General features: G+C 59.3%; 106 protein-coding genes and 3 tRNA genes (2 of these 109 only partly in view). 42 read left to right on the plus strand and 67 right to left on the minus strand.

What is annotated here, in order from left to right; all coding sequences use genetic code 11:
* Positions 1-312, plus strand: the end of a protein-coding gene (locus M0412_RS06020; protein WP_142839670.1) for a DUF922 domain-containing Zn-dependent protease. It extends 315 nt beyond the left edge of the window; only the last 312 of its 627 coding nucleotides appear in the window; its start codon lies beyond the left edge, outside the window; the stop codon is at positions 310-312.
* Positions 313-621: 309 nt separating this feature from the next.
* Here the strand turns inward: M0412_RS06020 and M0412_RS06025 are convergent, their stop codons facing one another.
* Together M0412_RS06025 and M0412_RS06030 are read right to left on the minus strand one after the other, a co-directional pair.
* The gene (locus tag M0412_RS06025) at positions 622-942 is read right to left on the minus strand and encodes a 2Fe-2S iron-sulfur cluster-binding protein (protein WP_269697946.1); all 321 of its coding nucleotides are present in this window, start codon (positions 940-942) and stop codon (positions 622-624) included.
* 130 nt (positions 943-1,072) lie between these two features.
* Positions 1,073-1,441 carry an Hpt domain-containing protein gene (locus M0412_RS06030; RefSeq protein ID WP_142839668.1) on the minus strand — a complete coding sequence of 123 codons (369 nt, stop codon included), beginning with the start codon at positions 1,439-1,441 and terminating at the stop codon, positions 1,073-1,075.
* Positions 1,442-1,921: 480 nt separating this feature from the next.
* On the opposite strand from M0412_RS06030, the gene M0412_RS06035 reads away from it, so the two are divergent.
* The gene (locus M0412_RS06035; RefSeq protein ID WP_269697948.1) at positions 1,922-8,302 is read left to right on the plus strand and encodes a hypothetical protein; all 6,381 of its coding nucleotides are present in this window, start codon (positions 1,922-1,924) and stop codon (positions 8,300-8,302) included.
* 110 nt (positions 8,303-8,412) lie between these two features.
* Here the strand turns inward: M0412_RS06035 and M0412_RS06040 are convergent, their stop codons facing one another.
* Positions 8,413-9,330, minus strand: coding sequence for a PhzF family phenazine biosynthesis protein (locus M0412_RS06040; RefSeq protein WP_269697950.1), 918 nt, complete (start codon positions 9,328-9,330; stop codon positions 8,413-8,415).
* Positions 9,331-9,638: 308 nt separating this feature from the next.
* On the opposite strand from M0412_RS06040, the gene M0412_RS06045 reads away from it, so the two are divergent.
* The gene (locus M0412_RS06045; protein ID WP_142839663.1) at positions 9,639-10,412 is read left to right on the plus strand and encodes an NAD kinase; all 774 of its coding nucleotides are present in this window, start codon (positions 9,639-9,641) and stop codon (positions 10,410-10,412) included.
* 21 nt (positions 10,413-10,433) lie between these two features.
* Positions 10,434-10,934: a hypothetical protein gene (locus M0412_RS06050; RefSeq protein WP_142839661.1), complete on the plus strand. Its 501-nt coding sequence runs from the start codon at positions 10,434-10,436 to the stop codon at positions 10,932-10,934.
* On the opposite strand, the gene M0412_RS06055 is transcribed toward M0412_RS06050, so the two are convergent.
* From M0412_RS06055 to M0412_RS06070, 4 genes are all read right to left on the minus strand, one after another.
* Complete coding sequence (locus M0412_RS06055) at positions 10,926-11,408, minus strand: cysteine hydrolase family protein (RefSeq protein WP_269697951.1); 483 nt, start codon at positions 11,406-11,408, stop codon at positions 10,926-10,928. The genes M0412_RS06050 and M0412_RS06055 overlap by 9 nt on opposite strands.
* Before the next feature lie 73 nt (positions 11,409-11,481).
* Positions 11,482-12,613 (minus strand): peptide chain release factor 2 gene (gene prfB / locus M0412_RS06060; RefSeq protein ID WP_142839658.1). Its coding sequence is split into 2 segments (ribosomal slippage): positions 11,482-12,543 and positions 12,545-12,613, totalling 1,131 coding nucleotides; the frame shifts between segments, so codons are not numbered across the junction.
* A gap of 98 nt (positions 12,614-12,711) precedes the next feature.
* Positions 12,712-15,159: a penicillin-binding protein 1A gene (locus M0412_RS06065; protein WP_269697953.1), complete on the minus strand. Its 2,448-nt coding sequence runs from the start codon at positions 15,157-15,159 to the stop codon at positions 12,712-12,714.
* A gap of 327 nt (positions 15,160-15,486) precedes the next feature.
* The gene (locus M0412_RS06070; RefSeq protein WP_269697955.1) at positions 15,487-16,758 is read right to left on the minus strand and encodes an N-acetylmuramoyl-L-alanine amidase; all 1,272 of its coding nucleotides are present in this window, start codon (positions 16,756-16,758) and stop codon (positions 15,487-15,489) included.
* A 645-nt stretch (positions 16,759-17,403) separates the two neighbouring features.
* Here M0412_RS06070 and M0412_RS06075 point away from each other — a divergent pair.
* Positions 17,404-20,334, plus strand: coding sequence for a ribonuclease E/G (locus tag M0412_RS06075; protein ID WP_269697957.1), 2,931 nt, complete (start codon positions 17,404-17,406; stop codon positions 20,332-20,334).
* Positions 20,335-20,529: 195 nt separating this feature from the next.
* Here the strand turns inward: M0412_RS06075 and M0412_RS06080 are convergent, their stop codons facing one another.
* The 3 genes from M0412_RS06080 to M0412_RS06090 all read right to left on the minus strand — a co-directional run bounded on the left by M0412_RS06080 (position 20,530) and on the right by M0412_RS06090 (position 22,068).
* Complete coding sequence (locus M0412_RS06080) at positions 20,530-21,234, minus strand: SDR family oxidoreductase (RefSeq protein WP_269697958.1); 705 nt, start codon at positions 21,232-21,234, stop codon at positions 20,530-20,532.
* Between the two features lie 145 nt (positions 21,235-21,379).
* Complete coding sequence (locus M0412_RS06085; RefSeq protein WP_269697959.1) at positions 21,380-21,745, minus strand: antibiotic biosynthesis monooxygenase; 366 nt, start codon at positions 21,743-21,745, stop codon at positions 21,380-21,382.
* Complete coding sequence (locus M0412_RS06090) at positions 21,742-22,068, minus strand: NIPSNAP family protein (RefSeq protein ID WP_269697961.1); 327 nt, start codon at positions 22,066-22,068, stop codon at positions 21,742-21,744. The genes M0412_RS06085 and M0412_RS06090 overlap by 4 nt, the downstream gene beginning before the upstream one ends.
* A 74-nt stretch (positions 22,069-22,142) precedes the next feature.
* Here M0412_RS06090 and M0412_RS06095 point away from each other — a divergent pair, with 74 nt between their 5' ends.
* The gene (locus tag M0412_RS06095) at positions 22,143-22,826 is read left to right on the plus strand and encodes a helix-turn-helix transcriptional regulator (protein ID WP_269697963.1); all 684 of its coding nucleotides are present in this window, start codon (positions 22,143-22,145) and stop codon (positions 22,824-22,826) included.
* A gap of 25 nt (positions 22,827-22,851) precedes the next feature.
* On the opposite strand, the gene M0412_RS06100 is transcribed toward M0412_RS06095, so the two are convergent.
* Positions 22,852-24,009, minus strand: coding sequence for a pyridoxal phosphate-dependent aminotransferase (locus M0412_RS06100; protein ID WP_269698825.1), 1,158 nt, complete (start codon positions 24,007-24,009; stop codon positions 22,852-22,854).
* A gap of 173 nt (positions 24,010-24,182) precedes the next feature.
* Between M0412_RS06100 and M0412_RS06105 the strand changes: the two genes are divergently transcribed.
* The 6 genes from M0412_RS06105 (at position 24,183) to M0412_RS06130 (ending at position 28,657) form a co-directional block, all read left to right on the plus strand.
* Complete coding sequence (locus tag M0412_RS06105) at positions 24,183-24,950, plus strand: DsbA family protein (protein ID WP_269697965.1); 768 nt, start codon at positions 24,183-24,185, stop codon at positions 24,948-24,950.
* A 225-nt stretch (positions 24,951-25,175) separates the two neighbouring features.
* Positions 25,176-25,613 (plus strand): type II 3-dehydroquinate dehydratase, encoded by a 438-nt coding sequence (gene aroQ / locus M0412_RS06110; protein WP_020012378.1) that lies wholly within the window; start codon positions 25,176-25,178, stop codon positions 25,611-25,613.
* A 25-nt stretch (positions 25,614-25,638) separates the two neighbouring features.
* Positions 25,639-26,124 (plus strand): acetyl-CoA carboxylase biotin carboxyl carrier protein, encoded by a 486-nt coding sequence (accB, locus tag M0412_RS06115; RefSeq protein WP_142839647.1) that lies wholly within the window; start codon positions 25,639-25,641, stop codon positions 26,122-26,124.
* A gap of 12 nt (positions 26,125-26,136) precedes the next feature.
* The gene (accC, locus tag M0412_RS06120; protein ID WP_080834223.1) at positions 26,137-27,483 is read left to right on the plus strand and encodes an acetyl-CoA carboxylase biotin carboxylase subunit; all 1,347 of its coding nucleotides are present in this window, start codon (positions 26,137-26,139) and stop codon (positions 27,481-27,483) included.
* A gap of 6 nt (positions 27,484-27,489) precedes the next feature.
* Positions 27,490-28,134: a leucyl/phenylalanyl-tRNA--protein transferase gene (gene aat / locus M0412_RS06125; protein ID WP_269697970.1), complete on the plus strand. Its 645-nt coding sequence runs from the start codon at positions 27,490-27,492 to the stop codon at positions 28,132-28,134.
* 79 nt (positions 28,135-28,213) lie between these two features.
* Positions 28,214-28,657, plus strand: coding sequence for a hypothetical protein (locus tag M0412_RS06130; protein ID WP_269697971.1), 444 nt, complete (start codon positions 28,214-28,216; stop codon positions 28,655-28,657).
* A gap of 18 nt (positions 28,658-28,675) precedes the next feature.
* Here M0412_RS06130 and M0412_RS06135 read toward each other — a convergent pair whose 3' ends face one another.
* From M0412_RS06135 to gatB, 5 genes are all read right to left on the minus strand, one after another.
* Positions 28,676-29,113 (minus strand): DUF2155 domain-containing protein, encoded by a 438-nt coding sequence (locus M0412_RS06135; protein ID WP_046800274.1) that lies wholly within the window; start codon positions 29,111-29,113, stop codon positions 28,676-28,678.
* A gap of 131 nt (positions 29,114-29,244) precedes the next feature.
* Positions 29,245-29,643, minus strand: coding sequence for an NADH:ubiquinone oxidoreductase subunit NDUFA12 (locus M0412_RS06140; protein ID WP_046800275.1), 399 nt, complete (start codon positions 29,641-29,643; stop codon positions 29,245-29,247).
* 110 nt (positions 29,644-29,753) lie between these two features.
* Entirely contained in the window at positions 29,754-30,227 is a 474-nt protein-coding gene (locus tag M0412_RS06145) for a GNAT family N-acetyltransferase (RefSeq protein WP_269697973.1), read from the minus strand.
* Positions 30,224-30,721: a GNAT family N-acetyltransferase gene (locus M0412_RS06150; RefSeq protein WP_142839643.1), complete on the minus strand. Its 498-nt coding sequence runs from the start codon at positions 30,719-30,721 to the stop codon at positions 30,224-30,226. Before M0412_RS06150 ends, M0412_RS06145 begins: the two co-directional genes overlap by 4 nt.
* A 281-nt stretch (positions 30,722-31,002) precedes the next feature.
* Entirely contained in the window at positions 31,003-32,508 is a 1,506-nt protein-coding gene (gene gatB, locus M0412_RS06155) for an Asp-tRNA(Asn)/Glu-tRNA(Gln) amidotransferase subunit GatB (RefSeq protein WP_269697975.1), read from the minus strand.
* Between the two features lie 150 nt (positions 32,509-32,658).
* Here gatB and M0412_RS06160 point away from each other — a divergent pair, with 150 nt between their 5' ends.
* Entirely contained in the window at positions 32,659-32,991 is a 333-nt protein-coding gene (locus M0412_RS06160; RefSeq protein ID WP_142839641.1) for a DUF1294 domain-containing protein, read from the plus strand.
* Here the strand turns inward: M0412_RS06160 and M0412_RS06165 are convergent.
* Entirely contained in the window at positions 32,973-33,482 is a 510-nt protein-coding gene (locus M0412_RS06165; RefSeq protein ID WP_269697976.1) for a GNAT family N-acetyltransferase, read from the minus strand. The two genes, M0412_RS06160 and M0412_RS06165, sit on opposite strands and share 19 nt — an antisense overlap.
* Before the next feature lie 274 nt (positions 33,483-33,756).
* On the opposite strand from M0412_RS06165, the gene M0412_RS06170 reads away from it, so the two are divergent.
* The gene (locus M0412_RS06170; protein ID WP_269697977.1) at positions 33,757-34,014 is read left to right on the plus strand and encodes a YjhX family toxin; all 258 of its coding nucleotides are present in this window, start codon (positions 33,757-33,759) and stop codon (positions 34,012-34,014) included.
* 72 nt (positions 34,015-34,086) lie between these two features.
* Here the strand turns inward: M0412_RS06170 and M0412_RS06175 are convergent, their stop codons facing one another.
* The 4 genes from M0412_RS06175 to M0412_RS06190 form a co-directional block, all read right to left on the minus strand.
* Positions 34,087-34,584 (minus strand): GNAT family N-acetyltransferase, encoded by a 498-nt coding sequence (locus tag M0412_RS06175; RefSeq protein WP_371338118.1) that lies wholly within the window; start codon positions 34,582-34,584, stop codon positions 34,087-34,089.
* Complete coding sequence (gatA, locus tag M0412_RS06180; protein WP_269697981.1) at positions 34,575-36,056, minus strand: Asp-tRNA(Asn)/Glu-tRNA(Gln) amidotransferase subunit GatA; 1,482 nt, start codon at positions 36,054-36,056, stop codon at positions 34,575-34,577. Before gatA ends, M0412_RS06175 begins: the two co-directional genes overlap by 10 nt.
* Before the next feature lie 55 nt (positions 36,057-36,111).
* Entirely contained in the window at positions 36,112-36,399 is a 288-nt protein-coding gene (gene gatC, locus M0412_RS06185; RefSeq protein WP_003521472.1) for an Asp-tRNA(Asn)/Glu-tRNA(Gln) amidotransferase subunit GatC, read from the minus strand.
* Positions 36,400-36,524: 125 nt separating this feature from the next.
* On the minus strand, positions 36,525-37,229 hold the full coding sequence (locus tag M0412_RS06190; RefSeq protein ID WP_142839635.1) for a metal-dependent hydrolase: 705 nt from the start codon (positions 37,227-37,229) through the stop codon (positions 36,525-36,527).
* A 188-nt stretch (positions 37,230-37,417) separates the two neighbouring features.
* Here M0412_RS06190 and M0412_RS06195 point away from each other — a divergent pair, with 188 nt between their 5' ends.
* Together M0412_RS06195 and ruvX are read left to right on the plus strand one after the other, a co-directional pair.
* Positions 37,418-37,720: an alkylphosphonate utilization protein gene (locus tag M0412_RS06195; RefSeq protein ID WP_142839634.1), complete on the plus strand. Its 303-nt coding sequence runs from the start codon at positions 37,418-37,420 to the stop codon at positions 37,718-37,720.
* Between the two features lie 14 nt (positions 37,721-37,734).
* The gene (ruvX, locus tag M0412_RS06200) at positions 37,735-38,214 is read left to right on the plus strand and encodes a Holliday junction resolvase RuvX (RefSeq protein WP_142839633.1); all 480 of its coding nucleotides are present in this window, start codon (positions 37,735-37,737) and stop codon (positions 38,212-38,214) included.
* Here the strand turns inward: ruvX and M0412_RS06205 are convergent.
* The 6 genes from M0412_RS06205 to M0412_RS06230 form a co-directional block, all read right to left on the minus strand.
* On the minus strand, positions 38,166-38,483 hold the full coding sequence (locus M0412_RS06205) for a DUF6105 family protein (RefSeq protein ID WP_046800283.1): 318 nt from the start codon (positions 38,481-38,483) through the stop codon (positions 38,166-38,168). The genes ruvX and M0412_RS06205 overlap by 49 nt on opposite strands.
* Positions 38,480-38,641, minus strand: a complete 162-nt coding sequence (locus tag M0412_RS06210; protein ID WP_156316037.1) for a hypothetical protein — start codon at positions 38,639-38,641, stop codon at positions 38,480-38,482. Before M0412_RS06210 ends, M0412_RS06205 begins: the two co-directional genes overlap by 4 nt.
* Positions 38,642-38,875: 234 nt before the next feature.
* Positions 38,876-39,520, minus strand: coding sequence for a TetR/AcrR family transcriptional regulator (locus M0412_RS06215; protein ID WP_142839631.1), 645 nt, complete (start codon positions 39,518-39,520; stop codon positions 38,876-38,878).
* 155 nt (positions 39,521-39,675) lie between these two features.
* Entirely contained in the window at positions 39,676-40,287 is a 612-nt protein-coding gene (locus M0412_RS06220) for a GNAT family N-acetyltransferase (protein ID WP_142839630.1), read from the minus strand.
* 136 nt (positions 40,288-40,423) lie between these two features.
* A complete protein-coding gene (locus tag M0412_RS06225; RefSeq protein ID WP_046800287.1) occupies positions 40,424-42,076 on the minus strand; it encodes an acyl-CoA dehydrogenase family protein in 1,653 nt (550 codons plus the stop codon).
* 136 nt (positions 42,077-42,212) lie between these two features.
* Positions 42,213-42,791 (minus strand): LysE family translocator, encoded by a 579-nt coding sequence (locus M0412_RS06230; RefSeq protein ID WP_269697993.1) that lies wholly within the window; start codon positions 42,789-42,791, stop codon positions 42,213-42,215.
* Between the two features lie 259 nt (positions 42,792-43,050).
* Between M0412_RS06230 and M0412_RS06235 the strand changes: the two genes are divergently transcribed.
* The 5 genes from M0412_RS06235 (at position 43,051) to dprA (ending at position 47,790) form a co-directional block, all read left to right on the plus strand.
* A complete protein-coding gene (locus tag M0412_RS06235) occupies positions 43,051-43,482 on the plus strand; it encodes a nuclear transport factor 2 family protein (RefSeq protein ID WP_269697994.1) in 432 nt (143 codons plus the stop codon).
* 250 nt (positions 43,483-43,732) lie between these two features.
* Positions 43,733-44,674 (plus strand): aspartate carbamoyltransferase catalytic subunit, encoded by a 942-nt coding sequence (locus tag M0412_RS06240; protein WP_269697996.1) that lies wholly within the window; start codon positions 43,733-43,735, stop codon positions 44,672-44,674.
* Positions 44,671-45,963 (plus strand): dihydroorotase, encoded by a 1,293-nt coding sequence (locus M0412_RS06245; protein ID WP_269697998.1) that lies wholly within the window; start codon positions 44,671-44,673, stop codon positions 45,961-45,963. Before M0412_RS06240 ends, M0412_RS06245 begins: the two co-directional genes overlap by 4 nt.
* Positions 45,964-46,011: 48 nt before the next feature.
* Positions 46,012-46,629 (plus strand): glycerol-3-phosphate 1-O-acyltransferase PlsY, encoded by a 618-nt coding sequence (plsY, locus tag M0412_RS06250; RefSeq protein WP_269697999.1) that lies wholly within the window; start codon positions 46,012-46,014, stop codon positions 46,627-46,629.
* Positions 46,630-46,650: 21 nt separating this feature from the next.
* On the plus strand, positions 46,651-47,790 hold the full coding sequence (gene dprA / locus M0412_RS06255; RefSeq protein WP_269698001.1) for a DNA-processing protein DprA: 1,140 nt from the start codon (positions 46,651-46,653) through the stop codon (positions 47,788-47,790).
* Here dprA and M0412_RS06260 read toward each other — a convergent pair.
* Entirely contained in the window at positions 47,746-47,976 is a 231-nt protein-coding gene (locus M0412_RS06260; RefSeq protein WP_046800292.1) for a hypothetical protein, read from the minus strand. The genes dprA and M0412_RS06260 overlap by 45 nt on opposite strands.
* 258 nt (positions 47,977-48,234) lie before the next feature.
* Between M0412_RS06260 and topA the strand changes: the two genes are divergently transcribed.
* From topA to rpmG, 6 genes are all read left to right on the plus strand, one after another.
* Positions 48,235-50,916, plus strand: a complete 2,682-nt coding sequence (gene topA / locus M0412_RS06265) for a type I DNA topoisomerase (RefSeq protein ID WP_269698003.1) — start codon at positions 48,235-48,237, stop codon at positions 50,914-50,916.
* Positions 50,913-53,267: a ribonuclease R gene (gene rnr, locus M0412_RS06270; protein WP_269698004.1), complete on the plus strand. Its 2,355-nt coding sequence runs from the start codon at positions 50,913-50,915 to the stop codon at positions 53,265-53,267. The genes topA and rnr overlap by 4 nt, the downstream gene beginning before the upstream one ends.
* Before the next feature lie 45 nt (positions 53,268-53,312).
* Complete coding sequence (locus tag M0412_RS06275; RefSeq protein ID WP_046800295.1) at positions 53,313-53,756, plus strand: DUF983 domain-containing protein; 444 nt, start codon at positions 53,313-53,315, stop codon at positions 53,754-53,756.
* A 62-nt stretch (positions 53,757-53,818) separates the two neighbouring features.
* The gene (locus M0412_RS06280) at positions 53,819-54,445 is read left to right on the plus strand and encodes an NUDIX hydrolase (RefSeq protein WP_305765162.1); all 627 of its coding nucleotides are present in this window, start codon (positions 53,819-53,821) and stop codon (positions 54,443-54,445) included.
* A 17-nt stretch (positions 54,446-54,462) separates the two neighbouring features.
* Positions 54,463-55,629 (plus strand): MFS transporter, encoded by a 1,167-nt coding sequence (locus M0412_RS06285; protein ID WP_269698826.1) that lies wholly within the window; start codon positions 54,463-54,465, stop codon positions 55,627-55,629.
* Between the two features lie 89 nt (positions 55,630-55,718).
* On the plus strand, positions 55,719-55,886 hold the full coding sequence (rpmG, locus tag M0412_RS06290; protein WP_003496403.1) for a 50S ribosomal protein L33: 168 nt from the start codon (positions 55,719-55,721) through the stop codon (positions 55,884-55,886).
* 831 nt (positions 55,887-56,717) lie between these two features.
* On the opposite strand, the gene M0412_RS06295 is transcribed toward rpmG, so the two are convergent.
* A complete protein-coding gene (locus M0412_RS06295; protein ID WP_269698039.1) occupies positions 56,718-58,088 on the minus strand; it encodes a PleD family two-component system response regulator in 1,371 nt (456 codons plus the stop codon).
* A gap of 18 nt (positions 58,089-58,106) precedes the next feature.
* On the minus strand, positions 58,107-58,478 hold the full coding sequence (locus M0412_RS06300) for a response regulator (RefSeq protein WP_003496409.1): 372 nt from the start codon (positions 58,476-58,478) through the stop codon (positions 58,107-58,109).
* 131 nt (positions 58,479-58,609) lie between these two features.
* Between M0412_RS06300 and M0412_RS06305 the strand changes: the two genes are divergently transcribed.
* The 3 genes from M0412_RS06305 (at position 58,610) to M0412_RS06315 (ending at position 61,681) form a co-directional block, all read left to right on the plus strand.
* On the plus strand, positions 58,610-58,918 hold the full coding sequence (locus M0412_RS06305; protein ID WP_142839620.1) for a DUF3572 domain-containing protein: 309 nt from the start codon (positions 58,610-58,612) through the stop codon (positions 58,916-58,918).
* Between the two features lie 69 nt (positions 58,919-58,987).
* A complete protein-coding gene (locus M0412_RS06310; RefSeq protein ID WP_269698044.1) occupies positions 58,988-60,271 on the plus strand; it encodes a DNA polymerase IV in 1,284 nt (427 codons plus the stop codon).
* A gap of 171 nt (positions 60,272-60,442) precedes the next feature.
* On the plus strand, positions 60,443-61,681 hold the full coding sequence (locus M0412_RS06315) for a L,D-transpeptidase family protein (RefSeq protein ID WP_269698045.1): 1,239 nt from the start codon (positions 60,443-60,445) through the stop codon (positions 61,679-61,681).
* A 24-nt stretch (positions 61,682-61,705) separates the two neighbouring features.
* On the opposite strand, the gene dnaE is transcribed toward M0412_RS06315, so the two are convergent.
* The 26 genes from dnaE to M0412_RS06445 form a co-directional block, all read right to left on the minus strand.
* Positions 61,706-65,209: a DNA polymerase III subunit alpha gene (gene dnaE, locus M0412_RS06320; RefSeq protein WP_269698046.1), complete on the minus strand. Its 3,504-nt coding sequence runs from the start codon at positions 65,207-65,209 to the stop codon at positions 61,706-61,708.
* Positions 65,210-65,677: 468 nt separating this feature from the next.
* The gene (locus M0412_RS06325) at positions 65,678-66,361 is read right to left on the minus strand and encodes an ABC transporter ATP-binding protein (RefSeq protein WP_046800302.1); all 684 of its coding nucleotides are present in this window, start codon (positions 66,359-66,361) and stop codon (positions 65,678-65,680) included.
* 15 nt (positions 66,362-66,376) lie between these two features.
* The gene (locus tag M0412_RS06330) at positions 66,377-67,684 is read right to left on the minus strand and encodes a lipoprotein-releasing ABC transporter permease subunit (protein ID WP_142839616.1); all 1,308 of its coding nucleotides are present in this window, start codon (positions 67,682-67,684) and stop codon (positions 66,377-66,379) included.
* 127 nt (positions 67,685-67,811) lie between these two features.
* A complete protein-coding gene (gene proS / locus M0412_RS06335) occupies positions 67,812-69,134 on the minus strand; it encodes a proline--tRNA ligase (protein WP_269698049.1) in 1,323 nt (440 codons plus the stop codon).
* A gap of 702 nt (positions 69,135-69,836) precedes the next feature.
* Complete coding sequence (locus M0412_RS06340; RefSeq protein ID WP_269698051.1) at positions 69,837-70,142, minus strand: DUF1467 family protein; 306 nt, start codon at positions 70,140-70,142, stop codon at positions 69,837-69,839.
* A 349-nt stretch (positions 70,143-70,491) separates the two neighbouring features.
* Positions 70,492-72,159: a ribonuclease J gene (locus M0412_RS06345; RefSeq protein ID WP_142839614.1), complete on the minus strand. Its 1,668-nt coding sequence runs from the start codon at positions 72,157-72,159 to the stop codon at positions 70,492-70,494.
* A gap of 207 nt (positions 72,160-72,366) precedes the next feature.
* Positions 72,367-73,107 carry a biotin--[acetyl-CoA-carboxylase] ligase gene (locus M0412_RS06350; protein WP_161991178.1) on the minus strand — a complete coding sequence of 247 codons (741 nt, stop codon included), beginning with the start codon at positions 73,105-73,107 and terminating at the stop codon, positions 72,367-72,369.
* 26 nt (positions 73,108-73,133) lie between these two features.
* On the minus strand, positions 73,134-74,576 hold the full coding sequence (gene nuoN / locus M0412_RS06355; protein WP_142839612.1) for an NADH-quinone oxidoreductase subunit NuoN: 1,443 nt from the start codon (positions 74,574-74,576) through the stop codon (positions 73,134-73,136).
* Between the two features lie 18 nt (positions 74,577-74,594).
* A complete protein-coding gene (locus M0412_RS06360; protein WP_142839611.1) occupies positions 74,595-76,106 on the minus strand; it encodes an NADH-quinone oxidoreductase subunit M in 1,512 nt (503 codons plus the stop codon).
* Positions 76,106-78,103: an NADH-quinone oxidoreductase subunit L gene (gene nuoL / locus M0412_RS06365; protein ID WP_142839610.1), complete on the minus strand. Its 1,998-nt coding sequence runs from the start codon at positions 78,101-78,103 to the stop codon at positions 76,106-76,108. The genes M0412_RS06360 and nuoL overlap by 1 nt, the downstream gene beginning before the upstream one ends.
* A gap of 7 nt (positions 78,104-78,110) precedes the next feature.
* Positions 78,111-78,419, minus strand: a complete 309-nt coding sequence (gene nuoK / locus M0412_RS06370; RefSeq protein ID WP_003521516.1) for an NADH-quinone oxidoreductase subunit NuoK — start codon at positions 78,417-78,419, stop codon at positions 78,111-78,113.
* Positions 78,420-78,446: 27 nt separating this feature from the next.
* Positions 78,447-79,061 (minus strand): NADH-quinone oxidoreductase subunit J, encoded by a 615-nt coding sequence (locus M0412_RS06375; RefSeq protein ID WP_052818538.1) that lies wholly within the window; start codon positions 79,059-79,061, stop codon positions 78,447-78,449.
* A gap of 137 nt (positions 79,062-79,198) precedes the next feature.
* Positions 79,199-79,690 carry an NADH-quinone oxidoreductase subunit NuoI gene (gene nuoI, locus M0412_RS06380; protein ID WP_142839609.1) on the minus strand — a complete coding sequence of 164 codons (492 nt, stop codon included), beginning with the start codon at positions 79,688-79,690 and terminating at the stop codon, positions 79,199-79,201.
* A 36-nt stretch (positions 79,691-79,726) separates the two neighbouring features.
* Positions 79,727-80,773, minus strand: coding sequence for an NADH-quinone oxidoreductase subunit NuoH (gene nuoH / locus M0412_RS06385; RefSeq protein WP_006312706.1), 1,047 nt, complete (start codon positions 80,771-80,773; stop codon positions 79,727-79,729).
* Positions 80,774-80,786: 13 nt separating this feature from the next.
* Positions 80,787-82,868, minus strand: coding sequence for an NADH-quinone oxidoreductase subunit NuoG (nuoG, locus tag M0412_RS06390; protein ID WP_269698060.1), 2,082 nt, complete (start codon positions 82,866-82,868; stop codon positions 80,787-80,789).
* Between the two features lie 149 nt (positions 82,869-83,017).
* Positions 83,018-84,322 (minus strand): NADH-quinone oxidoreductase subunit NuoF, encoded by a 1,305-nt coding sequence (gene nuoF / locus M0412_RS06395; protein ID WP_080817174.1) that lies wholly within the window; start codon positions 84,320-84,322, stop codon positions 83,018-83,020.
* A gap of 10 nt (positions 84,323-84,332) precedes the next feature.
* Positions 84,333-85,439 (minus strand): NADH-quinone oxidoreductase subunit E, encoded by a 1,107-nt coding sequence (locus M0412_RS06400; protein WP_269698062.1) that lies wholly within the window; start codon positions 85,437-85,439, stop codon positions 84,333-84,335.
* A 16-nt stretch (positions 85,440-85,455) separates the two neighbouring features.
* Positions 85,456-85,716, minus strand: a complete 261-nt coding sequence (locus M0412_RS06405; protein WP_020012327.1) for a hypothetical protein — start codon at positions 85,714-85,716, stop codon at positions 85,456-85,458.
* On the minus strand, positions 85,716-86,906 hold the full coding sequence (locus M0412_RS06410) for an NADH-quinone oxidoreductase subunit D (protein ID WP_020012326.1): 1,191 nt from the start codon (positions 86,904-86,906) through the stop codon (positions 85,716-85,718). The genes M0412_RS06405 and M0412_RS06410 overlap by 1 nt, the downstream gene beginning before the upstream one ends.
* A 1-nt stretch (position 86,907) precedes the next feature.
* Positions 86,908-87,336 carry a GFA family protein gene (locus tag M0412_RS06415; RefSeq protein ID WP_269698065.1) on the minus strand — a complete coding sequence of 143 codons (429 nt, stop codon included), beginning with the start codon at positions 87,334-87,336 and terminating at the stop codon, positions 86,908-86,910.
* Positions 87,333-87,935, minus strand: coding sequence for an NADH-quinone oxidoreductase subunit C (locus M0412_RS06420; protein WP_046800314.1), 603 nt, complete (start codon positions 87,933-87,935; stop codon positions 87,333-87,335). The genes M0412_RS06415 and M0412_RS06420 overlap by 4 nt, the downstream gene beginning before the upstream one ends.
* A 20-nt stretch (positions 87,936-87,955) precedes the next feature.
* Positions 87,956-88,540, minus strand: coding sequence for an NADH-quinone oxidoreductase subunit B family protein (locus M0412_RS06425; RefSeq protein ID WP_003496467.1), 585 nt, complete (start codon positions 88,538-88,540; stop codon positions 87,956-87,958).
* Complete coding sequence (locus tag M0412_RS06430) at positions 88,531-88,896, minus strand: NADH-quinone oxidoreductase subunit A (RefSeq protein WP_046800315.1); 366 nt, start codon at positions 88,894-88,896, stop codon at positions 88,531-88,533. The genes M0412_RS06425 and M0412_RS06430 overlap by 10 nt, the downstream gene beginning before the upstream one ends.
* Before the next feature lie 436 nt (positions 88,897-89,332).
* Positions 89,333-89,409: transfer RNA gene (locus M0412_RS06435), tRNA-Asp, on the minus strand.
* Positions 89,410-89,451: 42 nt separating this feature from the next.
* A tRNA-Asp gene (locus M0412_RS06440) sits at positions 89,452-89,528 on the minus strand.
* 88 nt (positions 89,529-89,616) lie between these two features.
* Entirely contained in the window at positions 89,617-89,754 is a 138-nt protein-coding gene (locus tag M0412_RS06445; protein WP_269698069.1) for a hypothetical protein, read from the minus strand.
* 219 nt (positions 89,755-89,973) lie between these two features.
* Between M0412_RS06445 and M0412_RS06450 the strand changes: the two genes are divergently transcribed.
* Together M0412_RS06450 and M0412_RS06455 are read left to right on the plus strand one after the other, a co-directional pair.
* Positions 89,974-90,049, plus strand: a tRNA-Val gene (locus M0412_RS06450).
* A gap of 322 nt (positions 90,050-90,371) precedes the next feature.
* Positions 90,372-90,494 carry a hypothetical protein gene (locus M0412_RS06455; RefSeq protein ID WP_269698071.1) on the plus strand — a complete coding sequence of 41 codons (123 nt, stop codon included), beginning with the start codon at positions 90,372-90,374 and terminating at the stop codon, positions 90,492-90,494.
* Between the two features lie 203 nt (positions 90,495-90,697).
* On the opposite strand, the gene M0412_RS06460 is transcribed toward M0412_RS06455, so the two are convergent.
* The 6 genes from M0412_RS06460 to clpP form a co-directional block, all read right to left on the minus strand.
* Positions 90,698-92,896 carry an esterase-like activity of phytase family protein gene (locus M0412_RS06460; protein WP_269698073.1) on the minus strand — a complete coding sequence of 733 codons (2,199 nt, stop codon included), beginning with the start codon at positions 92,894-92,896 and terminating at the stop codon, positions 90,698-90,700.
* Positions 92,897-93,245: 349 nt separating this feature from the next.
* Positions 93,246-93,521, minus strand: coding sequence for a DNA-binding protein HupB (gene hupB, locus M0412_RS06465; protein ID WP_003496481.1), 276 nt, complete (start codon positions 93,519-93,521; stop codon positions 93,246-93,248).
* A 288-nt stretch (positions 93,522-93,809) separates the two neighbouring features.
* Positions 93,810-96,227 (minus strand): endopeptidase La, encoded by a 2,418-nt coding sequence (gene lon, locus M0412_RS06470; protein WP_142839604.1) that lies wholly within the window; start codon positions 96,225-96,227, stop codon positions 93,810-93,812.
* Between the two features lie 382 nt (positions 96,228-96,609).
* Entirely contained in the window at positions 96,610-96,978 is a 369-nt protein-coding gene (locus tag M0412_RS06475; protein ID WP_142839603.1) for a VOC family protein, read from the minus strand.
* A gap of 197 nt (positions 96,979-97,175) precedes the next feature.
* On the minus strand, positions 97,176-98,453 hold the full coding sequence (clpX, locus tag M0412_RS06480) for an ATP-dependent Clp protease ATP-binding subunit ClpX (protein WP_003521528.1): 1,278 nt from the start codon (positions 98,451-98,453) through the stop codon (positions 97,176-97,178).
* A 292-nt stretch (positions 98,454-98,745) separates the two neighbouring features.
* Positions 98,746-99,378: an ATP-dependent Clp endopeptidase proteolytic subunit ClpP gene (clpP, locus tag M0412_RS06485; RefSeq protein ID WP_046800320.1), complete on the minus strand. Its 633-nt coding sequence runs from the start codon at positions 99,376-99,378 to the stop codon at positions 98,746-98,748.
* 454 nt (positions 99,379-99,832) lie between these two features.
* Here clpP and M0412_RS06490 point away from each other — a divergent pair, with 454 nt between their 5' ends.
* Together M0412_RS06490 and M0412_RS06495 are read left to right on the plus strand one after the other, a co-directional pair.
* Positions 99,833-101,080 (plus strand): diguanylate cyclase, encoded by a 1,248-nt coding sequence (locus M0412_RS06490; RefSeq protein WP_142839602.1) that lies wholly within the window; start codon positions 99,833-99,835, stop codon positions 101,078-101,080.
* A gap of 89 nt (positions 101,081-101,169) precedes the next feature.
* Entirely contained in the window at positions 101,170-102,417 is a 1,248-nt protein-coding gene (locus tag M0412_RS06495; RefSeq protein ID WP_269698084.1) for a cytochrome P450, read from the plus strand.
* A gap of 35 nt (positions 102,418-102,452) precedes the next feature.
* Here M0412_RS06495 and M0412_RS06500 read toward each other — a convergent pair whose 3' ends face one another.
* From M0412_RS06500 to M0412_RS06510, 3 genes are all read right to left on the minus strand, one after another.
* The gene (locus tag M0412_RS06500; protein WP_269698086.1) at positions 102,453-102,794 is read right to left on the minus strand and encodes a cupin domain-containing protein; all 342 of its coding nucleotides are present in this window, start codon (positions 102,792-102,794) and stop codon (positions 102,453-102,455) included.
* Between the two features lie 14 nt (positions 102,795-102,808).
* A complete protein-coding gene (locus M0412_RS06505; RefSeq protein WP_269698088.1) occupies positions 102,809-104,092 on the minus strand; it encodes an O-acetylhomoserine aminocarboxypropyltransferase in 1,284 nt (427 codons plus the stop codon).
* Between the two features lie 74 nt (positions 104,093-104,166).
* Complete coding sequence (locus M0412_RS06510) at positions 104,167-104,601, minus strand: CoA-binding protein (RefSeq protein ID WP_269698090.1); 435 nt, start codon at positions 104,599-104,601, stop codon at positions 104,167-104,169.
* 927 nt (positions 104,602-105,528) lie between these two features.
* Between M0412_RS06510 and M0412_RS06515 the strand changes: the two genes are divergently transcribed.
* The 6 genes from M0412_RS06515 (at position 105,529) to M0412_RS06540 (ending at position 110,497) form a co-directional block, all read left to right on the plus strand.
* A complete protein-coding gene (locus M0412_RS06515; RefSeq protein ID WP_269698091.1) occupies positions 105,529-106,365 on the plus strand; it encodes an EamA family transporter in 837 nt (278 codons plus the stop codon).
* A gap of 254 nt (positions 106,366-106,619) precedes the next feature.
* Positions 106,620-107,084: a 50S ribosomal protein L13 gene (gene rplM / locus M0412_RS06520; protein WP_035242586.1), complete on the plus strand. Its 465-nt coding sequence runs from the start codon at positions 106,620-106,622 to the stop codon at positions 107,082-107,084.
* 2 nt (positions 107,085-107,086) lie between these two features.
* The gene (rpsI, locus tag M0412_RS06525) at positions 107,087-107,554 is read left to right on the plus strand and encodes a 30S ribosomal protein S9 (RefSeq protein ID WP_080852221.1); all 468 of its coding nucleotides are present in this window, start codon (positions 107,087-107,089) and stop codon (positions 107,552-107,554) included.
* Positions 107,555-107,685: 131 nt separating this feature from the next.
* Complete coding sequence (gene speB / locus M0412_RS06530) at positions 107,686-108,639, plus strand: agmatinase (protein ID WP_269698093.1); 954 nt, start codon at positions 107,686-107,688, stop codon at positions 108,637-108,639.
* A 69-nt stretch (positions 108,640-108,708) separates the two neighbouring features.
* Positions 108,709-109,641, plus strand: a complete 933-nt coding sequence (gene argC, locus M0412_RS06535) for an N-acetyl-gamma-glutamyl-phosphate reductase (RefSeq protein ID WP_269698094.1) — start codon at positions 108,709-108,711, stop codon at positions 109,639-109,641.
* A gap of 10 nt (positions 109,642-109,651) precedes the next feature.
* Entirely contained in the window at positions 109,652-110,497 is an 846-nt protein-coding gene (locus M0412_RS06540; protein ID WP_269698096.1) for an aminoglycoside phosphotransferase family protein, read from the plus strand.
* Between the two features lie 6 nt (positions 110,498-110,503).
* On the opposite strand, the gene M0412_RS06545 is transcribed toward M0412_RS06540, so the two are convergent.
* A complete protein-coding gene (locus M0412_RS06545; RefSeq protein WP_269698097.1) occupies positions 110,504-111,622 on the minus strand; it encodes a COX15/CtaA family protein in 1,119 nt (372 codons plus the stop codon).
* Positions 111,623-111,849: 227 nt separating this feature from the next.
* On the opposite strand from M0412_RS06545, the gene M0412_RS06550 reads away from it, so the two are divergent.
* Together M0412_RS06550 and uppA are read left to right on the plus strand one after the other, a co-directional pair.
* On the plus strand, positions 111,850-112,062 hold the full coding sequence (locus M0412_RS06550) for a DUF2842 domain-containing protein (RefSeq protein WP_142839953.1): 213 nt from the start codon (positions 111,850-111,852) through the stop codon (positions 112,060-112,062).
* Positions 112,063-112,159: 97 nt separating this feature from the next.
* Positions 112,160-113,392 (plus strand): polysaccharide biosynthesis GNAT family N-acetyltransferase UppA, encoded by a 1,233-nt coding sequence (gene uppA / locus M0412_RS06555; RefSeq protein WP_269698099.1) that lies wholly within the window; start codon positions 112,160-112,162, stop codon positions 113,390-113,392.
* Between the two features lie 16 nt (positions 113,393-113,408).
* Here uppA and uppB read toward each other — a convergent pair whose 3' ends face one another.
* Positions 113,409-115,343, minus strand: the 3' portion of a protein-coding gene (uppB, locus tag M0412_RS06560) for a polysaccharide biosynthesis protein UppB (RefSeq protein WP_269698101.1). The gene runs 345 nt beyond the window's last position; only the last 1,935 of its 2,280 coding nucleotides appear in the window; its start codon lies beyond the right edge, outside the window; its stop codon occupies positions 113,409-113,411.

The raw sequence follows: 115,343 nt of genomic DNA on the forward strand, positions 1-115,343 counted from the left end.
AACCGCCGCCGCACCACGGCGGAGCTGGCCTTCATCTGGGATACGCTGCTGGCCGATATCAAGCGCCATGAGGAACGGCACGCGGAAATCGCCCGCACCCATGCCCGTTCGCTCGAAAGGCAGCTGGCAGCCCTTCATCCGCAGAAAAATTGCGAGACGCTTCAGGAAATGGTCGGCAAGATCACCCAGACGGTGATGGATGAACACGACAGGGACCAGCTGCGTTTCGATGTGGTGGAATCGAAAAATTTCGACGCCCGCATGACCCGGCTTTTGAAAAACCGGCTCGAACAGGGGCAGAACAGGCGGTAAACCGCCTTCGCCGCACCTCCCATTAAAGGCGCAACGCAACGGAAACATGACGTTACGTCATGTCCGATCTCACCCGTGACTTCTCGTCATGGTGCCGCCGCCGAGACTCATTGTAGCTTGTTCATGTGGTTTTTAACGGTTGTGGCCCGCAGCGGGTCCGGCGCTTGAAACCCTCTCCGGTTCTCCCGGTGCGCACTTGAGGGCTCGCAGGTGTTTCCTCCCTCGCCTGCATGCTGCGTACCCGCCTCGCCCCGCTCTCCTCTATCTGGTGAGCGGGGCTTTTTCTGCGGCCGACAAAGTGGAGAGCCTTCAGCCCTGGCGTTCGGGAATGTGAACGACAAGACCGTCAAGCTCGTCATTCATCTTGATCTGACAGGAGAGACGCGAGGTGGGGCGCACTTCGAAGGCGAAATCCAGCATGTCCTCTTCCATCGGCTCCGGCCCGCCGACACGCTCCGCCCAGGCGTCATCAACATAGACATGACAGGTCGCGCAGGCACAGGCGCCGCCACATTCCGCATCGATGCCCGGAATGGAGTTGCGCACGGCGTTCTCCATGACGGTGGAACCGTTGCTCACATCGAGTTCATGGGGCGTGCCGTCAAAGGCAACGATGGTCAGTTTTGTCATGCCGGAATCCAAAATGGTGATCTAAGAACTGTTCTAAACACATAGAAAGGCCGGTTCGCCTTGGCAACCCGCTTCAAGGGTGCACAGGCGGAACCGGCCTTGTAAAATGACAAATTTGATGAACTCCGCCTCAGCGGCAGAGCTTGAGGATGAAGTTTTCCGCCTCGACGATGGTTGCCGCGAGTTTTGCAATCGCGGCGCTGTCCTTGCCCTGGTCCTCCACCGCAGCTGCGGCGGCGGAAACCGCCGGGGCGCCGACGGCCTGCGCAGCGCCCTTCAGGCGGTGGGCGGTTGCCCGCACGGCCTTGTCGTCAGCATCGGCAATTTCATGCAATGCGGCGCGGGCGTTGCGGCTGAACAGTTGCAGGACTTCGATTTCCAGATCCTTGTCACCCATCGTCTGACGGGCAAGATGATCGAAATCGATCGGCTTTTTCGTAACGGCCGGCGCACCGCCGCAATTATCCGGAGCTTCGAAAGCAATACTGACCGCTGCCATGGCTGGAATTCCTTGTCTCGCCGTTTCCTGTTTCGTGTCACATCTGTGTCGTATTTACGCATCCAAACCGGTGCTATCGGCTTAAATTACGGCGTGACGCGGGCGAAAATCTTCTGCTATGGTTAATTTATGTTAAACTTATGCGAAACAAGGCGTTCAGAGCGAAACTCAGGTTTAAAAACTGTTAAAAAGCCGACACTTCGCTGCTGCCGTAAATCCGCATTAATTGTTTCGAACACCTAAATGTGTCACTACGGTACTGCCGTTAAGACGAGGCTTAAGTGCAAGCTTTGTTATTACGGCACAGTGATGTAATTTCGCCCGAAAGCTGGACCACCAGCAATTCGGGATTTGGTAAATGGCGGAATTGTTCCCTTTAACGGGATAATGTTCCGCCGGCATGATGGCGGCAGTCCGCTTGCAGGTTGCAAGTGGTCCAACGGCATGAAGCCGGGCGTATGTGTAACGAGGCGTAACCGCATGGCGAATAACAAGATCAGCGACTCTGTCGACGAGACTGCATTTCAGGCGTTGGAAGACGCCCTGCAGCTCGGTGCTTTCGAAGAAAAGCCGGAATCGCGGAAGACCGCAGCGCCAAAGCAGCCGGAGGCCAGATTGAAGGAAGCAAGCAGACAGACCCCTGCTCCCGAGGCTGCGCGCGCGCCTGCCGAACAGGCACCCAAATCCCCCAATCTGGAAGCGGCCAATGACGGCTCCAAGCGCAGCCCGGCGATGATCCTGAAATCGCTCGAAGGCGGCTCGATCGGCGGCGCACTCAGAAATGCGACGATCATGTCGGTAATCTGGGCGCTGGGTGGCCTTGGTGTGGCACACCTGCTTTACGGCAATGCGCTCTGGAACATTGCCTCGCTGGCCGACCTCACCGCAATTCCCGGCCTGATGGCGATCGTCGTCGGCATCCTCGTTCCCGTCATGCTGTTCTTCGCCTTCGCGATCATGATGGCGCGTGCCCGCGATCTGCGTAACGCCGCCCGCTCGATGGCCGAAGTCGCTCTTCGCCTTGCCGAGCCTGAAACCGTTGCCTCCGATCGCATCATGTCCGTGGGCCAGGCGGTTCGCCGTGAAGTTTCGGCCATGAATGACGGTATCGAGCGCACCATTGCACGTGCGACGGAACTGGAAACGCTGGTCCATTCTGAAGTCAACGCGCTTGAGCGCAGCTATGCCGACAATGAACTGCGCGTCCGCAGCCTTGTGCAGGAACTGACCGCCGAGCGCGACGCCATCGTCAACCATGCCGAGCGCATCCGCTCGTCCATCGTTGGCGCACAGGAACAGATCAAGGAAGAGCTTTCCATCGTTGGCGAAGAGCTTTCGATGCGGCTTGCCACGACAGGCGAAGCCTTCGCCTCGATGATCGATACGCGCTCCGCCGCCCTGCTTGAAAAATCGCGCGCTTCCACCGAAGCCATGGGCAGCCTGATCGCCGCCAAGACTGAAAACCTGCTTCAGGCATTGAATTCCTCAGGTTCGACCCTGTCGAACGAATTCGACATGCGCCTGCACAATCTTGCCTCGACGCTGGATGAGCGCGGCGAAGTGCTGCTTGAGCGGTTCGCAATCCATGCTTCGACGCTGGATAGCGGTGCCGAAAGCCTCAACAGCGCGCTTGAGGAGCGCACCCGCCAACTCAACGAAACGCTGTCCACGCGCACGCTGGAACTCAACCGCAATATTGATCGCGGCCAGCAGATCATCGGCGGTTCGCTGGATACCGTGCTCGACAAGCTTTCGACGACGCTTGAGGAAAAGGGTCTCTCCTTCCGCCAGAGCCTGCAGAGCACGGCTGATGATGCGATCATGGATCTCGATCTGCGTTCCGGCCTCTATGAAGAGCGGCTGCAGGCGACGGTTGGCCAGGTCAACTCGGCCTTTGACGAGCATGTGGCGGAATTTGCCAGCGCCTTCGACCAGCGCGCCGGCAGCCTCGACAGCAAGTTGATGGAAAGCCTCGCCCGCATCAACGAAACCGTTGCCGGCGGCTCCGAAGCCCTCGATACCATGCTGAACAGCGGTCTTGAGCGCATCGGCAATACCATGACCGATCAGTCTCTGGCGCTTGCAACCGCGCTGGGCACCGGCCAGGAAATGCTTGAAAGCGCGCTGGAAACCCGCACCCGCGAGTTCAGCGACGCGATTGGCCAGCGCACTGCCGAAATCACCAATGCCTTCGCCAATTCGCACGAGAAGATCGACAACGTGCTGGCGGAACGCAGCAATGCCCTGTTCGGCGCACTTTCGGCCAGCCAGGATCGTTTTGACGAAGCGCTTGCCAGCCGTTCGCTGGCCATTACCGGCTCTGTCTCCGGCACGGCCGAACGCCTCGCAGCGATGCTTGACGAACGTGCAGCCGCAATCAACAGCGTTGTTGCCGATGTCGAACGCCGTCTGTCGGAGACACTCGAAACCCGGGCCGCCGCCATCACCGGTGCCGTCTCCGGTATCGAGGACCGTATTTCCGACACGCTGGAAAGCCGCACGGCTGCCCTGCACGACGTCGTCTCCGGCGCGGAGAGCCGTATCGCCGAGACGCTTGACGGTCGCACGGCTGCTCTTTCCAGCACGATTTCCGGCGTCGAGGAACGCATCGCCGACACGATGGACAGCCGTACTCTGTCGCTCGACATGACCTTCGCCAATGTCGAGGAAAGGCTTTCCGAAACACTCGACAGCCGCACATCCGCCCTTGCCGGCATCGTCGCCAGCGCCGAAGAGAAGATCGCCGGTGCGCTCGACAGCCGCACGACCACCTTCGGCGACGTTGTTGCCGGTGCCGAGACCCGTATCGCCGAAACGCTTGACGGTCGTACCGCCGCGCTCAATGCCGTGGTTTCGGGTGCCGAAGAACGCATCGCCGATACGCTTGACAGCCGTACCATGGCGCTCGACATGGCATTTTCCGGGGCAGAAGAGAAAATCGCCGATGCGCTCGATACGCGCACCGCAGCTCTTGGCGAGCTGGTGGCAAGCGCCGAGACCCGTATTGCCGGCGCGCTCGACAGCCGCACGGATTCGTTGAAAAACGTCGTTTCCGGCGCGGAAGAGCGGATCACAGACGTACTCGACAGCCGAACCATGGCGCTCGACATGAGCTTCTCCGGCGTCGAGGAAAAGATTGCCGATATTCTCGACAGCCGCACCGCCGCCCTGCACGGCGCCGTTTCCGGCGTGGAGGACCGTATTGCCGGCGCGCTGGACAGCCGGACGGCTGCCCTTTCCGGCATCGTTTCCGGCGCGGAAGAACGCATCGCCGATGCACTCGACAGCCGGACCATGGCGCTCGACATGACGATTTCGGGTGTCGAGGAGCGGATTGCCGAGGCAATGGATGCGAGAACATCGTCGCTTTCGCTTGCGGCGGCCGGTGTCGGACAGCGCCTCGAAGCCACGGCGTTTACACTTGAAAACGCCCTTGCCAGCGGCCACGAGCGGCTGGAAACCATGCTCGGCTCACAGGCGGAACGCATTGCCGGTTCGCTGGAGCGCAATAGCGGCCTGATCGAGCAGAGCGTTTCTGGCGCGGCCAACCGCATCGAAACCGTTGTGGAAGATGGCAGCAGCCGTTTTGCACAGACGGTGGAAGAAGGGGTCTCCCGCCTCGAAAGCAATCTGTCGCAATCGCATGAGGATATCCGCACCGCGCTCGACCAGCGCCACGCGGATATGGCAGCGACACTGAGCTCGGCCACTACCCAGATGGGTGACATGCTCTCCGAGCAGGCAATGATGATCGGCACCACTGTCGCTTCCAGCGCCAGCATGCTCGAACTGTCGCTCGAAACCCAGCAGGACACGCTGCAGAAGGCAATCGACGGAAGCGCTGCGACGCTCGAAGAACGTCTTCGCAACAGCGCCGGCGACATCGCCGTCAAGATCGGCGAAGCCGCCCGCGAAATCGGCGGCGCGACAGACGCCCTCTCTTCCCGCATCGAAACCTCGATCGGCAACGTCACCACCCGTCTCGACGAGACAGGTGCACGTATCGAAACGTCGCTCGACACGTTGCAGGCCCGCGTTGGCGGTGATCTGGCCAATGTGAACACATCGATCGAAGATGCCGGCCGCCGCTTCGCAGAGGCGCTGGAAGACAAGACTGCGGTCTTTGCCCGCACCAGCGACGAAGCAGCCGAGCGCATCACCGGCATTCTGGACGAGCAGACGACACGTGTTACCGACACGTTCGAAAGCCGCACCACCCGTCTGGCCGAAACCTTCGATACCGGCACAGCCCGTATCGACGAACGCCTCGGCACCATGGACCGGGCGCTGACGATCGGCCTCGAAAACGTCAACCGTACCATTGAAGGCAAGGCGAGCGATCTAGCAGTCAGCCTGCGCGGCGCGGTCGTTTCCGCCACCCAGAGCATCGGCGATGAAGCCGTTCGCTCATCTGCCCTGCTCGCCAAGTCCGGTTCGGAATTTGCCGACCAGGTCCAGGCGCAGAACGAGGCCTTCACCAAGGCCATCGAGGAACGCTCCGGCGAGATCGTCAACCGCATTTCGGATGCACAGACACGTCTTTCCGGCCAGGCCGCAGCCGTTGCCCAGACCTTCTCGGAAGCCGGCAACATCATCGTCAACAAGGTGGCCGAGGCTGAAGCCGTCGTCCGCTCTCAGGTCGGTGTCATTTCCGAGACGCTGACGGGTGTCGAATCGGCCCTCGACGCGCGCGGCGAATCCATCCGCTCGACGCTGGATAACCGCACCCGCGAACTCAACTCGATGCTGGCCAGCCGTTCTGCCGAACTGTCGCGCCTGATCGAGGAAAAAGCCAAGCCGGTGGTCGACGAATACGCCACCATTGGCCGTGAAGCCGCCGAAAAGATCGTTTCCGCTGCCCAGCAGAGCGCAGAACTTCTGTCGCAGAGCAACAGCGGCATGGTCGGCATGGTGGAACAGGCGATCAGCGATTACGCCAATGCCGGCACGGATGCGGCAAGCAAGCTTGTCGCCGCCACCCGCCAGAGCACCGACATGCTGTCGCAGACCCACACCGCCATGGCGGATGCCGTCGAAGAGGGTATCGACAAATATGCCCGCTCGGGCAGCGATGCCGCCAACAAGCTGGTCGCCGCCACCCGCCAGAGCACGGATATGCTGTCGCAGACCCATAACAGCATGGCCGAAATCGTCGAAAAGTCGGCTTCCAACTTCAACTCCGCCGTCGAGCGCGCCGCACAGGAATTCGGCACGGCCGATGAGGCGCTGAACGCCTCTGCGACCCGCTTCTCCGATAGCGCTTCGCAGGCCGCCGACATGGTCTCCAGCTCCAGCCGTCTGCTCGAAGGAAAGATCGACCGCCTGTCGAATATTTCCGGCCAGACGCTGGCCCAGGTTGCCGGCATCGTCGGCCGCTTCGAGGAACATTCGAAGGTGCTGAGCCAGGCCTCCGAACTGCTCAATGCGGCGCAATCGAGCCTCGTCGGCACGCTGGAGGAGCGTCAGGACGCACTCCGCAGCCTGTCGGTCGGCCTCGTCAAACGCTCCGAGGAAATCGAAAGCGCCATGCGCAACGTCGTCGGCGTGGTGGAAACCACGCTCAACGAAGCCGAAGAGCGTTCGCAGAACGTTGCCGGCAATCTGCGCGACAACCTGCAGGCGTCGTTTACCGATATCGGCCGCTCGCTGGATGAGACCGAACAACGCGCCCGCTCGGCGGCACAGACCATGCGGGGCGCCCTGCTCTCCGCCGGCCAGGATGCCAGCCGCTCGATTGAAAGCACGCTGTCCGACGCGCAGAAATATTCCGACGAGCTGGTCAACCGCCTGCGCGGCGGTGTCGAATCCTCGCTCTCGGAAGTCGACAATCTCCTGGGCAGCGCCTCGGAAAAATCCAATGCCGCCGCCGCCAACCTCAAGGAGACGCTGCGTCAGGCCGTCGAAGAGGCCGTCAGCCGCTTTGCCGGTGCGACCGACGAGATCCGCCGCTCCAGCCACGATATCCGCCGCGAGCTGGATGCGACCCGTGCCGAACTGAAGCGTGGCGCATTCGACCTGCCGGAAGAAGCCAAGGAAAGTGCGGCCGCCATGCGTCGCGCCGTTTCCGAGCAGATCAAGGCGTTGCAGGATATTTCCCAGCTTGTTGGCCGTTCGACCCACCAGATGGAAGTCTCCGAACCCGTCGCCCGCGCCATTGCCGCTACCCAGCCTGCCGCCGAGCGCCGTGTCGAAACACGTCCGCAGCCGGCAGCAGCCGCTCCGGTACCGCAGCGCCCGGCGCAGCCGCAGCCTGCCCCCGCGCCGGCCGCACTGCGCGGTTCCCTGCCGCTTGAGAATCGCCAGGTCGAAAACCGGCAAACCGAAAATCGCCAGGCACCCGCCCCCGCTCAACCGGTTGCGGCAAACCCTGCCGGACGTCGTGAAGAAGGCGGCGGCTGGATCAGCGATCTGCTGCGCGGCGCCTCGCGTGACGGTCAGGAAACCTCTGCGGCTTCTGCTCCCCGCGCCAGCGCCGAACAGCAGCCGACCCGTGCGGCCGACACCCGCAACCCGCGGCACATGGTCGAATCGCTGAACTCGCTCTCGGTCGATATCGCCCGCGCCATTGACCACGATGCCTCGGTGGAACTGTGGCGCCGTTACCAGCGCGGCGAGCGCGACGTCTTCACCCGTCGCCTCTACACGCTGAAGGGCCAGACGACGTTTGACGAGATCAAGCGCAAATACGAGCGGGAAGCCGAATTCCGCACCGCCGTGGATCGCTACATCACCGATTTCGAAAAGCTGCTGGCCGATGTGGCCCGCACGGACCGCGACCGGAGCGTCACCCAGTCCTACCTCACCTCCGATACCGGCAAGGTCTATACGATGCTTGCCCATGCGGCGGGCCGGTTCAACTGATCTGGCTGACGCAGACATCATAAAACCCCGGTCGAGAGACCGGGGTTTTTCTTTGGCTTGCTGGCTGTTTCGTCGTTCTTAAACGACGTGAACTTACCGGCTCACTGACATCAAATATCGAACACACCCGATGCAACACGCACCGCGTGGCCGCCGATGCGGGCGCGGGCGATTTCGCCGTCCTTGATGTCCATGCGCAGGTGGATGTGGGACGGTCGTTCCATTTCCACGCCCTGCTCGATGAGGAGCGGATAATGTCCGTCGGTCAGGCCATCAAAATGGTGGATGGCGCCGGAAAGGGCGGCAGCCGCCGAACCGGTGGCCGGATCTTCCGAAATGCCCATATCCGGAGAGAACATGCGGGCATGGAACTTAGCCGCGTGGTTGACGCCGCCGCGACAGTAGATATAGGCCGCCGTCAGCAGCCCTTCGACGAGCGGCGCGGTGCGCAGCCACAAATTGGCGTCGAAATCCATGTCACGCACGGCGGCGATATTGTGGAGGGGCACGAGCAGAAACGGCACACCGGCCGTCCAGATCGACGGCACGTGATTTTCAAAACCCAGATGGCCTTCGCTGACGCCCAGCGCATCGGCAAGTGCCGCATGATCGAGCGGCAGCTCGACACGGGAGGATTTGCGCGGCAGGTCGAATTCGGCGAAGCTGACGGCGCCGGCGCGCATCTTTACCGCACAACGGACAGGGCCCACCTTCTCTTCAAGCACACAGACCATATCGACGTCATCATCGCCATCCTTGCGATTGCGCTCGGCGATGGCGACAGCGGCACCAACAGTCGGGTGTCCCGCAAAAGGCAATTCACCTGATGGCGTGAAGATACGCAGCGAAGCCGCATGTGCCGGGTTGCCCGAGCGATTGACGAAGACCGTCTCGGAAAGGTTCATTTCCCTGGCGATTGCCTGCATCGTCGCCTGATCAAGGTCGTCGGCGTCATACATGACCGCCAGAGGGTTTCCCGCCATTCTGGTTTCGGTAAAGACATCATAGATATTGTAGTTCAGCACCAAATCCGTCTCCTGCCATTCATCTCACGGCCTGCTTTGCAGCAAACTGCATCAGGCCGCCCTGCATCGCAACCCTTGTCGGAGAGTGGAAATCAAGAAGCTGTGGAACGGTGCGGCGCAATGGCGCGGTGGGGGAACGCCTCGCTGCCCGAAAGGCCTTGTCGCCAACCGTTGTCTTCATGTACCAAGGATGCGTCTTGTGGCTTGTGATCGACCGTTTTGATCGACGTTTGAAGATTGCGAGCCGCTTCAACAGATTACAGCATCGTTTGCAAGCCTTCTCAGGTCTGCGCCGTTGTCGAGGGAAGCGGATGTCGCATTCTAACTGTTCACTGTCCTTCGTCGCCTCCGCAACCGAGGAGGCGCAGACGGCGATGGAGGCGCTGAAGGGCGTTTACGGCAATACGCCGTTTGAAGAGGCGGAAGTCATCGTCGCGCTCGGCGGCGACGGCTTCATGCTGCAAATCCTCAACGAAACGATGAATTCCGGCAAACGTGTCTACGGCATGAACCGGGGATCGGTCGGCTTCCTGATGAATGATTATCGGGTGGAGGGTCTGCTTGAGCGCATCGCGGTTGCAACCGGCAATGATTTTCATCCGCTGCGCATGACAACGACGGATTCGGATGGCGATGAGTTCACCGCCCTTGCCATGAACGAGGTCAGCCTGTTCCGCCAATCCCATCAGGCCGCCAAGCTTCGTGTGGAAGTGGATGGCAAGGTGCGGCTGGAGGAGCTGATCTGTGATGGCATGATGGTGGCGACGCCTGCAGGCTCCACCGCCTATAACTTTTCCGCCCATGGGCCGATCCTGCCACTGGAATCACCGCTTCTGGCGCTCACCCCCGTCAGCGCGTTTCGTCCGCGGCGCTGGCGCGGCGCGCTTTTGCCGAATAAGGTGACGGTCGACATTCATGTTCTGGAACGGGATAAACGCCCGGTGAATGCGGTGGCTGACCATACGGAGGTGAAATCCGTTCGTCACGTTCGGATCGCACAATCGCAGGACAGGACCGCGAGGATTCTGTCGGATCCGGACCGTTCGTGGTCCGACCGGGTTCTTGCCGAACAGTTCAACAATTGACGCTAACCATTCATAACGGCCATGAAACTTAGACAATCGATCCTCGCTGCCCTCATTCTCGCCAACGCCGTGCTGCCTGCACGGGCGCAGACAGACCCGATCGATACGCTGCCTGTTTCCGCTATCTTCGTTGTCAGCAGCGGCATGTGGGAAGACCGAAACCTCGAGCCGCGGGAGGGCGCTGACGGCCAGTTGCGGCCACCACCGGCATCGCCCACGCGTGGCTATTACAAGGTGATTGCAATCCGCCAGGGCGACGGAACGGCCAAGATTTACCTGCAGCGCATCGCCTTTACGGCGGAGGGACCAAATCTCCTCGAAAATGTCGAGCTGGAGGAGTTCAACCAGATGAAATCCTATGTCACGGACGTTCGTCCCGAAAGCTCGAACGGTGCATCGGATTCGCCCGGCCTGTTCGTCACCGTCTATCTGAAAACAGACCCGATGGCCAAGGAAGCCGAAAGCTGGACGATCCTTATCGACGAGCTTGGCGAGATGAAGATAGAAAAAGCCTCAAACTGACGGCTGGATATCAAGCTCATGCGGCCCGGCCAGAACCGCGCCGAAATGGTGCTTCCACAATCTCGCGCCCAGTTCACCGCTACGGTCGAGGCTGGAGCCAACCGTCAGCCACGGCAACAGCGTTGGGTGCAATCCCACATCGAACACGGCAAAACCAGCCGCCAGTACGCAGGTATCAGCCTGGATGCCGCAGACCAGCACCCTGTCGGGTTTGAGAGACCGTAGGTGGTCTATCGCCGCCTTTGGAGGCGCATAACCGTGCTTGATGAATATTCGGTCCGCAGCGACAAGCGATTCATCATCCCTGCCCGGCTTCCAGCCGAGCTGCCGCTCGAAAGGCGTGACGCTCTCATCATGCCGCTCGACGGTGGCAATGCTGGGCATCGTAGTTGCGAGTGCCGATATCTCCGCCACCAGCGCAGCCGGTGGATTGAAGCTCGGCTGGACGTCGACGATGTAGAGCACCTGTTTCACGCATATCCTCCAACGAAAAACCCCTCGCAATGGACCTGCGAGGGGCAATTTCTCGATCGACGCATCTGGCGTCTTAGTCGATATCCGACACTTCCACGTCCGCGCCACCGCTGATGCGATGCGCGAGAGCAGCTTCCATGAATTCGTTCAGATCACCGTCCAGCACGTTGCCGGGCGCGGTGCTTTCAACGCCCGTGCGCAGATCCTTGACCAGCTGGTAAGGCTGCAGAACATAGGAACGGATCTGGTGACCCCAGCCGATATCGGTCTTGGAAGCAGCCTGTGCGTTGGCCGCATCTTCCCGCTTTTGCAGTTCCACTTCATAGAGGCGGGCGCGCAGCATGTCCCACGCCTTGGCGCGGTTCTTGTGCTGCGACCGTTCCTGCTGGCAGGCAACCGCAATACCGGTCGGGATGTGCGTGATGCGCACGGCCGAATCCGTCGTGTTGACGTGCTGGCCGCCAGCACCGGACGAACGATAGGTATCGATACGGCAATCGCTTTCGTTGATATCGATCTGGATCGAATCGTCGACGACCGGATAAACCCAGACGGAAGAGAACGATGTGTGGCGACGCGCATTGCTGTCATAGGGCGAAATGCGGACGAGGCGGTGTACGCCCGATTCCGTCTTCAGCCAGCCGAAGGCATTGTGGCCCTTGACGAGGATCGTCGCGGACTTGATGCCGGCCTCTTCGCCATCGTGAACTTCCAGCACCTCGACCTTGAAGCCTTCGCGGTCCGCCCAGCGGGTATACATGCGCAACAGCATGTTCGCCCAATCCTGGCTTTCCGTACCGCCGGCGCCGGAATGCACTTCGAGATAGGTGTCATTGCCGTCAGCTTCGCCCGACAGCATGGCTTCCACCTGACGGCGGTTCGCCTCGCTCTTCAGCGCCTTCAGCGAGTCTTCGGCGTCCTTGACGATCTCGTCGTCGCCTTCCATCTCGCCGAGTTCGATCAGCTCGATATTGTCCTTCAGCTGCTGCTCCAGCGCCTTGACGCCGCTGATGCTGTCATCCAGCTGCTGGCGCTCACGCATCAGCTTCTGGGCCTCGGAGGCATCGTTCCAGAGGGTCGGGTCCTCTGCCTTGTTATTTAACCAGTCCAGTCGTCTTATCGCCTGGTCCCAGTCAAAGATGCCTCCTCAGCAGGCTTATGGCCTGCTTGATTTCGTCGACTACGTTCACGATTTCATTGCGCATTTCGCTGGTTCTTCGCCTTCATTGAAACTTGTTGCTCAAATAAATGCGGGGGGCGCGGATGTAAAGACCCGCGCCCCCCGATGATCCCGGAACTGGTGTCAATAAAGACCGCCGCCACCGCCGGTGATGGCCTGCTGCGCCTGCGGCGAGGTCTTCAGAATATCTTCCTGAGACATGTAGTTTTCCGCGCCGATCACCGAGAAGCTGTCGGCCGGGCCGGTGCCCGGCTTGAAGGCTTCCATGATGGTGTCCGGCTCACCCTCAACCGCCGCCATGCCCGTCTTGCGGTTGACGGCGACGAAGTTCATGCCGGCAGGCACGATGAACTTGCTCGGCTCCAGGTGCTTGGCCGCATCGGCGATGAACTCACCGAAGATCGGTGCCGACAGCGAACCGCCCGTGCCGCCGCGACCGAGCGGTGCGGGTGAATCGAAGCCGATATAGAGGCCGGCAACCATGTCCGGCGTATAACCGACGAACCAGGCGTCCTTTTCATCATTGGTGGTGCCCGTCTTGCCGGCAACCGGCAGATTGACCTTGATCTTGCCTGCCGCCGTGCCGCGCTGCACGACACCTTCCAGCATGGACGTCGTCTGGTAAGCGGTCATCGGGTCAAGAACCTGCTCGCGATTGTCGACGATGACAGGCTCATCCTGGTTCTGCCAGCTGGTGGCATTGCAGCCTTCGCAGGCACGCTCTTCATGACGGAAGATCGTCTTGCCGTAACGGTCCTGAATACGGTCGATCAGCGTCGGCTTGATCTGCTTGCCGCCATTGGCAATGACCGAATAGGCCGAGACCATACGCATGACGGTGGTTTCACCCGAACCGAGCGACATGGCGAGAAGCGGCGGCATCTTGTCATAGATACCGAAACGTTCGGCATATTCCGCCACCAGGTTCATACCCATGTCCTGCGCCAGGCGCACGGTCATGAGGTTACGGGATTTTTCGATGCCGAGACGCAAGGTAGACGGACCAGCGGAACCCCCGCCGTAATTCTGCGGCTTCCAGACCTGACCGCCGGAAACCACCTCGATCGGCGCGTCGAGAATGACCGATGCCGGTGTATAACCATTATCGAGGGCTGCCGCGTAGATGAACGGCTTGAAGGAGGAGCCCGGCTGGCGCATGGCCTGCGTGGAGCGGTTGAATTCCGACTGCGCGTAGGAGAAACCGCCCACCATGGCCAGAACACGGCCGGTATGCGGGTCCATCACCACCATACCGCCCTGCACTTTCGGCGGCTGACGCAGGCGATATTCATTCCCGGAACTGGCAAGCGGCTGCGCATAAATCACATCGCCTGCCGCCACGACACCTACCGGCGACTTGGCAGTTGCCTTTTTGCCGGTCGCATCGCGATAGGCCCAGCGCATGTTTTCAGCGGAGATATGGCCGCGCGTGCGCTTGTCGCCATCTTCGGTTTCCGTGTCGGGCTGCACGCCGATATCGACGCCATCGGCCGCAACGGCGAGGACCACGGCGACCTTCCATTCGGGGACATCGCGCAGGCCCTTGATCTTGGCGAGCGCCGCCGTCCAGTCACCGGTCGTTTCGATCTTTTCGACGGGTCCGCGGAAACCGCGACGCTCATCATATTGCACCAGACCATCCTGAAGCGCCTTGCGCGCCTCCGCCTGGATCTGCGGATCGAAAGAGGTGCGGACCGACAGCCCGCCTTCGAGAAGCGCTTCCTCACCGTATTTCTCGACGATCTGGCGGCGGACTTCCTCGGCGAAATAGTCGGATGCGAAGATATGCGCGCCGCCGCGGCGCAGATTGACACCAAGCGGTTGCTTTTTGGCATCCGTGGCATCTGCAACGGTGATGTAGCCGTTTTCGGCCATGCGGTCGATTACCCAGTCGCGGCGCTCGAGAGCCGCCTTTTCGCGACGGATCGGATGGTAGTTGGCCGGGCCCTTCGGCAGCGATGCGAGATAGGCGGTCTCGGCAATCGTCAGTTCCGTCACCGATTTATTGAAATAGGTGAGAGCCGCGCCGGCAATGCCGTAGGAATTCAGGCCGAAGAAAATCTCGTTGAGATAAAGCTCGAGAATCTTGTCCTTGGAATAGGTCTGCTCGATACGGAAGGAGAGAATGGCTTCCTTGAGCTTGCGGTCGATGGTCTGGTCGTTGGTCAGCAGGAAGTTTTTCGCCACCTGCTGGGTGATGGTGGAAGCGCCGACCGGACGACGGCCCGAGCCTAAGTTCTGGATATTGACGAGAATGGCGCGGCCAAGACCGAAGATATCAACGCCCGGATGGTTGTAGAAATTCTTGTCTTCCGCCGAAAGGAAGGCCGCCTTCACCCGGTCGGGGATGGCCTGGATCGGCAGGAACAGGCGTTTTTCATGGGCATATTCCGCCATCAACGCACCGTTGCCGGCGTGCACGCGGGTCGTTACCGGCGGCTCATAGGTGCTCAGAACTGCGTAATCCGGCAGGTCCTTCGTCACGCCGTGCAAATAAATCGCACCGACGACGGCGGCGCACAGGAAGAGCACGCTGGCCAAGCCGAAAAAATATCCAATCAGTCTGATCATACCAAGCTACCGATAATTCGAATCGTAACCATCAACGCCCGACGATTTACGGGCGTATCCTTGCATATCGCGTGCCGTTTTGCACACCATACCTTCGATGACAAGCCGGATACGGCAGCATTCGCTGATATGTTACCGGGTCAACCGCCGCATATCGCGTTTCTGTCGCTGTGCGGATCGCCACCGAATCCGCATCCGAGTAACGCGGGGAATGTGAGTAAAATAGGGCTTCGGGCAGTTAATAATCCGCAAGACCCAAGAATTGAACAGCTTTTTGGCTGCAATCGGCACGGCGGCAACAGTGCTTTTACGACGCCGCCCGGTGTTTCAGCCGCCGTTTGCCATGGCCTTGGCGCGGTATCGCCCCACTGCCGTCGCCAGCCTGTCGGAGACCTTGTTGCGCCATTCGGCATCGAGGAGCAGCTTTTCATCTTCCGGATTGGAGAGGAAACCCAGTTCCAGCAGCACCGATGGCACATCATGGGCGCGCAGCACCATGAAACCGGCGTAACGATGCGGATTGTTGATGAGGCCGACCTGCCCCTCGAAGGAGGAGACGATGTTTTCCGCCAGCGTTACCGAAAAGGCCTGGGTTTCACGACGGGTGAAATCAAGCAGGATATCGGCGACTTCCGGCGGCTCGGTGGAGACAGCCACACCGGCGATCTGATCGGACTTGTTTTCGCGCTCCGCCAATTCCTGCGCCATGCGGTCAGATGCGCGGTCCGACAATGTATAGACGGTAGCGCCACGGATACCCTTCTGCTTCAGGGTGTCGGCGTGGACGGAAATGAACAGGTTGGCATTGTTCTGCCGGGCGATCGTCACGCGCTCAGACAGGGCAAGAAACGTATCGGAATCACGGGTCAGGAACGCCTTGATGCCCGGTTCCCGGTTCAGCCGTTCAACCAGCTCCCTGGCAAAGGTCAATGTAATGACCTTCTCTTCCGTACCGGTCGCCCCGCCTGTCGCACCGGCATCGATGCCGCCATGACCGGCATCGACCGCGATAACGAACTCCGCCTGCCGCGCCGTCTTGTCACCGGGTGTGATCGCCGCGGTGGTAACCGGTGCCGGCGTCTGCCATTGCTGGGTCTTCACCAGTTCGGCGAATTTGGCCTTGGTGGTGATTTCCGTATCCAGCACGAAACGGAAAGCTGCGCCGTCCTCGCCCTTCTTCGTTTCGGCCACCGCCACCTGCACCGGTTTTTTCGCGGTCAGCACGATACGGGCGCTGTTCTGGCCCATGCTGCCAAAGCGGATATCCGAAAAAAGGCCTGTCGGTTTGAGGTCGGATACCGGAAAGGCGAAATTCACCGCCGGAAAATCAACGACGATGCGGGCCGGCGAATCGAGATAGTGAACATCGAATTCCGGCTCTTCGGCAAAATCGAGAACGATGCGGGTGCGCGCCTCGTCGCCAATGATGCGCGCCTGATTGGCGACAAGCGGTTCAAGCGCAAAGGCCTGCGGAACGCCACAGAGGACGGTGACGGCCGAAAGGAAGACCGGAACGACGACGGCACGCGCAAGCCGCGCGATTCGCACGCCAAGCGGCCCTGCCCCACCTGATATCTCTGCGCTGCGCGTGAAATTCATGGTCTTCAAGAAATTCCGTATTTCAGTCATTTTCGATAAATGGAGCGGAAAAGCACCGGGAACGGCACCGTTTCGACCACGCCGGACGTTTGTTTGCGCGTTTGCGCCCCACAATCGCAGGCCTTGGTGAACCAATTGTTAACCCGGAAATTCCACCAACAATATGGCATATTTAGCCACCCTATTGCTATTATGACAGAGAAAACATACAACAAGGATGAGGGTTAAAAGTGTTGACGGGATAGATGCCCGCCGGCTGCCAATCGAAAAAGACGCTGGCGCTGCAAAACGGGCAATCATCTGCCGTCGTTACATTTATCCTGAAACTGGATCAATTCCGGCCGTGGCCGGAGACCTACCCGGTGGCCCTACCACCGCTGCTCTGAGGAGAGCAAATTCATCGGACCCCAAGGGGTCTATATATTATTGTCGTTCCGCCTGGCCAATGATGTCGCAGCAGTTTTCACATGAACCGGATACCAGGAGCAGGCCATGTGCCTCGCCGTCGGTCCGGATGCTGCCAGTTTACAGACGCCCGGCAGGAGACTTCATTTCCGGCACATCCTTGCACTCATATGAAAGGCCCGTCCGTATGGCGGGCCTGTTCTCGTATAAAACAAGGCTGCGCCGAGGAGCACAGCTTACATGGCAGACAAAATGCTTATCGACGCCTCCCACGAAGAGGAGACACGCGTAGTCGTTGTCCGTGGGAACCGGATCGAAGAATTCGATTTCGAATCGGAGCACAAGAAACAGATCCGCGGCAATATCTACCTTGCCAAGGTGACGAGGGTTGAACCCTCCCTTCAGGCGGCCTTCGTCGATTACGGTGGAAATCGCCACGGTTTTCTCGCCTTTGCGGAAATCCATCCGGATTATTACCAGATCCCGCTTGCCGACCGTCAGGCTCTGCTGAGGGCCGAAGCCGAAGATCATCGCCGCAGCGACGACTTCGAATCGGCAGATGCGCCCGAGCCCGGTGCGCCGGCAATCGATCTTTCGCAGGTTGATCAGCCCGATGTCGGCATCGTCTCGGCAAGCGAGACCGTTGAAGTCGTGGTGACGGAAGAGGCTGCGCCAGCGACTGCAGCCGAGGAAGTCTCCGAAGAGACTGCGGTTGCAGCCGTCGAGACCATTGCGGAAGAAGCACCGGCCGAGGAAGAAAAGCCGAAGAAGCGCGTTCGCCGCCCCCGCGTCAAGAAGAAGACGGAAGAAGAACTCGCAGCCGAAGCCGCTGAAGCCTCTTCCGACGAAGACGGCAGCACCGGCGGCGAGATGGCCGCAATGGTCGATACCGATACGATTTCCGAAGAAGTCGAAGGCCTTCGCCGCGGCAATGACGATGATGACGACGACGATGACGACGATCATCACGAAAAGGAAGTGATCGAATCCGTCGGCGCCGAAGACGCGATGGAGGAAGTTCCCGATCGCGTTGCCCGCAAGCCGCGCAAGCAGTATCGCATCCAGGAAGTCATCAAGCGCCGCCAGATCCTTCTGGTGCAGGTGGCCAAGGAAGAACGTGGCAACAAGGGGGCCGCACTCACCACCTACCTGTCGCTTGCCGGCCGTTATTCCGTGCTGATGCCGAATACGGCGCGTGGCGGTGGCATTTCCCGCAAGATTACCCAGCCGACCGACCGCAAGCGCCTGAAGGAAATCGCGCGCGATCTGGAGGTTCCGCAGGGCATGGGCGTCATTCTGCGTACCGCAGGCGCCAACCGCACCCGCGTCGAAATCAAGCGCGACTTCGAATATCTGATGCGCCTGTGGGAAAACGTCCGCACGCTGACGCTGAATTCCACCGCCCCCTGCCTCGTTTACGAGGAAGGCTCGCTGATCAAGCGCTCGATCCGCGATCTCTATAACAAGGATATCGGCGAGATCATCGTTTCCGGCGAAGAAGGCTATCGTGAAGCGAAAGACTTCATGAAGATGCTGATGCCGAGCCATGCCAAGGTGGTTCAGCCTTACCGCGACATTCACCCGATCTTCTCGCGCTCCGGCATCGAAGCCCAGCTCGACCGGATGCTGCAGCCGCAGGTGACACTGAAATCCGGCGGTTACCTCATCATCAACCAGACGGAAGCGCTGGTTTCGATCGACGTCAACTCCGGCCGTTCGACGCGCGAGCATTCCATCGAGGAAACCGCGCTGACGACGAACCTCGAGGCGGCGGAAGAAGTGGCGCGCCAGCTGCGCCTGCGCGACCTTGCCGGTCTTGTCGTCATCGACTTCATCGACATGGAAGAAAAGCGCAACAACCGCGCTGTCGAAAAGAAGCTCAAGGATTGCCTGAAGAACGATCGCGCCCGCATCCAGGTCGGCCGCATCTCGCATTTCGGCCTCCTGGAAATGTCGCGCCAGCGCATCCGCGCTTCGGTGCTGGAATCGACCACACAGGTCTGCCAGCATTGCGGCGGCACGGGCCATGTACGTTCGGAATCCTCCATCGCGCTGCATGTTCTGCGCGGCGTCGAGGAATATCTGCTGCGCAACACCACCCATAACATCACGGTGCGCTGCACGCCGGAAACGGCACTTTACCTGCTCAACCACAAGCGTGGCACAATCGTCGATTATGAAGGCCGCTTCGGCGTGTCGATCATCATTGCCGCCGATTCAAGCGTCGGTGCGCAGCATTTCGCCATCGATCGCGGCGAAGCCGTCGAAAATCCGGTGAAGATCGAAAGCCTCATCCAGATGCTTCCGAACTTCGTCGAAGAGGAAGACGATATCGTCATCGAGGCGGAAGAGGACGAGGAAGAGGAAGAAATCGTCAAGGCGCAGGCTGGCGAGCCGCGTCAGCAGCAGCAGGGCGAAAACGGTGAAGATGGCAAGCGCAAGCGCAAGCGTCGTCGCCGCCGTCGTGGCAAGGGCGGACAGAACGACCAGAACGGCGCTCTTGACGCACAGGCCGGCGATGACGCCGATGATGCTGAAGGTGACGACGACAGCGCCGAAGCCGATGACACCGATGGTGATGCCGACGAAAACGGCGTGAACGAAGCCGCAAACTCCGACGAAGACGGCAAGCGCAAGCGCCGCCGTCGCGGCAAGCGTGGCGGCCGCCGCAACCGTGACGAGGCTCTCGATGCTGCAGGCACGGAAGCCGGCGACGAAGGCGAGACGGAAGGCGAAGAGGTTTCCGCCGCAGCGCCCGTAACCGAAGAGCCCACCGCCGCCGACGTGGTGGAAGGCGTGGTTGCCGACGTTGTGGCTGAAGAAGCGCCGAAGAAGCCGCGCCGCACCCGCAAGGCGAAAGCCAAGACCGAGGCTGAAGACGCACCGAAGGCTGAAACCGTTGAAACGGTCGAGCCGGTGGTCATCGAGCCGGCAGTCGTTGAAGCGACCGTCGTCGATGTCGCCATCGAAGAAATCGGTGAAGCTTCGGCCGATCTGGCGCCTGAAGCAGACGCACCCGCGACGGAAGAAAAGACCCGCGCGAACCGGGGCAGCAATGTCTCCAGTTCGGAGCCGGTGGTGACCTCTTCCGGTTCGTCCGCGAACAATCCCGACGGCGATGAGCCGAAGCCGCGCAAGGGCGGCTGGTGGCAGCGCAAGGGCTTCTTCTGATAGAAGCGACTGAAACGAAAAGCCCGCAACCATGTTGCGGGCTTTTTGCTTTTGACGAACGCTGCTCTCGCGTCATCCCCGCCCTTGAGGCGAGGACGATGAATGCGAAGAGAAGCTGCGCATCTGCCGCAATGCAAGCGCCATATAAGGCTATCTTTACCCCAGGCTAAGGCACCGCCTGTTATGCCTGAACCGTCAGACAGATCGCGTCAGCCCACCATCGACACGGATGTTCTGGCCGGTGATGTACCCTGCCCCTTCGGATGCGAGGAACGCTACCGTGGCGGCGATTTCCTCGCTTTTCCCGTAACGCTGCATCGGCACGCTCTCGCGGCGTTCTTCCGTACCCGGCAGGCTGTCGATCCAGCCGGGCAGGACGTTGTTCATGCGCACATTGTCGGCTGCATAGGTATCGGAAAAAATCTTGCTGTAGGAGGCAAGGCCGGCGCGGAAGACGGCCGATGTCGGGAACATGCTGCTCGGCTCGAAGGCCCAGGCGGTGGAGATGTTGATGATCGCGCCCGCCTTCTGCTTGACCATGACCGGGGCAATGATCCGTGTCGGGCGGATGACGTTCATGAGATAGACGTCGAGACCCGTGTGCCACTGCTCATCGGTAATATCGAGAATGGAGGCGCGCGGGCCATGTCCGGCGCTGTTGACCAGCACATCGATACGGCCGAATTTTTCGAGCGTCAGATCCGTGAGGCGCTGGAGATCGTCATTGGACTGGTTGGAGCCGGTGATGCCGATGCCGCCCAGTTCCTGCGCCAGTGCTTCCCCCTTGCCCGAAGACGACAGGACAGCGAGCTTGTAGCCGTCCGCAGCCAGCCGTTTCGCCACGGCGGCACCCATGCCGCTACCACCCGCCGTTACAACAGCCACTTTTTCTGCCGACATCGTTTTCTCCATTTCCAATCCGGTGAACCGCCGCGTGGCGATCCTTCTCCATCCTTGAACCGCCTCATCTATAGCGGGTTTCGGAGACAAGTTCGAACCAGAAAGCCTTGGGCCGGCATGAAGAAAAACTGATGCTGGCGGCGTCTCAGCGCGGCACTTCCCCATCCGCGGAATGAGCGTATCTGCTATCCGGCGGAGCCTCCTCCCTCTCCCGCAAACCGTAGTCCCGCATCACGCAAGCGATACGCAGGCGGTAATTGGCAAAGACGCCGGAGCGTCCCATGGCCTGCGCTGCGCGATGCGGCCCGGTGTTGCGCCACGCCTTCACCGCCTCCTCATCCCGGAAGAACGACAGAGAAAGCATCTTGTAGGGATTGCTGATGCTCTGAAACCGCTCGACGGATATAAAGCCGTCAATGGTTTCCAGTTCAGAGCGCAGGCTGGCAGCGATATCGAGATAATGCTGTTTTTCGCCCTCGGCCGGAAAGACCTCGAAGATGACGGCGATCATCGCTCACCTCCGGCATGGGGAGCGGAGGCAAGCCGCAGGAAAAGCCTGTCTTCCCGGCGGATGAATTGCTCGCGACGGGCGAATTCATAATTCTCGCGCCCTGCCGGATCGGCGGCAAGCCGCGCCCTGTAGGCCTCGTAGGCTGCGAGGTTTTCGATATTATAGACACCGTAAGCGATCGTGCTCGATCCCTCCTTCGGTGCGTAATAACCGATGAGATCGGCCCCGCAGCGCGGTATCGCCTCTCCCCAGTTGCGGGCATATCTGTCGAAGGCATTGACCTTGAAAGGGTCGATTTCATAGCGGATGAAACAGGTCAGCATCGTCTTTCTCCTCTTCTTCTGCCCCTCCTGTTTAAACCATTGCTTCGCATCAATGCTTCGGCTATCATCGAACTATGAAAGACGGACCCTTGATCGCCAATGTCGCCGCCCTGATCGGTGACCCTGCCCGCGCCAACATCTTGACGGCGCTGATGGATGGACGTGCGCTGACGGCAAGCGAGCTTGCCGAAGCCGCTGGCGTGACCCTGCAGACCGCCAGCGGACACCTGTCGAAACTCTCCGATGCCCAGCTGCTGAAAGCGGAAAAACAGGGGCGTCATCGTTATTTCCGTCTTTCCGACGAGGATGTCGCGCAGGTTCTGGAAGCGTTGATGGGACTTGCCCAGCGTACCGGCGCGGTGCGCGTTCGCACCGGACCGAAGGACAAGGCGCTGCGCGAAGCGCGCATCTGTTATGATCATCTGGCCGGGGAAAGCGGCGTGGCGCTGCTTGTGGCCATCACCGCGAACGGGCTCGTGACGCAGGGTGACGATCCCGTACTGACGGATAGCGGGCGCGACTTTTTCTCGAGCTTCGGTATTGATCTTTCGCCGCTCGAAAAAGCCCGCCGCCCGGTCTGCCTGCATTGCCTGGACTGGAGCGAGCGCCGGCATCACCTCGGCGGCGGGCTTGGCGCATCGCTGCTCAATGCCATGCAGCAGCGCGACTGGCTGCGGCGCGGAAATGGCCGCGTGCTGACCTTCACGACAAAGGGTGAAAAGGCGTTCAACAGCACCTTCGGCTGCACGCCCGCCTGATAATCTCTCGGCGGGCGATCGGTTCTTATTTCAGCCAACCGGCGATACGGCCCACGGCCTCGGCAATATCAGAGACCGAACCCGCATAGGAAATGCGCAGTGCGCGGTGGCCTTCCTCGGGATCGAAATCCATGCCCGGTGTCGCCGCCACATCGATTTCCGCCAGCATGCGCCTGGCAAAATCCATGCTGTCATTGGAAAAGCGGCTGGTATCGACATAGGCGTAAAAAGCCCCGTCCATGGGCGATGCGAGCGGCAGGCCGATTTCCGGCAGGCGCGCCATCAGGAAATCGCGGTTGGTGCGATAGCTTTCCCTGTAAACATCCAGTTCCTCCGCTGCCGAGAAGGCTGCGGTTGCCGCAAGCTGCGACAGTTCCGGCGGTGAGATATAAAGGCTCTGGGCAAGGCACTCGACCGGGCGGACAAGATTTTCCGGCAGGACCATCCAGCCGATACGCCAGCCGGTCATGCAGTAATATTTCGAGAAGGAATTGATGATCACAGCACTGTCGGTGATTTCAAGCGCGCTCGTTTCTTCACCGACAAAGGTAAGGCCGTGATAGATCTCGTCGGAGATGAAGGCCATGTCGCGGCTTTCGCAATAGTTCGCCAGCCGCTTCAGCGCCTCGCGGCCGGTGACGGTGCCGGTCGGATTGGCCGGGCTTGCCAGAAGCACGCCTTTCAGCTTGCAGCCAGCTTTGGCCTCCGCCCGCTCCAGACTGGCGGGCGTCAGCGTATAGCCGGTTTCGGCCGTAACCGGCACTTCGACCACATTCAGGCCAAGTGCCTTCAGAATATTGCGATAGGCCGGATAGCCGGGCCTTGCGATCGCGACATGATCACCGGCATCGAAGAGGCTGAGGAAGGCAAGATTGAAGGCGGCGGAAGACCCTGTCGTTACGGCAATGCGCGCCGGATCGATGGCCACCTGATGGCGCAGCCGGTAATGGCCGGCAATCGCTTCCCGCAACTCACGCAGGCCCAGCGCGTCGGTATAACCGATGCGCCCGTGCTTCAGCGCCTCCTGCGCCGCTTCCAGCGAGGCCTTCGGCGCTGGATGGGATGGCTGTCCGACAGCCATGGAAATGACGGGGCGCCCCGCCTGCCTGCGCCGGTTCGCTTCCGCCAGGATATCCATGGCGTGAAAGGGTTCGACTGCGCTCCGCTTCGACATCGTAATCAAGGGCATGCTCTTTCCTGAACCGTATTTCGCAGACTTGCCGCAGAATCACAATCTTCACAATCATGCGACCATAATGCGGACAACTATTTTTGCCGTATGGCATTTGGCTTAAAGTAAGGTAATTGCCATCATGATATTCATGAAGCACTGACCGCACAGTAATGAGGACCGATATGGCGCATCTTCTCCGTTCAACCCTTCTCGCCAGCGTGACGGCCCTTTCGACGGTTTTCGCGTCTCTGCCCGCCCATGCCCTGGATGCCGAGCAGAAGAAGGAAATGGGCGAATTCATCAAGCAATATCTGATCGAAAACCCCGAGATCATGCTTGAGGTTCAGGACGCGCTGGAACGCAAGCAATATGCGGCCCGTAATGCCAAGGCGGCGGAAGCCGTTGCCGACAACAAGAAGACCATCTTCGAATCGAAATACGATCTGGCGCTCGGCAACCCGGATGGCGATGTGACGCTGGTCGAGTTCTTCGACTACAATTGCGGTTACTGCAAACGCGCCATGGGCGATATGGACGCGATTTTGAAGGGCGACAAGAAAGTGCGCGTCGTTCTCAAGGAATTTCCGATCCTCGGGCCGGAATCGGTCGCCGCCCATCGCGTTTCCAATGCCGTGAAGCTGCTCGCTCCGGCCAAATACCCGGAATTCCAGCGCACCCTGCTTGGTGGTCGCGGGCGGGCGAATGAGGACAGCGCCATGGAAGTCGCCACTTCGCTCGGCCTCAAGGAGGCAGACATCCGCAAGTCGATGGCGGAAAACCCCAATGACGCGCAGGTGCAGGAAACCTACAAGCTGGCCAATAGCCTCGGCATCACCGGTACACCCTCCTATATTGTCGGCGATGAGGCGGTTTTCGGTGCTGTCGGTGCGGACCCGCTGAAGGAAAAAATCGCCAATATGCGCAGCTGTGGAAAAGCCACCTGCTCGTAATTTTTGGAGCGGCGGGGATAAATCGGAACCGGTCCTGCCGCTCAAATTTTTTGTTCGAGCATCGGATTGTCTGAAAACCGCAAGACACTTTTCGGTCGGATGCTTAAAAAAGCCCCTGCATTCCCTGTGAGATGCCGGGCAAGCCGGCGCTTTCCGGCTTGCGGGGGCTTTTCCTTGGCGGCTGCTCAGTCTATAGCTGTCGCTGATTTTCTTATGGAAACTTGAATGAGCAATATCATCATCGTCATCAACGGCCCCAATCTCAACATGCTGGGAAAAAGGGAACCGGGTATCTATGGTGGCAAGACGCTGAAAGACATCGAGAATGATTGTCTTCAAGCTGGTGCCGATCTCGGTTTCGCAGTGGAATTCCGCCAGTCCAACCACGAAGGCGTGCTTGTGGACTGGTTGCATGAGGCGGGTGAGCGGGCGGCAGGCGTCGTCATCAATCCCGGCGCTTACAGCCACACCTCAATCGCGTTGCATGACGCCATTCGTGCGATTTCCACGCCTGTCGTGGAAGTGCATATTTCCAACATCCACGCCCGCGAAGAGTTCCGTCACAAATCGATGGTATCACCTGCAGCGAAGGGCATGGTCTGCGGTTTTGGACCATACGGATATATCATGGCGCTTCACGCGCTGAAAAACATCACGGCATAAAAAGAAACAAAGAATAGGGTTTGTCATGTCTGAAAAGAAACAGGGTATCGACAAGGAACTGATCCGCGAACTCGCGAATATCCTCAACGACACCGACCTTTCGGAAATTGAAGTGGAGCAGGACGACCTGCGCATCCGCGTTTCCCGCGCTGCGCCGCCCGCCCCGGTTTACGCGGCGCCCGCCCCCTACGCAGTGCCGGCAGCAGCGCCTGCTGCGGTACCGACAATCGTTGCGCCGGCAGCACCTGCGGCCGCCGCAGCACCGGCCCGCAACCCGGCCAACACCGTTTCCTCGCCGATGGTCGGCACGGTTTACCTGTCGCCTGCTCCGGGCGCCCGTCCCTTCATCGAAGTGGGCGCGACCGTCAAGGAAGGCCAGACCATCCTCATCGTCGAAGCCATGAAGACCATGAACCAGATCCCGGCACCCAAGTCCGGCAAGGTCGTGGAAATCGTCGTCAACGACGCACAGCCCGTGGAGTATGGCGAAGCCCTCGTGGTCATCGAATAAAGGCGGTTCAGCATGGTTTCGAAGATCCTCATAGCCAACCGTGGCGAGATCGCGCTGCGCGTCCTGCGCGCCGCAAAAGAGCTTGGCATTCCGACTGTCGCCGTGCACTCCACGGCCGACGCGGATGCGATGCATGTGCGCCTTGCCGACGAAAGCGTGTGCATCGGCCCGCCGCCCTCGCGTGACAGCTACCTCAACATCCATCAGATCGTTGCGGCCTGCGAAATCACCGGTGCGGACGCCGTTCACCCCGGTTACGGCTTCCTGTCGGAAAATGCCAAGTTCGCCGATATTCTCGACGCGCACGGCATCACCTTCATCGGGCCGACCGCCGAACATATCCGCATCATGGGCGACAAGATCACCGCCAAGCAGACGGCGCAGGAACTCGGCATTCCCGTCGTTCCCGGCTCCGACGGTGAAGTGAAGCCCGAAAACGCGATGGAAATCGCCCGGACGATCGGTTTCCCGGTCCTCATCAAGGCGACGGCAGGCGGTGGCGGCCGCGGCATGAAAGTGGCGAAGACCGAAGCCGATCTGGAAGAGGCAGTAGCGACTGCCCGTTCCGAAGCGGCGGCAGCCTTTGGCAACGACGCCGTCTACATGGAAAAATACCTCGGCAAGCCGCGGCATATCGAGGTGCAGGTTTTCGGCGATGGTGAAGGCAATGCCGTTCACCTTGGCGAACGCGATTGCTCGTTGCAGCGCCGTCACCAGAAGGTGCTGGAAGAAGCCAATTCGCCGGCACTGACAGTCGAACAGCGCATGAAGATCGGCGAAATTTGCGCCGACGCCATGCGCAAACTGAAATATCGCGGCGCCGGCACCATCGAGTTCCTCTATGAAAACGGCGAGTTCTATTTCATCGAAATGAACACTCGTCTGCAGGTGGAGCATCCGGTAACGGAAGCCATCACCGGCATGGATCTCGTGCAGGAGCAGATCAGGGTCGCTTCGGGCCAGGGCCTGTCGGTTACGCAGGCGGATATCGAATTCCATGGCCACGCCATCGAATGCCGTATCAATGCCGAAGACCCGCGCACCTTCGTTCCCTCTCCGGGCACGCTGACCTATTTCCACACGCCGGGCGGCCTTGGTGTACGCGTCGATTCGGGCGCCTATCAGGGCTACAAGATCCCGCCCTATTACGACAGCATGATCGGCAAGCTGATCGTTCACGGTCGCGACCGTGACGAGTGCATCCGCCGCCTGCGTCGGGCGCTCGACGAATTCGTCGTTGATGGCATCAAGACCACGCTGCCGCTTTTCCAGGATCTTCTCCAGAATGAGGATATTCTGAACGGCGATTACGATATTCACTGGCTGGAAAAATATCTGGCCGGTGACGCGTCTCACTAAGACGATATGGCTGGGCGGCGCAGCAGAAATAACGGCATAACGGTCGATATTCTGCTGCGCGCCTATTCCGCCGGCCTGTTTCCCATGGCCGATTCGGCTGATGATCCGGAGCTTTTCTGGGTCGAGCCGGAGATACGCGGCATCATCCCGCTCAATGATTTTCACGTTTCCAAAAGCCTCGCCAAGGCGATGCGCAAGAAGCCGTTCGATATACGCTTCAACACCGCCTTCGAAGCTGTCATGGCGGGATGTGCGGCGGAAGCGCCGGACAGGCCGAGCACCTGGATCAACGCCACCATTCGCAGGCTTTACACCGAACTGCACCAGATCGGCCATGCCCACAGCGTTGAGGCGTGGGAGGGCAAGGAACTTGTCGGCGGTCTTTATGGCGTCTCGCTGGGGGCCGCGTTCTTTGGCGAAAGCATGTTTTCCCGCCGCACCAACGCCTCGAAGATTTGCCTCGTGCATCTGGTGGAGCGGTTGCGGCAGCAGGGGTTTACCCTGCTCGACACACAATTCACGACCGAGCACCTGAAAACATTCGGTGCAATCGACATTCCAAAATCGGAATATGCGACGATACTGGAAGCCGCCGTCGACCGGCCGGATGTGCCCTTTGATAAATTGATCGCCGAAGAAAATCCGCGCTGAAAACAAGCTTAGATTTTTCTTGCAACCCGCAAAAACTTGACTTATCCGATCATGATATTTCATTTATTGGGGGATGATCATGCGCTGGATCGCGGGCTTCTTGTTAACGCTGGCACTGGTAGCAACGGCGACTGCCGCTGAACAGCGCCCGAACCCGCAAGCCGCCTGGCGAAACGAGGTTTCACGCGCTTTGGCGGGCTCAACCGGCCGACCCGAATTCAAGGTCGTGCGGACGAAAAATCAGCAGGTGCTCCTTGTCAGTTTTCGCGTTGACCAGACGGGGAAAATGCAGGCCGTACAGGTCAAAAACATCAGGAACAGCACTTACCAAGCCCGAGCGGCTGTAAAGAAGGTATTTTCCGAGGTCCGATTCCCCTCGCCTCCCGCCAGCGATCGGCCCCACAAGTTCAGCGTTCCAATCGTGATCGGACCCGAACTGACGCGGGAAGAAATGATCGAACAACTCGAAAGCAGAAGCAAAGCCTTGGCCGCTATGGCCGAGAAGCTGAAGCGCCAGCGGTAGTTACCGATCAGACGGTGATTATTTGCTGGCCGTAGAAGGGGCAGGAACTTCCGAATCCTGCTTGCAGCCCGTCAGCCACACGTCGTAGATCGGGTGCTCAACGGCGTTGAGGCCCGGGCTGTCGGCGAACATCCAGCCGGTGAAGATTCGCTTGATCTTGCGGTCGAGGGTGATTTCATCGACCTCGACAAAAGCGTCGATCTTCTGGGTTTCCGTCTGGTCGCGGGAATAACAGACCTTTGGCGTCACCTGAAGCGCGCCGAATTGCACCGTCTCGTCGATATAAACATCAAAGGATGTGATGCGGCCGGTGATCTTATCGATGCCGGAAAACACCGCAACGCGGTTTTCCAGACGGGCGGCGGAGACGGGTGAAATGAGGATGGCAGCAGAGACCGCAGCAAACAGCGACACTGTCAGCGCACGCAAAGAACGATCCCGCGTGATTTTCCTCATACGATATGTCTCCAAATATTTGCCTGTGTCGAACCGCCGACCGGATCAACGCCTAAGGGCGGAATGTGGCAAAAACCGGTGAGGCCGGATGCAAGCGCGGCGTTTTGCACAACACCGCGCATCACAATGGCTCAGTTGCCGGGTGTCCAGGCGTCGTAGTCGCCGGTCACGCGCGGGCGTTCGCCGGCAACAGCCAGCGACCCTTGGGGGCGATAGGCCTTGGACGTGCCGGTGTGGTTCGGCTGATGCGGCTTCTGCCAGTCACGTGCGACGTAGCTTTCCTGGCTCGGCGGCACATCAGTGCGGTAATGCATCCAGCCATGCCAGCCCGGCGGGATGGCCGAGGCTTCCGCATAACCATTATAGATCACCCAGCGGCGCGGCATGCCCCAGGAGGTGGTGCCGCCTTCGTAATAGGTATTGCCCAACTCATCCTGTCCGACTTTCTTGCCAAAACGCCAGGTATGAAACCGCGTTCCGATCGTCTGGCCATTCCACCAGGTGAAGATTTGCGTCAGGAGAGTCTTCATTATCCGTTCCTCGGGCTTGAATGCGCTGCAGCGATTTTAAATCGCACGGCACAAGACATGCTTATGCCGCCCCTCACGGCAATTGTCCAGCATTTCGAGATATATCGGCGCTATTTCAGCTTCATCCTGAAGCCTAAATGCCGCTTCTCGAAACCCAGTCGCTCATAGAAGCGATGTGCGTCCAGCCGGGCCATGTTGGAGGTGAGCTGGGCGGCATTCATGCCCTGACGACGGGCTTCCTCAAGGCAATAATTGATCATCACCGCGCCGATGCCCTGTCCGCGCATGTCAGACCGTGTCTGCACCGCCTCGATCACCATGGACTTGGCCCCTCGCCCGACGAGCTTGGTGAGGATGGCCGTCTGGAAAGTACCGACCACCTCGCCATCCAGTTCCGCCACATAAAGCGTTTCGCTGGGCGATGCGGCAATGGCACGGAAGGCCGCGAGATAGTCGGGCTGCGCCGATTCGTCGGTGGTGTCACCGTGGCCGCCAATCTCGTCGGCGGCAAAAATGGCGGCGAGCGCCGGAAGATCATCTTCGCGCGCCGTGCGGATTATCAGCTTCTGTAATGTCGCATTCATCGGGTCAGGCTCTTTTCCATAACGATGCCGGGTAAACCCTCGATGCCGGCCATGCGCTCGATTCGGTCCACCTCGACAAATCCGACGCCTTCATAAAAGGCGATTGCGACAGTATTTTTAGGCTCGACTTCAAGACGCATGATTTCTGCATCCGGAAAGCAGGTTTCCAGCTCGGCGAAGAGATCACGGCCGACGCCCTGCCGCTGAAGATCGGGCGCCACATAGAGCTGGTGCAACAGGGCCGTCTTCGCCATCTTGGTGGACATGGAGCCATAGGCCATGCCACCGATCCGCTTGCCGTCATCAGCAACGAGAAACTCGCCGCCCTTTTTCTCGACCCGGTCCTTCATGGCCTGCGGCGAATGCCATGCGGCAATCAGCTCGTTCACCTTGTCCGCGCCGTAGATCGCGTCATAGGTGGCGTGCCATGTCGTCGCGAGCAGCGTCCGGACCGGCTCGATGTCACGCAGGCTGGCTGTGCGGATGAAAAACATGATCTGGCTCCGTCTTGAAACAGAAATGCCGGGCTTTGATCCCGGCAGAAGTGATGTCAGTGCTCTGTGCTCGACGTCATCCCGGCTTGTACCACTGTGTGGCCTAATCGGGAATAATCCGGGCTAAAACCATTACTTCCGTCATGCCGGACTCGATCCGGCATCCAGCCGCCATGCGTCTGCGCGGCGAAAAGAGTCTTTTCAGCCCAAGGACTTGGGCTGACTGGATACCGGCTCAAGGCCGGTATGACGGAACCGTTGTCCCGTTAGGTAGCCGCCGCTTATTCGTCCTCGATACCGAGCTTGGCCTTCACCAGCGCCTGCACGGCCTGCGGGTTAGCCTTGCCGCCCGTCGCCTTCATGACTTGACCGACGAACCAGCCGGCAAGCGTCGGCTTTGCCTTGACCTTCTCGACCTGATCCGGATTGGCGGCGATGATATCATCCACGGCCTTTTCGATGGCGCTGGTGTCCGTCACCTGCTTCATACCGCGGGCCTCGACGATCTCAGCCGGATTGCCGCCCTCGTTCCAGACGATTTCGAACAGATCCTTGGCGATCTTGCCGGAAATGGTCTCGGCCTTGATGAGATCGATGATGCCGCCGAGCTGTTCCGGGGAAACCGGCGTCGTTTCGATATCCTTGCCTGATTTATTGAGCGCGCCGAGCAGATCATTGATAACCCAGTTGGCGGCAGCCTTCGGATCGCGGCCGGCGGCGACGGCTTCGTAATAATCGGCGATTGCCTTTTCCGAAACGAGGATCGAGGCGTCATAGACCGACAGGCCGAGATCGGCCACGAAACGGGCCTTCTTGTCGTCGGGCAGTTCCGGCAGATCAACCTTCAGCGCCTCGACGAAAGCATCGTCGAATTCGAGCGGCAGCAGGTCCGGATCGGGGAAATAACGATAGTCATGCGCGTCTTCCTTGGAGCGCATGGAACGCGTTTCGCCCTTGCCGGGATCGAACAGGCGGGTTTCCTGATCGATGGCGCCGCCGTCCTCCAGAATGGCAATCTGGCGGCGTGCCTCATATTCGATGGCCTGACCAACGAAGCGGATGGAGTTGACGTTCTTGATTTCGCAGCGCGTGCCGAAACCTTCGCCGGGACGGCGCACGGAGACGTTGACGTCGGCGCGCATCGAGCCTTCGTCCATGTTGCCGTCGCAGGTGCCGAGATAACGCACGATGGAGCGCAGCTTGGTGAGGTAACCCTTGGCCTCATCCGACGAGCGCATGTCCGGCTTGGAGACGATTTCCATCAGCGCCACGCCCGAACGGTTGAGGTCCACGAAGGACATGGTCGGGTGCTGGTCGTGCATGGACTTGCCGGCGTCCTGCTCCAGATGCAGGCGCTCGATGCCGATCTCGATATCCTCGAAATTGCCCTGACGGTCGGGACCAAGCGAAATGGTGATGGTGCCCTCACCGACGATCGGGTCCTTGAACTGCGAAATCTGGTAGCCCTGCGGCAGGTCCGGATAGAAATAGTTCTTGCGGTCGAAGATCGAACGGTTGTTGATCTTCGCCTTCAGCCCAAGACCGGTACGCACCGCCTGCTTGACGCATTCCTCGTTGATAACGGGAAGCATGCCGGGCATGGCGGCATCAACAAGCGACACGTTGGAATTCGGCGCATTGCCGAAGGTGGTGGACGCGCCGGAAAACAGCTTGGAATTGGAGAGAACCTGCGCATGGACTTCCAGTCCGATCACGATTTCCCAATCGCCAATGGCGCCGGGAATGAAGCGTTTCGGGTCGGGGGTGCGCACGTCTACAAGGGTCATCTGAAGCTCACGATATACGGGTTCTTTGGCTCTGGTGGGTAGAACATATGGCGCGCGGGCGCAAGACATCTTGCGCCCTGTCGCACGAAGCGCCGAATTTTCGGCGCTCTGCATACGTAATTTTTACGCGTCTGATTTTCAATTCAAATCATGACGATGATTGCCCTGTGTTTCATGATCTTTGTCGCCTTCAATCTTGTCGTCTTTCTTGTCTATTGGTGGGACAAGGAAGCGGCGAGGAATGGCGGCTGGCGCATTCGCGAAAGCACATTGCTGGGGCTCGCCTTTTTGGGCGGCAGCGTAGGCGCAATTTCGGCTCAACGCCTGCTGCGGCACAAAACCCGCAAGGAACCCTTTCGCAGCATTCTGCTCTCCATCGTGATTTTACAGGCGGGCCTTGTTGCGTCAGTGGCAATCATGCCGGACTGGCCGGTGCGGCTTGTGAACAGCCTGATAAGGCTCAGTCAGAATTCCGTGCCGTAAAGACCGCTCTCGATCTCGACAAGCTGCTTTTGCAGGCCGATCGACTGTACATCGCGATCGAGCTTCGGCGCGTAGGAGACTGAGAGCCAGCGGACGCTGTAGCCATGGTGGCGGAAAAATGCGACGGCCGGTTCGTTCTGGGCATGTGTTTCAAGCCGGATGGTTTCGAACCCCCTGTCCGCTATCAATCGTTCAATATCAGCCAGCAGGAGACTGCCGACCTGCCGGCGCTGAAAATCCGGATCGATCCAGAAATCTGAAATCGTCTCGTCAAAATGTTCCCGCGCCGCCCATCCGGCAACCGTGCCGCCAAATTCCGCCACGCGAATGGCAAGCCATGATGACCGGGTGAAATTGGAAAAGGCGCTGGCCGCGTTGTCGTAAAGCGTCGCGGTGATGCCGAGTGCGGCGGTTGCCTGACGCCATGCCCTGAGGCCGATAGCCGCTAAGGCCTCCGCTTCCTGCTCATGCGCATTGCGAATGACGATCAAGCCGCGCCCTCCATGGCCATCACAAGTAAAACATCGGTGGCGCGATTCGGCCATATGGTTTTTCCAGACGCGCCCTGGACTTGACCACGCCTGCCTTGCCCGCTAACCAGAACGGGCAAGAACGGAGTTTTTATGTTCGCTCAATCGGAGTCCTGGTAAAGGCCCTGCCCGCAAGTTTCTTGCGCGCCGGGCCAGATGAAACCGAGCCGGATGCCCCAACGGCACCCGGGTTTGCTTTCACGCGTCTAGATGACGCTGACCGGATTTCCAAAAAATGGACATTTCCCGCGCCGAACAGCGCATTCTACACCTGCTCGCCCAGGGCGGCAGAATTGAACTCGTTCGAGACGATACCCGCAAAATCGAAAAAATCGCGCTCTATACGCGCGACGGCTGGATTTTCAGCGGCCTCAATCTCTTCACCTTCCGCAAGCTGAAACAGAAGAGAGCGATCGCCTCTTCCGGCGGCAAGCCTTACCGCATCACCACCCGCGGTCTGGAACTGGTACGGGGTGAGCTGGACAATCGATGACGAAACGGGCGGCGGCTCACTTGCCGCCGCCCGTCACGACGCAAAGCGGCAAACGCGGCGCAATCAACCGGATTATAGCGCGAGCCCGCGCTCCAGCTTCACCTTTTCAAGCTCGACTTTCATGATGTCCGACCATTCCATGCCGCGCCATACGATATTGAAACCACAACGCTCATAAAGACCGATGGCAGCACGGTTTCTGGCATGGGTATCGATCGTGGCAAGCGGCAGGCCCTGCGCGCGCATCCGGTCGAGAAAATGAAGGATAAGGGCCTTGCCGATCCCCTTGCCCTGCCAGTTCGGGTCCACCCAGAGATCGGAAATATGATGCGGCGCCGTATCGCACGCACCCCAGCCGACGACAATGCCGTCGATTTCGGCGACGACAACATCACCGGTCGGGGACTTGGCGAAATTTTCGAATTCACCCTTCACCCGCTCGATGACATCAGGATCGAGATAGCTGTCGTCGAAGGCTTCACCGAAACGCCATGCCCCAAAACCGACAAAGCCGACCGCGTCGCGGTCGGCTTTGTTCATTTGTCTGAGCTTGAGGCTGCTCACCACCACTTGGCGGGGGTGAACTTGCCCGCTGCCTGCTCGATGGCGTGCGCCGTCTTGAACAGCGTTTCTTCCTCGAAAGGCTTGCCGATGAGCTGCAGGCCGAGCGGCAGGCCCTTGCCGTCAAGACCGGCCGGCACCGAAAGGCCCGGGAGACCGGCCATGTTGACCGTGATCGTGAAGACGTCCTGCAGGTACATCTTCACCGGATCGGAGGCGAGCTCTTCGTCACCGACAGCAAAGGCGGAAGACGGGGTGATCGGCGCCAGAATGGCGTCGACGCCCTCATGGAAGACGTTCTCGAAGTCACGCTTGATGAGGGTACGGACCTTCTGCGCCTTCAGGTAATAGGCGTCGTAATAACCGGCCGAAAGCACATAGGTGCCGACCATGATACGGCGCTGCACTTCCTTGCCGAAACCGGCGGCGCGGCTTTTTTCGTACATGTCGGCAATGTCCTTGCCGTCAACGCGCAGGCCGTAGCGCACGCCGTCATAACGGGCAAGGTTGGACGAGGCTTCCGCCGGTGCGACGATGTAATAAGCGGGCAGCGCATATTTGGTGTGCGGCAGCGAAATATCGACCACTTCCGCGCCGGCATCGCGAAGCCATTCCACGCCCTTGGCCCAGAGCTTTTCAATCTCTTCCGGCATGCCGTCGACGCGGTATTCCTTGGGGATACCGATCTTAAGGCCCTTGAGCGACTGACCGATGGCCTTTTCATAATCCGGCACCGGCAGATCGACAGAGGTGGTGTCTTTCGCATCCACGCTTGCCATGGTCTTCAACAGGATGGCGGCGTCGCGCACGTCACGGGCGATCGGGCCTGCCTGATCAAGCGAGGAAGCATAAGCGACGATGCCGAAGCGCGAGCAGCGGCCATAGGTGGGCTTGATGCCAACGGTGCCGGTGAAGGCCGCCGGCTGGCGGATGGAGCCGCCGGTGTCGGTTGCTGTAGCGCCGGCGCACAGATGCGCGGCGACGGCTGCAGCCGAACCGCCGGAAGAGCCGCCGGGCACCAGCTTCTGGCCGGAACCATTGGCGCGCCACGGATTGATGGCCGGGCCGTACCAGGAGCTTTCATTGGACGAGCCCATGGCGAATTCGTCCATGTTGAGCTTGCCGAGCATGACGGCGCCCTGATCCCAGAGGTTCTGGGTGACGGTGGATTCATATTTCGGCTTGAAGCCATCGAGAACATGCGAACACGCCTGCGTGTGCACGTCACGGGTGGCGAAAAGGTCCTTCACGCCAAGCGGAACGCCTTCCAGTTCGCCAGCTTTGCCGGCGGCGATGCGTTCGTCGGAGGCTTTCGCCATGTCGCGCGCCTTTTCAGGCGTCAAGGCAACATAGGCGTTCAGCGCGCCGTTCGCCGCATCGATGGCGGAGAGATAGGCGTCGGTCAGCTCGAGGGCGGAAAATTCTTTGCCCTTCAGCTTTTCGCGGGCTTCGGCAATGGTCAGGCTCGTCAGGTCGGTCATGGTCGGCAACGGCTTTCGAAAATCTCGGAAAAATCAGGCGGCAAACGGCGATCGCTTATTCGACCACTTTCGGGACCATGAAGAAGTCCCGGTCGGTCGCAGGCGCATTGGCGACAATGTCTTCCGCCTTGTTGCCGTCGGTCACCACGTCGGCGCGTTTTTTCATGTCCACCGGGGTGACTGACGTCATCGGCTCGACGCCGTCGACATTCACTTCCGAAAGCTGCTCCACGAAACCGAGTATGCCGTTCAGCTGGCCGAGCATATTCTGTGCTTCTTCTTCGCTGACAGCGATACGGGCAAGGCGCGCAACGCGCTTCACGGTGGCGAGATCGACGGACATGGTTCTACTCCGATGGGATATTTCCCATTCGCTATAATCACCATGTCCGCCATTCGCAACGGTAGAAAGCATGTCGCGCCAAACTGTATGGCGGTTTTGCAGTCGCGACATGTGCCGGAAAAACGTCAGAAGGACAGCGTATCGCCGGCCTTTGGCGTGTGAACACGGGCTTCAGACCCTTCCATGCCGGCGACGAATTTCTCCGGTGTCTGGTCGATGATCGGGAAGGAACCGTAATGGCAGGGAAGCACATGCTCAAACTTGAAGAAGCGCTGGCAGGCGAGCGCCGCCACCGCCCCGCCCATGGTAAAACGATCGCCGATCGGCACGAGGCCGATATCCGGCTGATGCAGCTCGTTGATGAGTTTCATGTCGGAGAAGATATCGGTGTCGCCCATGTGATAGACGGCCGGGCCATCCTCGAAATGCAGCATCAGGCCATTGGCATTGCCGAGCGAATGGGAGACGCCGTCTTCGGTGATCTGGGCCGAGGAATGCAGCGCATTGGTGAAGGTGACGGAAAAACCGTCGAAATGCACCGTGCCGCCGGTATTGCCCATATCAACCTTCGCGACACCCTTTACGGAAAGCCAGGCAGCAAGATCGGCATTCGCCAGCACGGTGGCGCCCGTTTCGCGGGCGAGCTGAACGGTGTCACCGACATGGTCGCCATGGCCGTGGGTCAGGAGAATATGGGTGATGCCCTCGGCTGCCGATTTGCCATCCTGTCCGGCAAAACCGGGGTTGCCGGTGAAGAACGGATCGATGAGGATCTTCGCGCTACCGTTTTCGAGGCGGAAGGCGGAATGGCCGAGCCAGGTGATTTTCATGGGAACTTCTCCTTTGTATTGCCGGTGTAGTATGACATAGAGCATTTCCAGTAAAAGTGCGTAGCGGTTTTGCGTCTGGAAAATGCGTAAAATCAAAGGTCTAGAGCGGGTCTCGCGTTTCCGTTGAAACTGATGTTTTCTGGAAACAGCCTGAAGAACCGCACTATCGATATTTCAGAGAGGCGACAATGGCCGCAGATAATGACGATTACGTGTATGACGAGGCAACCGGCGAATGGCGGCCGGCTTCAGAGCTGGCAGCAGAGGCGGCGCGTGCCAATGAAGTGCGCGACGCGGCAGGCAATGTGCTCGAAGATGGCGATTCCGTAACGCTGATCAAGGATTTGAAGGTCAAGGGCACCAGCACTGTCATCAAGCAGGGCACCGTCATCAAGTCCATCCGGCTCACCGGAAATCCGGAAGAGATCGATTGCAAGCATGATGCGGTCAAGGGTCTGGTGCTGCGCACTGAATTCGTCCGTAAACGATAAGGGCAGCACACGACATGGCGACACTCACCATCGAGGAACTGGCGGAAACCCTTCAGCCCGCACAGGCGATTGCCGGTCTCGACCTCGGCACGAAGACCATCGGCCTTGCCATGTCGGATCTGTCGCGGCGTTTCGCGACGCCGCGCCCCGTCATCAAGCGGGTAAAATTCACGCAGGACGCCGAAGTGTTGCTGGCCTTCGCCGAAAAGGAGAAGGTGACCGCCTTCATCATCGGGTTGCCGATGAACATGGACGGTTCGGCAGGCCCCCGCGTGCAGGCAACACGCGCCTTCGTGCGCACCATGGGCGAAAAAACCGCCCTGCCCTTCATTTTCTGGGATGAGCGACTGTCGACGGTCGCAGCCGAACGTGCACTTCTGGAGATGGACGTCTCACGCGCCAAACGGGCCGAACGCATCGATTCGGCCGCTGCGAGCTTCATTCTTCAGGGTGCGCTGGACAGGCTTTCGGCACTCGCCCGCGCCGTCGACTGACGGCCCGTCCACCAGGCGGCAATCTGCTTCCTCTTGCGGAATGCGAGGATCGCAAACACGATCAGGCTGTCCACCACAATGGCGCGCGCCACCAGCGGCGGCAGGCTTTCCGGTGGCAGGCCGAGAATATTGCCGTAAATCTGGAAAACCAGATCATGCGTCTGGCGTGTGAGCATATAGAAGCCGAAGCTCATGTCGTAATAGGAAAGCCAGTACCAGCTGCCCAGCAGCGCGACAGGACCGGCCCACAGGATCAGAAACCACTTCATGCCGCCTGCCCCCGCGCAAAAACCGTATCGGGAACGCCGGCAAGCACCGCCCAGCGCACCGCTGCCATCAGGCAGAGGTTCAGCGCCGGCGCGTCGATATCCAACGGCAGCATCACAAAAAACGTCGTCATGACGCCCAAAGCTGTCCAGCGGCTCACTTGCGGCTCCCTTATGCGCAGTCATTGCGCATGGTTAACATTTCGTTAATTCACACTGGACCCGCAGCTATGACGACGCAAATGAAAGCTGCCATTATGGTTAACGGCGGGCGGGTGGCATGTGGAAAAACTGTATCTGCGTGAACGGGCAGATGCGGCGGGCGGTTGCCGGCCCGGTGAAAACATCACTCGTTTTTCTTTAATACGGCGCTTGCCCCACCCCCGACAGCGGGTTCAGCCGTAAACGCCGCGCACCAGCCTTTTGACGGCCGTGGTGATCTTTTCCCAGTCCCGCTCGGATTTCAGCGGTACACCGGCGAATTGCCCGCTGGTGGCAGCGGAAATGACGAGGTGCTGGATAGCGGCAAACAGCACGGCGTTAACAGCGGCGGTATCAACGCCCTTGGGAGCCGCCAGCGAACCACGCATGCGCTCCAGCCATTTGCCCAGCGACTTGGCGCGGGCTTCGGCAAGCTGACGGACCTGTGGCGATCCGTCCGACACTTCCCAGGCGATGATCTTGCAGACGAGCGGGTCGCTGCGCAGCGCATCCATGAAATAAAGCGCCAGCTTCTCCATGAGATCGCCGTAGGTCAGAAGGAACATGCCGCCGGTGTCTTCGGGAATACGATCCTTTACCCAGGACCCCAGATCCTCGCCAATCGCCTCGATCAAACCGTCAAGGCCGCCGAAATAACGATAGATCAGCTGCTTGTCGCAACCGGCGCGACGGGCAACCGCATTGATGCCAAAGCCCTGAAAGCCTTCCTCGGCAAGCAGCGACCGCGCGGCGTTGAAGATCGCCTTCTCAGTCGCAGCGCGATCCTTGATACGCTTTTCCGGTCCGTCGGCTGAAATCGCCTCTGCGCTCGCCAGCATGGTTGTCTTCCCGTGTTCTAAAGGCCTGACTACAGGAGTTAACAAAGCATGAAGGGATGGACAATGTGGCGGGGCGGATGGGAGGAAGGTTCCTGTGGATGAAGCGTTCTCCAAGGTGAACAATCCCAAGCCCATGCGCCTTGGAATCCGCCGGCCTACTCCAACCCCATGCCGAACCACACACTTCCGGGCGTTTCGTGGCTCTCCAGGCGTTTGAAGCCGCGGGTTTCCCAAAAACGCATGCCGGCATGGTTGCGTTCGCTGGCGCCAAGATGGATGCCGTAGACGTTGTTCTGTCTTGCCATGTCCAGCCAGCGCGACAGAAGCCGGGTGCCGCCACCCTTGCCCTGGGTGCGCGGCAGTAGGTTCATGTGGATATGGGCCGGAAACGGGTCGGTAAGCCAGGTGGGCGTGCGGCGCGGATGGTGGATGAAATGCGCCCGGCGCTGGTCGGCGTCCCAAGTCTGCTGGTCACCGTCGGGATCGGGGTAAAGGGCACGCAGATGCGGCCACCATTCCTGCTCCAGCCGCTCTTCGTGCACGGCCGTATCGAGCGCACCGGCAATGTAACCGCAGACACCCTGCTCGTCCTCGGCCACAAAAACGGCATCGGGCCACAGATGCAGATAGGGCACGGAATAGATGTGCCCGACCATGCGGCCATCATTGTAGAGCGGGGTGGCATCCTGCCCGGCATCGCCGGTGGCAAGGCTTATGGCGTAGAGCGCGTCTTCATCCTCGGCGCGGGCGGAACGGAAGGTCAGCATTGGCAGCCGCCTTCCCCTGCCGCGCATCGACACGCGAAAGTGTCACGACAGATCGGAACACACCTAACGCCATTGCTGTTTTTCAAATCCGAGACCCCTCCCGCCGGGACTGTAAACCTTCATCCGTCTACGTCGATCAGGACGCAGGCGGATAAAGGAGATCGATTATATAGTTCGGATCGAAGCGGGAATCGAGCATGCCGTAAGTGTGCCGCCAGCCGCCCGCAAGACGGGTTTCGAGGAAGGCATCGGCGATCTTGCCGGCGCCCAGGCGGCAAAGCTCGGCGGCAGCGGCCGCAAGAGCGAACTGCTCCACCAGCAGACGGGCCGCTCCTTCGTCGCGTTCGGCAAGGGCGATCGCGGCGCGCAGCACGTCGGTGGTCTTCTTGCCGGCAGGCCCGAGGTCGCGTTCCAGCGTCTGGAAGACGAGATCGAACAGGTCCTTGCCGCGCTGGAGAACCCGCAGCACATCCAACGCCATGACGTTGCCGGATCCTTCCCAGATGGCGTTAACAGGCGCTTCGCGGTAGTGGCGGGCAATCGGCCGCTCTTCCACGTAACCGTTGCCGCCAAGGCATTCCATGGCCTCGTAGATGAGCGCCGGCGCGATCTTGCAGCACCAGTATTTCACGATCGGCGTCATCACCCGTGCATAAGCGGCTTCTGCCGGGTTGTTGCGGGCCGCATCGAAGGCCGTCGCCAGCCGGAAGGAAAGTGCCGTTGCGGCAGCCACATCCAGCGCCATGTCGGCGAGAACACGGGTCATGATCGGCTGGCTGACCAGCATCTTGCCGAAGACCGAGCGTCCACGGGCGAAATGCACGGCTTCGGCAAGCGAAGCGCGCATCATGCCAGATGATGCCAGCGCGCAATCGAGCCGCGTCAGCGTCACCATGTCGAGGATGGTGCGGATACCGCTGCCGGGATCGCCCAGCAGATAACCGAAGGCATCGGTGAACTCGACTTCGGCTGACGCATTGGAACGATTGCCGAGCTTGTCCTTGAGGCGCTGGAAATGCAGGCCGTTCTTCGAACCGTCTTCCAGATAACGCGGCACCAGGAAGCAGCCCATGCCGTCGCCCATCTGGGCCAGCATGACGAAACCGTCGCTCATCGGCGCGGAGAGGAACCACTTGTGGCCGGACAGGCGGTAGATACCCTCGCCCACCCGCTCGGCCGTCGTGCGGTTGGCGCGCACATCCGTGCCGCCCTGCTTTTCCGTCATGCCCATGCCGATGGTGACGGCGGTTTTCTGCAGGGCCGGTTTCTGCGCGGAATCATATTTGCGCGACAGGATTTTCGGCATCCATTCCTTCTGCACCCGCGGCGAGGTCATGATGGCGGCGACGGAAGCGCTGGTCATGGTCAGCGGGCAGAGATGCCCCGCCTCGAGCTGAGACGTCAGGTAGAATTTCGTAGCGCGGGCCTTGTGTTCATTGCCGCGCGTATCGGGAGAGTTTTCCCAGACGCTGGAATGCAGGCCTGACGACATGGAACGGCGCATCAGCGCGTGCCAGGCGGGGTGGAACTCCACCTGATCCAGACGTTCGCCACGCGGGCCGTGAGTATGAAGCTGCGGCACGCCCTGATTGGCCATGCGCGCCAGTTCCTGCGCCTCATGCGAGGTGACGTAGCGGCCGAGCTGATCGAACTCATCCCTCAGGTTACGTGACAGGCCAGAGGTGAGGTCGACGATCAGCGGATCGGAACGATAGGCATTGATGCCGGACCAGAGGCTTGGCTGGTTCAGTTCGGCGAGCGATTCTTCTGTCCGGGAATTCTGGGTCATCCGCTGCTTCTAGCTGTTTTATACTGGAATTGCATAGTGGGGTGATATTGCATAATTCCACCCACAGGAAGCGATTGAGACGATTAAACCCCCGCTTTCAGTATTTTTCGGGCGTATCCCGATTTAGGTATCCGACCTAGAGAATGCCAAACACGTTTCCGGCAAGACCGAGCGACAGCACCAGCAGAAAGCCGGAGGCGGTGCCGCGCACCAGCCGTGGCGAAGACTGACCCGCATGACGAATGAGAAGCGCGCCTGCCGATAACCACGCAAGGGCCGCAAACGCCACCAGCACCGAAAACAGCAGGATAAGCGGCCAGATTTCCGTGAGCGGCGCCTGCGGCAACAGAACGAGGCCGACGATCAGCCCTTTCGGGTTGAGGCAGGTGGTAACGAAGACCCGGCGCAAGGTGATCGCCTCGCCGATCGGCGCGGAGGATGGCAGGGCCCACAGCCGCACCGCCAGAAACGCAACCCAGATCGCGGCGCAGAGCTTGATCGCTTGCGCTAGGCCGGCATGGGTTTGCAGAAAGTCGGAAAACAATGCGGTGAGCGCAAGGATGACGAGCAGATAACCGGCAATTTCGCCCAGCATCAGCGGGAGCGATGCACGAATACCGCGCCCGGCACCGGAAAGGGCGAGAAGCGTATTGGTTGGGCCGGGCGTCAAAAGCAGGGCGAGAACGGCAAGGGCGAAAACAGAATAGGAATGCATTGCGATATGTCCGATCAACCGCGTCGCAGGCCGGGTTTGGCCGCGAATTCCATCCGAAACTGACCGATGCCACCGGGTTGCGCCTTGATGTAACGCAAGTGACGGAACATTCCCAGCCCCTGACCTAGCGGGACTTTGTTCTCCTAACGGCATGAGCGGCGGACGACCAATCTCATTCGCAGGTTCTTCGGCTTACGCGATTGCTGAAGGATGTTATCCTTGCAGGAAAGTGAAAACCGGGCTGCCAGGGGAGGAAACCATGGAAGCCAGCATCAGGAAATTCTTTGAGCGATACGAACGCTTTTTCAACCAGTCCCTTGGTGGCGACATGGATATGAAAGAGGCTGCGTCCCTCTATGCTTCCGATTTCATCGCCGCCTCACCGGCCGGTGTAATCACCGGAAAGAACGATGACCACCTGCGGCAGGTGATGGCGCAGGGCTACGAGCGCTATCGGGCGATGGGCACCAGGGAGATGCGCATACGCGATATCAGCCTTTCGCCCATCGATGACCATCATTGCACGGCCCACGTTGCCTGGACCGCAACCTATGCCCGCCAGGACCAAGCTGATGTCGCGATCGATTTTGATGTTCACTACTTCGTCCAGACGCTGAATGGCGAGCCGAAAGTTTTCGGCTGGGTCTCAGGTGATGAGCAGGCGCTCCTGAGGAAACACGGCATTCTCTGACGCCGGCTCAGGACGGAACCACGGCTTGCCCAGTTCCCTCATCTGTCGAGACTGGGGGAAACATTGCCGTGTTTTCATTTCAGGGGTTGCGGACGCTTGCCCCGTGACCATGCAGTCTCTATAGAGCGCAGGACCGAATTCCGCGGCGCTCCTGAGGCGTGTTTACGGCGAATGGCAGCGCACGGATCAGCATTCGGGCGTTCCGGGCATTTTCACGGGAAAATGCGACGCCCGTCAGGAGGCAAACCGCATGGTCTTCTTCCCCCATCGCCATCTCCTCGGCATCAAGGGGCTTTCCCATCAGGATATCACCCTGCTTCTCGACAAGGCTGACGAGGCGGTGAAAATCAGCCGCCAGCGCGAGAAAAAGACCTCGACGCTTCGGGGCCTGACGCAGATCAACCTGTTCTTCGAAGCCTCGACGCGCACGCAATCCTCCTTCGAACTGGCCGGAAAACGCCTTGGCGCAGACGTGATGAACATGTCGGTCGGCAATTCATCGGTGAAGAAGGGCGAAACGCTGATCGATACGGCGATGACGCTGAACGCCATGCGCCCGGACGTGCTTGTCGTGCGCCATTCCTCCGCAGGGGCGGCAGCGCTGCTGGCGCAAAAGGTCGCCTGCTCCGTGGTCAATGCCGGCGACGGCCAGCACGAGCACCCGACACAGGCGCTGCTCGATGCGCTGACCATCCGCCGCGCCAAGGGCGAACTATCAGGTATCACCGTGGCGATCTGCGGCGACGTACTGCATTCGCGCGTTGCCCGCTCAAACATCATCCTGCTCAACCAGATGGGCGCGCGCGTTCGCGTCGTCGCACCCGCCACACTTCTTCCTTCAGGCATTCGCGACATGAGCGTGGAAGTCTTCCAAGACATGAAGGAAGGGCTGAAGAACGCCGATGTGGTGATGATGCTGCGCCTGCAGCGCGAGCGCATGTCCGGCTCCTTCGTGCCTTCGGTGCGCGAATATTTCCATTATTACGGTCTGGATGCCGAAAAGCTGAAGGCGGCAAAGGAAGATGCATTGGTCATGCATCCCGGCCCGATGAACCGCGGCGTGGAAATCGCCTCCGAAGTGGCCGACGGTCCGCAGAGCGTGATCGAAAGTCAGGTGGAAATGGGGGTTGCCGTGCGCATGGCCGTGATGGAAACCCTGCTTGTCTCGCAAAATCAGGGTGAGCGCGTATGAGTGCCGTGACCGTTCTCAAGAACCTCCGCATCGTCGATCCTTCCCGTGGTCTCGACGAGACCGGCAGCATAGTCATCGGTGCTGATGGTACCATTCTCGCAGCCGGCAAGGATGCACACAATCAAGGCGCGCCTGATGGTGCGACGGTGCGCGACTGCAAGGGGCTGTTGGCCGTTCCCGGTCTGGTGGATGCCCGTGTTTTCGTGGGTGAGCCGGGTGCTGAACACCGCGAAACCATTGAATCCGCATCGCGTGCGGCAGCGGCCGGCGGCGTCACCAGTATCATCATGATGCCTGACACCGATCCTGTGATCGATGACATCGCGCTGGTCGAATATGTGAAAAAGACGGCGCGCGACAAGGCGATCGTCAATGTGCATCCCGCAGCCGCTCTGACCAAAGGTTTGCGGGGCGAGGAAATGACCGAATTCGGCATGCTGAAGGAAGCCGGCGCGGTGGCCTTCACCAATGGCCGCAAGGCGCTTTCCGACACGCTGGTGCTGCGTCGCGCCATGACCTATGCCCGCGAACTGGGTGCTGTCATCACGCTGGAGACCCGCGACAAATATATCGGCGGCGGTGACATGAACGAGGGGCTTTTTGCCAGCTGGCTCGGGCTGTCAGGCGTTCCGAAGGAAGCCGAGATCATTCCGCTGGAACGTGACCTGCGCATTGCCGGGCTGACGCAGGCAATCTATCACGCCGCCAAGATTTCCGTGCCGGAATCGGCAGAGGCGATCCGTGTCGCCCGGCAGCGGGGCGTGAAGGCCACCTGCGGCATCTCGATCAATCATCTGACGCTCAACGAGAACGATATCGGCGAATACCGCACCTTCTTCAAGCTTTCCCCACCGCTGCGCGCCGAAGACGACCGCAAGGCCATGGTGGAAGCGCTGAAGGACGGCACCATCGATATCATCGTTTCCTCGCACGACCCGCAGGATGTCGACACCAAGCGCCTGCCGTTTTCGGATGCGGCGAGCGGCGCGGTGGGGCTGGAAACCATGCTGGCGGCGGCATTGCGCCTGCACCACAGCGGCGAGGTTCCGCTGATGCGGCTGATCGATGCGCTCTCCACCCGTCCGGCGAAAATCTTCGGTCTGGATGCGGGAACGCTTAAAGTCGGCGCGAAAGCCGATATCACCCTGATCGATCTCGACGAGCCGTGGCTTGTCACCCGCGAGCAGCTGGTGTCGAAATCCAAGAATACGCCGTTCGAAGATGCCCGTTTCAGCGGCCGCGCTGTCGCCACTTATGTGGCTGGCAAAGCCGTTCATTCCTTGGCATAAGATCACGGCAAGAGATCACGCGGCAGGCGCGACAGAGGGGACATCTGAATGAGTGCTTTGACTGACTGGCAGACGGCGCCTGCCCTTCTCGCGCTTGCGGCGCTGATCGGCTATCTGCTCGGTTCCATCCCCTTTGGTCTCATTCTCACCCGCATGGCGGGGCTGGGCGACGTGCGCAAGATCGGTTCGGGCAATATTGGCGCCACCAACGTGCTGCGCACCGGCAACAAGAAGCTTGCCGCAGCGACCCTGCTGCTCGATGCGTTGAAGGGCACGGCGGCGGTGCTGGTCGCCAATGCGCTCTGGGGTTACGAGGCCTCGCTGGTGGCCGGTTTCTTCGCTTTTCTCGGCCACCTGTTTCCGGTGTGGCTCGGCTTCAAGGGCGGCAAGGGTGTGGCCGTCTATATCGGCGTGCTTCTCGGTGCGGCACCGCTGATGATGCTGGCCTTCGCGCTGATCTGGCTCGCAACTGCCTTCATCACCCGCTACTCTTCGCTGTCGGCCCTGCTGGCCATGCTGATAATTCCCGTGGCTCTCTGGGTAGTCGGTCCTGAAAAGACGGCAATGCTGGTAACGCTGCTGAGCGTGATTTCATGGTGGAAGCACCGCGAGAATATTGCGCGGCTCCTGGCCGGCACCGAAAGCAGGATCGGTCAAAAGGGCTAAACCCCATCTTGAGGATACGCCATGCCGCATGAGGAAACGATACGGCAGGGCATAGAGCTTTCTGCGCGGCAGCGGGTTGCCTGGCTGCGGCTGATCCGCAGCGACAATATCGGCCCCGTTACCTTTCGCGAACTCATCAATCATTTCGGCAGTGCTGAAAAGGCGCTGGATGCCCTGCCCGAGCTTTCAAGGCGCGGCGGGTCATCGCGCAGTCCGCGCATCGCCACGCCGGCGGAAGCGGAAGGTGAAATCGAGACTGCGGAGAAATTCGGGGCGCGTTTCGTCGGCATTGGTGAGCCTGATTATCCACCCGCTTTGCGACATCTGGACGGCGCGCCGCCGCTGATCGCCATGAAGGGATCGGCAGCCGCCGCAACACGCCCCTGCATCGGCATCGTCGGCTCGCGCAATGCTTCCATCAACGGCGCGAAATTCGCCGCCATGCTGGCACGCGATTGCGGCAGGGCCGGGTATACGATCGCATCGGGGCTGGCGCGCGGCATTGATGCGGCAGCGCACCGGGCAAGCCTTGCGAGTGGTACGGTGGCGATGCTGGCGGGTGGTCTCGATCGTCCCTATCCGCAGGAAAATTTCGGGCTTTTGCAGGATATATATGATCAAGGCGGCGCGACGATCAGCGAGATGCCCTTTGGATGGGAACCGCGCGCCCGGGACTTTCCCCGCCGCAACCGCCTGATATCAGGCGTCTCGCTTGGCGTTGTCATCGTGGAGGCGGCAGAGCGTTCCGGTTCGCTGATTACGGCCCGGCTTGCCGGTGAAGCGGGGCGGCTGGTTTTCGCCGTACCCGGCTCCCCGCTCGATCCGCGCTGCGAAGGCACCAACCGGCTGATCAAGGAAGGCGCGATGTTGACCACGGGCGCTGACGACATTCTCGAAGCGCTGCGACCACTCATGGAGCCGCAATTGCCCTATGACCGCAAGATCGAGGAACCGCGATCAGATGAAGAAATGTCACCACCCGGAGATGATGAGCGCAGCATCATTGCCGCCGCACTCGGTCCCTCGCCCGTCGAGACAGACGACATCATCCGCCACACGGGTTTTTCCGCCGCCACCGTTCATATGGTGCTTTTGGAACTCGATATCGCCGGCCGACTAAACCGGCATGCCGGGGGACGGGTTTCGCTCCTCGCGGATTGACAGCTTGCGCCGCCCGCTCTGGATATCGCCGACTTCGACATAGGCCATCTCAATCAGATAACACAGCATATCGGCGCCCTCGCGGTTCGCGACCTGCCGCAGCTCTGCCAGCATCTGGCGAATGTAAGCCAAGTTCTCTCTGGTCCCTTCGTTGTCGGCATTATTGTTTGTCGCGTTCGGGACCATATATTTATCCTGAGAATTTCGTCTGAAACGAAGCGCAATACGTAGATTCAAATGATGTTGGTCATCATAACCAATTTACCAAAGATTGCAATACAACAATAGATTATCCATAGGTTGCAATCGACCGGAAGCGATAAAATCGGGCTTGCCTCTTGACCCGCGGGCATTACCTGTCCATGTCGAATTACAAAGAAGCCTTGTTGCGGCCTTCCTCCGTGATCCGGCTATGTTAACGGACCAGTTCCAGAGAAAAACAATATGAATGTCGTTGTCGTAGAATCTCCTGCCAAAGCCAAGACAATCAACAAGTATCTTGGTTCGGGCTACAAGGTTCTTGCATCCTTTGGCCACGTCAGAGACCTTCCTGCCAAGGACGGATCGGTGCTGCCCGACCAGGATTTCGAAATGTCCTGGGAGGTCGACAGCGCATCCGCCAAGCGCATGAAGGATATTGCCGACGCGGTAAAAGCCTCCGACGGCCTCATTCTCGCAACCGACCCGGATCGCGAAGGTGAAGCCATTTCCTGGCACGTTCTCGATCTTTTGAAGAAGAAGCGCGTTCTCGGCGACAAGCCGGTGAAGCGCGTGGTCTTCAACGCCATCACCAAAAAGGCGGTGCTGGACGCCATGGCGAACCCGCGCGACATCGACGTGCCGCTGGTAGACGCCTATCTCGCCCGCCGCGCGCTCGACTATCTCGTCGGTTTCAACCTGTCGCCGGTGCTGTGGCGCAAGCTGCCAGGCGCGCGCTCCGCCGGCCGCGTTCAGTCGGTTGCGCTGCGTCTCGTCTGCGACCGCGAGTCCGAGATCGAACGCTTCGTCTCCGAGGAATACTGGAACATCAGCGCGCTTTTGAAGACACCGCGCGGTGACGAGTTCGAAGCCAAACTGGTTTCGGCCGACGGCAAGCGGCTGCAAAGCCGTGGGATCAAGACCGGAGACGATGCAAACCGGCTGAAGACACTGCTGGAAGGCGCGACCTATGTCGTGGATACGGTTGAGGCCAAGCCAGTCAAGCGTAATCCCGGCCCGCCCTTCACCACCTCGACTTTGCAGCAGGCGGCGTCTTCGCGCATGGGCTTTGGCGCTTCGCGGACGATGCAGGTGGCGCAGAAGCTTTATGAAGGTATCGACATCGGTGGGGAAACCGTCGGTCTGATCACCTATATGCGTACTGACGGCGTGCAGATGGCCCCGGAAGCCATCGATGCTGCCCGCCAGGCCATTGGCGAGCAGTTCGGCGACCGCTATGTGCCGGAAAAGGCGCGCTTCTACTCCACCAAGGCCAAGAACGCCCAGGAAGCGCACGAGGCGATCCGCCCGACCGATTTCAACCGCACGCCGGATCAGGTGAAGCGTTATCTCGATGCCGATCAGTTGCGTCTTTACGACCTGATCTGGAAGCGCGGTATCGCCAGCCAGATGGCGTCCGCTGAAATAGAGCGTACGACGGTCGAAATCCTCGCGGACAAGAACGGCGAGAAGGCCGGGCTTCGTGCCGTCGGCTCGGTGATCCGTTTTGACGGTTTCATCGCCGCCTATACCGACCAGAAGGAAGATGGCGAGCAGAGCGACGACGGTGACGACGAAGGCCGTCTGCCGCAGATCAATGCGCGCGAGAACCTCGCCAAGCAGAAGATCAATGCCAGCCAGCACTTCACCGAACCGCCGCCGCGCTATTCGGAAGCCTCGCTCATCAAGAAGATGGAAGAACTGGGCATCGGCCGCCCTTCCACCTATGCGGCAACGCTGAAGACGCTGAGCGACCGTGAATATATCATCGTCGACAAGCGCAAGCTGATCCCGCATTCACGCGGACGGCTGGTGACGGCTTTCCTTGAAAGCTTCTTCTCCAAATATGTCGAATACGACTTCACCGCCGCTCTCGAAGAAAAGCTCGACCGTATTTCCGCTGGTGAGCTGGACTGGAAGCAGGTGCTGCGCGATTTCTGGAAGGATTTCTTCGCGCAGATCGAAGATACCAAGGAATTGCGCGTCACCAACGTTCTGGACGCGCTGAACGAGGTTCTGGCGCCGCTGGTGTTCCCCAAGCGCGAGGATGGTTCGGATCCGCGCATCTGTCAGGTTTGCGGCACCGGCAATCTCTCGCTCAAGCTCGGCAAATACGGCGCTTTCGTCGGTTGCTCCAACTATCCGGAATGCAACTACACCCGCCAGCTCACATCTGACGGTTCAGAAGCCGAAGCTGCAGCCTCGAACGAGCCGAAGGCGCTCGGCGCCGATCCGATGACCGGTGAAGAGTTGACGCTGCGCTCCGGCCGCTTCGGACCCTATATCCAGCGTGGCGACGGCAAGGAGGCCAAGCGTTCTTCGCTGCCCAAGGGCTGGAAGCCTGAGGACATCGACCACGAGAAGGCACTGGCGCTCATCAATCTGCCGCGCGATATCGGCAAACATCCGGAAACCGGCAAGATGATATCGGCCGGGCTTGGCCGCTATGGGCCGTTCCTTCTGCATGACGGTTCCTATGCGAACCTTGAAAGCATCGAGGACGTGTTCTCGATCGGTCTCAACCGCGCCGTCACGGTCATTGCCGAAAAGCAGAGCAAGGGACCGGGACGCGGCCGCAGCGGCACGCCGGCAGCGCTGAAGGAACTGGGCGACCACCCCGATGGCGGGCCGATCACCGTGCGTGACGGGCGTTATGGCGCTTACGTCAACTGGGGCAAGGTCAACGCCACCATTCCAAAGGGCCAGGACCCGGCTTCGGTGACGCTGGACGAGTCTCTGGTGCTGATTGCCGAGCGCATTGCCAAGACCGGTACCGGCGGCAAGCCCGCCAAGGCCAAGAAACCTGCCGCCAAGAAAGCCGATGGTGCCGCTGCAAAACCGAAGGCGACGAAAGCCAAGGCAGCAACCAAGACCAAGGCGGCCGCCAAGCCGAAGGCAGCGGCCAAACCCAAGAAGGCAGCAGAGTGAGCAAGACGCCGCGTCAGAGACAGGGTTCCGCCAGCGACGGTTTCGGACGCACCGGGCGCGGCAAGCGAGTGAGCGAAGGTGAAGGCATCATCCATGGGGAGGTGCCTTCCCGCGAAGTGCTGCTGAAATTCATCGCCGACCATCCGCAGCAGGCTTCCAAGCGCGAAATCGCCAAGGCTTTCGGGCTGAAGGGTGAAAACCGCATCGTTCTGAAAGCGCTGCTGAAGGAACTGGAAGTCGACGGCATGGTGCACAAGAGCCGCAAGTCGCTGACGCGGCCGGGCGGTCTGCCGCCTGTCACGGTTCTCGACATTACCACCCGCGACAAGGACGGCGAATTGATCGGCCGGCCGGCGGAATGGCCTGAGGATATGGGCGCTGCACCCGCAGTGCTGATCCGCCAGTCCTCGCAGGACCGTGGCAAGAAAGCGCCGGCAGCCGGTCTCGGTGACCGCATTCTGGCAAAGATTTTCCCTTCCAAGGACAGTGTCGGCCCGGCCTACACGGCCCGCGTCGTCAAGCTCATCGACCGCCGCCAGAACGCGCTGCTCGGCGTGTTCAAGCAGACGGAAGGCGGCGGCGGACGGCTGATGCCGATCGACCGGCGCGGCGAGGAAATGGTCATCGACCCCGATGGCGTCGGCGATGCCAAGGACGGCGATCTGATCGAGGTGGAAACCTCGCGCAATAGCGGCCGTTACGGCCTGACGCGCGCGAAGGTTCTGTCCGTCGTTGGTTCCGTCGCATCGGAAAAGGCGATCTCGATGATCGCCATTTATGCGCACGGTATTCCGCATATCTTCCCGCCGAATGTGCTGACGGAAGCGGATGCGGCCAAGGCAGCGACCATGTCGCACCGCGAGGACTGGCGCGACCTGCCGCTCATCACCATCGATCCGGCCGACGCCAAGGATCATGACGACGCGGTCTATGCCGAGCCCGACACCTCGCCCGACAATCCTGACGGTGTCATCGTCACCGTCGCCATTGCCGATGTCTCCTGGTATGTGCGCCCTGGCGCGCCGCTTGACCGAGAGGCGCTGAAGCGCGGCAACTCGGTCTATTTCCCCGACCGGGTTGTGCCGATGCTGCCGGAGCGCATTTCCAACGATCTCTGCTCGCTGAAGGAAGGCGTTGACCGCCCCGCACTCGCGGTGCGGATGACCTTCTCCAGGGAAGGCCGCAAGGCGGGCCATACCTTCCATCGCATCATGATGAAGAGTGCGGCCAAACTCTCCTACCAGCAGGCGCAGGCAGCGATCGACGGCCGCCCGGACGACAAGACCGGGACGCTGCTGGAGCCGATCCTAAAGCCATTGTGGCATGCATACGAGGTGATGAAGCGTGGCCGCGACCGCCGCCAGCCGCTGGAACTCGACATGCCGGAGCGCAAGATTCAGTTGCGGCCAGACGGCACGGTGGACAAGGTCGTCATTCCCGAACGTCTCGATGCGCATAAGCTCATCGAAGAAATGATGATCCAGGCCAACGTCGCCGCCGCCGAGACGCTGGAAAAGAAAAAGCAGCCGCTGGTCTACCGCGTGCATGACGCGCCGACGCTTTCCAAGCAGGAGGTGCTGCGCGAATTCCTCGGCACGATCGGCATTTCCATGGCCAAGGGCGTGGCCATGCGCGCCAATTCCTTCAACGGCATTCTGGCGCGCGCCCTTGATACGCCGCACCAGATCATGGTCAATGAAATGGTGCTGCGTAGCCAGAGCCAGGCGATCTATAGCCCCGCGAATATCGGCCATTTCGGCCTCAACCTGATGAAATACGCGCATTTCACCTCGCCGATCCGCCGTTATGCCGATCTGATCGTGCATCGGGCGCTGGTGGGGTCGCTGGGGCTCGGCGAAGGCGGCATTACCCCGCAGGAAGAGGCGACGCTTGACGATATCGCCGCCGAAATCTCCACCTTCGAGCGCCGCGCCATGGCGGCCGAGCGCGACACCGTCAACCGGCTGATCGCGCATCATCTTTCCGAACGGGTGGGTGAAGAATTCGAGGGCCGCGTCGGCGGTGTCACCAAGGCGGGACTATTTGTCGCGCTTCCGCAGTTTGGCGCTGATGGCTTTGTTCCTATATCTACACTCGGAACCGACTATTTCTTCTATGATGAGGCGCATCAGGCTCTGACGGGGGAAAAGACCGGTCTCGGTTATCAGCTTGGCGACACGGTTCAGGTACGGCTTGCGGAAGCAGTGCCTCTGGCGGGCGCGCTGCGTTTCGAAATGCTGAGCCCCGGCCGCAAGATGCCGGTCGGCTCGCGGTCGTTCCACAAGGCAGGCCGGCGGACATCGCGTCCCGGCGCTAAGCCGGGAACAAGGCCGCCCAGAGGACGACGTTAACAACACCGCGACGGGCGGTTGAAAGAACGGAAGAAGGACTTAAGGATGAGTGCACATCAGGGCTCGGAAACAGTTACCTTCGGAGACAATAGCGCCGAGCGGCCGCTTGGCCGTTCGATCATGCGTGGCATGGCGAACCGCTGCCCCGCCTGTGGCGGTGGCCGCCTGTTTCGTGCCTTTCTGAAGCCGGTGGACAATTGTGCCGCCTGCGGCGCGGAAATGCATCACCACCGGTCGGATGACCTGCCGCCTTATATTTCCATCGTCATTATCGGCCATATCGCCGTCGGCGGTTTCATGATGACGGATATGGTGTTCTCCGTTCCCATGTGGGTGCATTTCGCCATCTGGGTGCCGATCACCATTCTGGCTGCGCTGTTGACGCTACAGCCGATCAAGGGCGGTGTCATCGGCCTGCAATGGGCTCTGCGCATGCATGGCTTTGATGGAAAGCAGCCAACAGTGCAGATAGACGGCTCCTCCCACTGACGACAGGCGACAACGTGCGCGTGACCGAACCCCGCAAGAGCGCCGAGGTTGCGAGCCCGCCCCTGCGGCCGCGGGATGCCGCCTCCATCATCCTGTTCGACCGTTCCGGCCCGGCGACCCGCGTCTTAATGGGCCAGCGCAGCCATGCCCATATCTTCATGCCCGGCGCTTACGTATTTCCCGGCGGCAAACGTGATCCACGCGACCACGCGCTGCCCTTTTCCGGCGACCTGCACCCCGCAGTCCTCGACCGCCTCAGCGCCTCCGCCCCGCGGCGCCTGAGCGTTGCCGGCGCAAGAGCGCTGGCGCTCGCCGCTGCGCGCGAGCTTGTCGAGGAAACCGGGGTGGATATCGGGCTGGATGATGGTGGTCCGGACCTTTCCTGTTTCCGTTATGTGGCGCGCGCCATCACCCCGCCGGGCAATATCAGGCGCTATGACACGCGATTCTTTTGCTGTTATGCCGACGAATTGCGGCTGGATACCCGGCTAATCCGGGATTCCGACGAGTTGCACGATGTGCAATGGCTTGACATGAAAGACCTTTCCAGTCTGAACATGCCGAAAATCACACGCACGGTTCTCGAAGATGTCACAAAATTCATGATAGGTGATCCGTCATTGCCCTTTGAAAGCCCCGCGCGGCTCTATGTCACGCGCCACGGCCGATTCATTCGAGACTTTGTATAAAGGCCGTCATGTCACAAATGAAATGCGAAGAAGCGGACGCCATTCACTGGCCCTCTCTGATCGCCGCCATTTCCGCCATCAGTGCGGTCGGTGTCGCCATCGGCCTTGGCCTGCCGCTGCTATCGATCATCCTTGAGAAGCGTGGCATCTCCTCCACCATGATCGGGGTGAATTCGGCCATGGCCGGCGTCGCGGCGATGATGGCCGCCCCCGTGACATCCAAGATCGCCCATGATTTCGGCGTGGCGCGAACCATGCTGTTTGCGGTGGTTATTTCAGCGGTGAGCGCGCTCGGCTTTTATTTCGCCGACGCCTTCTGGATGTGGTTCCCACTGCGAATCGTTTTCCATGGCGCCACCACCACGCTGTTCATCCTGTCCGAGTACTGGATCAACATGACCGCGCCGCCGAAAAAACGCGGCATGGTTCTCGGCATCTACGCCACCGGCCTTGCGGTCGGCTTTGCAGTCGGCCCACTGCTGTTTTCCGTGGTCGGCAGCGAGGGTATCCTGCCGTTTATCGTCGGAGCGGCAATCATCCTTCTGGCCGCAATCCCTATCTTCATGGCGCGCGGTGAAAGTCCGGAGCTGGACGAGCGGCCCAACCACCATTTCGCCCGTTATGTCTGGCTGGTGCCGATGGCATCGGCGGCGGCTTTCGTGTTCGGTTCGGTGCAGGCCGGTGGCCTGTCGCTCTTTCCCATCTATGCCACGCGTGAGGGCTTCAACGAATCGCAGGCCGCATTGCTGCTGACCGTGATGGGCATCGGCAACATGGTCTTCCAGATACCGATCGGCCTGTTATCGGACCGGATGAAGGATCGGCGCACCATGCTCGCGCTGATGGCCTTTGCGGGCGTTTGCGGCACGCTGGCGCTGCCTCTGCTGGTGGACAGCTGGATCCTCGTGGCGGCGCTGCTGCTGTTCTGGGGCGGCCTCGTCTCCGGCATGTATACCGTCGGCCTCACTCACCTCGGATCACGCCTGAAAGGCGCCGATCTGGTCTCCGCCAATGCCGCCTTTATCTTCTGTTACGCCATGGGTACGATTGCAGGACCGCAGGCCGTCGGCATTTCCATGGATGTCGCGGGCACCGATGGTTTCGCCTGGGCGCTTGCCGTATTTTTCGGGCTTTACGTGGTGCTTTATGGGTTCCGTTTTGTTTTCCGGGCAAAACAGACTTGACTTTTCAGGCGCGATACGTAGTTTCGCGCCAGATTTAGCCGAGGTGAGAAGCGCCTGCGGCTTCTCTTTTGTTTAAAGGCAGGACGACCATGGCGAAAGCTACAACAATCAAGATCAAGCTGCTGTCGACAGCCGACACCGGTACCTTCTACGTCACCACCAAGAACAGCCGTACGTTCACGGATAAGATGACGAAGACGAAGTACGACCCGGTTGTACGCAAGCACGTTGAATTCAAGGAAACCAAGATCAAGTAATTTCTTGATCGGGTTCTCCGGCAAAAGCGCGCCCAATGGGCGCGTTTTTTGTTTGTATCGATGAGTCTTTGCTCTTGTGGATGGCAAGGACATTTCCATGGGAAATGCGCAGCGCTTCCGCGTCGCGAAAGTCGGTAAGCAGGGATGTGGAGGGCAGTCGAGAGGCTGTTCAAATCCGGCAAAGCTTCTTGCAGAGCGCCCCGGCGGCTCACCCCTCCTCCTCACATAAGAAACGTGGCCGTGAATGGCATGGAGCCGCTACACAGGCCCGCTGGGTAAACCTGTTTCTCAGTCAGACACGTTTTCGGGAGAAGGCGGTCGGCCAACGATGTGACTACGGCACGAGGAACCGATTCGAACATCGTCAGCCGACCGACCCCACGATTCAGGAGATGCGGCGGACCTGAGCATCATGGGGCATTCGAACTACGCAATACCAGCCCCTGACGAGCGAAACCGCAGCGGCATGAGCCGCCATCATTCCATCATCACAAGACGGAAAAACCGCCGGAAGAACTGTTATTCTCGATAATGAGTGTGCGCAGAAGTAAAATAAAAATCAACAAATTCTTAAGCCAGCGATACATAACCCGGAAAACATGGTTAAATATACAACGCTGGCACACTATAGTTTCCCACGAGATTGAATTCAATATATTTTTCAACTTGAACTGTATTAAAGCGGCTGAATCTCGCCTATTCATTGCAATAAGATAAAATACAGGCAAGGTCAGGGGCTTGAGCCTCTCAAGGTGGCTTTTCAGCTCCCCGAACGACGACAAACCCGAAAAGACGACATGGTTCTCCGCCTCAGACGCCTGCGCGCCGTTTTCAGGCGGCGGCAGCCACCACCCGGTTGCGCCCGGCGTGTTTCGCCTCATAGAGCGCCCTGTCGGCCTGTTTCAACAGCTCGTCCGGCATCCCGAAAGCGCCGCTGCTGGTGGCAATACCAAGCGAAGCGGTGATGCTCAGTTCACGATCGATGGAGCGGACGTAGAAGGGCTTGTCTTCGATGATCGCCCGCAGGCGCTCGGCGACGGCGGCGGCAATCTCTATCGGCGTGTCGGGCATGACCACGACGAATTCTTCGCCGCCATAACGGCAGGCAAGATCAGCGCCGCGCACCGTGCTGCGGATGCGCGCTGCAAATTCCCGCAGGACTTCATCGCCCACATCATGGCCATAGGTATCATTGACCAGCTTGAACCGGTCTATGTCGGTCATGCAGATGGAAATCGGGCGACCCCGCACGGCGGCGCGGTCAAAGAGTATCTTGAGATGATTATCGAGATAACGGCGATTATTGAGGCCGGTCAGCGCGTCGACAATCGCAAGCTCCATCGTGTGCTGCATGTTGAGCCGAAGGTGCTCGTTGTAACGCTTGCGCCTGATCTGTGTCAGCGAGCGGGCCACAAGTTCGTTGGGATCGATCGGGCGCAGAATATAGTCATTGACCCCGAGATCGAGCGCACGCGCCACCATATCGTCCGCCCCCTGCTCCGCCACCAGAAGCAGCGGCAGGAAACGGGTGCGCTCCAGCGAGCGAAGCTGCGAACACAATCGCAGCGGATCGTAATCCTCGAAATTGGAATTGACGATGACAAGCTCAAAGGAGCTGCTTGCCGCTTTCAGCAGCGCCGCCTGCGGATCGGTGACGGCATCGACCTCGGCGACCGGCTTCAGGGCCCTGACGATACGTTCCTGCGAGCTGGCGCGGCCATCCGCGACCAGCACGCGGCCGGGCGTCTGCATCAGGCCATCGGCGCGCAGCATCTCCTCGATGCCGATCTGCCTTGCGGTTTCAGCGCGCAGCCGTAATTCGTCGCTGACGGCCTTCAGGCGCACGAGGCTTTTGACACGGGCAATCAGCTGCAGGTCGTTGACCGGCTTGGTCAGAAAATCATCGGCGCCGGCCTTCAGGCCACGCACCCGGTCGGAAGGCTGATCGAGCGCGGTCACCATGACGACGGGAATATGCGCCGTCTTCGGGTTGGCCTTCAGCCTCTCGCAAACCTCGAAACCATCCATGCCCGGCATCATGATGTCGAGCAGGATAATATCGACCTGCTCCTCGTCGCAGATCGCCAGCGCCTTAAAACCATCCTCGGCGGTCACGACATCGAAATATTCCGCCACAAGCCGCGCTTCGAGAAGCTTCACATTGGCAGGAATGTCGTCAACAACCAGAACTCTCGCCGTCATAACCGTTCCCCAGCCGCCTTAGGCGTCGCCCAGATAAGTCTTGATGATTTCGATGAATTTCGGGACGGAAATCGGCTTCGACACATAGGCCTCGCATCCGCCCTGACGAATCCGTTCCTCATCGCCCTTCATGGCAAAGGCCGTCACGGCGATGACCGGGATGACGTGCAGTTCGTCGTCTTCCTTCAGCCACTTCGTCACCTCCAGCCCCGATACTTCCGGCAGCTGAATATCCATGAGAATGAGGTCCGGGCGATGCTTGCGGGCAAGGTCCAGCGCTTCCATGCCGTTGCGCGTCTGGATCGTCGTATAACCAGACGCCTCGATCAGGTCGCGAAAGAGCTTCATGTTCAGCTCGTTGTCTTCGACTATCATGACCTGCTTGGGCATGGTGGGCAGTCCCCGTTTCGCTTTGAAACCTTCACCCAGACATATAAGTTGCCAGAGAACCGATTCCATCGTCCATTTGTTGCGCAAGGCTAGAGGGATTTGGTTTCAAAATAGGTAACTTCGGGGAAGAAATGCTGCGCGATACGAAAAACAAAGGCAATGCCGGCAAAGATCCGCAAGAAACGGCGGCCGCCATACTTGGCTGGCTGGCAAACGAACCGGACATGCTGGCGCGTTTCCTGGCGCTGAGCGGCCTGCAGGCCAATATGCTGCGCCAGGCCGTCAACGATCCCGGCTTTCTGGCCGGCCTCACCGATTTTCTGATGAGCCACGAGCCGGACCTCATGGCGTTTTGCACGGCAACCGACACCTCGCCCGAAACGGTGGCCGCCGCCTGGCATCATTTTTCCGGTCCGGGGCTGGATTCAGGGGAGTATTGACGGGTCACCCCTTGAGCCGTGGTCGCGGCCGGAGTAAGGTCGGCAACGTTCTGGTTTTGTTTTCGCTCCATGTCCACGTCGCACCGCTATGATCCCGGTTTCTGCCGCGACTGTCTGGCTGGCCAGCCAGCGGGTTTGCGGCGTTGCCGCGCCTGTGGCAGCCCGCGTCTCGTCTATCATGACGAGCTTTACGATCTGAGCATCGCCCATATCGATTGTGACGCCTTTTATGCATCCGTTGAAAAGCGCGACAATCCGGAACTGGCCGACAAGCCTGTCATCGTCGGCGGTGGCAAGCGGGGCGTGGTTTCGACCGCCTGCTATATTGCCCGCATTCAGGGCGTGCGTTCCGCCATGCCGATGTTCAAGGCGCTGGAGGCCTGTCCGGACGCGGTGGTCATCAAACCCGACATGGAAAAATACAGCCGTGTCGGACGCGAAATCCGCGCCATGATGCAGGAATTGACGCCGCTGGTGCAGCCGCTTTCCGTCGACGAAGCCTTTCTTGATCTCGCCGGCACAGAGAGGCTGCATCATGACCCGCCGGCGCGCGTGCTGGCGAAATTTGCAAAGCGCGTGGAAAAGGAGGTCGGCGTAACCGTCTCGGCCGGACTTTCCTACTGCAAGTTTCTGGCCAAGGTTGCATCAGACCTCAACAAGCCGCGCGGTTTTTCGGTGATTGGCGAGGCGGAGGCGCTCGCCTTTCTGGCGATGAGGCCCGTAACCACGATCTGGGGCGTGGGCAAAGCTTTTGCTGCGACGCTGGAGGCCGATGGCATCCGCATGATCGCACAGCTGCAGGAGATGGAAGAAGGCGACCTGATGCGCCGTTACGGCGTGATGGGTCAGCGGCTTTTCCGGCTTTCACGCGGCATCGACGAGCGGCATGTGCACAATAACGACCCGGTCAAAAGCGTGTCTTCCGAAACCACCTTCTTCAACGACATTTCCCGCCATGAGGACCTCGTGCCGATCCTGCGCTCGCTTTCCGAAAAGGTCGCATGGCGGTTGAAGAAGAATGGCATTGCCGGCCAGACCGTGGTGCTGAAAATGAAGACGGCTGATTTTAAGATCCGTACCCGCAACCGCAAGCTTGATGACCCCACCCAGCTTGCCGACCGGATTTTCCGCACTGGTCTTTCGATGCTGGAAAAGGAAACCGACGGCACGAAATTCCGCCTGCTCGGTATCGGCGTCAGCGATCTGCGCGATGCGGGCCTTGCCGATCCTCCTGATCTCGTCGACAGGCAGGCCGGGCGGCGGGCGGCGGCGGAAGCGGCGATGGACAAGCTGCGCGACAAGTTCGGCAAGGGCAGCGTCGAAACCGGCTACACATTTGGTACGCGTAAATAGCGATTTGATCTAGGGGCCCGGGAACTGCGCATCGACCGCGTTCCACTGCTTCATGCCAATGTATTTTAGATTTTACACAAATTAGTGATGTTGCGGGCGCACCGTCCTTAAGCTTCCTTAAACTTCGCATGGTTGAGTGGAGCAAGTTTTGTGCATGTGGTGTATTGCGTCATGTCCCTCCGCCTCCGTCTTCTGACCGGCATGCTGTCGGCCAGCATTCTCGCCTTCCCGGCGCTTGCCGCCGATAGCAGGTCGCTGCAGATCCTCGTTTCGAAAAGCGACCAGTCGCTTTCGCTTTACGAAAACGGCGAAATCATCGCCACCTCGAAAGTCTCCACCGGCAAGGCCGGGCATGAGACGCCGAGCGGCATATTTTCCATTCTGGAAAAGCGGAAATACCACGAGTCGAATATCTATTCGGCTGCACCCATGCCCTTCATGCAGCGGCTGACATGGTCCGGCATTGCGCTGCACGAAGGCAAGGTGCCGAATTACGCAGCCTCGCATGGCTGCGTGCGCCTGCCTTCGAAATTCGCCAAGTCACTTTTCGGCGACACCGCAACCGGGGTGCATGTCATCATCACCGACCGCCCGGTTTCCCTGCGTTTCGTGCAGCATCCGGCGTTGTTTGAACCGCGTGACGATACTGATGACGGCAAGCTACTTTTATCGGATGTGGAACTGCGCCCCGCGACCTTCGATGCGGCTTTGGGCACCGTCGAAGTTGCCGTCAATGAAAAGACGCAAGCGCTTAAACCGGCGGTGAAGGCCAAGGCCGCCTCACCCCTGCGCATTCTCATAACCCGGCGTGGCGAGCGGGAAAGGGTGATGGATATTCAGGCCGTATTGACCCGTCTTGGTTTCGACGCCGGCGCAGCGGATGGGTATGCCGGACAGATGACGGTGAGCGCCGTCAACGGTTTCAAGCGCTGGAAGGGGTTGAAGACCACCGGACCGCTTCTCACCGACGCCTTCGTAACGGCGCTTTACGAATCCGCCGGCGAAAACCATCCACCGAATGGCCAGATCATGGTGCGGCAGGATTTCAAACCGCTATTTGAGGCGGCCATTGATATCAAGGATCCCGAAGTTGCGCTCGGAACGCATTTCTTCGAGGCTGTTTCCGTGGATCGTGCAGCCGGGACCGCCGAATGGAACGGCGTGACGCTCGAAAACCATCTGCCGAACGCAGCCCGCAAGCGGCTTGGCATTACCGTTGCCGAAGCACCCGGCGGCTTCGACCAATTGAGCGCCGTACTTGGCCGTCTCGACATACCGGCGGACATTCGCTCCCGCATTGAACAGGAGCTTTCAACCGGCAGCTCGATCACCGTTTCCGATATCAGTCACCAGCTGGAGACAGGAACCGGAACCGATTTCATTACCGTGACGAAGGAAGGGCCGGTTTAAGGGGACGCGTGAGCGTCTGAACCCTTAAACCAGTTCCACATCAACGACGCCGGGGGCGGCGCGAAGTGCTGCGGCGATCTCAGGTGAAATGCGGTATTTCTCCGTCAGTTCCACTTCGATTTCGCGGCTGCCCTCATCCTTGATGACGATGAAATAGACAGACCCGTCACCCTTGGTATTGAGGTGGCGGGCGACTGTTTTCAACGGGCCGGAATCGCGCACATAAACGCGCAGCGCCTTCTGCATCTGCACGGACTTCTCCTCCAGCGACTGAGCCGTCTGGATGCGCAGACCGATGCCTTCCGGGCGTTCTTCCGCCTGCACGGTGATGACAAGCGATTTGCCGACCTCCAGCAGCTCACGAAACTGAGCAAGCCCTTCGGAAAACAGCACCGCCTCATATTGCCCCGATGCATCCGAGAAGGTGACGATGCCCATCTTGTTGCCGGTGCGGGTCTTGCGCTCCTGCTTGCCGGTGACGGTGCCGGCCAGACGCCCGGCGGTGGCGCCCTGTTTCACGGCGGCGGAAAAATCAGCGATATTCTGCACACGCAACTTTTCCAGCACGGGGCGATAGGTGTCGAGCGGATGGGCGGTGAGGTAAAAACCGAGCACCTGATATTCCCGCAACAGCTTTTCCGAGGCAAGCCAGGGCTGGAAGGCCGGCAGCACCAGCTTTTCCGGGCCGTTACCACCACCGGAACCGAACATGTCCGACTGGCCGACGGTGCGGTTGTTCTGCGCCATCTGCGCATAACCGATGATACGGTCGAGCCCGCCAATCAGTTCGGCGCGATCGCGGCCGAAACAGTCGAAGCCGCCGGCATTGATGAGGCTTTCCAGCACACGCCGGTTGATCTGTTTGGGATCGATACGCAGGCAGAAATCCTCAAGGCTCGTGAACGGCTTGTCGCCGCGCACTTCGACGATATGTTCGACCGCGCCCTCGCCGACGCCCTTGATGGCGGCCAGCGAATAATAGATGCGGTTTTCACCGGTCTCGAACTGGCGGAAAGACGTCTGCACCGAAGGCGCTACGACCTCGATGCCGAGGCGGCCGGCATCCTGCCGGAAATCGTTGAGCTTTTCCGTGTTCGCCATATCGAGCGTCATGGAGGCCGCCAGGAACTCCACCGGATAATGCGCCTTCATATAGGCGGTCTGGTAAGAAACGATGGCGTAAGCGGCGGCATGGCTCTTGTTGAAGCCGTAATTGGCGAACTTCGCCAGAAGGTCGAAGATGGTGTCGGCCTGCGGTTTCGACACGCCGTTCTTGATGGCGCCATCGACGAAACGCTCGCGCTGCTTGTCCATCTCCTCCTTGATCTTCTTGCCCATGGCACGGCGCAGAAGATCGGCTTCGCCGAGCGAATAACCTGACAGGACCTGGGCGATCTGCATCACCTGTTCCTGATAGACGATAACGCCCTGCGTTTCCTTGAGCAGATGGTCGATGGTGGGGTGGATGGACTCCAGCTCCTCCTCGCCATGTTTGCGGGCATTATAGACCGGGATGTTTTCCATCGGGCCCGGACGATAAAGCGCCACCAGCGCGATGATATCCTCGATGCAGTCCGGGCGCATGCCGATCAGCGCCTTGCGCATGCCCGCACTTTCCACCTGGAACACGCCGATGGTCTCGCCACGCGACAACATCTCATAGGTTTTCGTGTCGTCCAGCGGAATGGCGGCAAGATCGACCTTGATGCCGCGCTTGGCGACAAAATCCACGGCGACCTTCAATACCGTCAGCGTCTTCAGGCCGAGGAAGTCGAATTTGACGAGACCGGCGCTTTCCACCCATTTCATGTTGAACTGGGTGACCGGCATGTCGGAGCGCGGATCGCGATACATCGGCACCAGCTTCGACAGCGGCCGGTCACCGATGACGATACCGGCGGCGTGGGTGGAGGCGTGGCGGTAAAGCCCTTCGATCTTTTGGGCGATATCCAGGAGGCGGGCGACGACGGGTTCCTTGTCCGCCTCTTCCTGCAGGCGCGGCTCTTCCTCGATGGCCTTTGACAAAGGCGTCGGGTTGGCCGGGTTATTGGGTACCAGCTTGCAGATCTTGTCCACCTGCCCATAGGGCATTTCCAGCACGCGGCCAACATCGCGCAATGCCGCACGCGCCTGCAGCGAACCGAAGGTGATGATCTGCGCCACCTGCTCGCGGCCATATTTGCGCTGCACATAACGGATCACCTCTTCGCGGCGATCCTGGCAGAAGTCGATGTCGAAGTCCGGCATCGAGACACGCTCGGGATTGAGGAAGCGCTCGAACAGCAACGAGAAGCGCAACGGATCGACATCGGTGATGGTCAGTGCATAAGCCACAAGCGAGCCGGCGCCCGAACCGCGGCCGGGACCAACAGGGATGTCCTGCTGCTTGGCCCATTTGATGAAGTCGGCAACGATCAGGAAGTAACCGGGGAATTTCATGCGCGAGATGACGCCGAGTTCGAAATCCAGTCTCTCGCGATAATCCTGCTCCGTATAGCCGGGCGACATGCCGAGCGCCGCAAGCCGCTGGTCGAGCCCCTCCACCGCCTGGCGGCGAAGCTCCTCTGTTTCGGCATGTTCGGCCGCTTCCGGATCTTCGCTGGCGCCGGTGAAACGTGGCAGGATGGGCCCGCGTTTTTTCAGCACATAGGAGCAGCGCAGCGCAATCTCGACGGTATTTTCCAGCGCCTCGGGAAGGTCGGCAAACAGCGCCGTCATCTCCTGCCGGCTTTTCAGATAATGATCGGGTGTCAGGCGGAAGCGGCTGTCATCGGAAACGATGGCATTATGCGCCACCGCCATCAGGGCGTCATGCGCCTCATAGTCTGCCTTGGAAGGGAAAAACGCCTCATTGGTGGCAACCAGCGGGATATCATGTTCATAGGCAAGGCCGATCATGCGTCGCTCGTGGGAGCGGTCATAACCGGACTGGCGCTGCAATTCGATATAGAGCCTGTCACCAAAGAGCGACTTCAGCGTCAGCAGCCGCTCTTTGGCCTGCGCGGCATGGCCTTCCTTCAACGCCATATCGACAGGACCGCCAGTGGCGCCCGTCAATGCGATGAGCCCGGCATTGGAGGCCTCTTCCAGCCAAGCGCGGGTAACATGCACGGAATGTCCGCCACTGCCCTCGCCTTCCAGATAGGCGCGGCTGATCAGGTCCACCAGCCGCTCGTAACCTTCGGCATTGGCAGCCAGAAGCACGATGGCTGGGAGCTTGGCGAGGTGGCTGTTGTGATTGCGGCGATCCTCCGCCGCATCCTGCATGTCGATCGACACCTGGCAACCGATGATCGGCTGCAGACCTTCGTCACGCGCTTTTTCGGAAAACTCCAGCGCAACGAAAAGATTGTTGGTGTCGGTGATGGCAATTGCCGGCTGGCCATCTGCAACGGCCTTGGACATGATTTTCTTGAGGGGTAATGCCCCCTCAAGCAGGGAGTAAGCGGAATGAACCCGCAAATGGACGAAACCAGGCGTTTTCAGCGTTTCGTCAGAGTTTTCTCCACGCACAACCGTATCGCCCATATCGTCGTCCTGTCATTCTGAATCGAGGGGGCGATTTTCCGATTTCCGGCGCTTAAAGTCCACAGGCTTGCGGCCTCCATACAGGCTTCTGCGCCGGTGTTTCCTTCACAGGGCAGTGAGGATTACCGAAAAGCTGGCAACAAAGACAGCGATGGAAGCGAAAGCGGCAACGTCACGGATGAAATCAGTCATTGGTCTCTCCTTACTCGTTATGTTCCAACTTTGTTCTCATTTTGTTCGATTGTCAACAGGGTTTTACTGATATTCCTCTTTCTAACGCGGCAGAATCGGCTGCGGTTCCGTTCCCATGATCGGCAAGCCCCTGACTCCAAAGCGAAAAAACCCGGAGGTTAAAACACCTCCGGGTTCGGAAAAAATTCAATTGTGGAAGAAGGAGCCGGCCCATGGAGGAGCCGCAGCGAAGCGACTCAGCCGCGTCGACGATATCGCCGGCTCAGACCGTGATGATCAGAAATCGACGATCTTGCCGTCTGCAAGCGTGACACGTCGGTCCATGCGGGCAGCGAGGTCGTGGTTATGGGTGGCGATCATCGCCGCAAGGCCGGACTGGCGCACTAAGGCCTCCAGCGCATCGAAAACATAATGCGCGGTTTCGGGATCGAGGTTGCCGGTCGGCTCATCCGCAAGCAGCAGAAGCGGCGCATTGGCAACCGCGCGCGCAATCGCCACACGCTGCTGCTCGCCACCGGAAAGTTCGGCCGGGCGATGTTCGCCGCGATGGCCGACGCGCATGTAGTCCAGCAGGGCGCTGGCACGCTTGCGCGCTTCGGCCTGTGTGAGACCGGCGATAAGCTGCGGCATCATCACATTTTCCACCGCCGAAAACTCCGGCAGGAGGTGATGGAACTGATAGACGAAACCGATGTCGCTGCGACGGATCGCGGTGCGGGTTTCATCCGGCAGACCGTTGCATGGCGCGCCATTGATGAAAACCTCACCCGCGTCAGGGTGCTCCAGAAGGCCCGCCAGATGCAGCAGTGTGGATTTCCCGGTACCGGAGGGGGCGACGAGCGCCACCATCTCACCGCTCCTCAATTCAAGATCGGCCTTGCGCAGAATGGAAAGCGACGTTTCACCCTGACCATAGGTCCGTTCCACACCGGTAAGCCGCAGCACTGTTTTTTTTGCCATATTGCGAAGCGGTCCTTATTCGTAACGCAGGGCCTGCACCGGATCGAGCTTGGAGGCCCGCCATGCTGGAAAGATCGTTGCCAGGAAAGAAAGCGTCAGCGCCATGATGACGACGGTGATGGTCTCGCTGATATCCATTTCGGCCGGCAGCTGGCTGAGGAAATAAAGCTGCGGGTCAAACAGCACCGTGCCGGATATCCAGGAGAAGAATTGCCGGATGGATTCCACGTTGAGGCAGACGATGACGCCGAGCGCCACGCCGGCAAAGGTGCCGACCGTGCCAATGGCCGCTCCGGTCATGAAGAATATCCGCATGACCGCGCCGGAACTGGCACCCATGGTGCGCAGAATGGCGATATCGCTGCCCTTGTCCTTCACCAGCATGATGAGGCCGGAAATGATGTTCAGCGCCGCCACCAGAACGATGAGGGTGAGGATCATGAACATCACGTTTCTTTCCACCTGCAGGGCGGAAAAGAAGGTCTGGTTCCGCTGTCGCCAGTCGGTGATATAGATCTGCCGTTCGGCGGCCTGCTCCACTAGCGGCCGGATGCCGTCAACGTCATCGGGGCGGCTGACATAAAGCTCGATGGATTGCACGATGCCGTCGGCATTGAAATAAAGCTGGGCTTCAGACAGCGGCATATAGATCATCGACGCGTCATATTCCGACATGCCGATCTCGAAGACGCCTGATATCTTGTAGGATTTGACGCGCGGATTGACGCCCATCGGCGTCACGTCGCCTTCCGGCGAAATGAGGGTGATATCATCACCCGCCGTTACGCCAAGCTGTGCGGCAAGCCGCGAGCCGACCAGAACACCGTCGCCCGCCATGAAGCCGACGAGATCGCCGGTCTTGATGTTGCTGGCAACTTCCTTGATCTTGTCGATATCCTCCTGGCGCACGCCACGCACCAGCGCGCCGGAGCCTGCGCCGCCTCGGCCGGAGGCCAATGTCTGGCCTTCCACCAGCGGCAGGGCCATGGTGACACCAGGCACGGCTGAAAACTTCTTCGCCAGCTCATCATAATTATTGAAGGGCTGGTCGATCGGCTGGACGATCATATGGCCGTTAATGCCGAGAATGCGCGAAATCAGCTCGGTGCGGAAACCATTCATGACCGCCATGACGATGATGAGCGTCGCAACGCCCAGCATGATGCCGACAAAAGAAAAACCGGCGATGACGGAAATGAACGCTTCCTTGCGCCGCGACCGCAGATAGCGCCAGGCCACCATGCGTTCAAAAGCGGAAAAAGGCCGGGCGGTCTTTTCCCGGGCGGAAGGAGCCGCACCCTTGTCAGCATCGGCTTTTGCCATGTCGTCTCCCTGATCTCAATCTGCAGGATCGGTCTTTTCCAAAGATCGGTCCCAATCGTAACGGCGCCTGCGCCATAAAACCGGAGCGGTCTTCGCATGAAGGCCGCTCCCATCTTTCCGTTCGTGCTTAGGCAAGCGCCTTGTTCATTGCCGCCTCGATTGTGACGGTTTCACGTTCACCGGTCTTGCGGTCCTTCACTTCGACTTCGCCATTCGCAACAGAACGCGGGCCGACGATGATCTGCATCGGCACACCGATCAGATCGGCGGTGGCAAACTTCTGGCCCGCACGGTCGTCGGTATCGTCGTAAAGAACATCCTTGCCGGCGTTGGAGAGCTGATAATACAGCTTTTCGCAAGCCGCATCACAGGCCGCATCGCCAGCCTTCATGTTGATGACAACAACATCAAAAGGCGCGACGGAGGCCGGCCAGATGATTCCGTTCTCATCATGCGATGCTTCAATGATGGCGGGAACAAGGCGTGTCGGGCCAATGCCATAGGAACCCATGTGGACAGGATGTTCCTTGCCGTCCTTGCCCTGCACTTTCGCACCCATCGGCTCGGAATATTTGGTGCCGAAATAGAAGATGTGGCCAACTTCGATACCGCGTGCGGAAAGACGCTCACCATCCGGAATGGCATCATAGGCTGCTTCTTCATGCATTTCGGAGGTGGCGGCATAATCGGCCGTCCACTCATCGAATACACCCTGAAGGGCTGCGACATCGTCAAAGTCGGTGTTTTCGGCCGGGATGGCACGGTCGAGGAAGCTCTTGTGGCAGAAGACCTCGGATTCACCGGTATCGGCCAGGATGATGAATTCATGGCTGTGATTGCCGCCGATCGGGCCGGTATCGGCGCGCATGGGAATGGCGCGCAGGCCAAGGCGCTCGAAGGTGCGCAGGTAAGCCACGAACATCTTGTTATAGGAGTGGATCGCGTCTTCCTTGGTCAGGTCGAAGGAATAGGCATCCTTCATCAGGAACTCACGCGAACGCATGGTGCCGAAACGCGGACGCACTTCATCGCGGAACTTCAGCTGGATATGGTAAAGGTTCAGCGGCAGGTTCTTGTAGGACTTCACATAGGAACGGAAGATGTCGGTGATCATCTCCTCATTGGTGGGGCCATACAGCATCTGGCGGTCCTGGCGGTCCTTGATGCGCAGCATCTCCTTGCCGTAATCGTCATAACGGCCGCTTTCCTGCCAGAGCTCGGCGGTCTGCAGCGTCGGCATCAGAAGCTCGATGGCGCCGGAACGGTCCTGCTCCTGACGGATGATCCTGTTGACCTTGTCCAGCACGCGCTTGCCGAGCGGCAGCCAGGAATAAATGCCAGCCGATTGCTGCCGGATCATGCCTGCGCGCAACATCAGGCGGTGGGAGACGATCTCCGCTTCCTTGGGATTTTCCTTCAGGATGGGCATGAAATAACGGCTGAGACGCATGACGGCTTCCATTGATGTGGACGACGGCGCGCAAAGGCGCGGGAATCGCCCCGAATAAAGGGATATTGGCGCCGGATATAGCCGTTTCCCGCCAAGAAGAAAACCCGCCATGAAAAGAGCGTTGAAGGCGATTTCGTGGCATTTTCGAGATAGCTAATTCGCGTCAAAACGCTTTGACCGGAATATTATTCTTGATCCGGTGCGACAAATTGCACCACAGAGAATTTTTTGCCGACTGTAACAAATATGCAAAAAATGAGATGACAAGCATGGGTGATTGAGCTAGCTTTAGCTTACAAAAGAGGCAAGAAGTTTAAATTCTTGTCATTTTCGCGGTCAGTCTTGGGAGGATCAGATCTTAGGCGCGCTCGTCGCTGCCCCGGCAACGGTTACAGATCACGCGAAACCTGGAAAACAAGGCTGAAAGGCCTTGTTTTTTTTTGATTCAACACATGGCAACGCCCCGGCGGACTATTCCGGTAAAATCGTGACGGTGAATCAACCGTCCAATATGCTTATGCTGTGTGCACGACAGAGATGACATCCATATGACAAGCCGCGGATACGCCTTGCAGCGACACGGATAGTGCTGCCCTATTCTCAGTCATCCCGGTTTTAAGGTGGAGTGCATTCGATACGTTTCAAACGTGACGGAGCCACGTTTTCCAGGTCACGAATGCAGTGGAATCAAGCTTCGATACTTCAGTCGTAAACCGGGACAATTCTCGGGAGATCATCAAGGCTGAAACCGAACCACCAGGATCCGGCGTACCACACACCACAGATCAGCGCCGATATCAGTGTTGTCCACAGGACGATGCGGCCGCCTCGGAAGCGGGATGGCGCGCTGGCAATGGTGCCAAGCGCCACATCGCCGTCTTCCGCCTGGGTGCGAAGTCCAATCGGCAACACAACAAAAAGCACCGTCCACCAGACGATGAAATAAACGGCGAAGACCGAAAGAAGCGGCATGTGATCCTCCTGCACAATGGGCTTCTTGTAACGCATTCATCCGTAAAGCGGAATCACTTCTCGGCAAGAAGTGCAAAAAGCCTTGGAAGCAGGAACAGAACCGCGCTGGCGACGTCGTCCAATGGGAAGAAAAGTCAGGCCAATTGTGCCGACGTCATCCTCGGGCCTGCCCCGAGGATCCGCCAACATATTGATTATTCGGCGCCGTTAGATCCTCGGCACATGGCCGAGGATGCCGTTGAGTGAATGTTCACCCTTCACCACCGACTTCAAGGGGATTGCAGCCTGTCCGGAAATTCAAACCGGACAGCAGTGGGACAAGCCCGGGGTGACGGAGTGCGGATGACACAGATCGCCCGACACATCAGTCTTGCGCGACTCCGGCTCAAACCTTGGTGACAAAAACCGTTACGATCGGCTTCTTGCCCCAGGTCTGGTTGGCAGCAGCGCGAACGGCGCGGCGCACCGCTTCACGCAGCAGTTCCAGATCCTTGCGACGGGCGCGGGGAATGCTTTCCACAGCACCGAGAACCGCGTCGTAAAGCGTGTCCTCCATGTCCTCGCCCTCGTCATCGAATTCCGGCAGGCCGAAGGGCACGACATCGGGATCGCCGAGGAAGTCGTAACGGCTGTCCAGCACCACGTTGACGGAGACGTGACCGGCGAAGGACAGCTTGCGGCGATTGCTGATGCCCATCTCATCCATATCGCCGATGAGATTGCCGTCCTTGAAGACGCGGCCATGCGGCGCATCATCGATGACTTCCGCAGGACCGGGGGCCAGACGCAGAATATTACCGTTGCGCACCTTCGGCACCTGCGAAATGCCGGCCTGCTCGGCCAGTTCCTTCTGCGCCACCAGATGCGCCGCCTCGCCATGGACAGGCACAACGATCTGCGGCTTCGTCCACTCATACATCTTCAGAAGCTCGTTGCGGCGTGGATGGCCGGAAACGTGGACCAGAGCCTCATTGTCAGTGATGATATGGACGCCCTGCTCGATCAGCCCGTTCTTGATATCGATGATGGCCTTTTCATTGCCGGGAATGGCGCGAGAGGAAAACACCACCGTGTCACCGGAAGCGAGCGCCACATTGCGCATCTCGTCACGCGAAAGCTTGGCAAGCGCGGCACGCGGTTCACCCTGCGAACCGGTCAGAATCAGCACCACCTTGTCGCGTGGAATATAGCCATATTCGTCTTCGGCCAGAAATGGCTGGATGCCTTCCATGATGCCGAGGTCCTGCGAGACGTTGACAACGCGCTTCAGCGACGAGCCAAGCAGCAGCACCTCACGGCCCGCCGCCTCTGCCGCCTGGGCAATCGAGCGGATACGCCCGACATTGGAGGAGAAGGTGGTAACGGCGACACGGCCCTCGGCATTTTCAATGATCTGGCGCAGGCCTTCGGAAACCTCGTGTTCGGAAGGCGACACGCCATCGCGTACCGAGTTGGTGCTGTCGCACATCAGCGCCAGCACGCCCTCTTCGCCGATGGCGCGGAAACGGGCCTCATCCGTCAACGGCCCGAGCGACGGAGCCTCATCGATTTTCCAGTCGCCGGTATGGATGAGATTGCCGAGCGGCGTGCGGATGACCAGCGACATTGGCTCCGGGATGGAGTGATTGACGCCGACGGCCTCGATTTCGAACGGACCAACATTGATGCGGTCGCCCGCCTTGAAGGGAGTGATCGGAATTTCGGCGCGGCTGCCTTCATAGGCGCGCTTGGCTTCCAGCATGCCGGCGGTGAAACCCGAGGCATAGACCGGCACGTTGAGGCCCGGCCACAGATCGTTCAGCGCGCCGTAGTGATCCTCATGGGCGTGGGTGATGATGATGCCTTTGAGGTTTTTCTTCTGCTCGGCGATATACGTGATGTCAGGCAACACCAGATCGACACCCGGCAGATCGAGACCGGCAAAGGTCACGCCGCAATCCACCATGATCCATTCGCGCTTGCCTGCCGGACCGTATCCGTAAAGCGCCAGATTCATGCCGATTTCACCGACGCCGCCAAGCGGCAGGAAGACCAGTTCGTCCTGTTTAGCCATTGTTCTTTTTATCCATTCACGAGCGCGTGTGGACGACGGCACTTTGCCGCGCCCCGCGCATGTTTGCAGCATCGGACCTGTTGAACCATCTGATCGACCGGGCCGATGCGGAGCCGGTCTGCCATCCTGCTTTTTATGAGCTGCAGGAAAACTCCAACCTGTGGGATCGGGTTCGGCGCGGCATTTTATAAAGCCGCACCGTTCACCTCATCCAAAAAACACGTCGCCGGCTGCAATGGAGCGCCTTGCGCCCTCGTCCTCGTCCAGCAGCAGATAACCATTATCATCAATTCCGACGAAACGCCCGCCGATCGAACGATCCGGGAAATTGACGGTGATATGTTCGCCGATACCGCAGGCAGCCTCCCGCCAGCCAGCCATGACACCGGCGACGCCCCTGCCCTCATCCCAATCTCGCAGCACATCCGCCGTTTCCCGAAAGAGATGCGCGAAAAGCTCATCGGCAGAGCAGGAAGCGCCGTGTTCGGACAGCATGGTGACGGGATAAAGCGGATTATCCGGCTTATGGGCGATATTGATACCGATGCCGATGACGATTGCCCGCCGCCCATCCGGCAGAAGCTCCGCTTCCATCAAAATGCCGCAGGTTTTCTGACGGCCAATCAGCACGTCGTTCGGCCATTTGATCTCAAGCGGCGCGCCGCCTGTCGGCAAGACCGCGCGGATGGCGCGATAGACAGCCAGTGCAAAGGCAAGCGGCAAAGAGCCGATACGGTCCATCGGCGCAGGATCGATGAGGAGGAGCGAGGCGTAGAGATTACCGGGTTCGGAGACCCATGGCCGGCCGCGACGCCCGCGCCCGCCGGTCTGGCGGATGGCGGTAACCCACAGATTGCCGCCATCGCCCGCCCTTGCACGGGCGAAACATTCGATGTTGGTCGATGGCGTTTCCGCCATCGCCTCGTGCCGGAAGTCATCGATGGACATCCGGCCCGTATGCCGCGGCGTATCGATCAAAAGAACGTCTTTGCTGCAACCGTGACGGCATTGCCAAGCGCACCGCCAAAGACGACGAAAGCGACAACGAACAGACCCGAAAGCGCATAAACCACCTTCAGTTCGCCCGCCGGACGCTCGAAGCTGCCCTTGGCTTCATCAAACCACATGACCTTGACAATGCGGATATAATAATAAGCGCCGACCACCGAGCCGATCACACCGATGACGGCCAGCGGATAGAGCTTGGCTTCGATCGCAGCAAGGAAGACGTAATATTTGCCGAAGAAGCCGGCGAGCGGCGGAATGCCGGCAAGCGAGAACATCAGGATCGTCAGAACCACCGCCATGAAGGGGTTGGTGGACGAAAGCCCGGCCAGATCCTCGACATTTTCGACATTGCCGATTTCCTTGCGGCGCATGGAGAGAATGCAGGCGAAGGTGCCGAGCGTCATGACCATGTAGATGGTCATGTAGAGAATGACGCCCGAAATGCCTGCCTGCGTGCCAGCGGCAAGACCGACCAGCGCATAACCCATGTGACCGATGGAGGAATAGGCCATCAGGCGCTTGATGTTCTTCTGGCCGATCGCGGCAAACGAGCCGAGCAGCATCGAAGCGATGGAGATGAAAACGACGATCTGCTGCCAGTCGGCAAAGACCGGCTGGAAAGCGTCAACGACGATGCGCACGAAGATCGCCATGGCGCCGATCTTGGGTGCCGCCGAGAGGAAGGCGGTGACCGGGGTCGGCGCACCTTCATAAACATCCGGCGTCCACATGTGGAACGGCACGGCCGAAATCTTGAATGCAAGGCCGGCGAGAACAAAGACCAGACCGAAGACGAGGCCGAGCGAACGGGTTTCCGACGCCAGAACCTGGGCGATTTCACTAAAGCCGGTATTGCCGGTGAAACCATAGACCAGCGACATACCGTAAAGCAGCATGCCGGAGGACAGCGCGCCGAGAACGAAGTACTTCAGGCCAGCTTCCGTGGAGCGCAGGCTTTCACGGTTGATGGCGCAGACGACGTAAAGCGCCAGCGACTGCAGTTCCAGCGCCATGTAGAGCGAGATCAGGTTGTTGGCCGAGATCATCAGCAGGATGCCCAGCGTCGCGAGAACCAGAAGCACCGGATATTCGAAACGACCGATCGGCTCGAAGCGGCCCTGGCCGACAGCGAGGATCATGGCGGTGATGGAGCCGATCAGCGCCAGCACCTTCATGAAATTGCCGAAGGAATCGGCGATGTAGACACCGCCGAAGGCAACGCCCGACGCCGGGGCGAAAATGATCCAGAGACCGACGACGAGCAGGAGGGCAACGGCAAGGCCGGTTACCGTCGTTGTCGACTTGTCGCCCGAGAAGACGCCAATCATGAGCAGCGCCAGCGCGCCGACCGCAAGGATCAGCTCGGGCGTCGCAATGTGCAGACTGGCAAAAAGGATTTCAGCGGTCATGTCCAACGGGTCCTGTCGTCAATTCATAGAGAGCGCAACATTTTGCGCCGCCTGCAATGCAGCCGAATAGTTGTTTACCAGAAGATCGACCGATGCGGCTGTCGCATCGAACACCGGTGCCGGATAGACACCGAAGAAGATCGTCAGCGCAACCAGCGGATAAAGGATGACCTTTTCGCGGGTTGACAGATCGAGCATCGACTTCAGGCTTTCCTTCTCGAGCGCACCGAAGATCACGCGGCGGTAAAGCCACAGCGCATAGGCTGCCGAGAGGATGACACCGGTTGCCGCAAACAGTGCGACCAGCGTGTTGGCACGGAAGACGCCGACCAGGGTCAGGAATTCACCAACGAAGCCGGAGGTGCCGGGCAGACCGACATTGGCCATGGTGAAGATCATGAAGGCGACGGCATATTTCGGCATGTTGTTGACGAGACCACCATAGGCGGAAATCTCGCGGGTATGCAGCCGGTCATAGACAACGCCGACGCAGAGGAAGAGCGCGCCAGACACGATACCGTGCGACAGCATCTGGAAGATCGCGCCCTGCACGCCCTGAACGTTGGCGGCAAAGATGCCCATTGTCACGTAACCCATGTGGGCGACGGAAGAATAGGCGATCAGCTTCTTGATGTCGTCCTGCATCATCGCCACCAGCGAGGTGTAGATGATGGCGAGAACCGACAGCGTGAAGACGAAGGGAGCGAAATAATCCGAAGCCAGCGGGAACATCGACAGCGAGAAGCGGATGAAACCGTAACCGCCGAGCTTCAGCATGACGCCGGCAAGAATGACGGAGCCAGCGGTCGGCGCCTGAACGTGGGCGTCGGGCAGCCAGGTGTGTACCGGCCACATCGGCATCTTCACCGAGAAGGCTGCAAAACAGGCAAGCCAAAGCCAGGTCTGCATGCCGGCGGGGAAGCCGTATTTCAACAGTTCGGTCATGTCGGTCGTGCCGGACTGCCAGTACATCGCCATGATGGCAAGCATGGTCAGAACCGAGCCGAGCAGCGTGTAGAGGAAGAATTTGTAGGATGCGTAAACGCGATCCTTGCCGCCCCAGACGCCGATGATGATGAACATCGGGATCAGCGTCGCTTCGAAGAAGACGTAGAAGAGAACCGTATCCAGCGCCACGAAGACGCCGATCATGACGACTTCCAGAAGCAGGAAGGCGATCATGTATTCCTTGACGCGCTTCTCGATCGATTCCCAGCTTGCCAGCACGCAGAAGGGCATGAGGAAGGTGGTGAGGATGACGAACAGCATGGAGATGCCGTCGACACCCAGATGATAGGCGGCGATGTTGCCGAACCAGGCGTGTTTTTCGACCATCTGGAAACCGGGATTCGAATTGTCGAAACCGATCCAGATGAACAGCGACACGAGGAAGGTGAAAACGGTCGTCAGCAGCGAGACATTGAGAATGTTGCGGCGACCATAAGGACCGTTCTCATTTGTCAGCAGCAGGAGCACCACGCCGACGAGCGGCAGAAAGGTGACCGTTGAAAGAATAGGCCAATCGGTCATCAGAGGGCACTCCCGAGCATCATCCAGGTGACAAGCGCCGCGATGCCGATCAGCATCGCAAAGGCATAATGATAGAGGTAACCGGATTGCAGGCGGACCATGCGGTTGGTCACGTCAACCACACGCGCTGCAATGCCGTTCGGTCCATAATGGTCGATGACGGCGACGTCGCCCTTCTTCCACAGGAAGCGGCCGAGCGCCTTTGCGGAACGTACGAAGAGGAAGTCATAGAGTTCGTCGAAGTACCACTTGTTCAAGAGGAACTGGTAGAGGCCGCGATGGGTCGCTGCCAGACGCTTTGGCGTCTCCGGCGACTTGATGTACATGTACCAGGCGGTCACGAAACCAAGAGCCATGGCGAAGAACGGGCTCCACTTCACCCACAGCGGCACGTGGTGGAATTCCTCGAGGATTTCATTTTCCGGAAGCGTGAACAGAGCGCCCTTCCAGAACTCGGCATATTCGTGGCCGAAGAAATAACCTTCGAAGGCAACACCGGCAAAGATCGCGCCAACCGTGAGGATGAAAAGCGGGATCAGCATGACCATCGGCGATTCATGCACATGGTGCATGACGTCGGCAGATGCGCGCGGCTTGCCGAAGAAGGTCATGAAAGCCAGACGCCAGGAATAGAAGCTGGTGAACAGCGCGGCGATGACCAGCAGCGTGAAGGCGAAACCGGACAGAACCGAATGGGACGCGTAAGCGGATTCGATGATGACGTCCTTCGAGAAGAAGCCGGCAAAACCGATCATCGTGCCCGGAATACCGACGCCGGTCAGCGCCAGAGTGCCAACGGTCATGGTCCAGAAGGTGATGGGGATATGCTTGCGCAGGCCACCCATGTAACGCATGTCCTGCTCGCCATCGACGGCATGGATGACCGAGCCGGCGCACAAGAACAGCAGGGCCTTGAAGAAGGCGTGCGTGAAGAGGTGGAATACGGCAGCGCCATAAGCGCCGACGCCGAGCGCCACGAACATGTAACCGAGCTGCGAGCAGGTCGAATAGGCAATCACGCGCTTGATGTCGTTCTGCACGAGGCCGACGGTTGCCGCGAAGAAGGCGGTGATCGCACCGATCAGCGTCACGACGGTCAGCGCATCCGGCGACAGCTCAAACAGCGGCGACATGCGGGCGACGAGGAAGACGCCGGCCGTGACCATGGTTGCGGCGTGAATGAGGGCAGACACCGGGGTCGGGCCTTCCATCGCGTCCGGCAGCCAGGTGTGCAGCAGGAACTGCGCCGATTTACCCATGGCGCCCATGAAGAGCAGCAGGCAGACGCCCGTTATAGCATTGGCCTTGTCCAGCTGCATGCCGAACAGGTTGATGACGGTTTCGCTGGAAGCAGCACCTTCGGCCGGCAGATAGGTGCTGGCGGCAGCAAAGACGGTTTCGAGATTGATCGAACCGAACAGCACGAAGACGCCGGAAATGCCGAGGATGAAGCCGAAGTCACCGACGCGGTTGACGATGAAGGCCTTCATGGCGGCTGCAGAAGCCGAAGGTTTCTTGAACCAGAAGCCGATCAGCAGATAGGACGCCAGACCCACGCCTTCCCAGCCGAAGAACATCTGCAGCAGGTTGTCAGAGGTCACCAGCATCAGCATGGCGAAGGTGAAGAGCGACAGATAGGCAAAGAAGCGCGGACGATGCGGATCGTGGTGCATGTATCCGATCGAATAAAGGTGCACGAGCGTCGAGACCGTGTTGACCACGACGAACATGACGGCCGTCAGCGTATCGATGCGGAAAGCCCATTCGACGTCGATGCCGCCGGACTGGATCCAGCGCAAGACAGTAACCTTGATCACCTCGCCCGGCTCGCCATGGGCGAGTGCCACGGTGAAGAAGACGATCCACGACAGGATGGCGACCACGATCATCAGACCGGTGGTGACATATTCCGACGCCTTGGCGCCGATCGAGCGGCCGAACAGGCCGGCGATCAGGAAGCCGATCAGTGGAAGAAAGACGATAGCCTTGTAGATCATAGCCTTATCAGCCCTTCATCATATTGACGTCTTCGACGGCGATCGATCCGCGGTTGCGGTAGAAGACAACGAGTATTGCAAGACCGATGGCCGCTTCGGCAGCTGCGACGGTCAGAATGAACAAAGCGAAGACCTGGCCGACGATATCGTTCAGGAAGGCCGAGAAGGCCACCATGTTGATGTTGACCGCCAGAAGGATAAGCTCGATCGACATGAGGATGACGATGACGTTCTTCCGGTTGAGGAAGATGCCGAACACGCCGATCGTGAAGAGGATGGCGCTGACCGTCAGGTAGTGGGAAAGACCGATTTCCATATTCTGTTTCCTTGGATCCGTTCGCCTTCAGATGCCCTGGCCCGGCTTGACCTTGACCGTGGTGACGGCGGTCTTCGGGTCCCGGCCGACCTGCGTGGAGATATCCTGCCGCTTGATGTCGGTGCGATGACGCAGGGTCAGCACGATGGCGCCGATCATGGCCACCAGCAGCACGAGACCGGCGAGCTGGAAGAAGTAGACATAATTCGTATAGAGCACATCACCGAGCGCGGCAGTATTGGTGCGCTCTGCGGCCGGCGGGATCGGCATGGTGATCGATTTTGCCGCAACCGGGTTCAGAACGCTGCCGCCGACCACGACGATCAGCTCGGCAGCCAGAATGACACCGATCAGCGCACCGACAGGCGCATATTGCAGCACACCGGAGCGGAGCTCGGCAAAATCCACATCCAGCATCATGACGACGAAGAGGAAGAGCACCGCGACCGCGCCGACATAGACCACCAGCAGGATCATGGCGAGGAACTCGGCCCCCGTCAGCAGGAACAGCGCGGCTGCGTTGAAGAAGGTCAAAATCAGGAAGAGCACCGAATGAACAGGGTTCTTCGATGCGATGACCATGAACGCAGACGCCACGGCGACGAAAGCGAATATATAAAAGAATACAGCGTGCAGACCCATCTTGGTGCCTTCTTGTCCTCATCGGGAGAAGATGGCTTCAAGCCCCCTCACCCGTTTCGTCCCCGCCGGCGAAAACCGCGCAGGCATTTTACTTTTTCATCGCTTTCCGGGGTCTCCCCCGGAAAGACGGTTGCACCTTAACGGTAAGGTGCATCCAGTGCGAGGTTGCGCGCGATTTCACGCTCCCAGCGGTCGCCATTGTCGAGAAGCCTCTGCTTGTCGAAATAAAGCTCCTCGCGGGTTTCCGTCGCGAATTCGAAGTTCGGGCCTTCGACGATGGCATCCACCGGGCAGGCTTCCTGGCAGAAGCCGCAATAGATGCACTTCACCATGTCGATATCGTAACGCACCGTGCGGCGGGTGCCGTCATTACGGCGCGGACCGGCTTCGATGGTGATCGCCTGAGCGGGACAGATGGCTTCACACAGCTTGCAGGCGATGCAGCGTTCTTCACCGTTCGGATAACGGCGCAGCGCATGTTCACCACGGAAGCGCGGAGAGACCGGGCCCTTTTCGAAAGGATAGTTCACCGTCGCCTTCTGCTTGAAGAAATGGCGCATCGTCAGCAGGATCGCGCCGACGAACTCCTTGAGGAACAGTGAATTGACGGCTTGGGAGAGGCTTGCCATCTCAGTCTCCAGATCTTTGAGCGAGGAGTTTGGACATCAACCGGCCCACCCCGTCAGCTTCAATACGAATGCAACGATCACGACCATCGCGAGCGACAGCGGCAGGAAAACCTTCCAGCCAAGGCGCATGAGTTGGTCATAACGGTAACGCGGAACGAAGGCCTTGGTGAGCGCGATCATGAAGAAGACCATGCAGCCCTTCAGCGCGAACCAGACAATGCCCGGCACCCAGTTCAGGAACCACACATCCACGATCGGCAGCCAGCCGCCAAGGAACAGGATCGTCGTCAGGCAGCAGATCAGAACGATCGCAGCATATTCGCCGAGCATGAACATCATGTAAGGCGTCGAGCCATATTCGACCATGTGACCGGCGACAAGCTCCGATTCCGCTTCCGGAAGATCGAAGGGCGGACGGTTGGTTTCGGCAAGGCCCGAAATGAAGAACACGATGAACATCGGGAACAGCGACAGCCAGTGCCAGTCGAGGAACGATGCCGGCAGGCCGATCATCGTGCCAAGCCCGGTACGCTGGGCAAGAACGATATCCGTCAGGTTCAGCGAGCCGACGCAGAGTAGAACCGTGACGATGACGAGACCGATCGACACTTCATAGGACACCATCTGCGCTGCCGAACGCAGCGCGCCGAGGAACGGATACTTCGAGTTCGAAGCCCAGCCGCCCATGATGATGCCGTACACTTCAAGCGAAGAAATCGCGAAGATGTAGAGAATGCCGACATTGATATTGGCGACGACCCAGCCATCGGCGAAGGGAATGACCGCGTAGGTGGCGAGCGCCAGCGTCACGGCAACCAGCGGCGCCAGAAGGAAAACCGCCTTGTTGGCGCCGGCGGGAATGACCGGTTCCTTGAGGATGAACTTCAAAAGGTCGGCGAAGGACTGGAAGAGACCGAAGGGACCAACAACGTTCGGACCACGGCGCAGCTGCACGGCTGCCCAGACCTTGCGGTCGGCAAGCAGAAGGAAGGCGATGGCCACCAGAAGGCAAACGAGAAGCAGCAGGGACTGGCCGACCATGATCAGCGCGGGCCAGACGTAGCTCCAGAAAAACTGTTCCATAAATCCCCTACCCTTACTCTGCCGCAGCCTGGAAATTGTTGCGGGCCAATGCGGAACACTCGGCCATGACGGCGGATGCACGCGCAATCGGGTTCGTCAAATAAAAGTCTTTTACCGGCGAAGCAAACGCCGACTTGTTGAGCGAGCCGGTCTTTCCGGCCAAAGCCTCGATATCCGTAGCCTTGCCGGCGACGATCTCGTCGGTTTCCGCCAGATGCGGATGCGCGACATAAAGCTGACCGCGCAGCGCCGACAGCGAATCGAACGGCAGCTTCTTGCCGAGAACGTCGGACAGCGCACGCAGGATCGCCCAGTCTTCGCGAGCTTCGCCCGGTGCGAAACCGGCGCGGTTGCCCACCTGCACACGGCCTTCGGTGTTGACCCAGATACCGGATTTTTCGGTATAGGCCGCACCCGGAAGGATGACGTCGGCGTTCATCGCGCCCTGATCGCCATGGCTGCCGATATAAACGGTGAACTTGGCGCCCTTGTTCGACAGATCGAGTTCATCGGCGCCGAGCAGGAAAAGAACATCCATGGAGGCGACCATTTCAGCGGCGGCAACACCGCCCTCGCCCGGCACGAAGCCGATATCGAGACCGCCAACGCGGGCAGCTGCAGTGTGCAGAACGGAGAAACCGTTCCACTCTTCGCTGACAGCACCGACCGAAACGGCGAGCTTGGCAGCAGCAGTGAGCACGGCGGCACCATCGGCGCGGGCAAGAGCGCCCTGACCGATGATGATCAGTGGGTTCTTGGCGGACTTCAGCTTGTCAACGAAGCTGTGCGAGCCATTGGCCAGATCGGAGAGCGTTTCAGCACCCGAGCCGAGATATTCATAATTGTAGCGCAGTTCACCAGCTTCGCCGATCACGCCGATCGGGAAACCGCCACGACGCCAGCGCTTGCGGATGCGGGCGTTGAGGACAGCCGCTTCGAAACGCGGGTTAGCGCCAACGATCAGCAGTGCGTCCGCCTGCTCGATGCCTTCAATGGTGGAATTGAAGATATAGCTGGCGCGACCCAAAGACGGATCAAGCGCTGCGCCATCCTGACGGCAATCGACATTGGCCGAACCGAGCGAGGCGAGAAGCGACTTCAGCGCGAACATTTCTTCAACGGAAGACAGATCGCCGGCGATCGCGCCGATCTTGTTGCCGGATGTTGCGGCAACAGCCTGCTTGATCGCACCGAAGGCTTCGCCCCAGGTGGCGGGCTGCAGACGGCCATCCTTGCGGACGTAAGGCCGGTCAAGGCGCTGCGTCTTCAGGCCGTCCCAGATGAAGCGACTCTTGTCGGAAATCCACTCTTCGTTGATCGCCTCGTTGACGCGCGGCATGACGCGCATGACTTCGCGGCCACGGGTATCGACGCGGATGGCCGAACCGAGCGCGTCCATCACGTCGATGGTTTCGGTCTTGTTCAGTTCCCACGGACGGGCGGTGAAGGCGAAAGGCTTGGAGGTGAGCGCGCCGACCGGGCAGAGGTCAACAACGTTGCCCTGCAGCTCCGAGGTCATGGCCTGCTCGAGATAGGTGGTGATTTCGGCATCTTCGCCGCGGCCGATAAGGCCCAGTTCGGCGATACCAGCCACTTCCGTGGTGAAACGGACGCAGCGCGTGCAGTGGATGCAACGGTTCATGACCGTCTTGACGAGCGGTCCGATATATTTGTCTTCAACCGCGCGCTTGTTTTCCGCATAACGCGAACCGGCGATACCGAAGGCCATGGCCTGGTCCTGCAGGTCGCATTCGCCGCCCTGGTCGCAGATCGGGCAATCCAGCGGATGGTTGATGAGCAGGAACTCCATCACGCCTTCGCGGGCCTTCTTGACCATCGGCGTATTGGTGAAAACCTCAGGCAATTCGCCGTTCGGGCCGCCGCGAACATCGCGCACGCCCATGGCGCAGGAGGCGGCCGGCTTGGGCGGTCCGCCCTTCACCTCGATGAGACACATGCGGCAGTTACCCGCGACCGACAAGCGCTCATGAAAACAAAAGCGCGGAACTTCGGCACCAGCCTCCTCGCACGCCTGCAACAGCGTGAAATGATCCGGAACCTCGATCTCTTTACCGTCAACCTTGAGCTTTGCCATGGTTCTACTTACGTCCTGTTGCCTGTTCGTCCCATGTCTCACACGGTCCGCAACAAATCCTTAATCGCGCCCGGCATCCGAAGGTTTGCCAGACGTTTCATGGTGCTGCGGGGCCGGAAATTTCCGGCTCCGCTCGAAGCCCTTGATGCTTATTCAGCGGCTTCCAGAACAGCGCCATCATCCATGGCCCTGTAGGTATATTGGTCGATACGCTTTTCGATTTCCGGACGGAAATTGCGGATCAGCGCCTGTACCGGCCATGCGGCGGCGTCGCCGAGCGCACAGATGGTGTGGCCTTCGATCTGCTTGGTCACTTCAAACAGCATGTCGATTTCGCGCTTCTGCGCGTTACCCTTGACCATGCGTTCCAGCACGCGCCACATCCAGCCGGTGCCTTCGCGGCACGGCGTGCACTGGCCGCAGCTTTCATGCTTGAAGAAGGCCGCGATGCGGGCAATCGCCTTGATGACGTCGGTGGACTTGTCCATGACGATCATGCCGCCGGTGCCGAAGGAAGACTTCACTTCGCGCATGCCGTCAAAGTCCATGATGGCGTCCTTCATGTCCTCACCGCGCACGATGGGGCAGGATGCGCCGCCGGGGATGACGCCGAGCAGATTGTCCCAGCCGCCGCGAATGCCACCGCAATGGTGTTCGATCAGCTCACGGAAGGACAGGCCCAGTGCATCTTCGAAGGTGCACGGACGCTCGACATGGCCTGACACCATGAACAGCTTGGTGCCGACATTGTTCGGACGGCCGATCCCCGAGAACCAGGCAGCGCCACGGCGCAGGATGGTCGGCGCAACGGCGATTGATTCAACGTTGTTGACGGTCGTCGGGCAGCCGTAAAGACCCATATTGGCCGGGAACGGCGGCTTGAGGCGCGGCTGGCCCTTCTTGCCTTCAAGGCTTTCGAGCAGAGCCGTCTCTTCGCCGCAGATATAGGCACCCGCGCCGTGATGGACGTAGATGTCGAAATCCCAGCCATTCTTGTTGTTCTTGCCGAGCAGGCCGGCATCGTAGCACTCGTCGATGGCCGCCTGAAGCGCTTCACGCTCACGCATATATTCGCCGCGCACGTAGATATAGGCGGTATGCGCGCCCATGGCGAAACCGGCGATCACACAGCCTTCGATCAGCGTATGCGGATCGTTGCGCAGGATTTCGCGGTCCTTGCAGGTGCCGGGTTCGGATTCGTCGGCGTTGACGACGAGATAATGCGGACGGCCGTCATTTTCCTTCGGCATGAAGGACCATTTGAGACCCGTCGGGAAGCCAGCGCCACCGCGACCGCGAAGGCCGGAAGCCTTCATCTCGTTGATGATCCAGTCACGACCCTTTTCGATGATCTGCTTGGTGCCATCCCAATGGCCGCGCGCTCTCACGCCCTTCAGGGACTTGTCCTTGAGGCCGTAGAGATTGGTAAAGATGCGATCCTGATCTTTTAACATGCTTCACCTCTTACCGCGGCTTCTTGCCGAAGACCCTGATATACTCGGCTTCGCCACCCTTGGCGAGCGCCTCGGCCTGCTTGATCCACTCGTCGCGTTCGATGCGGCCCTTGAAATTCAGATAACCGTCGACCCAGTCGCATTCGGCCTTTTTCCAGCCGGCGACCTGCGCAAAGGTGAAGATGCCGAGCTCGTGCAGCGTGCCTTCGATCTTCGGACCAACGCCGGAAATGAGCTTCAGGTCGTCAGGCGTCGCCGGGCGTTCGATGCCGGCCGGACGATCCTTGGAGTCGAGCGACGGCTTTGCCGCCGCAGCCGTTCCGGAAGCTTCCTTTTCGACGGTCTTTACATTGGCTTCCGCAGCCTTCGGCTCATTGGCCGGCGTCTTCAGCTTCGGATCGGTTTCCGGCGCGTCCGTCTTCGGCTTGGCGGCATTGGACGGCGGAACCGGTGCGGCATCCGCAGGCACTTCGGCCGGCTTGTCGAGATTGGAACGGTCAGGCTTGATCTCTTCCGTCAGCGTCGTCAATCCACCGACTGGAACCGACTCGTGACGGTCGATCTGCGGGCCGGTCTTGACCGTGTCACCCTTGCCTGCCTCGAACGTGTCGATGATTTCTTCCAGGCGCTCGGGCGTCAGGTCCTCATAGGCATCCTTGAAGATGATGACCATCGGCGCGTTGACGCAGGCGCCCTGACATTCCACCTCTTCCCAGGAGAGCGTGCCGCTCTCATTGGTGTGCAGCGGATCGTGGTTGATCTTCTTGCGGCAGACATCCATCAGCGCTTCGGAACCGCGCAGCATGCAGGGCGTGGTGCCGCAGACCTGAACGTGGGCGCGCGTGCCGACCGGCTTCAGCTGGAACTGGGTATAGAAGGTCGCCACTTCCATGACGCGGATATAGGCCATATCCAGCATGTCGGCGATCTTTTCGATGGCGGCGCGGGTAACCCAGCCGTCCTGCTCCTGCGCACGCATGAGCAGCGGGATGACAGCCGATTGCTGGCGTCCCTCGGGATATTTCTTGATCGTCTTTTCCGCCCATGCGGTATTATCCGCGTTGAAGGCAAACGCCACGGGCTGGAACTGATCTTCGGCTAGTCGACGAACGGACATACTTCCTCACGCCTTTTCAGTTTAACGTCTCACAACGCGATCTCGCCACCGTGACGAATTCGCAGGCGTAAGCCGCCTTGTCTTTTTGCATGAACACAATGAACTTACTGCCATTCGGAACCGAGGCCTTGATCTCGTATCCCGACGACAGAAGCTGCTTGATGGTTGAACCGCCGCCGCTTGACAGCGACACGCCGCCCTCATCCGTCGCCGTCTGGGCGAGAACGGGGGCAGACATCGCAGCAAGAAGAGCCAATATGGCCAGCGGCAGACGCATCAGCGATCGACCTCCCCGAACACGATGTCGAGGGAGCCGAGCACGGCTGTAACGTCAGCAAGCTGATGGCCCTTGCACAGGAAATCCATCGCCTGCAGATGCGCATAACCCGGAGCGCGGATCTTGCAGCGGTAAGGCTTGTTAGAGCCATCGGCGACCACATAGACGCCGAACTCGCCCTTCGGCGCTTCGACGGCGGCGTAAACTTCGCCGGCTGGAACGTGGTAACCTTCGGTGTAAAGCTTGAAGTGGTGGATCAAAGCTTCCATCGACCGCTTCATCTCGCCGCGCTTGGGCGGGACTACCTTGCCGTCAAGCGAGGAGACAGGGCCGATGCGATGCTTGCCGGAGAGAAGATCAACGCACTGCTTCATGATCTTTACCGATTCGCGCATTTCCTGCATGCGGATCAGGTAGCGATCATAGCAATCACCGTTCTTGCCGACGGGGATGTCGAATTCCAGATCGGAATAGCACTCGTAAGGCTGCGAACGACGCAAATCCCAGGCAGCGCCCGAGCCACGCACCATCACGCCAGTGAAACCCCAAGCAAAGGCGTCTTCAAGCGAGACGACGCCGATATCGACGTTACGCTGCTTGTAGATGCGGTTGTCGGTCAACAGGCCTTCGATATTGTCGAGAACGGTGAGGAACGGATCGCACCACTTGCCGATATCGTCCACCAGCTCCGGCGGCAGGTCCTGATGCACACCGCCCGGACGAACGTAAGCCGAGTGCATGCGGGCGCCACAGGCGCGCTCATAGAACACCATAAGCTTTTCGCGCTCTTCGAAACCCCAGACCGGGGGCGTCATCGCGCCAACGTCCATGGCCTGCGTCGTGACGTTCATGATGTGCGACAGGATGCGGCCGATTTCCGAATAAAGCACGCGGATCAGCTGGCCGCGCATCGGGATTTCGAGGCCGAGCAGCTTTTCGACGGCGAGCGCGAAAGCGTGTTCCTGGTTCATCGGCGCGACGTAATCGAGACGGTCGAAATAGGGAACTGCCTGCAGATAGGTCTTGGTCTCGATCAGCTTTTCGGTGCCGCGATGCAGAAGACCGATATGCGGATCGACGCGCTCGACGATTTCGCCGTCCAGTTCCAGAACCAGACGCAGCACGCCGTGCGCGGACGGGTGTTCCGGACCGAAGTTGATCGTGAAATTGCGGACGTTATGCTCAGTCATTCTAGTGCTCCGCCGAGGTGATCATGGCGATGAATTCGGGGCCGGTCATGTTCTGCGTGGTTTCTGCGAAAGAATAGCTCGAAGGCTTTTCATCCGTGAAAATCTGCGACGCGAACGTGAAACTGGAAGGGTTGTCGAAAGCCTGCAGCGACACGGCCAGGTGTTGGCCATCCTTGGAACGCCACATCAAGGTGCTGCCGCAATTCGTGCAGAAGCAACGCTCGCCCCATTCCGAGGAGGAAAAGACGCCAAGCTGTTCTTCGTTTTCAAAGGAAACGCCGGTGCATTCGACAGCCATGAACGCACCGCCGGACCAGCGGCGGCACATGGAGCAATGGCAAACGCCGAATTCGCGGGCGCCAATGCCGGCATTAAAGCCAACGGCGCCGCAAAGACATTGTCCATGCTCTGTCGCGGGGGCTTGGCTCATTGCTTGGCCTTTTCGTCACCCGGGAGAACATATTCGGTTCCTTCCCAAGGGGAAAGGAAGTCGAAGTTACGGAATTCCTGCTTCAGTTCGACCGGTTCATAAAGAACCCGCTTCAGAACGTCATCGTAACGCACTTCCACAAAGCCGGTAACCGGAAAATCCTTGCGCAGCGGATGGCCTTCAAAACCGTAATCCGTGAGGATGCGGCGCAGGTCCTTATGGCCCTCGAAAGGAATGCCATACATATCCCAGGCTTCGCGCTCGAACCATTCCGCGCCCATGTAGACGGAGGTCGATGAAGGAACGCCCTCGTCTTCCGCCACCTGCAGCTTGATGCGCACGCGCAGATTCTGGCGCGGCGACAGAAGATGGTAGACGACATCGAAACGCTTTTCGCGCTGCGGCCAGTCAACGCCGCAAATATCGATGATGTTGACGAAACCGCACTGCACGTCGTCGCGCAGGAAGGTCAAAAGCGCAATCACGCTTTCAGTTGTCGTGTTCAGCGTCAGCTCGCCATAGGCGATATCGGCAGATACCACGAGAGAACCGCGCGCTTCCTTAACGTAAGCAGCAAGATCGTTGAGAGCTTCGCTCATTATCTATCCGTCCTTTGCCCTTAGCGCTCGATCGTACCGGTACGCCGGATCTTCTTCTGCAGCAGAAGAACGCCGTAAAGCAGCGCTTCCGCCGTGGGGGGACAGCCCGGAACGTAAATATCCACCGGCACGACACGGTCGCAACCGCGCACCACGGCGTAGGAATAGTGGTAATAACCGCCGCCATTGGCGCAGGAGCCCATGGAAATGACGTAACGCGGCTCAGGCATCTGGTCATAGACCTTGCGCAGCGCGGGCGCCATCTTGTTGGTCAGCGTGCCGGCAACGATCATCACGTCAGACTGGCGCGGCGAAGCGCGCGGGGCGACACCGAAGCGCTCCATGTCATAACGCGGACCGGAAGCCTGCATCAGGCCTTCAACGGCGCAGCAGGCGAGACCGAACTGCATCCACATAAGGGAGCCGGTACGCGCCCAGGTGATCAGCTCGTCGGTCGATGTGACGAGGAAGCCCTTGTCGGCCAGCTCGTCATTGATTTCCGTGAAGTAGGCATCGTTGCTGCCAACCGGCTTGCCGGTCGAGGGATCGATGATCCCCTTCGGCTGCGGCGCAACGAGCGTGCTGTTGTTCTGGCTCATGCCCATTCCAGCGCTCCCTTCTTCCACTCATAGATAAAGCCAATGGTGAGGACGCCAAGAAACACCATCATCGACCAGAAACCGAACCAGCCCATGTCACCGAAGGACACCGCCCACGGGAACAGGAAGGCCACTTCCAGATCGAAGATGATGAAGAGGATCGACACCAGGTAAAAGCGGATATCAAACTTCATGCGGGCGTCGTCGAAGGCATTGAAACCGCACTCGAAAGCGGAAAGCTTTTCCGGGTCCGGCGCCTTGTAAGCGACAGCAAACGGCGCAATGAGAAGCGCCAGGCCAATGACAAGAGCGATACCGATGAATATTGCGATCGGAATGTAGGAACTGAGGAGTTCAGTCATGGTCTCTTCCTTGCCCGGCCGGGTGCCGGACCTGCCTTTGCGACTTATAAGTCTCAAGGCGCACAAATATGTTGCAACGCCAAAGTGGTTAGCGCAGCCGCGCCCTCTCTGCAAGAGTTTAGGCACCATTTCAAGACACCTGCCGCATTGATTGGCAACAATATTGCCCGAATTGACGCAAATTTGGGCCACAATTCCGACCTAAGCCCCTCAAATACAATAATAATCGATTGAAGGACGCAACCGCAAAAAAGTCACACGAATTTTATGTCAAAAAGGCACCGAAGTGACGATTTTCAGAAATCGAAACTTGAGTGAAAAAGGCAGGAAAAATCGTGCTTGCGCGGGGCGGAATCAGGCGGTGAAATCGCTCATGCAAAGGCGCCTGGCTGGCGCTTCGGATGGCTTTTTCTGGGAGTCATTTCAGGAAGAGAAATGGCGCGAGTGACGGGGCTCGAACCCGCGACCTCCGGCGTGACAGGCCGGCACTCTAACCGACTGAGCTACACCCGCGCATCGCAGATATTCATCTGCGTTTATTTCCGAGGAACAGGATGGCGCGAGTGACGGGGCTCGAACCCGCGACCTCCGGCGTGACAGGCCGGCACTCTAACCAACTGAGCTACACCCGCATCTCCTGACGGACAGGACCTTGTCCCGCCGTACGAACCAGCCTCGGCTGTTCGTTGAGCGGCTAACTACGGCGTTCGTGCGGGGGTGTCAAGCAGGTTTCACGACAAAAGAATAAGCTTCTGCATTTTGATCGGGAAAAACTGAGAGGCCTTTGACAGGCGCTGGCGCAAATGCCCTGTTCTGCAGGCTTTTCCCAACGAAAACAAAAAACTTGTCCACAGCCATGGGCGTCTCAGGCAAGATTTCCGCCTGTATCTGAAGGTCACTGCGGATTCGTTTTTACCGGAAAGCCCGCAGTTCCCGGCTTTTCGCCGGCAACCCTCGATGAAGGGAAAAGCTGTCGGCAAAAAAAACAAAAAAACTTCACAAAAGCCCTTGCGGTTTTTTTCCGATCCGAATACATCACGGCCACCGACGCGGCGGACATGATCCGAGACACGCGAAGGGCGATTAGCTCAGTTGGTAGAGCGCCTCGTTTACACCGAGGATGTCGGGAGTTCGAGTCTCTCATCGCCCACCATTCCCAAGCCTATCAATTTTTAAGCTTGAAGCCGAATGTCAATCGGATGCGATTTCTATTTTCCGTAAATTCTTCGCAGAGGGAATCGCCCCCTGCCCCACTCATCAATGGATGTCGGGGCTGCGTTTCAGGCGGATGGAATCGTCTTGCGATTTTTCCCATGCCAAATCGGTACTCCTGTTTCAGATTCCGACAGCTTCTCCCAGTCCCTGTATCACCCCGCAACATACCGAAAAATAAGCAGATTCAGACTTTTTAAACAGATTTCGGGCATTGTTTTCGAGCCGTTTCATGATGAACGGTAGAAATAATGGATGAAACCATGATCGACGCGTTTGTAACACTCGCGCTTATTGCGCTGCCTGTTTATATTTTCTTCCGTTGGGTCCAGCAGGACTCGGAAAAAAGCGATACTCCGAAAAGCAAGAACTCCATGGGGCGGTGATCCTTTATCATCGGTCCGCAGCTTTTCCCCCCAATAGCCCCCGACAAGTCTCTCTCTGAGCCATCCCCGACGCGACAACGCCAGCCTTGAGGGCCTGCGCTGCGACACGCCGTGCAAACCGCGCCGCCGCACCGGGGGCCTTCAGCGACAAAAAAAGCCGGGCTGTGCCCGGCTTTTCTCATTTGCGAAGCCAATCGGTACGATCAGTTGATTGCCTTCATATCAACCTTGAAGAACAGCGTCTCACCGGAAGAATCGTCCACGCCGTCATTGTCGGTCACGGCATAGGCCGTTCCGGCCTTGTCGAAGGTGAAGCCTTCCAGCTTGTCGACGACGTAACCGTTGGTCTGGGCCTTCAGGTCAGGCAGAAAGTCATGCGCTTCCTGCTTGGCCACCAGCGGCAGCTCGCCACCGATCTTGCCCGGCTTCAGATCTGCGATCGCCACGCGGTAGAGCTTCTTGATCTTGGCCTTGTCGCCGATCTGGTTGTCACGCTCGACGATATAGACATATTCGCCCTGGGCAGTGATTTCAGAAAGGCCGATCCAGCCTGCCTCGGTCTTGTCGAGCGGGTAACGCACGGCGCCCCATTCCTTGGACTTCGGATTATAGGAGACGAGCTTGACGAAGCCCTTCTCGTCCGTACCCCATTCGCGCTGCACAGCCATCCACAGCGTCGCGTCGTCGCCCTTGCCGATCATGGTCACGCCTTCGAAACCGAAGCGGGTGTCGCCGGCAAGCAGTTCCTTCGGCAGGGCGATCTCAGCCTTGATTTCACCCTTGGCATTGACGTTGTAGAGCGCGTGCGGGACGAGCTTGGCGCTGTCGCCTTCCGAGGCCAGCCAGAAGCCGCCCTTGCCGTCCAGCGTGATACCTTCGATATCGAGTTTCTGGGCAGCGATACCGTCACGCTTGATGCGCAGCACGCTGGTGATGGTTGCGGGCTTCTTCGTTGCGTCGATCGTGTAGATCGACGGCTGGTTGCCATAAACCGAGTCGGAAACCGCATAAAGAATGCCGGGCTTCTCGGCATCGCCGACCAGGCCCGAAAGAGCGCCCCAGCCGATCGGTGCACCGTCGACAGTGGCGGAAACCAGCTGCGGATAGGCTGCTTCACCTTCAGCGCGCTCATAGATCATGACGTGCGAGCGAACGCCGCCGTCTTCGACCAGATCCACCTCGTTCGCCGTAACAAGAAGATTACGCGACGGGATGGCGACTGCGCCTTCCGGTGAAACGCCTGAAGGCAGGAGCTGGGTCAGTTCCGGCTCCTTGCCGGTGTCCTTGTAGACAGCGACGACGGAGGCGCGCTCGGCAAGCACGAAGAAATATTTCTGATCGCCGAATGTTGCTGCTTCCAGACCTTCCGGCTCGATGCCCTTGGCCTTGGAGCGCTTTTCCGGATAGTGGCCGATGGCCGCAACCGCATGCTCGAGCGAAGCGCCAGCTTCATAGAGAAGCTTGCCGGTCTTGTCGAAGATGGTGAAGCCGCGCGATCCGCCCTGCCAGTCACCTTCATTGGCGATGACGATACGATCATTGTCCAGCCACTTCACGGCGTCCGGCTCGCGCTTGCGGCCTTCCTGCTTGTCGGTGAACTTCAGCTGGCCGTCCGACTTCGTGTCGATGCCTTCGAGGTCAACCGTGCCGGCGGAGAAATGCGTCTTCACCGTGCCGGTCTTGCCGTCGATGATAACGATATGGTTGTTTTCCTGCAGCGTGAGCGCGATTTCGCCATTGGCGTTGATCGAAACAAATTCCGGCTCCGGATCTTCCGGGGCGATTTCGGCCAGACCGGTGAGCTCGATCTTCTTCAGCGTCGCACAATCGGCAACGCCGTTCTTCAGGCCAACCGTTACCAGATAACCGGCGGGCATCTGCGGCAGGGCGCCTTCGTTCACCTCTTCGTCGCGCTCATTCTCGATTGCGATGGCGGCAAAGGTCTTGTCCGGAGAGACGGCAACCGAATCGGGCTGGCCGCCGAGATCACAGCTTGCCTCGATCTTCTTGGTGGCGATATCGACCGTTACCAGCTTGCCTGACGGCTTGACGAAGCTTTCAGAGGTGTTGACGCCGGCGAGAACCTTGAGGCCAGCAACGGCGACCGACGTCGGCTCGCCTTCAAGCAGCAGCGCACCGCCGGCCTTCGGGGCCTTGGCATCGGTGATGTCGATGAAGCCGATGCCACCAAGCGGGCTGTCCGAATAGATCAGCGTCTTGCCATCTTCGCTGGCGGTGACGATTTCAGCCGACGTGACGGACTTGGCGTCCTTGTCTGCGGGCAGGTTTTTCGCCACCGGGAAAGATGCGATGCGGTTGAAAACCGGCTCGGCAGCGGCCGGGAAAGCTGCGGATGTCAGCAGCGCAGCAGTCAAGGCCATATGAGAAAATCGGAACGCCATTATAATCCCCCTTGGGTCCAGAAATACCCCATGGCTTCTGCGTCAAAGACATGACAGTGGGATGACATTTCCTGTCGGGAGAATCAAAAAGCCCGGCCATGAAGGCCGGGCTTTCGTGTTTATGCGCATCGTGTATCGAAACGCCGTGTGTCCGGATGGAAGCTACACAGCCACGCATCGACACTTTCAATCCACACCATACTGACCGAGAGACTGGCCTGTCCGAAAGAGACTTCCGAAAGGCTGCCCTCTTCATGCCTGCTGATGGTGTGAGCGCGTCAAAACATGCTTCCTCGTGAACCTGAAAAACCGCATGCCCGCCGCCGGGCATCACGGCCTTCCGGAAACCTTACGAGTTAACAGCGTCCTTCAGGCCCTTGCCTGCGGAAAACTTCGGTACGTTGCGAGCCGGGATATCGACTTCAGCACCCGTGGAAGGGTTACGACCCTTGGAGGCTTCACGGCGGCTAACGGAGAAGCTGCCGAAGCCAGCGAGGCGGATGTCGCCACCGCTCTTCAGTTCGTTCTGTACGGTTTCGAATACGGCATCAACAGCGGAAGCAGCATCTGCCTTCGTGAGACCAGCCTTTTCGGCAACAGCAGAGACGAGCTCGTTCTTGTTCATGTTTCCACCCCTTTCAATGGTTTGAAACGACTAAAATTAAGCCGGCGCAGAATACATTCGCATCCGCGCGCAGCAACTCAAAAGCGCTGGAATCGCCTGAAAAACAAGGGGTCTACGGGTTTTTTCACAAAAAAGGCCGACATTTCTGCCGGCCTTCCCCATATTCGTGCCAATTTGGCATCACTTGCGCGGGCCGAAGCACCGCAGCTGTCTTCCGATACCTAACACATTGATTCTATGCATCGCGCTTTGCGAAAACCGATTCCGGCTTCCGCGCCGATGCATGTATCAATGCGCGATCGTCTGACCGCCGTCGTCAACGCCTTCAACCGTCGCGATCACGGGCGTCTCGATGCTGCCGTCCCACTCGATGGGCTCCGGCTTGCGAAGCAGCGCGTGTTCGATGACCTCGCCCATGCGCGAAACCGGGATGATTTCCATCTCGTTCTTCACATTGTCCGGAATCTCCGCCAGATCCTTGGCGTTTTCTTCCGGGATCAGCACCTTCTTGATGCCGCCGCGCAATGCCGCAAGCAGCTTTTCCTTCAGGCCGCCGATTGGCAGCACGCGACCACGCAGGGTGATCTCGCCCGTCATCGCCACATCCTTCGAAACCGGAATACCGGTCATGATGGAGACGATGGCAGTGGCCATGGCAACACCGGCGGACGGTCCGTCCTTCGGGGTCGCACCTTCGGGAACGTGAACGTGGATGTCGCTCTTGTCGAAGCGCGGCGGCTCGATGCCGAAGTCCACGGCGCGCGAGCGGACATAAGATGCCGCTGCCGAAATGGATTCCTTCATCACTTCCTTGAGGTTGCCGGTAACCGTCATGCGGCCCTTGCCCGGCATCATCACGCCTTCGATGGTGAGCAGCTCACCGCCAACTTCCGTCCAGGCAAGACCGGTGACGACACCGACCTGATCCTCGCGCTCGGCCTCACCGTGGCGGAACCGCGGAACGCCCAGATAATCCGGAACGTTGGCAGCGGTAACCTCGACGGACTTGACCTTGCCCTTGATGATCTCGGTGACAGCCTTGCGCGCCAGCTTCATCAGCTCGCGTTCAAAGCTGCGCACGCCCGCCTCGCGGGTGTACTGCTGGATGACGATCATCAGAGCGTCATCGGTAACCGAGAATTCTTCCGGACGCAGGGCATGTTCCTTGATCGCCTTCGGCAACAGGTGACGCTTGGCGATTTCGCGCTTCTCGTCTTCCGTATAACCGGCGATGCGGATCACTTCCATACGGTCCATCAGCGGGCCTGGAATGTTCAGCGTGTTGGCCGTGGTCACGAACATCACGTCGGACAGATCGTATTCCACTTCAAGGTAGTGATCCATGAAGGTGGAGTTCTGTTCCGGATCGAGAACCTCCAGCAATGCGGATGACGGGTCGCCACGGAAATCCATGCCCATCTTGTCGATTTCGTCGAGCAGAAACAGCGGGTTCGCCTTCTTTGCTTTCTTCATCGACTGGACGATCTTGCCCGGCATGGAGCCGATATAGGTGCGGCGATGACCGCGGATTTCCGCCTCGTCACGCACGCCACCAAGCGCCATGCGCACATATTCGCGGCCGGTCGCCTTGGCGATCGACTTGGCGAGCGAGGTCTTGCCGACGCCGGGAGGACCAACGAGGCACAGGATGGGTCCGCGAATCTTGGTAGCACGCGCCTGCACGGCCAGATATTCGACGATGCGTTCCTTGACCTTGTCCAGACCGAAATGATCCTGATCGAGGATCGTCTCGGCGCTGTTGAGGTCGGTCTTGACCTTCGACTTCTTGCCCCAGGGCAGGCTCAACAGCCAGTCCAGATAGTTGCGCACGACGGTCGCTTCCGCGGACATCGGGCTCATCTGGCGAAGCTTCTTCATTTCCGCCTCGGCCTTTTCCTTAGCCTCCTTGGAAAGCTTGGTCTTGGCGATACGCTCTTCCAGCTCGGCCATCTCGTCACGGCCATCTTCGCCGTCGCCGAGTTCCTTCTGGATCGCCTTCATCTGTTCATTCAGATAATATTCGCGCTGGGTCTTTTCCATCTGGCGCTTGACGCGCGAGCGGATGCGCTTTTCGACCTGCAGCACCGAAATCTCGCCTTCCATGAAGCCGAGCGCCTTTTCAAGCCGCTGCTTCACGCTGACGGTTTCCAGCATTTCCTGCTTTTCGGTGATCTTGATCGACAGGTGCGAAGCGACCGTATCGGCAAGCTTCGAATAATCGTCGATCTGACCGGCAGCGCCGACAACCTCGGGCGAAATCTTCTTGTTGAGCTTCACATAGCTCTCGAATTCCGAAACGACGGAACGCGACAGCGCCTCGATCTCGACCGGGTCTTCCGCAGGCTCCTGCAACGGCGTCGCGGAGGCTTCGTAAAAATCCTCACGGCCGGTGTATTCGTCGATCTGGGCGCGGCCCTTGCCTTCCACCAGCACCTTCACGGTACCGTCCGGCAGCTTCAGAAGCTGGAGAACGTTGGCGACGGTGCCGACCTTGTGGATGGCATCCGGCGTCGGATCGTCATCGCTGGCATTGATCTGGGTGACGAGCATGATCTGCTTGTCCGAACCCATGACCTCTTCGAGCGCACGAATGGATTTTTCCCGCCCGACGAACAGGGGAACGATCATATGCGGGAAAACGACAATGTCGCGCAGAGGAAGTACCGGATAGGTACCGCCAGATGCCGCAGACGTGATGTTCGTCATATCATTTCCTTTCCATGGTCCCTTTCGGGACACTTTGCCGAACGTCTTGGGGGCGTCCGGCATATTCATTTCTCGAGACTGAAAGTGGAGTTTCGAAACACCGATTTCAAGTCGCCGGAAGAGACGGCCCCGCGCACCGGCAGAACCGTGAAATTCAACAAAACCCAGCGCCGGCTATTACTCCCGACATTTCCGGTTATCCCAAGGGATCAGGAACCGGGTCGCCGACGGCAATTCACATTTCCGTCACATCGCGCTGCAAATCAGTTGTAAGACTTTATCAGCAAAGCGCAATCCGCTCCAAACGCAAAATGGCAGACGAAGCTTTCCTCCACCTGATTGTCGGGATGCAAGGCAGGGACGCCTCAAGCGGCGAAGAGCGTTACGGCATATCCGCGGCCATGGGTCCGCGAACGCCGATACAGTTGCCCCAGGGGTCACGGAACTGGCACATCCAGAGTTCCTGATCGATTTTCATCGGGCCGCGATAAAGAACAGCGCCCGCGTCCCGCAGATGCGCGAGTGACCGGCCGAAATCATCCGTCCACCAATAGACGACAGACCCTGCCGCCCCGCTTGAAACCTTTTGATCAGCGGGAACGATTTCCAGCTGGATATCGCCGATCCGCAGGTACTCGAAGCCGGAGGGAAGGCTGACCGATGCAACCGCCTCCGGAAACGCTTTCCCGTACCAAAGCAATCCTTCGGCGGGATCGGACACGTGAATGAGGATTGCGGTTACAGGATTCATCAGGATACCCGATATTTCAGGGGCATATCCGCTTCTCCACGAAAAGCGAAGACGCGTCGCCTCTTAGTTTCTAGTTATTATTCAGGTAAAAGGCGCTTACGCCATCCCCGCAAATGCTTCGAATACCGGGCAGGCATCACACAAAGAAAAGCCCCCCGCAGCCGTTGCTGCGAGGGGCTTTATTCTTCTGGAACCGATCAGGCCGAAACGTTGGTCTTTTCTTCCTGGCGATCCGCGTAGATGTAGAGCGGACGGGCGACACCGCTGACGACGTCGTTGGAGATAACCACTTCGCGAACGCCTTCCAGAGTCGGCAGTTCGAACATGGTATCCAGCAGGATCTTTTCCATGATCGAACGCAGGCCGCGGGCACCGGTCTTTCGGGTGATCGCCTTGCGGGCAATCTCGCGCAGGGCGTCCTCGTGGAAGGTCAGTTCCACATCTTCCATCTCGAACAGGCGCTGATACTGCTTAACGAGCGCGTTCTTCGGCTCGGACAGGATCTGGATCAGCGCATCTTCATCAAGGTCTTCCAGCGTTGCCAGAACGGGCAGACGGCCGATGAATTCCGGGATGAGACCGAACTTCACCAGATCTTCCGGCTCCAGCTCGCGCAGCACCTCGCCCACACGGCGATCGTCTTCCGCCTTGACGGTCGCACCGAAGCCGATCGAGGTCTTTTCACCACGGGCGGAGATGATCTTGTCGAGGCCGGCAAACGCACCGCCGCAGATGAACAGGATGTTGGTCGTATCCACCTGCAGGAATTCCTGCTGCGGATGCTTGCGGCCACCCTGCGGCGGAACGGAAGCGACCGTGCCTTCCATGATCTTCAGAAGCGCCTGCTGGACGCCCTCGCCCGACACGTCGCGCGTGATGGACGGGTTGTCCGACTTGCGGGAAATCTTGTCGACTTCGTCGATATAGACGATGCCGCGCTGGGCGCGCTCGACATTGTAATCCGCAGCCTGCAACAGCTTCAGGATGATGTTTTCCACGTCCTCGCCGACATAACCGGCTTCGGTCAGCGTCGTTGCGTCCGCCATGGTGAAGGGAACGTCGATGATGCGGGCGAGCGTCTGGGCAAGATAGGTCTTGCCGCAACCCGTCGGACCGACGAGCATGATGTTCGACTTCGCCAGCTCGACATCGCCGTTCTTGGAGGCGTGCGCGAGGCGCTTGTAATGGTTGTGAACGGCCACCGACAGGATTTTCTTCGCCTGCTTCTGACCGATGACATATTCGTCGAGAATCTTGATGATATCCTGCGGGGTGGGAACACCCTCGCGCGACTTCACCATAGACGTCTTGTTCTCCTCGCGGATGATGTCCATGCACAATTCGACGCATTCATCGCAGATGAATACTGTCGGCCCGGCAATGAGTTTCCGGACTTCGTGCTGGCTCTTGCCGCAGAATGAACAATAGAGTGTATTTTTAGAGTCGCCGCCGTTGCTGCCGCTGACTTTGCTCATATCTCTTTCCTTCCAGCACGCCGCAGGTCCGCCAAACGGATCGCGGTCAACTTACCGCCCGCAGATACGGCTCGCCTTGGGGTGCATTGCCGTATCCGCCTCGTTTCCCGGGGTACTAGCCGTGTCAGATACAGGAGCTGACAACCGGCTGCAACGAATTCCCCATCAAACCAAAGGCCACGTCATAAAAATTCAACACAGCCTTAATATATACTAATATCGCTTTCTGTTGCGGTTGAAAGCCCCGAAATTACTTTTGCGGGATCAAACAAACGTCAAAAAGCGGCGCGCCTCAATTCGCGGCGGCGCCTTCCATTTCCTGGCGCGAGGTGAGGATCTTGTCGATCACACCCCAATTCTGCGCTTCGTCCGCATCCATGAAGTGGTCGCGATCAAGGGTTTTTTCAACCTCTTCGAGCGTGCGGCCCGTGTGCTTCACGTAGACTTCATTGAGACGACGCTTCATCTTGATGATGTCACGGGCATGACGCTCGATATCCGATGCCTGCCCCTGGAAACCGCCGGAAGGCTGGTGCACCATGATGCGGGCGTTCGGGGTTGCAAAGCGCATTCCCTTTTCACCGGCGGCCAGGAGCAGCGAACCCATCGATGCGGCCTGGCCAACGCAGAGCGTCGAGACCGCAGGGCGGATGAACTGCATCGTATCGTAGATCGCCATGCCGGCGGTCACGACGCCACCTGGCGAATTGATGTAAAGCGCGATTTCCTTCTTCGGGTTTTCAGCCTCGAGGAAAAGCAGCTGCGCGCAGACGAGCGAAGCCATCTGGTCTTCCACCGGACCGGTGAGGAAAATGATGCGTTCCTTGAGAAGACGGGAAAATATGTCATAGGAGCGTTCGCCGCGATTGGTCTGCTCTACGACCATCGGCACCAGAGCCATGGCGGTATCAACTGGATTTTTCATGTCCGTCCTTTGTCAACTCTGCCCTTCGCGGAAAGCCGCTCCGGAATCACTTCTAACCTTCATTCTCCCTACATAGAGTGTCCCTGCCCCGTACTTCAAGACACGAAGCCGCATATCCTTAACGGCTCAACAGCGATTACAGGCGTTTGAAGCCTCTGACGGCAACGGCTTGAAACCATCGGGCGCGTCTGGAACCGGGTGCCCTTGCCGGCATTATTTTCCATCGAAGTGAGCCGCAAATGCAAAAACCCATGGCCATGCACAGATATAACTTCTCACCGGCAAGAACTCGTTAGGGATTTACTGCTGATACTGCGCGGCGAATTTCCGGTTTCCGTCAGGAAGCGGGCGCCCCATTCGGGCGAAATGGCATCTCAACAATTCCGGCGGGTATTGCGCACATCGTGCCGCAGATCCCGCTTTCACGGCATGATAGCGCAGATAGGATTTTGCAATGCTGGATGCAAAAACGGGCATGCTGCTTTGGGCGTCGGAGACGTTCACCCTTGCCGTCCTTTTGGGAACCCTGTGGCTGCACCGCCCTGCCCGCCAGCACAATCTCTATTTCGCCGCCGGTTTTCTTTCGACCGGCATCGGCGCCATTCTTGTCGCCATGCGCGGCGACATTCCCAACTACCTGTCGATTGACGTCGGCAATACGCTGGCGCTTTCAGCTTTCGGTTTCTGGCTGGCCGGCCTCCTCTCCTTCGAACAGCGCAAGCTTGCCGGCTGGATCGCCATTCCCGCGCTTTTGTGGGTGGCCGGCATGCTCATCCCGCCGGTGCGGGACAGCATGGTTTCGCGTATCCTGCTTTACCATGCCTGTGCCGCCGTCGCTTATTTCATGCTGGCCGGCGTCGTTCTGGCAAACAGGAGCCGGGCATCGCTTAGCCGCAAGGTTCTTGCCGCTATTTTCATTTTGCAGGCCTTTTTCGGCGCCATCATCGCATCGGTCATCATTCCCGGTGATATCACGTCCCCCAGTGCCGTCGCGCTGACGTCGCCGCTCGCCTTTTCAGGCATTCTCGGCTTCACCGTCATCATCATGATCAGCGCCAAGATCATCATGGAAGATTCGGAAGCCCGCCTGCACCGGCTGGCGATGACCGACCACCTCACCGGTGTCCTCAACCGGCGCGGTCTTCTCGAGGAGTTCGAGCGCATCAAGAAGCGGTCGCCGGCTTCCAGCCGTTATGTGGCGCTGGTGCTGTTCGACATCGACCATTTCAAGAAAATCAACGACAAATATGGCCACCAGTCCGGCGATGCGGTGCTCGTGCACTTTTGCAACATGGCGCAACGCGTCATTGGCGATCGCGGCCTGTTCGTCAGAATGGGCGGCGAAGAATTCGCGCTGGTCGCCGAAGTCGAAAGCCCGTCCAGCACGGTGACGCTGGCGGAAGCCATCCGCAGTAATCTGCGTCTTTCCAAGATCAGTTCACGCGGCGAAGGTATCGAAGTCACCACCAGCGTCGGCATATCGGAAGCCATGATCAAGGATGCCGACCTGAGCGTGATGATGACGGAAGCCGACCGTGCGCTCTATGCAGCGAAAAAAGCCGGCCGCAACAGGACCGTCATCCACGTCAATTCGGCCAATGTCGTCGTCCCCTCCCCGGACCGGGACGAAAATCCGATGGACAATAATGCCGACCGACAGGTTGCGGCGCTGAACCGCATATCGGCCATCGCCAGCCGGTGACATGATGCCAATGCGATGACAGGCGGAAAAACAGGCAGCGGTTTTTCCCCACCCTTTTCAAAGCACAAGACGCGGACTAAACCTTGAGCATGACAGACACATTTCCCTTCCTCACCATCGACCCCGCCACGCGCCGCGTTTCACTTGATGCCCGCGACCCGGCCTTCTATAATGATCCGAACCCGGTCTATGCGGCGCTTCACGCGCAATGTCCCACCTTTTACTGGGAAGAGCAGCGGCAATGGTTCTTCACCGAATATGACCATGTCAGCGCGCTTTTACGTGACCGTCGTTTCGGCAGACAGATCCTGCATGTGGCCAGCCGTGAGGAAATCGGTCTCGCCGAACCACTCGAACATGTGAAGCACTTCGATGCCGCCGAGCAACATTCGTTGCTGGAACTGGAGCCGCCGGAACATACGCGGCTGCGCACGCTCATCAACCGCGCCTTCGTTTCGCGGCATGTCGACAAGATGAAGCCGGAAATCGAGGAACTCGCCAACCGCCTGATCGACGCCTTCGAAGCCGATGGCAAGACAGAACTGCTCTCAACCTATGCCGATATCATTCCGGTGACGATGATTGCCCGCATGATCGGCATTCCCGAAGAAATGGGGCCGCAGCTTCTGAAATGGTCACATGCCTATGTCGGCATGTACATGTTCAAACGCACTGCCGAGGACGAGCTTCTTGCCGACAAGGCAGCCAGGGAGTTTTCGGATTATGTGCGCAGCGTGATCGCGGAACGGCGGGCGGAACCGCAAGACGATCTCTTGAGCCATATGATCCACACGGAGCATAAGGGCCAGTACCTGACCGATGACGAGCTGATTTCCACCACCATCGTGCTGCTGAACGCCGGACACGAGGCGACCGTGCACCAGATCGGCAATTCCGTGCGCATCATTCTGGAAAGCGGCATCTCGCCTGATACGCTGTTCAGCGACGAGACGACCACGGAACGCACGATTGAAGAGACGCTGCGTATCTGCGCGCCAGTCCATATTTTCCAGCGCTGGGTGCTGGAACCGGTCGAGATTGACGGTGTGACATTCAAACGCGGCGACAAGGTCAGCCTCATTCTGGCCGCGGCCAATCTCGACCCAGCAAAATTCTCCAACCCTCTGGCCTTCAAGCCGGACCGGAACGAGGGCGCCAACGTCTCCTTCGGCGCCGGCATCCATTTCTGCATCGGTGCACCGCTGGCAAGGCTTGAGCTTAATCTTGCCCTGCCGCTGCTGTTCAGACGCCTGCCGGGTCTCAGTATTGCCCAGCCGCCGAAGGTCAAGGACGTCTATCATTTCCATGGTCTGGAGCGGCTTGATCTGGCGTGGTGAGATGTGGCTGAGGTGTCCGCAGGGATCATCCGGCCTCAAAGCCGGATGACGTAATCCTTCCTTGTCGTTTCAACGACCTCCCAGGTGCCCGTGAAGCCGGGCTGCAGGACGAGCCGGTCGCCCCGCTTCAGGTGGCGCGGCGCCCCGCCATCTTCCGTCAGGATGGAGTGGCCTTCGAGAATGTTGAAATATTCCCATTCATCATAGACCACCCGCCATTTGCCCGGCGTGGATTGCCAGATGCCGGCATAGATGCCGCCCAGCGCTTCCTCCAGATTCCACGTGGTGAATCTGGGATCGCCGGAAATCAACCGTTCCGGCGCAGGCGCGCCATGCTCCGCTTCGACCGAAACATCAAATGTCAGCAAGTTCGTCATGGCGGGCCGCCCTCTCAGATTTTCGCAAGCGATTGTTCAAGATCGGCGATGATGTCCTTGACGTCCTCGATACCGATGGAAAGACGCACCACATCCGGCCCGGCGCCGGCGGCCGTCTGCTGTTCCGGCGTCAGCTGCGCATGGGTGGTAGAGGCCGGATGGATGACGAGCGAGCGCGTATCGCCGATATTGGCGAGATGCGAGAAAAGCTGCAGCCCTTCCACCAGCGCCTTGCCAGCGGCATAACCGCCCTTGACGCCGAAGGTGAACACGGAGCCTGCCCCCTTTGGCGAATACTGCTGCTGAATGGCGTAGTTATCGCTGTCCTCCAGCCCGGCATAATGCACCCAGCCAACTTTCGGATGCGCCTTCAGCCATTTGGCGACGGCGAGCGCATTGTCGGAATGGCGTTGAACGCGCAGCGGCAGGGTTTCGATGCCGGTGAGGATGAGGAAGGCGTTGAAGGGCGAGATGGCCGGGCCGAGATCGCGCAGGCCAAGGACACGGCAGGCGATTGCGAAGGCGAAATTGCCGAAGGTCTGGTGCAGCACGACACCCGAATATTCCGGCCGGGGTTGCGACAGCGCCGGATATCTGTCCGTCGCCGACCAGTCGAAGGTGCCGCCATCGACGATGATGCCGCCCATGGAATTACCGTGGCCACCGAGAAATTTCGTCAGTGAATGCAGCACGATATCCGCGCCATGTTCCAGCGGTCGCAGCAGATAGGGGCTCGCCATGGTGTTGTCGACGATCAGCGGCAGGCCGTGGCGGTGGGCGACATCGGCAATTGCAGCGATGTCCACGAAGGTGCCGCCGGGATTGGCGAGGCTTTCGATGAAGATGGCGCGGGTGCGGTCATCGATCTGCGCCTCGAAACTGGCCGGATCGGTCGCATCGGCCCAGCGTACCTGCCAGTCGAAACCCTTGAAGGCGTGGCCGAACTGGTTGATGGAGCCGCCATAAAGCTGGCGGGCGGCAACGAAATTGTCGCCGTGCTGCAAAAGCGTGTGGAAGACCAGCAATTGCGCGGCGTGACCGGATGCGACCGCGAGCGCCGCCGTGCCACCTTCAAGCGCTGCGACACGCTCCTCCAGAACCGCCTGGGTGGGGTTCATGATGCGCGTATAGATATTGCCGAATTCCTTCAGCCCGAACAGCGCGGCGGCATGATCGGCATCACGGAAAGCGTAAGCGGTCGTCTGATAGATGGGCGTCGCGCGTGCGCCGGTGGTTGGATCTGGCTGTGCGCCCGCGTGGACGGCCAGTGTTGAAAAACCGGGATTGCTGCTCGACATGATATTTCCTCCACATACAATTTTGGAGGGATCATAATGCCTTGCGGCGAAATGATAAGTCCGATCTGTACCAACTATCGCACAATATTGAGACGCCGATACTCAATTGCGGGGCAACGGTCCATCACCACGTTCATGCCATAGGCTTCGGCCTTGGCGGCGGCATTGTCATCGCGCACGGATAACTGGCCCCAGATCACTTTCGGGCGCTGCGGCAGCAATATCGCCTCCTCGACGATCGCTGAGAGATATTCGAGCGCCCTGAAGACATCAACCATGTCCACGGGTTCGGGAATATCGGCAAGCCGGGCATAAACTTTCTGCCCCAGTATCTCCTTGCCCGCCTGGCCGGGATTAACCGGAAACACCCAGTAACCCTTCGACAATAAAAAACGCATGACGCCATGGCTCGGCCGGTCCGGATTGGGTGAGGCGCCAAGCAGGGCGATGGTCCTGACATCGGTCAGGATTTTTCGGAGATAGTCCGGTTCATAAGTATCATGCTGCATGTCAACTTGTTCCTTTGGCGCATCTCGCAGTTTGAGCGATGCTGGCAGGCACCCTTGTGAGAAATCAGCGCGAGTATCGCGTTTCCTGCATAAATCCGCAGCTACATTTGCACGCCACAGGTGCTTGCTTTTGTTCTCTGCTTTTAATGTCATTTAGGACGCATCATCGCATTCTTTAACCCCTGCCCGGTCTAAAACCCGTGAAATCGGCCCTTTCTTGCCTCGATATGTGGCAATTTCATTCACGCAAAATGATTTCACGAAACTACCCCGCATAAGCTGGTATTGAGTATTTTCATCCAGTTTCCAAAATAACCCATATGCGGGGGAACACTGGCTCAAACAACATTAGCGTGCATTTTATGCGCCATTCGTCTCCTGTTTGTTTTCATTCCGTTCACCGATGAATTAGACTTGACTAATTTTCAGAAAGTTATTCTGTAAATCAATCTATCTGCAAAACTACAACGTTTCAGCTTGTGATTTTACATGGATATGAAATTCATTTTCAGGATAATGAAAGAAACTGGCATTGGGATTGATGCCCTTATCCACGCTGCCAGAAATGCGAATTAAACGCCAATATCCGCTTAAATAGCCCTGATTTTTAGAAAAACAGGCAAGCGCCAGCGTGATCCGAGCCTTGCATCCGGAGCCAGCATGCCAGTTCCTCGGATGAAATCATGGGCAAAGCGGCATTGCCCCCGGAGCAGGAGATATAGTGACATGCACAAATCTGAAATTTGACGCATGTCATAATCGGCGAAAGGATCGAATATTCGTACGGACGATCAGACGAAACCCGCACTTGTTTTTAAATGATCACAAAGCGCCCATGGCACCTCACGGCCTCCATCGAAATTGGATTTCGGTCGCCAATCCCCATGCTATAGGTTTGGCAAAGTAGCCCGCGAGCGAGTCTCTATTGTGACAATCGACATTCTTCTTCTGGTTCTTCTGGGTGCAATCCTGCATGCCGGATGGAATGCACTGGTCAAATCGGGATCCGACAAGTCACTTGACGCCTCGCTGATTGCCGCCGGGGCTGCGGCCTGCTCCTTGCCGTTCCTGCCCTTTCTGCCTTTTCCGGCGCCGGTGGCCATTCCTTTTCTGATCGCCTCGGCGTTTCTGCAATTTGCCTATTTTCGCCTTGTTGCTGCCGCCTATACGATCGGCGATATCGGCCTCGTTTATCCCGTCATGCGCGGTGTAGCGCCCCTGATCGTCGCGGCGACGAGCAGCCTTTTCCTGAGCGAGGTCCTGAGTCCGCTGGCGCTTGCCGGCATAGCCATCATTTCCGGCGGCATCCTGACGCTCGCCTTCGAGGCGCGGCGCGGCGGCGGAAAAGCGATCATCCTTGCGCTCATCAATGCCTTCGTCATCGCCTCCTACACCTTCGTCGACGGTGTCGGCGCAAGGCTTTCGGGCAATGCGATTTCCTATACGCTGTGGATGTCGCTGCTGCCGCCCGTGCTGCTTTTCGGTTTCGCCTTTTACCAACGCGGCGTGAGCGCCGTTGCAGCGCATGTGCGGCGCAACTGGTGGCGCGGCCTGATCGGCGGCGGCGGCTCCATCCTCTCTTACGGACTGGCGCTCTATGCCATGACCAAAGCCCCCGTCGCGGTCGTTGCCGCACTTCGGGAAACCTCCATCCTGTTTGCGCTTGTCATCTCCGTCGTGATCCTGAAAGAACGCGCCAGCATCTGGCGTTATCTCGCCGGCGGCATCATAGCAGCAGGCGTTCTGGTCATGAGACTGGGCTAAAACAGGCCGATTTTATGTGGTAAAATATTACCACACTAATAAACTATTGTTTTTGCTTGGTTATTTTTAAGGCCTTCAAAAAACGTCATATTGACGCATTCTCCGGCGCACCGTATAAGCGCGCCAGATCGGATTCCAGCCGGAATAGGGTCATTTGCGGTTAGCCTCAGGGCAACCAAACCAAGCAACAAGAAACGCCCGTATGCTCTTATTCAATCAAGAGGATGACGGGTCCACATTAGAAAGTGAAATTCATGTCTACTTTCGTTCAGAAGCCTGCTGAGGTGGAGAAGAAGTGGGTCATCATCGACGCCGAAGGCCTCGTTGTTGGTCGCCTCGCCACCATCGTTGCAACCCGCCTGCGCGGCAAGCACAAGGCCACCTACACCCCCCACGTCGATGATGGCGACAATGTCATCGTTATCAACGCGGAAAAGATTGCCTTCACCGGCAACAAGTACTCCGACAAGAAGTACTACTGGCACACCGGTCACCCGGGTGGCATCAAGGAGCGCACCGCTCGCCAGATCATCGAAGGCCGCTTCCCGGAGCGCGTCGTTGAAAAGGCCATCGAGCGCATGATCCCGCGCGGCCCGCTCGGCCGTCGCCAGATGAAGAACCTGCGCGTTTACGCCGGCTCGAACCATCCGCACGAAGCACAGCAGCCCACCGTTCTCGACGTGGCCGCGCTTAACAAGAAGAACGTAAGGAGCGCCTGATAATGGCCGATCTTTCCTCTCTGAAAGACCTCGCCCCGGCATCGGAAGCTTCGGCTCCCGTGCACGTCCGCAAGGTTGATACCCTCGGCCGCTCCTACGCGACCGGCAAGCGCAAGAACGCCGTAGCCCGCGTATGGGTGAAGGCCGGTTCTGGCAAGATCATCATCAACGGCCGCGATTTCACCACGTATTTCGCACGTCCGGTTCTGCAGATGATCCTTCAGCAGCCGATCGTTGCCGCTGCCCGCGCAGGCCAGTTCGACATCATCGCCACCGTTGCCGGTGGTGGTCTGTCCGGTCAGGCCGGTGCCGTTCGTCACGGTCTGTCCAAGGCCCTCACCTACTTCGAACCGGGCCTGCGCTCCGTTCTGAAGAAGGGTGGTTTCCTGACCCGCGACAGCCGCGTTGTCGAGCGTAAGAAGTACGGTAAGGCCAAGGCCCGCCGTTCGTTCCAGTTCTCCAAGCGCTAATCGCTTCGACGAACGGTTCGTTCAGAACTTCGAAAGGCGGGACTTCGGTTCCGCCTTTTTTCGTGGTTTCCTCCCTTGTTTTTTTAACAGGAAGACAGCACCCTCGGCGCAAACGGCAACAGGGGTGATGAATGCCATCCAAAACCATCGACCATGCCTTTACCGCAACCACGCTGACATCGGCCGCCACCGACCCGACCCATGCGGGCGTGCTCTCCTTCATGCGGCGCAAATATACCAAGACCCTCAAGGGTGTCTCGACGGCGGTGTGGGGTATTCCCTTCGATGCGGCCACCTCCAACCGCCCCGGCGCACGCTTCGGGCCGCAGGCCATCCGCCGGGCCTCGGCAATTTTCGATAACGATCCGCAATATCCCTTCGCGCGTGACCTCTTCGCCCATATGCCGACCGTCGATTATGGCGACTGCCTGCTTGACTACGGCAATCACTGGAAGACGCCTGATACGATCGAGAAGGAAGCTCGCAGCATCATCTCCAAGACGGATTATCTGCTGACGCTCGGCGGTGACCACTTCATTACCTGGCCGCTTTTGAAGGCGCATGTGGCCAAGCACGGGCCGTTGGCGCTGGTGCAGTTCGATGCGCATCAGGACACATGGTTCGACGATGGCAAACGCATCGACCACGGCTCCTTCGTGGCCCGCGCCGTGCGTGACGGCCTGATCGATGCGGACCGCTCGATCCAGATCGGCATTCGTACCCATGCCCCTGACGATTTCGGCATCCGCATTCTCCACGGCTACGAGGTGGAGGAGATGCGGGCGAGCGACATCGCCTCGCTGATCGTCAAGCATACGGGCGGCATGCCGGCCTATCTGACCTTTGACATCGATTGCCTCGACCCGGCCTTCGCGCCCGGAACCGGCACGCCTGTGGCCGGCGGACCGACCAGCGCCAAGATTCTCTCGGTTCTGCGCGGCCTTGGCCAGCTTGATATTCGCGGCTCCGATGTGGTGGAGGTGGCCCCCGCTTACGATCATGCGGATATTACCGCCATTGCCGGAGCCACCGTTGCAATGTATATGCTTGGCCTGCGTGCCGAACGGCTGGCCAAGGCCGGCTGACACAAAAACGGCACCTGCCAAACTGATTCCGAATACCCTTACAACCCTTTGAAAAGTCAGGACAAGGACATGACAGCGAAGATCTTCATCGATGGCGAACACGGCACCACGGGTCTGCAGATCCGCACGCGCCTTGCTGGTCGCCGCGATATTGACCTGCTGTCCATTCCCGAAGCCGAGCGCCGCAACGCCGCAATGCGCGAGGATATGCTCAACAACGCCGACATTTCCATCCTCTGCCTGCCGGATGATGCTTCCCGGGAAGCGGTCTCGATGGTGGCCGGCAACAACAATGTCCGCATCATCGACACGTCCACCGCCTATCGCGTCCACAAGGACTGGGCTTACGGCTTTGCCGAGATGGACAGCGAGCAGGGTGAGAAGGTTCGCTCCGCCCGCTTCGTCGCCAATCCGGGCTGCTACCCGACAGGCGCTATCGGCCTCATCCGCCCCCTGCGCGCTGCCGGCATCCTGCCCGATGGTTATCCGGTCAGCGTCAATGCGGTTTCCGGTTATACCGGCGGCGGCAAGCAGATGATTGCGCAGATGGAAGATCAGAGCCGCGACGACGCGATCAGCGCCAATAATTTCCTCTATGGCCTGACGCTTTCCCACAAGCACGTGCCGGAAATGACCATTCACGGCCAGCTTGACCGCGCGCCGCTGTTTGCGCCTTCCGTTGGACGTTTCCCGCAGGGCATGATCGTGCAGGTGCCGCTGTTTGCCGCTGACCTCAAGGAAGGCACGAGCATCGAGACGGTGCATGCCGCGCTCACCGCCCATTATGCGGGCCAGGACATCGTCAGTGTGGTGCCACTTGCCGAAAGCAAGGGGCTTTCCCGCATCGATGCCGAGGAACTGGCGGGCAAGGACACGATGAAGCTCTTCATCTTCGGCACGCCGGGCGGCGAACATATCAACCTCGTGGCGCTGCTCGACAATCTCGGCAAGGGCGCATCCGGCGCAGCTGTGCAGAACATGGAACTGATGCTGTCGGCATGAGGTTTTTTGCATGAGCCGAACCATCCCCTCTTTTCCGGCCTTGTGGAATATCGAGGCCGCAAAACAGATTGCCGACACGCCGGCCGGGGTGGTCTACGCGGTGACGCGTGGTGACGGCTCTCCAGCCGTCGCCAAAGTCCTGAAAAAGAAAGGGCTTGAGGACAGCCTTCGCGGTGCGGATTTCATCGCGTGGCGCGCGGGTGTCGGATGCGTGGAGCTGCTTGAGCGTTCCGATGATATTCTGCTGATGGAACATGCCGGCGCCGAGACCCTGCGCGATGTGCTGTTCCGCGACGGTGACGACGATGCTGCGACGGAAATCGCCGCCGATGTTCTGCTGCAATACCATCAGCCATCGCAGCAGACACCGCCCTCAAGCCTGCTGACGTTGCCTCTCTATTTCGAAAGCCTGTTCCGCAAGGCCGAGCAGGATCGCACCAGCGGCGTGGAGAGCATCTACATCGAGGCCGCCGCGATGGCGCAGGAGCTGATTGACCGGCAACGGGATGTGAAGCCGCTGCATGGCGATCTGCATCACGAAAACATCATGCGCAGCGGGCGCGGTTGGATCATCATCGACCCGGCCGGGCTGATCGGCGATGCGGCGCTTGATGTCGCCAACATGTTCTCCAATCCACTCGACCGCTTCGATCTGACGCGCAGCGAAGCGCGCATCGCCTCGATGGCGGCGATTTTTTCGAGAGCGCTGCAGCGGGATGAACGGGTTTTGCTGCAATATGCCTTCGCTTATGGCTGCCTTTCGGCCGCATGGCACGAAGAGGACAGCAATGCGGAAGAGCGCGACAACGAACTCGCTGTCGCAGCTACTGTCAAAACGGTGCTGAAGCAGTTCTGAACGCGCTCAGTCCCTGACTTCGACGGCGACAGGCGCCGGATATTCGCCAATGAAACCGCGCCAGTGGGCGACCGCAAATCCAAGCACGATCAATGCCATGCCCTGATGGGCGAGTGCCACGTGGATATCCACATGCATGAGAAGCGTGGTGATGCCGAGCGCCGCCTGAATGGAAACGAGCACGAAGAACAGCACGGCCCGACGGGCGTGTGGCGTATTCGGCAGTGCACGGGCAATGGACACCATGTGCCACAGCGTGGCGGCGAAAAGCGTGTAGGCGCCAAGACGATGGATGAACTGCACCGTCTTCGGGTTTTCGAAGAGATTGATCCACCAGGGCTGCTGCAGGAAGAGATCGCCCGGCACCATTGAGCCGTCCATCAGCGGCCAGGTATTGTAGGAAAGGCCGGCATTCAACCCCGCCACCAGCGCGCCGAGATAGATCTGGAACAGACAGAGGACCGTCAACAGGCCGGCAAAGCCCCTGCCCGTATTTTCGTCAGCCGCCTCAGGCGAATGATGCGACAGGCCGCGCAATATCCACATGCAGCCGGCGAAGATGAGGCAGGCAATGGTCAGATGCGTGGCGAGGCGATATTGCGAAACATCCGTGCGATTGACGAGACCGGAAGAGACCATCCACCAGCCGATAAAGCCCTGAAAACCGCCAAGCGCCAGAAGACCGACCAGCGGCAGGCGCAAACGCTTTTCGACACGGCCGGTCAACCAGAAAAAGGCGAGCGGCAGGGCGAAGATGAGACCGATGGCGCGGGCAAGCAAGCGATGCGCCCATTCCCACCAGAAAATCGTCTTGAACTCATCAAGCGACATACCCCTGTTGATTTCCTGATATTGTGGGATGCGCTTGTAGAGCTGGAATTCCTCTTCCCATTCGGCAACCGAAAGCGGCGGGATAGCGCCGTGGATGGGCTTCCATTCGGTGATCGACAGGCCGGATTCGGTAAGCCGCGTGGCGCCGCCCACCAGCACGAGACAGAAAAGCGTGAAGAGAACGACGCGCAGCCAGATGCGCAGCAGGCGGCGGTTCTTTTCCTGCTTCTGCAGGGCAGCCTCCACCACCATTTCCGCGGAACCGTTTGCCATCGTCATGCTGCTCGAACGCATCTTTTCAGGTCTCCCTCATACAGTCATGTTGATTAGCCCCAACCGGCACCACAAAACAAGGCCTCAGGGTTTGCGGCATCCGGTCGCGGCGGTATAGTCGCGCTTACATATCAGATCGTCCTGCCTCTTCTTCGAATCACCAAGACGATCTAATTTTTTGTTTTCCGCATGTCTTTTTCCCAAACCGATGACACTTTGGGAGACATGCGCTCATGATGGAAGATTTCATGCCCCCTCGCCTCAGATCGCTTATCGGCACCATCGTCATCATCTGCCTCGTCGTCATCTACGCCGTGGCGGCGACTGCCATCGCATCGGCGACGCTGGCGCAATCGCCCTGGTGGGTGCATCTGGTCTATTTCGTGCTGAGCGGGCTTTTGTGGATATTGCCGGCCATGCTCATCATCAAATGGATGGCTGGCCCCAAAAAACAGGGATAAGCGCCAACCGTTGCGCAACACCCTGAGGTCGCAATTTTATAAACCGATTGTTTGCCGCTCAGCGATATAGTCCCACCGAAACAACCGGAGAGAGTGGATGGCGGCTGAGGGGCCGGTCACAGTCAGCGAGGGCAAAGCGTCGAGCGCCATGCAAGGCGAGCGGCGGGGTGCCGACCGTCTGGTGATCGATCTCGTCGACGACATTTCCACCATCCGCCCCGACTGGGAGCGGATGGAGAGCGACCCGCTCAACTCCCTGCATCAGGGGTTCGGCTGGTGCTCCATCTGGGCACAGACCCAGAAAAGCCCATTGCTCATCATTCGCGGCAGACAAAGCGCAAAGACGGTCTTCCTGCTGCCGCTCGAAATCGTGCAGGAGAGCGGCATCCGCAAGGCACGTTTTCCGGGCGGCCGTTTCAACAATATCAATACCGGTCTCTTCGATCCGTCCTTTGCCGAACAGGCGGAACACAAGACGGCGGCGGCGATTGCCCGCGAGGCGCGAAAACTGCTGCATGGCCGGGCGGATATTCTGGCCTTGCAGAACATACCGCTCAGCTGGCGCGGCAGGACCAATCCGCTTTCGTATCTGGCCTCCGTCGAAAACCAGAACCCGGCCTTTCAACTGCCGCTGCTGGAGAGTTTTGAAAGCACCCTGCGACAGGTCAATGCCAAGAGGCGGCGGAAGAAATTCCGTATCCAGAGCCGCAGAGCCGAGGAAATGGGCGGTTACAGCCATGTGATTGCCCGTTCGCCACAGGAAAAATGCGAGTTATTGCAGGCTTTCTTCCGGCAAAAGGCCACCCGCTTCGCCTCTCAGGGCATACCGGATGTTTTTCGAAGCCAATCGGTGAAGGATTTTTTCTACGATCTGGCCAACTTCCCGGAAACGGGCACGGACAGTCTTCTGGAGCTGCACGCCATTCGACTGCATGGCGAAAACGAGGGCGTCATTGCCGCCATATCCGGGCTTTCGCGCAAGCAGGATCACATCATCTGCCAGTTCGGCTCGATCGATGAGGCGGTTTCGGAACTCAGCCCCGGCGAGTTGCTGTTCTGGCTGATGATTGAACGGGCCTGCAGAGAGAAAGCCGCACTCTTCGATTTCGGCGTCGGCGACCAGCTTTACAAACGCAGCTGGTGCCCGCTTTTTACCGCACAGCACGATATATTCCTGCCGGTGACATTGAAGGGGCGCGCAGCGGCCTCGGCCTATGTCGCCATCGCCAGAACGAAAAGCCTGATCAAGTCCAATCCGGCGCTCTACGCGCTGATCCAGCGTTTTCGCGCCGGACGACCAAGAACGGACGCCCTGTCTGTCACTGACTGAGAGGGTTTTCCGTCCGTCAGGCGGCGCTCAGATGACCCGGCTTGCGCATACCCGTCATTGGCAATGCCTGCTCGTAGCCCTGGGCCACCAGTTCACCGAGCGTCTTTTCCAGCATCTCGCCATCCTTGCCGGGCACCGAAACGATGATTTCCGCCGGCAGATTGCGCAGCATTTTTTCAAGGCTCGAAATCTGCACCGCGCCGCATTCAACCAGAACCGTATCATAGGCGTCGGACAGGGCGCTTAGAATCATCGTCAGCCGATCGATGGCCCGCATGGCCTCACGCGGCTGCGCATTGCCGCGCGGCACGATATGCGCATCGGACAGCCGGTCACCGTGAATGGTTTCACCAAAGGCAGCAGCGCCCGCCAGAAGATCCATGACACCCGGCAGCCCGGCCTCGGGCACCATAAGACGCGTGGGACAGGCCGAGGCCGTCATATCGACGAGAACGACCGAGCGGCCCATTTCAGACAGGGCACGCGCCAGCATGACGGTGGTAGTTGAACCGCTGTCGCCGGCTGGAGACACAACGGCGGCGACGGGTTTGGCAAGACGGGTGGCCAGAAAGCCCGCAACGGCATCGATCGAGAAATCGTCGGAGGTTTCGATCTCCTCTTTCGTCGCCTCTTCTTTCAAAGGTGCGACCTCTTCCACCGGCAAAACCGAAGCCGAAGCAGCAGTGGTGGCGGCAACGACCGGTAACGGCCGCACCTCTTCGACAATGGGTTGCTGCTGGTAGGCGGCAGCGGGCATGGCCTGGGTGGCCGGCGGCGACGCCTCATGATGGGTGGCAACCGGTTGCTCCGGCAAATCCGTGGTCTCGTCCCTGTCGGCGGGTTTACGCGTCGGCGCAGGCGGATCGGAGAGCGGCGGAACCTGATTTCTGCCTACCGGCTTCAAGGCGCGCCCGGTGAAGAGTTCCACCAGCATGACGACGATGCAGGAGAGCAGGAAGGTCGCCAGTGTGACGACGATGGTGATGGCTCCGGTTTTCGGGAAATAGGGCTCACGCGGCTCCACCGCACCTGAGATCACGCGCGCGTCGGCGGGCGTTGAATCCACCGAACCGGCGCGCGAGGTCGCCTCGCGGTAACGGGCGAGATAGGTTTCCAGAAGCTGGCGTTGGGCCGAAGCCTCGCGTTCCAGATCGTTCAGGCCGACCTGCTGCTCCCCGGCGCGCACGCTTTCGGATTTCAGCACGTTCAATTGCTGCACCAGTTGCCGTTCGCGCAGGCGGGAAACATTGGCTTCGTTTTCCAGGCTTGCCAGCACCTTGCGAGTTTCTTCCTGAATCTGCCGCTGTATGCCTTCCAGCTGGTTGCGCAGCGCCCTAATACGTGGATGGCCTTCCAGCAACGAGGAGGTCAGATCGGAAATCTGGCTGCGGATACCCGTTTCGTTTTCCTTCAACCGCTGGATCGTTGGAGAACCGACGACATCCGGGAAGGTATCGAGAGGGCGGCCGCTTGAAAGCGCATTGCGCACGCCTTCCGCCCGCGCTTCCGCATTCGCACGCTCTCCACGAATACGGCCTAGTTCGGTCGAGATATCGCTGAGCTGGCGGGTGGCAAGCGTTTCGCCCTGCCCGGCCGACAGGAGATCGGATGAGGCGCGATAATCCGCGACCTTCCTGTCCGCCTCACGTACCTTCTCGCGCAGATTGGCAATTTCCGGCTCCAGCCAGCGCGCCGCTTCCGTGCTCGTGTCGAGTTTCGCGCCACTTTGCAGAGCGATATAGGCCTTCATCATCTCGTTGGGGATGGCCGCGGCGAGCTTTGGATCTTCAGAAGAAAACTCAACGGTGATGACGCGTGAGCTTTCGACCTGATAGACCTGCAATTTCTCGCGGAAGGCCTTCAGCACCCGCTCTTCGGGTTGCACCTGCAGCGGATCTTTCTTGAGACCTACGGCAATCAGCAGGCCCGACACCAGCGAAGGACGCGCTTC

Source organism: Agrobacterium sp. O3.4 (assembly GCF_041414895.1).
GTDB lineage: Bacteria > Pseudomonadota > Alphaproteobacteria > Rhizobiales > Rhizobiaceae > Agrobacterium > Agrobacterium cucumeris.

Bases quoted from the DNA above. Each gene is read 5' to 3' on its own strand.
- clpX (WP_003521528.1), bottom strand. From the start codon at position 98,453: ATGAGCAAAGTCAGCGGCAGCAACGGCGGCGACTCTAAAAATACACTC.
- M0412_RS06415 (WP_269698065.1), bottom strand. From the start codon at position 87,336: ATGAGCCAAGCCCCCGCGACAGAGCATGGACAATGTCTTTGCGGCGCC.
- M0412_RS06340 (WP_269698051.1), bottom strand. From the start codon at position 70,142: ATGCGTTACAAGAAGCCCATTGTGCAGGAGGATCACATGCCGCTTCTT.
- M0412_RS06315 (WP_269698045.1), top strand. From the start codon at position 60,443: ATGTCCCTCCGCCTCCGTCTTCTGACCGGCATGCTGTCGGCCAGCATT.
- M0412_RS06285 (WP_269698826.1), top strand. From the start codon at position 54,463: ATGAAATGCGAAGAAGCGGACGCCATTCACTGGCCCTCTCTGATCGCC.
- rplM (WP_035242586.1), top strand. From the start codon at position 106,620: ATGTCTACTTTCGTTCAGAAGCCTGCTGAGGTGGAGAAGAAGTGGGTC.
- M0412_RS06045 (WP_142839663.1), top strand. From the start codon at position 9,639: ATGTCGCATTCTAACTGTTCACTGTCCTTCGTCGCCTCCGCAACCGAG.
- M0412_RS06260 (WP_046800292.1), bottom strand. From the start codon at position 47,976: ATGGTCCCGAACGCGACAAACAATAATGCCGACAACGAAGGGACCAGA.
- argC (WP_269698094.1), top strand. From the start codon at position 108,709: ATGACAGCGAAGATCTTCATCGATGGCGAACACGGCACCACGGGTCTG.
- M0412_RS06550 (WP_142839953.1), top strand. From the start codon at position 111,850: ATGCCCCCTCGCCTCAGATCGCTTATCGGCACCATCGTCATCATCTGC.
- M0412_RS06295 (WP_269698039.1), bottom strand. From the start codon at position 58,088: ATGACGGCGAGAGTTCTGGTTGTTGACGACATTCCTGCCAATGTGAAG.
- M0412_RS06190 (WP_142839635.1), bottom strand. From the start codon at position 37,229: ATGAAAATCACCTGGCTCGGCCATTCCGCCTTCCGCCTCGAAAACGGT.
- M0412_RS06075 (WP_269697957.1), top strand. From the start codon at position 17,404: ATGGCAGACAAAATGCTTATCGACGCCTCCCACGAAGAGGAGACACGC.
- M0412_RS06245 (WP_269697998.1), top strand. From the start codon at position 44,671: ATGAGTGCCGTGACCGTTCTCAAGAACCTCCGCATCGTCGATCCTTCC.
- M0412_RS06430 (WP_046800315.1), bottom strand. From the start codon at position 88,896: ATGACTGAACTCCTCAGTTCCTACATTCCGATCGCAATATTCATCGGT.
- M0412_RS06150 (WP_142839643.1), bottom strand. From the start codon at position 30,721: ATGTTTTTCATCCGCACAGCCAGCCTGCGTGACATCGAGCCGGTCCGG.
- M0412_RS06050 (WP_142839661.1), top strand. From the start codon at position 10,434: ATGAAACTTAGACAATCGATCCTCGCTGCCCTCATTCTCGCCAACGCC.
- M0412_RS06195 (WP_142839634.1), top strand. From the start codon at position 37,418: ATGGCCGCAGATAATGACGATTACGTGTATGACGAGGCAACCGGCGAA.
- M0412_RS06170 (WP_269697977.1), top strand. From the start codon at position 33,757: ATGGACATTTCCCGCGCCGAACAGCGCATTCTACACCTGCTCGCCCAG.
- plsY (WP_269697999.1), top strand. From the start codon at position 46,012: ATGAGTGCTTTGACTGACTGGCAGACGGCGCCTGCCCTTCTCGCGCTT.
- M0412_RS06445 (WP_269698069.1), bottom strand. From the start codon at position 89,754: ATGGCTGTGGACAAGTTTTTTGTTTTCGTTGGGAAAAGCCTGCAGAAC.
- nuoF (WP_080817174.1), bottom strand. From the start codon at position 84,322: ATGTTAAAAGATCAGGATCGCATCTTTACCAATCTCTACGGCCTCAAG.
- M0412_RS06215 (WP_142839631.1), bottom strand. From the start codon at position 39,520: ATGCTGGCGAGCGCAGAGGCGATTTCAGCCGACGGACCGGAAAAGCGT.
- accB (WP_142839647.1), top strand. From the start codon at position 25,639: ATGTCTGAAAAGAAACAGGGTATCGACAAGGAACTGATCCGCGAACTC.
- nuoG (WP_269698060.1), bottom strand. From the start codon at position 82,868: ATGGCAAAGCTCAAGGTTGACGGTAAAGAGATCGAGGTTCCGGATCAT.
- M0412_RS06545 (WP_269698097.1), bottom strand. From the start codon at position 111,622: ATGCGTTCGAGCAGCATGACGATGGCAAACGGTTCCGCGGAAATGGTG.
- speB (WP_269698093.1), top strand. From the start codon at position 107,686: ATGCCATCCAAAACCATCGACCATGCCTTTACCGCAACCACGCTGACA.
- M0412_RS06455 (WP_269698071.1), top strand. From the start codon at position 90,372: ATGATCGACGCGTTTGTAACACTCGCGCTTATTGCGCTGCCTGTTTAT.
- dprA (WP_269698001.1), top strand. From the start codon at position 46,651: ATGCCGCATGAGGAAACGATACGGCAGGGCATAGAGCTTTCTGCGCGG.
- gatC (WP_003521472.1), bottom strand. From the start codon at position 36,399: ATGTCCGTCGATCTCGCCACCGTGAAGCGCGTTGCGCGCCTTGCCCGT.
- M0412_RS06405 (WP_020012327.1), bottom strand. From the start codon at position 85,716: ATGCGTCTGCCGCTGGCCATATTGGCTCTTCTTGCTGCGATGTCTGCC.
- lon (WP_142839604.1), bottom strand. From the start codon at position 96,227: ATGACGAACATCACGTCTGCGGCATCTGGCGGTACCTATCCGGTACTT.
- M0412_RS06420 (WP_046800314.1), bottom strand. From the start codon at position 87,935: ATGAGCGAAGCTCTCAACGATCTTGCTGCTTACGTTAAGGAAGCGCGC.
- M0412_RS06350 (WP_161991178.1), bottom strand. From the start codon at position 73,107: ATGTCCATCGATGACTTCCGGCACGAGGCGATGGCGGAAACGCCATCG.
- M0412_RS06225 (WP_046800287.1), bottom strand. From the start codon at position 42,076: ATGACCCAGAATTCCCGGACAGAAGAATCGCTCGCCGAACTGAACCAG.
- M0412_RS06375 (WP_052818538.1), bottom strand. From the start codon at position 79,061: ATGGGTCTGCACGCTGTATTCTTTTATATATTCGCTTTCGTCGCCGTG.
- M0412_RS06095 (WP_269697963.1), top strand. From the start codon at position 22,143: ATGAAAGACGGACCCTTGATCGCCAATGTCGCCGCCCTGATCGGTGAC.
- aroQ (WP_020012378.1), top strand. From the start codon at position 25,176: ATGAGCAATATCATCATCGTCATCAACGGCCCCAATCTCAACATGCTG.
- M0412_RS06400 (WP_269698062.1), bottom strand. From the start codon at position 85,439: ATGTCCGTTCGTCGACTAGCCGAAGATCAGTTCCAGCCCGTGGCGTTT.
- M0412_RS06025 (WP_269697946.1), bottom strand. From the start codon at position 942: ATGACAAAACTGACCATCGTTGCCTTTGACGGCACGCCCCATGAACTC.
- M0412_RS06275 (WP_046800295.1), top strand. From the start codon at position 53,313: ATGAGTGCACATCAGGGCTCGGAAACAGTTACCTTCGGAGACAATAGC.
- proS (WP_269698049.1), bottom strand. From the start codon at position 69,134: ATGCGTCTCAGCCGTTATTTCATGCCCATCCTGAAGGAAAATCCCAAG.
- M0412_RS06325 (WP_046800302.1), bottom strand. From the start codon at position 66,361: ATGGCAAAAAAAACAGTGCTGCGGCTTACCGGTGTGGAACGGACCTAT.
- uppA (WP_269698099.1), top strand. From the start codon at position 112,160: ATGGCGGCTGAGGGGCCGGTCACAGTCAGCGAGGGCAAAGCGTCGAGC.
- nuoK (WP_003521516.1), bottom strand. From the start codon at position 78,419: ATGGAAATCGGTCTTTCCCACTACCTGACGGTCAGCGCCATCCTCTTC.
- topA (WP_269698003.1), top strand. From the start codon at position 48,235: ATGAATGTCGTTGTCGTAGAATCTCCTGCCAAAGCCAAGACAATCAAC.
- gatA (WP_269697981.1), bottom strand. From the start codon at position 36,056: ATGACCGACCTGACGAGCCTGACCATTGCCGAAGCCCGCGAAAAGCTG.
- M0412_RS06085 (WP_269697959.1), bottom strand. From the start codon at position 21,745: ATGATCGCCGTCATCTTCGAGGTCTTTCCGGCCGAGGGCGAAAAACAG.
- M0412_RS06490 (WP_142839602.1), top strand. From the start codon at position 99,833: ATGCTGGATGCAAAAACGGGCATGCTGCTTTGGGCGTCGGAGACGTTC.
- M0412_RS06205 (WP_046800283.1), bottom strand. From the start codon at position 38,483: ATGAAGTGGTTTCTGATCCTGTGGGCCGGTCCTGTCGCGCTGCTGGGC.
- M0412_RS06505 (WP_269698088.1), bottom strand. From the start codon at position 104,092: ATGTCGAGCAGCAATCCCGGTTTTTCAACACTGGCCGTCCACGCGGGC.
- M0412_RS06105 (WP_269697965.1), top strand. From the start codon at position 24,183: ATGGCGCATCTTCTCCGTTCAACCCTTCTCGCCAGCGTGACGGCCCTT.
- M0412_RS06140 (WP_046800275.1), bottom strand. From the start codon at position 29,643: ATGAAGACTCTCCTGACGCAAATCTTCACCTGGTGGAATGGCCAGACG.
- M0412_RS06030 (WP_142839668.1), bottom strand. From the start codon at position 1,441: ATGGCAGCGGTCAGTATTGCTTTCGAAGCTCCGGATAATTGCGGCGGT.
- M0412_RS06235 (WP_269697994.1), top strand. From the start codon at position 43,051: ATGGAAGCCAGCATCAGGAAATTCTTTGAGCGATACGAACGCTTTTTC.
- M0412_RS06305 (WP_142839620.1), top strand. From the start codon at position 58,610: ATGCTGCGCGATACGAAAAACAAAGGCAATGCCGGCAAAGATCCGCAA.
- M0412_RS06130 (WP_269697971.1), top strand. From the start codon at position 28,214: ATGCGCTGGATCGCGGGCTTCTTGTTAACGCTGGCACTGGTAGCAACG.
- M0412_RS06070 (WP_269697955.1), bottom strand. From the start codon at position 16,758: ATGAATTTCACGCGCAGCGCAGAGATATCAGGTGGGGCAGGGCCGCTT.
- M0412_RS06220 (WP_142839630.1), bottom strand. From the start codon at position 40,287: ATGCTGACCTTCCGTTCCGCCCGCGCCGAGGATGAAGACGCGCTCTAC.
- ruvX (WP_142839633.1), top strand. From the start codon at position 37,735: ATGGCGACACTCACCATCGAGGAACTGGCGGAAACCCTTCAGCCCGCA.
- clpP (WP_046800320.1), bottom strand. From the start codon at position 99,378: ATGAAAAATCCAGTTGATACCGCCATGGCTCTGGTGCCGATGGTCGTA.
- M0412_RS06300 (WP_003496409.1), bottom strand. From the start codon at position 58,478: ATGCCCAAGCAGGTCATGATAGTCGAAGACAACGAGCTGAACATGAAG.
- M0412_RS06360 (WP_142839611.1), bottom strand. From the start codon at position 76,106: ATGACCGATTGGCCTATTCTTTCAACGGTCACCTTTCTGCCGCTCGTC.
- dnaE (WP_269698046.1), bottom strand. From the start codon at position 65,209: ATGGGCGATACGGTTGTGCGTGGAGAAAACTCTGACGAAACGCTGAAA.
- M0412_RS06495 (WP_269698084.1), top strand. From the start codon at position 101,170: ATGACAGACACATTTCCCTTCCTCACCATCGACCCCGCCACGCGCCGC.
- accC (WP_080834223.1), top strand. From the start codon at position 26,137: ATGGTTTCGAAGATCCTCATAGCCAACCGTGGCGAGATCGCGCTGCGC.
- M0412_RS06410 (WP_020012326.1), bottom strand. From the start codon at position 86,906: ATGACTGAGCATAACGTCCGCAATTTCACGATCAACTTCGGTCCGGAA.
- rpmG (WP_003496403.1), top strand. From the start codon at position 55,719: ATGGCGAAAGCTACAACAATCAAGATCAAGCTGCTGTCGACAGCCGAC.
- M0412_RS06500 (WP_269698086.1), bottom strand. From the start codon at position 102,794: ATGACGAACTTGCTGACATTTGATGTTTCGGTCGAAGCGGAGCATGGC.
- rpsI (WP_080852221.1), top strand. From the start codon at position 107,087: ATGGCCGATCTTTCCTCTCTGAAAGACCTCGCCCCGGCATCGGAAGCT.
- nuoH (WP_006312706.1), bottom strand. From the start codon at position 80,773: ATGGAACAGTTTTTCTGGAGCTACGTCTGGCCCGCGCTGATCATGGTC.
- M0412_RS06160 (WP_142839641.1), top strand. From the start codon at position 32,659: ATGACGATGATTGCCCTGTGTTTCATGATCTTTGTCGCCTTCAATCTT.
- nuoN (WP_142839612.1), bottom strand. From the start codon at position 74,576: ATGACCGCTGAAATCCTTTTTGCCAGTCTGCACATTGCGACGCCCGAG.
- M0412_RS06090 (WP_269697961.1), bottom strand. From the start codon at position 22,068: ATGCTGACCTGTTTCATCCGCTATGAAATCGACCCTTTCAAGGTCAAT.
- M0412_RS06065 (WP_269697953.1), bottom strand. From the start codon at position 15,159: ATGATCAGACTGATTGGATATTTTTTCGGCTTGGCCAGCGTGCTCTTC.
- M0412_RS06240 (WP_269697996.1), top strand. From the start codon at position 43,733: ATGGTCTTCTTCCCCCATCGCCATCTCCTCGGCATCAAGGGGCTTTCC.
- M0412_RS06540 (WP_269698096.1), top strand. From the start codon at position 109,652: ATGAGCCGAACCATCCCCTCTTTTCCGGCCTTGTGGAATATCGAGGCC.
- M0412_RS06035 (WP_269697948.1), top strand. From the start codon at position 1,922: ATGGCGAATAACAAGATCAGCGACTCTGTCGACGAGACTGCATTTCAG.
- M0412_RS06135 (WP_046800274.1), bottom strand. From the start codon at position 29,113: ATGAGGAAAATCACGCGGGATCGTTCTTTGCGTGCGCTGACAGTGTCG.
- M0412_RS06510 (WP_269698090.1), bottom strand. From the start codon at position 104,601: ATGCAGCATGATACTTATGAACCGGACTATCTCCGAAAAATCCTGACC.
- gatB (WP_269697975.1), bottom strand. From the start codon at position 32,508: ATGACCCTTGTAGACGTGCGCACCCCCGACCCGAAACGCTTCATTCCC.
- M0412_RS06310 (WP_269698044.1), top strand. From the start codon at position 58,988: ATGTCCACGTCGCACCGCTATGATCCCGGTTTCTGCCGCGACTGTCTG.
- M0412_RS06425 (WP_003496467.1), bottom strand. From the start codon at position 88,540: ATGGGCATGAGCCAGAACAACAGCACGCTCGTTGCGCCGCAGCCGAAG.
- aat (WP_269697970.1), top strand. From the start codon at position 27,490: ATGGCTGGGCGGCGCAGCAGAAATAACGGCATAACGGTCGATATTCTG.
- nuoI (WP_142839609.1), bottom strand. From the start codon at position 79,690: ATGGCAAGCCTCTCCCAAGCCGTCAATTCACTGTTCCTCAAGGAGTTC.
- M0412_RS06460 (WP_269698073.1), bottom strand. From the start codon at position 92,896: ATGGCGTTCCGATTTTCTCATATGGCCTTGACTGCTGCGCTGCTGACA.
- nuoL (WP_142839610.1), bottom strand. From the start codon at position 78,103: ATGATCTACAAGGCTATCGTCTTTCTTCCACTGATCGGCTTCCTGATC.
- M0412_RS06145 (WP_269697973.1), bottom strand. From the start codon at position 30,227: ATGAATGCGACATTACAGAAGCTGATAATCCGCACGGCGCGCGAAGAT.
- M0412_RS06475 (WP_142839603.1), bottom strand. From the start codon at position 96,978: ATGAATCCTGTAACCGCAATCCTCATTCACGTGTCCGATCCCGCCGAA.
- M0412_RS06080 (WP_269697958.1), bottom strand. From the start codon at position 21,234: ATGTCGGCAGAAAAAGTGGCTGTTGTAACGGCGGGTGGTAGCGGCATG.
- hupB (WP_003496481.1), bottom strand. From the start codon at position 93,521: ATGAACAAGAACGAGCTCGTCTCTGCTGTTGCCGAAAAGGCTGGTCTC.
- M0412_RS06330 (WP_142839616.1), bottom strand. From the start codon at position 67,684: ATGGCAAAAGCCGATGCTGACAAGGGTGCGGCTCCTTCCGCCCGGGAA.
- M0412_RS06345 (WP_142839614.1), bottom strand. From the start codon at position 72,159: ATGGCTAAACAGGACGAACTGGTCTTCCTGCCGCTTGGCGGCGTCGGT.
- M0412_RS06230 (WP_269697993.1), bottom strand. From the start codon at position 42,791: ATGCATTCCTATTCTGTTTTCGCCCTTGCCGTTCTCGCCCTGCTTTTG.